The 106,154-nt window shown below is 51.4% G+C and carries 86 protein-coding genes, 1 tRNA gene, 1 riboswitch and 1 other annotated feature; of the genes, 35 read left to right on the top strand and 52 right to left on the bottom strand.

The window, feature by feature from the left end; all coding sequences use genetic code 11:
- Positions 1-249: 249 nt before the first annotated feature.
- The 3 genes from ilvN to leuO all read right to left on the bottom strand — a co-directional run bounded on the left by ilvN (position 250) and on the right by leuO (position 4,011).
- Positions 250-741 carry an acetolactate synthase small subunit gene (gene ilvN / locus BS639_RS04660; RefSeq protein ID WP_009634704.1) on the bottom strand — a complete coding sequence of 164 codons (492 nt, stop codon included), beginning with the start codon at positions 739-741 and terminating at the stop codon, positions 250-252.
- A 2-nt stretch (positions 742-743) separates the two neighbouring features.
- Positions 744-2,462, bottom strand: coding sequence for an acetolactate synthase 3 large subunit (gene ilvI / locus BS639_RS04655; protein WP_055774849.1), 1,719 nt, complete (start codon positions 2,460-2,462; stop codon positions 744-746).
- 574 nt (positions 2,463-3,036) lie between these two features.
- Positions 3,037-4,011, bottom strand: a complete 975-nt coding sequence (gene leuO, locus BS639_RS04650) for a transcriptional regulator LeuO (protein ID WP_084982370.1) — start codon at positions 4,009-4,011, stop codon at positions 3,037-3,039.
- A 583-nt stretch (positions 4,012-4,594) separates the two neighbouring features.
- Between leuO and leuA the strand changes: the two genes are divergently transcribed.
- From leuA to leuD, 4 genes are read left to right on the top strand one after another with little or no spacing between them, the layout of a single operon-like run.
- Entirely contained in the window at positions 4,595-6,208 is a 1,614-nt protein-coding gene (gene leuA / locus BS639_RS04645; RefSeq protein ID WP_055774842.1) for a 2-isopropylmalate synthase, read from the top strand.
- 2 nt (positions 6,209-6,210) lie between these two features.
- Positions 6,211-7,302 (top strand): 3-isopropylmalate dehydrogenase, encoded by a 1,092-nt coding sequence (gene leuB / locus BS639_RS04640; protein WP_055774838.1) that lies wholly within the window; start codon positions 6,211-6,213, stop codon positions 7,300-7,302.
- The gene (gene leuC / locus BS639_RS04635; RefSeq protein WP_084982369.1) at positions 7,302-8,702 is read left to right on the top strand and encodes a 3-isopropylmalate dehydratase large subunit; all 1,401 of its coding nucleotides are present in this window, start codon (positions 7,302-7,304) and stop codon (positions 8,700-8,702) included. Before leuB ends, leuC begins: the two co-directional genes overlap by 1 nt.
- A gap of 10 nt (positions 8,703-8,712) precedes the next feature.
- The gene (gene leuD / locus BS639_RS04630; RefSeq protein ID WP_084982368.1) at positions 8,713-9,315 is read left to right on the top strand and encodes a 3-isopropylmalate dehydratase small subunit; all 603 of its coding nucleotides are present in this window, start codon (positions 8,713-8,715) and stop codon (positions 9,313-9,315) included.
- 50 nt (positions 9,316-9,365) lie between these two features.
- Here leuD and BS639_RS04625 read toward each other — a convergent pair whose 3' ends face one another.
- On the bottom strand, positions 9,366-10,529 hold the full coding sequence (locus BS639_RS04625; RefSeq protein ID WP_055774829.1) for an MFS transporter: 1,164 nt from the start codon (positions 10,527-10,529) through the stop codon (positions 9,366-9,368).
- Between the two features lie 265 nt (positions 10,530-10,794).
- Between BS639_RS04625 and sgrR the strand changes: the two genes are divergently transcribed.
- The 4 genes from sgrR to thiQ all read left to right on the top strand — a co-directional run bounded on the left by sgrR (position 10,795) and on the right by thiQ (position 15,972).
- On the top strand, positions 10,795-12,456 hold the full coding sequence (sgrR, locus tag BS639_RS04620) for an HTH-type transcriptional regulator SgrR (RefSeq protein ID WP_084982367.1): 1,662 nt from the start codon (positions 10,795-10,797) through the stop codon (positions 12,454-12,456).
- A 39-nt stretch (positions 12,457-12,495) separates the two neighbouring features.
- A riboswitch (TPP riboswitch) is annotated at positions 12,496-12,618 on the top strand.
- A gap of 81 nt (positions 12,619-12,699) precedes the next feature.
- Complete coding sequence (thiB, locus tag BS639_RS04615) at positions 12,700-13,686, top strand: thiamine ABC transporter substrate binding subunit (protein WP_055775277.1); 987 nt, start codon at positions 12,700-12,702, stop codon at positions 13,684-13,686.
- The gene (thiP, locus tag BS639_RS04610; RefSeq protein WP_084982366.1) at positions 13,662-15,272 is read left to right on the top strand and encodes a thiamine/thiamine pyrophosphate ABC transporter permease ThiP; all 1,611 of its coding nucleotides are present in this window, start codon (positions 13,662-13,664) and stop codon (positions 15,270-15,272) included. Before thiB ends, thiP begins: the two co-directional genes overlap by 25 nt.
- Positions 15,256-15,972, top strand: coding sequence for a thiamine ABC transporter ATP-binding protein ThiQ (thiQ, locus tag BS639_RS04605; protein WP_084982365.1), 717 nt, complete (start codon positions 15,256-15,258; stop codon positions 15,970-15,972). Before thiP ends, thiQ begins: the two co-directional genes overlap by 17 nt.
- Here thiQ and BS639_RS04600 read toward each other — a convergent pair.
- Complete coding sequence (locus BS639_RS04600) at positions 15,962-16,729, bottom strand: DedA family protein (RefSeq protein ID WP_055774815.1); 768 nt, start codon at positions 16,727-16,729, stop codon at positions 15,962-15,964. The genes thiQ and BS639_RS04600 overlap by 11 nt on opposite strands.
- A gap of 378 nt (positions 16,730-17,107) precedes the next feature.
- Here BS639_RS04600 and BS639_RS04595 point away from each other — a divergent pair, with 378 nt between their 5' ends.
- From BS639_RS04595 to rluA, 3 genes are all read left to right on the top strand, one after another.
- Positions 17,108-19,489: a DNA polymerase II gene (locus BS639_RS04595; RefSeq protein ID WP_084982364.1), complete on the top strand. Its 2,382-nt coding sequence runs from the start codon at positions 17,108-17,110 to the stop codon at positions 19,487-19,489.
- Positions 19,490-19,683: 194 nt separating this feature from the next.
- Complete coding sequence (rapA, locus tag BS639_RS04590; RefSeq protein WP_084982363.1) at positions 19,684-22,581, top strand: RNA polymerase-associated protein RapA; 2,898 nt, start codon at positions 19,684-19,686, stop codon at positions 22,579-22,581.
- Complete coding sequence (gene rluA, locus BS639_RS04585) at positions 22,578-23,264, top strand: bifunctional tRNA pseudouridine(32) synthase/23S rRNA pseudouridine(746) synthase RluA (protein ID WP_084982362.1); 687 nt, start codon at positions 22,578-22,580, stop codon at positions 23,262-23,264. Before rapA ends, rluA begins: the two co-directional genes overlap by 4 nt.
- A 94-nt stretch (positions 23,265-23,358) precedes the next feature.
- On the opposite strand, the gene djlA is transcribed toward rluA, so the two are convergent.
- Positions 23,359-24,177 (bottom strand): co-chaperone DjlA, encoded by an 819-nt coding sequence (djlA, locus tag BS639_RS04580; RefSeq protein ID WP_055774803.1) that lies wholly within the window; start codon positions 24,175-24,177, stop codon positions 23,359-23,361.
- Positions 24,178-24,375: 198 nt separating this feature from the next.
- Between djlA and lptD the strand changes: the two genes are divergently transcribed.
- The 6 genes from lptD (at position 24,376) to apaH (ending at position 31,261) form a co-directional block, all read left to right on the top strand.
- The gene (lptD, locus tag BS639_RS04575; protein WP_055774800.1) at positions 24,376-26,733 is read left to right on the top strand and encodes an LPS assembly protein LptD; all 2,358 of its coding nucleotides are present in this window, start codon (positions 24,376-24,378) and stop codon (positions 26,731-26,733) included.
- A 74-nt stretch (positions 26,734-26,807) separates the two neighbouring features.
- Positions 26,808-28,103 carry a peptidylprolyl isomerase SurA gene (gene surA, locus BS639_RS04570; RefSeq protein ID WP_055774797.1) on the top strand — a complete coding sequence of 432 codons (1,296 nt, stop codon included), beginning with the start codon at positions 26,808-26,810 and terminating at the stop codon, positions 28,101-28,103.
- Positions 28,093-29,160 (top strand): 4-hydroxythreonine-4-phosphate dehydrogenase PdxA, encoded by a 1,068-nt coding sequence (pdxA, locus tag BS639_RS04565; protein WP_084982361.1) that lies wholly within the window; start codon positions 28,093-28,095, stop codon positions 29,158-29,160. The genes surA and pdxA overlap by 11 nt, the downstream gene beginning before the upstream one ends.
- Positions 29,157-29,975, top strand: a complete 819-nt coding sequence (gene rsmA, locus BS639_RS04560; RefSeq protein WP_055774792.1) for a 16S rRNA (adenine(1518)-N(6)/adenine(1519)-N(6))-dimethyltransferase RsmA — start codon at positions 29,157-29,159, stop codon at positions 29,973-29,975. The genes pdxA and rsmA overlap by 4 nt, the downstream gene beginning before the upstream one ends.
- Positions 29,976-29,994: 19 nt before the next feature.
- Entirely contained in the window at positions 29,995-30,372 is a 378-nt protein-coding gene (gene apaG / locus BS639_RS04555; RefSeq protein ID WP_055774789.1) for a Co2+/Mg2+ efflux protein ApaG, read from the top strand.
- Between the two features lie 22 nt (positions 30,373-30,394).
- The gene (gene apaH, locus BS639_RS04550) at positions 30,395-31,261 is read left to right on the top strand and encodes a bis(5'-nucleosyl)-tetraphosphatase (symmetrical) ApaH (RefSeq protein ID WP_055774786.1); all 867 of its coding nucleotides are present in this window, start codon (positions 30,395-30,397) and stop codon (positions 31,259-31,261) included.
- A 74-nt stretch (positions 31,262-31,335) separates the two neighbouring features.
- Here apaH and folA read toward each other — a convergent pair whose 3' ends face one another.
- Positions 31,336-31,821, bottom strand: a complete 486-nt coding sequence (folA, locus tag BS639_RS04545) for a type 3 dihydrofolate reductase (protein ID WP_084982360.1) — start codon at positions 31,819-31,821, stop codon at positions 31,336-31,338.
- Between the two features lie 434 nt (positions 31,822-32,255).
- Between folA and BS639_RS04540 the strand changes: the two genes are divergently transcribed.
- The gene (locus tag BS639_RS04540) at positions 32,256-32,870 is read left to right on the top strand and encodes a LysE family translocator (RefSeq protein WP_055775274.1); all 615 of its coding nucleotides are present in this window, start codon (positions 32,256-32,258) and stop codon (positions 32,868-32,870) included.
- 90 nt (positions 32,871-32,960) lie between these two features.
- Here BS639_RS04540 and BS639_RS04535 read toward each other — a convergent pair whose 3' ends face one another.
- The 6 genes from BS639_RS04535 to dapB form a co-directional block, all read right to left on the bottom strand.
- Positions 32,961-33,887 carry a hypothetical protein gene (locus tag BS639_RS04535; RefSeq protein ID WP_084982359.1) on the bottom strand — a complete coding sequence of 309 codons (927 nt, stop codon included), beginning with the start codon at positions 33,885-33,887 and terminating at the stop codon, positions 32,961-32,963.
- Positions 33,888-34,113: 226 nt separating this feature from the next.
- Positions 34,114-35,961, bottom strand: a complete 1,848-nt coding sequence (gene kefC / locus BS639_RS04530; RefSeq protein ID WP_084982358.1) for a glutathione-regulated potassium-efflux system protein KefC — start codon at positions 35,959-35,961, stop codon at positions 34,114-34,116.
- Positions 35,954-36,526, bottom strand: coding sequence for a glutathione-regulated potassium-efflux system oxidoreductase KefF (gene kefF, locus BS639_RS04525; RefSeq protein ID WP_055774774.1), 573 nt, complete (start codon positions 36,524-36,526; stop codon positions 35,954-35,956). The genes kefC and kefF overlap by 8 nt, the downstream gene beginning before the upstream one ends.
- Positions 36,527-36,696: 170 nt before the next feature.
- Positions 36,697-39,921 carry a carbamoyl-phosphate synthase large subunit gene (gene carB / locus BS639_RS04520; RefSeq protein WP_084982357.1) on the bottom strand — a complete coding sequence of 1,075 codons (3,225 nt, stop codon included), beginning with the start codon at positions 39,919-39,921 and terminating at the stop codon, positions 36,697-36,699.
- Positions 39,922-39,941: 20 nt separating this feature from the next.
- Positions 39,942-41,090 (bottom strand): glutamine-hydrolyzing carbamoyl-phosphate synthase small subunit, encoded by a 1,149-nt coding sequence (carA, locus tag BS639_RS04515; protein WP_072156423.1) that lies wholly within the window; start codon positions 41,088-41,090, stop codon positions 39,942-39,944.
- Between the two features lie 500 nt (positions 41,091-41,590).
- The gene (gene dapB, locus BS639_RS04510; RefSeq protein WP_055774766.1) at positions 41,591-42,412 is read right to left on the bottom strand and encodes a 4-hydroxy-tetrahydrodipicolinate reductase; all 822 of its coding nucleotides are present in this window, start codon (positions 42,410-42,412) and stop codon (positions 41,591-41,593) included.
- Between the two features lie 606 nt (positions 42,413-43,018).
- Here dapB and BS639_RS04505 point away from each other — a divergent pair.
- A complete protein-coding gene (locus BS639_RS04505; protein WP_055774763.1) occupies positions 43,019-44,170 on the top strand; it encodes a porin in 1,152 nt (383 codons plus the stop codon).
- 168 nt (positions 44,171-44,338) lie between these two features.
- Positions 44,339-45,205 (top strand): SMP-30/gluconolactonase/LRE family protein, encoded by an 867-nt coding sequence (locus tag BS639_RS04500; RefSeq protein WP_055774761.1) that lies wholly within the window; start codon positions 44,339-44,341, stop codon positions 45,203-45,205.
- A gap of 148 nt (positions 45,206-45,353) precedes the next feature.
- Here the strand turns inward: BS639_RS04500 and ispH are convergent, their stop codons facing one another.
- From ispH to ribF, 5 genes are all read right to left on the bottom strand, one after another.
- Positions 45,354-46,304 carry a 4-hydroxy-3-methylbut-2-enyl diphosphate reductase gene (gene ispH / locus BS639_RS04495; protein WP_055774756.1) on the bottom strand — a complete coding sequence of 317 codons (951 nt, stop codon included), beginning with the start codon at positions 46,302-46,304 and terminating at the stop codon, positions 45,354-45,356.
- Positions 46,285-46,755: an FKBP-type peptidyl-prolyl cis-trans isomerase gene (gene fkpB, locus BS639_RS04490; RefSeq protein ID WP_084982356.1), complete on the bottom strand. Its 471-nt coding sequence runs from the start codon at positions 46,753-46,755 to the stop codon at positions 46,285-46,287. The genes ispH and fkpB overlap by 20 nt, the downstream gene beginning before the upstream one ends.
- A 4-nt stretch (positions 46,756-46,759) precedes the next feature.
- Entirely contained in the window at positions 46,760-47,266 is a 507-nt protein-coding gene (gene lspA / locus BS639_RS04485) for a signal peptidase II (RefSeq protein WP_055774750.1), read from the bottom strand.
- Positions 47,266-50,082: an isoleucine--tRNA ligase gene (gene ileS / locus BS639_RS04480; protein WP_084982355.1), complete on the bottom strand. Its 2,817-nt coding sequence runs from the start codon at positions 50,080-50,082 to the stop codon at positions 47,266-47,268. Before ileS ends, lspA begins: the two co-directional genes overlap by 1 nt.
- A gap of 64 nt (positions 50,083-50,146) precedes the next feature.
- On the bottom strand, positions 50,147-51,082 hold the full coding sequence (gene ribF, locus BS639_RS04475) for a bifunctional riboflavin kinase/FAD synthetase (RefSeq protein WP_055774743.1): 936 nt from the start codon (positions 51,080-51,082) through the stop codon (positions 50,147-50,149).
- A 490-nt stretch (positions 51,083-51,572) separates the two neighbouring features.
- Between ribF and rpsT the strand changes: the two genes are divergently transcribed.
- The gene (gene rpsT / locus BS639_RS04470; protein ID WP_084982354.1) at positions 51,573-51,836 is read left to right on the top strand and encodes a 30S ribosomal protein S20; all 264 of its coding nucleotides are present in this window, start codon (positions 51,573-51,575) and stop codon (positions 51,834-51,836) included.
- Positions 51,837-51,910: 74 nt separating this feature from the next.
- Here the strand turns inward: rpsT and nhaA are convergent, their stop codons facing one another.
- The 3 genes from nhaA to dnaK all read right to left on the bottom strand — a co-directional run bounded on the left by nhaA (position 51,911) and on the right by dnaK (position 56,523).
- A complete protein-coding gene (gene nhaA, locus BS639_RS04465; RefSeq protein WP_055774740.1) occupies positions 51,911-53,077 on the bottom strand; it encodes a Na+/H+ antiporter NhaA in 1,167 nt (388 codons plus the stop codon).
- 186 nt (positions 53,078-53,263) lie between these two features.
- Positions 53,264-54,403 carry a molecular chaperone DnaJ gene (gene dnaJ, locus BS639_RS04460; RefSeq protein ID WP_055774737.1) on the bottom strand — a complete coding sequence of 380 codons (1,140 nt, stop codon included), beginning with the start codon at positions 54,401-54,403 and terminating at the stop codon, positions 53,264-53,266.
- A 218-nt stretch (positions 54,404-54,621) separates the two neighbouring features.
- Complete coding sequence (dnaK, locus tag BS639_RS04455) at positions 54,622-56,523, bottom strand: molecular chaperone DnaK (protein ID WP_055774733.1); 1,902 nt, start codon at positions 56,521-56,523, stop codon at positions 54,622-54,624.
- A gap of 338 nt (positions 56,524-56,861) precedes the next feature.
- Between dnaK and satP the strand changes: the two genes are divergently transcribed.
- On the top strand, positions 56,862-57,422 hold the full coding sequence (satP, locus tag BS639_RS04450; RefSeq protein ID WP_055774730.1) for an acetate uptake transporter: 561 nt from the start codon (positions 56,862-56,864) through the stop codon (positions 57,420-57,422).
- A 72-nt stretch (positions 57,423-57,494) separates the two neighbouring features.
- On the opposite strand, the gene BS639_RS04445 is transcribed toward satP, so the two are convergent.
- The 3 genes from BS639_RS04445 to tal form a co-directional block, all read right to left on the bottom strand.
- A complete protein-coding gene (locus BS639_RS04445) occupies positions 57,495-58,814 on the bottom strand; it encodes an MFS transporter (RefSeq protein ID WP_084982353.1) in 1,320 nt (439 codons plus the stop codon).
- 125 nt (positions 58,815-58,939) lie between these two features.
- On the bottom strand, positions 58,940-59,527 hold the full coding sequence (gene mog, locus BS639_RS04440; protein ID WP_055774724.1) for a molybdopterin adenylyltransferase: 588 nt from the start codon (positions 59,525-59,527) through the stop codon (positions 58,940-58,942).
- A gap of 175 nt (positions 59,528-59,702) precedes the next feature.
- Positions 59,703-60,656, bottom strand: coding sequence for a transaldolase (gene tal / locus BS639_RS04435; RefSeq protein WP_055774722.1), 954 nt, complete (start codon positions 60,654-60,656; stop codon positions 59,703-59,705).
- A gap of 198 nt (positions 60,657-60,854) precedes the next feature.
- Between tal and BS639_RS04430 the strand changes: the two genes are divergently transcribed.
- Entirely contained in the window at positions 60,855-62,279 is a 1,425-nt protein-coding gene (locus BS639_RS04430; RefSeq protein ID WP_084982352.1) for an alanine/glycine:cation symporter family protein, read from the top strand.
- 142 nt (positions 62,280-62,421) lie between these two features.
- The gene (gene yaaA / locus BS639_RS04425) at positions 62,422-63,213 is read left to right on the top strand and encodes a peroxide stress protein YaaA (protein ID WP_084982351.1); all 792 of its coding nucleotides are present in this window, start codon (positions 62,422-62,424) and stop codon (positions 63,211-63,213) included.
- Between the two features lie 135 nt (positions 63,214-63,348).
- Here yaaA and thrC read toward each other — a convergent pair whose 3' ends face one another.
- The 5 genes from thrC to BS639_RS04400 all read right to left on the bottom strand — a co-directional run bounded on the left by thrC (position 63,349) and on the right by BS639_RS04400 (position 69,130).
- Positions 63,349-64,638 carry a threonine synthase gene (gene thrC, locus BS639_RS04420; protein ID WP_055774713.1) on the bottom strand — a complete coding sequence of 430 codons (1,290 nt, stop codon included), beginning with the start codon at positions 64,636-64,638 and terminating at the stop codon, positions 63,349-63,351.
- A 3-nt stretch (positions 64,639-64,641) separates the two neighbouring features.
- Positions 64,642-65,571 carry a homoserine kinase gene (gene thrB / locus BS639_RS04415; protein WP_055774710.1) on the bottom strand — a complete coding sequence of 310 codons (930 nt, stop codon included), beginning with the start codon at positions 65,569-65,571 and terminating at the stop codon, positions 64,642-64,644.
- Between the two features lies 1 nt (position 65,572).
- On the bottom strand, positions 65,573-68,047 hold the full coding sequence (gene thrA, locus BS639_RS04410; protein ID WP_084982350.1) for a bifunctional aspartate kinase/homoserine dehydrogenase I: 2,475 nt from the start codon (positions 68,045-68,047) through the stop codon (positions 65,573-65,575).
- Positions 68,048-68,100: 53 nt separating this feature from the next.
- Positions 68,101-68,218, bottom strand: a sequence feature (Thr leader region).
- Positions 68,157-68,225 carry a thr operon leader peptide gene (thrL, locus tag BS639_RS04405; RefSeq protein ID WP_072045096.1) on the bottom strand — a complete coding sequence of 23 codons (69 nt, stop codon included), beginning with the start codon at positions 68,223-68,225 and terminating at the stop codon, positions 68,157-68,159. It overlaps the preceding feature by 62 nt.
- 218 nt (positions 68,226-68,443) lie before the next feature.
- Entirely contained in the window at positions 68,444-69,130 is a 687-nt protein-coding gene (locus BS639_RS04400; protein ID WP_084982349.1) for a tRNA/rRNA methyltransferase, read from the bottom strand.
- A 668-nt stretch (positions 69,131-69,798) separates the two neighbouring features.
- On the opposite strand from BS639_RS04400, the gene arcA reads away from it, so the two are divergent.
- Entirely contained in the window at positions 69,799-70,515 is a 717-nt protein-coding gene (gene arcA, locus BS639_RS04395) for a two-component system response regulator ArcA (RefSeq protein WP_055774702.1), read from the top strand.
- A 135-nt stretch (positions 70,516-70,650) separates the two neighbouring features.
- On the opposite strand, the gene creA is transcribed toward arcA, so the two are convergent.
- Positions 70,651-71,127, bottom strand: coding sequence for a protein CreA (creA, locus tag BS639_RS04390; RefSeq protein WP_055774699.1), 477 nt, complete (start codon positions 71,125-71,127; stop codon positions 70,651-70,653).
- A gap of 211 nt (positions 71,128-71,338) precedes the next feature.
- Between creA and robA the strand changes: the two genes are divergently transcribed.
- Positions 71,339-72,208, top strand: a complete 870-nt coding sequence (robA, locus tag BS639_RS04385; protein WP_055774696.1) for an MDR efflux pump AcrAB transcriptional activator RobA — start codon at positions 71,339-71,341, stop codon at positions 72,206-72,208.
- Between the two features lie 92 nt (positions 72,209-72,300).
- On the opposite strand, the gene gpmB is transcribed toward robA, so the two are convergent.
- On the bottom strand, positions 72,301-72,948 hold the full coding sequence (gene gpmB, locus BS639_RS04380; protein ID WP_055774694.1) for a 2,3-diphosphoglycerate-dependent phosphoglycerate mutase GpmB: 648 nt from the start codon (positions 72,946-72,948) through the stop codon (positions 72,301-72,303).
- Between the two features lie 50 nt (positions 72,949-72,998).
- On the opposite strand from gpmB, the gene yjjX reads away from it, so the two are divergent.
- A complete protein-coding gene (yjjX, locus tag BS639_RS04375) occupies positions 72,999-73,532 on the top strand; it encodes an inosine/xanthosine triphosphatase (protein WP_055774692.1) in 534 nt (177 codons plus the stop codon).
- A 17-nt stretch (positions 73,533-73,549) separates the two neighbouring features.
- Here yjjX and trpR read toward each other — a convergent pair whose 3' ends face one another.
- On the bottom strand, positions 73,550-73,894 hold the full coding sequence (gene trpR / locus BS639_RS04370; protein WP_084982348.1) for a trp operon repressor: 345 nt from the start codon (positions 73,892-73,894) through the stop codon (positions 73,550-73,552).
- Between the two features lie 56 nt (positions 73,895-73,950).
- Positions 73,951-75,879 (bottom strand): murein transglycosylase, encoded by a 1,929-nt coding sequence (gene sltY / locus BS639_RS04365; RefSeq protein WP_084982347.1) that lies wholly within the window; start codon positions 75,877-75,879, stop codon positions 73,951-73,953.
- A 463-nt stretch (positions 75,880-76,342) separates the two neighbouring features.
- Between sltY and ettA the strand changes: the two genes are divergently transcribed.
- Entirely contained in the window at positions 76,343-78,010 is a 1,668-nt protein-coding gene (ettA, locus tag BS639_RS04360) for an energy-dependent translational throttle protein EttA (protein WP_072156422.1), read from the top strand.
- 75 nt (positions 78,011-78,085) lie between these two features.
- Here ettA and BS639_RS04355 read toward each other — a convergent pair whose 3' ends face one another.
- On the bottom strand, positions 78,086-78,988 hold the full coding sequence (locus BS639_RS04355) for a LysR family transcriptional regulator (protein WP_084982346.1): 903 nt from the start codon (positions 78,986-78,988) through the stop codon (positions 78,086-78,088).
- Positions 78,989-79,104: 116 nt separating this feature from the next.
- Between BS639_RS04355 and BS639_RS04350 the strand changes: the two genes are divergently transcribed.
- Both BS639_RS04350 and elbB read left to right on the top strand, forming a co-directional pair.
- On the top strand, positions 79,105-80,106 hold the full coding sequence (locus BS639_RS04350) for a zinc-binding alcohol dehydrogenase family protein (protein WP_055774670.1): 1,002 nt from the start codon (positions 79,105-79,107) through the stop codon (positions 80,104-80,106).
- A 195-nt stretch (positions 80,107-80,301) separates the two neighbouring features.
- The gene (gene elbB / locus BS639_RS04345) at positions 80,302-80,994 is read left to right on the top strand and encodes an isoprenoid biosynthesis glyoxalase ElbB (RefSeq protein WP_084982345.1); all 693 of its coding nucleotides are present in this window, start codon (positions 80,302-80,304) and stop codon (positions 80,992-80,994) included.
- A 65-nt stretch (positions 80,995-81,059) separates the two neighbouring features.
- Here elbB and BS639_RS04340 read toward each other — a convergent pair whose 3' ends face one another.
- From BS639_RS04340 to serB, 4 genes are all read right to left on the bottom strand, one after another.
- The gene (locus tag BS639_RS04340; RefSeq protein WP_139804042.1) at positions 81,060-82,577 is read right to left on the bottom strand and encodes a trypsin-like serine peptidase; all 1,518 of its coding nucleotides are present in this window, start codon (positions 82,575-82,577) and stop codon (positions 81,060-81,062) included.
- Between the two features lie 233 nt (positions 82,578-82,810).
- Complete coding sequence (gene nadR / locus BS639_RS04335) at positions 82,811-84,058, bottom strand: multifunctional transcriptional regulator/nicotinamide-nucleotide adenylyltransferase/ribosylnicotinamide kinase NadR (protein ID WP_084982343.1); 1,248 nt, start codon at positions 84,056-84,058, stop codon at positions 82,811-82,813.
- 18 nt (positions 84,059-84,076) lie between these two features.
- Positions 84,077-85,459 (bottom strand): DNA repair protein RadA, encoded by a 1,383-nt coding sequence (radA, locus tag BS639_RS04330; RefSeq protein WP_055774659.1) that lies wholly within the window; start codon positions 85,457-85,459, stop codon positions 84,077-84,079.
- A gap of 38 nt (positions 85,460-85,497) precedes the next feature.
- Positions 85,498-86,463, bottom strand: coding sequence for a phosphoserine phosphatase (gene serB, locus BS639_RS04325; protein ID WP_084982342.1), 966 nt, complete (start codon positions 86,461-86,463; stop codon positions 85,498-85,500).
- 127 nt (positions 86,464-86,590) lie between these two features.
- Here serB and BS639_RS04320 point away from each other — a divergent pair, with 127 nt between their 5' ends.
- Positions 86,591-87,412, top strand: a complete 822-nt coding sequence (locus tag BS639_RS04320) for a YtjB family periplasmic protein (protein ID WP_055774653.1) — start codon at positions 86,591-86,593, stop codon at positions 87,410-87,412.
- Between the two features lie 102 nt (positions 87,413-87,514).
- Here the strand turns inward: BS639_RS04320 and deoD are convergent, their stop codons facing one another.
- The 9 genes from deoD to prfC form a co-directional block, all read right to left on the bottom strand.
- Positions 87,515-88,234 (bottom strand): purine-nucleoside phosphorylase, encoded by a 720-nt coding sequence (gene deoD / locus BS639_RS04315; RefSeq protein ID WP_055774650.1) that lies wholly within the window; start codon positions 88,232-88,234, stop codon positions 87,515-87,517.
- Positions 88,235-88,291: 57 nt separating this feature from the next.
- Positions 88,292-89,515: a phosphopentomutase gene (gene deoB / locus BS639_RS04310; protein WP_055774647.1), complete on the bottom strand. Its 1,224-nt coding sequence runs from the start codon at positions 89,513-89,515 to the stop codon at positions 88,292-88,294.
- A gap of 84 nt (positions 89,516-89,599) precedes the next feature.
- A complete protein-coding gene (gene deoA, locus BS639_RS04305; protein WP_084982341.1) occupies positions 89,600-90,937 on the bottom strand; it encodes a thymidine phosphorylase in 1,338 nt (445 codons plus the stop codon).
- A gap of 87 nt (positions 90,938-91,024) precedes the next feature.
- Positions 91,025-91,804 (bottom strand): deoxyribose-phosphate aldolase, encoded by a 780-nt coding sequence (deoC, locus tag BS639_RS04300; protein ID WP_055774642.1) that lies wholly within the window; start codon positions 91,802-91,804, stop codon positions 91,025-91,027.
- A gap of 455 nt (positions 91,805-92,259) precedes the next feature.
- On the bottom strand, positions 92,260-93,042 hold the full coding sequence (locus BS639_RS04295; RefSeq protein WP_084982340.1) for a TatD family hydrolase: 783 nt from the start codon (positions 93,040-93,042) through the stop codon (positions 92,260-92,262).
- On the bottom strand, positions 93,042-94,307 hold the full coding sequence (locus BS639_RS04290; RefSeq protein WP_082457374.1) for a patatin-like phospholipase family protein: 1,266 nt from the start codon (positions 94,305-94,307) through the stop codon (positions 93,042-93,044). The genes BS639_RS04295 and BS639_RS04290 overlap by 1 nt, the downstream gene beginning before the upstream one ends.
- A 263-nt stretch (positions 94,308-94,570) precedes the next feature.
- Complete coding sequence (locus BS639_RS04285) at positions 94,571-94,732, bottom strand: DUF1328 domain-containing protein (RefSeq protein ID WP_004389381.1); 162 nt, start codon at positions 94,730-94,732, stop codon at positions 94,571-94,573.
- Positions 94,733-95,006: 274 nt separating this feature from the next.
- Positions 95,007-95,606, bottom strand: coding sequence for a molecular chaperone OsmY (gene osmY, locus BS639_RS04280; protein ID WP_055774636.1), 600 nt, complete (start codon positions 95,604-95,606; stop codon positions 95,007-95,009).
- A gap of 401 nt (positions 95,607-96,007) precedes the next feature.
- Positions 96,008-97,597, bottom strand: a complete 1,590-nt coding sequence (gene prfC / locus BS639_RS04275; protein ID WP_084982339.1) for a peptide chain release factor 3 — start codon at positions 97,595-97,597, stop codon at positions 96,008-96,010.
- A gap of 428 nt (positions 97,598-98,025) precedes the next feature.
- Here prfC and tsgA point away from each other — a divergent pair, with 428 nt between their 5' ends.
- Entirely contained in the window at positions 98,026-99,204 is a 1,179-nt protein-coding gene (tsgA, locus tag BS639_RS04270; RefSeq protein ID WP_055774631.1) for an MFS transporter TsgA, read from the top strand.
- Positions 99,205-99,255: 51 nt separating this feature from the next.
- On the opposite strand, the gene rimI is transcribed toward tsgA, so the two are convergent.
- Positions 99,256-99,699: a ribosomal protein S18-alanine N-acetyltransferase gene (rimI, locus tag BS639_RS04265; protein ID WP_055774629.1), complete on the bottom strand. Its 444-nt coding sequence runs from the start codon at positions 99,697-99,699 to the stop codon at positions 99,256-99,258.
- Positions 99,650-100,081, bottom strand: coding sequence for a DNA polymerase III subunit psi (locus BS639_RS04260; protein ID WP_055774626.1), 432 nt, complete (start codon positions 100,079-100,081; stop codon positions 99,650-99,652). The genes rimI and BS639_RS04260 overlap by 50 nt, the downstream gene beginning before the upstream one ends.
- Before the next feature lie 158 nt (positions 100,082-100,239).
- On the opposite strand from BS639_RS04260, the gene rsmC reads away from it, so the two are divergent.
- Positions 100,240-101,286 carry a 16S rRNA (guanine(1207)-N(2))-methyltransferase RsmC gene (gene rsmC / locus BS639_RS04255; RefSeq protein ID WP_055774623.1) on the top strand — a complete coding sequence of 349 codons (1,047 nt, stop codon included), beginning with the start codon at positions 100,240-100,242 and terminating at the stop codon, positions 101,284-101,286.
- A gap of 92 nt (positions 101,287-101,378) precedes the next feature.
- Here the strand turns inward: rsmC and BS639_RS04250 are convergent, their stop codons facing one another.
- On the bottom strand, positions 101,379-102,374 hold the full coding sequence (locus BS639_RS04250) for an aldo/keto reductase (protein WP_055774620.1): 996 nt from the start codon (positions 102,372-102,374) through the stop codon (positions 101,379-101,381).
- A gap of 115 nt (positions 102,375-102,489) precedes the next feature.
- Between BS639_RS04250 and BS639_RS04245 the strand changes: the two genes are divergently transcribed.
- Both BS639_RS04245 and BS639_RS04240 read left to right on the top strand, forming a co-directional pair.
- Positions 102,490-103,383, top strand: coding sequence for a LysR family transcriptional regulator (locus BS639_RS04245; protein WP_055775268.1), 894 nt, complete (start codon positions 102,490-102,492; stop codon positions 103,381-103,383).
- A 204-nt stretch (positions 103,384-103,587) separates the two neighbouring features.
- Positions 103,588-103,674: transfer RNA gene (locus BS639_RS04240), tRNA-Leu, on the top strand.
- A 165-nt stretch (positions 103,675-103,839) separates the two neighbouring features.
- On the opposite strand, the gene BS639_RS04235 is transcribed toward BS639_RS04240, so the two are convergent.
- Positions 103,840-104,124, bottom strand: a complete 285-nt coding sequence (locus tag BS639_RS04235) for a DUF1435 family protein (protein ID WP_055774617.1) — start codon at positions 104,122-104,124, stop codon at positions 103,840-103,842.
- A gap of 127 nt (positions 104,125-104,251) precedes the next feature.
- A complete protein-coding gene (locus BS639_RS04230) occupies positions 104,252-105,916 on the bottom strand; it encodes a dihydroxyacetone kinase subunit DhaK (protein WP_084982338.1) in 1,665 nt (554 codons plus the stop codon).
- Positions 105,917-106,154 lie beyond the last annotated feature (238 nt).

Here is a 106,154-nt window from a genome sequence, read left to right as displayed (position 1 = left end):
CTGGCAGTGGTACGCGAAACACCCGCTAACCTCGCGATTTCATCCAGTTTCACCAAGAACCCCTTAATTGAAGTAAATACTCTCAATATCTAACCTGAGAAGACCCTACTCGGCAAGGTGTTTTACCATAAGTCCTTAGCCAGTAGAAAAAATGTAGCTTCAGGCATTAAAAAAGCCCAACCGAAGTTGAGCTTTTGAAAGAGGGTTAGGCGACAAAAATTTGCCGCATAAAAAAGCGGCTAATCGGCCTTAACGCATCACTTTGTCACCGCGAGATACGCCAACCACGCCCGAACGTGCCACTTCCACAATTTCGGCCACGTCGCGAACCGTATTGAGGAAGGCGTCAAGTTTGTCGCTGGTGCCTGCAAGCTGAACCGTGTAAAGCGTAGCAGTCACGTCAACAATCTGCCCACGGAAGATTTCTGTCGAGCGTTTGATTTCTTCACGGCCGTAGCCTGAGGCCTGAAGTTTAACCAGCATTATCTCGCGCTCAACGTGTGCACCCTGAACCAACTCGTTCACCCGTAACACGTCAACCAGCTTGTGCAGCTGCTTCTCGATTTGCTCCAGCACCTTGGCATCACCGACCGTCTGAATAGTCATGCGAGACAAAGTGGGATCGTCCGTTGGGGCAACGGTCAGGCTTTCAATGTTGTAACCACGCTGCGAAAAAAGCCCGACAACGCGAGACAGTGCGCCTGATTCATTTTCTAACAGTACAGATAAAATCCGGCGCATGATTAGGTCCTCTCCGTTTTGCTTAACCACATTTCGTCCATTCCACCGCCACGGATTAACATTGGGTAAACGTGTTCGGTTTCATCTACGCTGATATCGACAAATACCAGACGATTTTTCTGTGCCAGCGCTTCAGCCAGCTTGCTCTCCAGCTCATCAGGATGGCGAATGGCGATCCCGACGTGTCCGTAGGCCTCAGCCAGTTTCACGAAGTCAGGCAGCGACTGCATGTAGGACTGCGAATGACGGCCGGAATAGATCATGTCCTGCCACTGCTTAACCATGCCCAGATAACCGTTGTTCAGGTTTACAACAACTACCGGCAAATCGTACTGCAAAGCAGTGGAGAGCTCCTGAATGTTCATCTGAATGCTGCCATCGCCGGTAACGCAAACTACCGTTTCATCAGGCAGGGCCAGTTTAACACCCAAAGCGGCGGGCAAACCAAAGCCCATGGTGCCCAAACCACCGGAGTTGATCCAGCGGCGCGGTTTGTCGAACTGATAATACAGTGCGGCAAACATCTGATGCTGGCCCACGTCGGAGGTGACATACGCCTCGCCCTTGGTCAAACGGTGCAGCGTTTCGATTACCGCCTGCGGTTTGATGGTGCCAGTATTTTTGTCATAACCGAGGCAGTTTTTCGCTCGCCACTGCTCAATGCTCTGCCACCAGTCACGCAGCGCATCAAACTCCTGCTTGTCTTCGGCGCTTTCCAGCAGCTCAAGCATTTGCTCCAGCGTCTGTTTGGCATCGCCAACGATTGGAATATCGGCATTGACCGTCTTAGAAATTGACGTTGGGTCGATATCAATGTGCATGATGGTCGCGTTAGGGCAGTATTTTTCCAGATTGTTGGTAGTACGGTCGTCAAAACGTACGCCCACGCCGAAAATCAGGTCGGCATTGTGCATCGTCATGTTAGCTTCGTAAGTGCCGTGCATGCCGAGCATGCCCACGCTCTGACGATGCGTGCCGGGGAATGCGCCCAGCCCCATCAGCGTTGAGGTCACTGGAAGGTTTAACTTCTCAGCCAGTTTAATGAGTTCGTCGCTGCATTCAGAATTTACCGCCCCGCCACCCACGTATAAAACCGGCTTTTTAGCCGCCATTAGCGTTTGCAGCGCGCGTTTAATCTGCCCGCGATGCCCCTGCACCGTCGGGTTATAGGAGCGCATCGAAACCTGCTCAGGATAAGCATAAGGCAGTTTTATCTGAGGATTGACCACGTCTTTAGGCAGGTCGATAACCACCGGCCCCGGTCTACCGGTTGAAGCCAGAAAGAAGGCTTTCTTCAAAACGGTTGGAATATCTTCAGCACGCTTCACCAAGAAGCTGTGTTTAACAATCGGACGGGAAATCCCGACCATGTCACATTCCTGGAAGGCATCGTAACCAATCAGCGAGCTGTGAACCTGACCAGATAGCACCACCAAGGGAATGGAATCCATGTACGCCGTAGCAATACCGGTGATAGCGTTGGTTGCACCCGGACCTGAGGTCACCAACACCACGCCGACTTCTCCCGTCGCACGCGCATAGCCATCGGCCATATGCACTGCGCCCTGCTCATGTCTGACTAGCACATGATCAATCCCGCCGACCGTGTGCAGGGCATCATAGATATCCAACACCGCTCCGCCGGGATAACCGAATACATGTTTTACGCCCTGATCGATTAACGACCGGACGACCATCTCGGCTCCTGACAACATCTCCATGGGTTTGCCTCCAGGCTTGTGTTCTTTGTGACGACTCGTTTCAATTGGATGTCGGAAATCTTTCCCTAATCCGGGGTAAGAGGGCTTGGCACCCTTCTGTACTGTTCTTTAATGTTCTGCGATATAACTGATTACCTTAACGTCAGAATAGGGGGCAGGCAAATGACAAAAGATCTCAAACATAGGAAGGTGACGCGTGGTTGCTGTCAATTGCAGACATCTCGGCATAAAAAACCACTTAATGGGCCTGACAATTAAGGTATATAACGAAGGGGGATTGAATTACAGAATTAAATTATGGCCGTATATGACACAGTTGGGAAAAACGAATAATGTGATTTACATCACGTTAAAACACTTTGCATGGGCAGGTCTTGTTGATTTCTCAGTAAAACACTGAAGTGTTGGCGCATACAGACGAACTCACCTCTCATTGCCGCGATGAGAGAAGTGAGCCCATTTTAGATTGGTCGAACGTTGCCAAGGCAAAATCACGGATAAAATAGTCAACCGCTAAGGGCAGTATAAAAAACCAGATAACCTGAAGAAGTTGCTATTAATCGCTGAAAATACTTTAAGGCATACTTACACACTGGGTAAGCAGCTCTTTCATCCACAAGTTTCCTTTATCTTTACTGGCTGACTCATGCCACGACAAATAACTGTTTAACTTATTATCTAACCAACTTAGGCTGTCAATTCTAAGATTCAATCTTTCAGAACTTAATAATGCTAGCCATTTAGGAACCAATGCCACCATTTCTGTGCGTGACACGATTTCCATTACGCTAATCAGGCTAGCCCCCTGATAACACACTTTTTCCTGGGTTTCCGCCGTATTATAATAAGGGAAACTAAAAGAAGAGTGCCCACTCAGCCTCACAACCGCATGCTTCTCAGTAAAAAAATAGCGCTGACTCTCTTGCTGATCGATGCGGGGATGATTATTTGAAGAGATAATCACCAGCTCATCTTCGAAAAGCAGCTGATTATAAAAATCTGAACGGTCGATACAGCGATAATCAATAGCGAATTCCAACTCCTGATAGCGAAGTTGATTCTCGATATTTTCATTGACCAGTGATTCGATATTCAGCGTGACGCCGCTCGATGCCTGACTTAACACGTTTAGGATTTTAGGAGCAAGCAGCAGATCCAACGGGCTGCTGATAGTTATCGAAAACTGCCTTCTGCTCGTTTGCGGGTCAAATCCCAATCCCGGCAACTCGTTAGTTACCAGCTGCAGCGCCTGCCTGATGGGACCATAAAGCTGATGTGCTCTTGCGGTAGGTTCAATTCCTCGACCGGACCGCACGAACAGCTCATCGCTGAACATATTTTTTAAACGCGACACCGCATTGCTTACCGCGGGTTGAGACATGCCCAACATGCGTGCTGCACGCGTGATATTTTGCAACTGCATTACCGCATCAAATACCGTCAATAAATTTAAATCTGCACGGCGTAAATGATTATCCTCATGACTGGTCGGAATCTTATTTTTGGAGATTTTCTCATCCTGAGCTTTATCTAGAATAATGTCCGTCATTACGCCTCCCAAATTAGAAAGATAAGTTCATTTGAACCAACGAGGTAAATGCCATTCATACTAATAGGTGATATTAAACAGCTTATCTATAGCATCGAATACCCTGTAATTAAGCTAACCTAAAAGACAGGTCTGCCCTGTGAGTAATTCATGATAATCGGCTTAAAAAACGCATCAAATCTGAGTAAAACCTGATAATTCATCTCCTCCTAATGCTAAGAACTCTCTCGACAAACCATTACACTAACCTTTTAATGAAATGCAGAACTTTATACCGCACCAACCCTAGACTATTGTCATCCCCATGTTTAGCCTCGCAGCATTCTTAAGTTGACATCAACAACGCATTCACGTATCAATTTAAGGCACAGGCACAACGCCACCCAATTACGAGAAGCTGAAATACACATGTTTAAATTCACCCGTCTACTAGGCCTACTACTCAACGCAGAAAAATTGCGCGGTATGCCAGTGGGTGAAAATCAGAACTGATTCCAGCCTCCACAGTCAGCAAACCCGCGCAAATGCGCGGGTTTTTTTTTATCCGCACAGCGCGAAAGTCAACAAGACAAGGGACATAAAAATGAGCGATCAAGTCATTATTTTCGATACCACGCTGCGCGACGGTGAACAGTCTTTACAGGCAAGTCTGAGTGTTAAAGACAAACTGCAAATCGCGATTGCGCTGGAAAGAATGGGCGTAGACGTAATGGAAGTTGGGTTCCCAGTATCTTCTCCTGGTGATTTCGAGTCAGTACAAACGATTGCTCGCCAGATCAAAAACAGCCGCGTTTGTGGTCTGGCACGCTGTGTGGATAACGATATTGACGTGGCTGCTGAAGCGCTGCGCGTCGCCGAGGCTTTCCGTATACACGTGTTCCTGGCCACATCGACCCTGCACATTGAATCAAAATTAAAACGCTCGTTCGAACAGGTACTGGATATGGCGGTGCATTCGGTTAAAAGAGCGCGTAACTACACCGACGACGTTGAATTCTCATGTGAAGATGCGGGCCGTACGCCGCTGGATAACCTGTGTCGCGTCGTTGAAGCCGCCATCAAGGCTGGTGCAACGACGATCAATATCCCCGACACCGTCGGTTACACCACCCCTCATCAGTTCAGCGGGATCATTACTAATTTGTACGAACGCGTACCCAACATCGACAAAGCGATTATCTCTGTGCACTGCCACGACGATCTGGGCATGGCAGTAGGTAACTCCATTGCCGCGATTCAGGCCGGTGCTCGCCAGGTAGAAGGCACGCTGAACGGTATCGGTGAGCGCGCCGGTAATACCGCGTTGGAAGAAGTCATTATGGCTATCAAAACCCGCTCGGACTACATGCAGGTTCACACCAACATCAATCATAAAGAAATCTATCGCACCAGCCAAATTGTCAGCCAGATAACCAATATGCCCATCCCGGGCAACAAGGCTATCGTCGGTTCAAACGCCTTTGCCCACTCCTCAGGAATTCACCAGGATGGCGTTCTGAAGAACCGTGAAAACTATGAGATTATGACTCCGGAATCTATCGGCCTGAATCAGGTACAGCTAAACCTGACTTCGCGATCCGGCCGTGCTGCGGTGAAACACCGTATGGAAGAGATGGGCTATAAAGAATCCGACTATAATATGGATCATCTGTATAGCGCCTTCCTGCAACTGGCCGATAAGAAAGGTCAGGTGTTTGACTATGACTTGGAAGCCTTGGTATTTATCAACAAACAGCAGGAAGAGCCAGAATTTTACCGTCTGGAAAACTTCAGCGTGCAGTCGGGTTCCAGCATTACTGCCGCTGCTTCGGTTAATTTGGGCTGCGGCGAAGAGATCAAAACAGAAGCCGCAACGGGCAATGGACCGGTCGATGCCGTCTATCAGGCCATTAACCGCATTACTGGCTATCCCATCGAATTAATCAAATATCAACTGACTGCAAAAGGTCACGGCCGTGATGCACTGGGCCAGGTTGATGTGGTGGTGTCTTACCAAGGGCGTCGTTTTCACGGCGTTGGGCTGGCGACTGATATCGTCGAGTCCTCCGCGAAAGCGATGGTGCATGTGCTGAACAGTATTTGGCGCAGCAAGCAGGTAGAAAAAGAGAAACAACGCCTGCAAAACGATCGTAACTCATTGAATGAAAATCAGAACGACAAACTGAATAGCAAACAAAATAATCAGGAAACGGTGTGAACATGAGTAAGACCCATCATATTGCTGTATTACCCGGTGACGGAATCGGCCCGGAAGTTATGGCTCAGGCTTACAAAGTGCTGGAAGCGGTTCGTCAGCGTTTTGGTTTGAACATCACCACCAGCGAATACGACATCGGTGGCGCTGCCATTGATAACCACGGCACGCCGCTGCCTGCCACCACTATTGCAGGCTGCGAGCAGGCTGACGCTATTCTGTTTGGTTCGGTCGGTGGTCCAAAATGGGAGCATCTGCCCGCTGACTCTCAGCCGGAGCGCGGGGCATTATTACCGCTGCGTAAACACTTTAAGCTGTTCAGCAACCTGCGCCCTGCCCGCCTTTATAAAGGACTCGAAGCATTTTGCCCGCTGCGCAGTGATATCGCCGCCAGAGGCTTCGACATTCTGTGCGTGCGTGAGTTAACCGGCGGTATCTATTTCGGTCAGCCGAAAGGCCGTGAAGGACAGGGCATGCATGAAAAAGCCTTTGATACCGAAGTCTATTATCGCTTCGAGATTGAGCGTATTGCCCGTATTGCCTTCGAGTCAGCGCGTAAACGCCGCAACAAAGTGACGTCGATTGATAAAGCTAACGTGTTGCAGTCCTCTATTTTGTGGCGTGAAGTGGTGGGCGAAGTGGCCAAGGATTATCCTGACGTCAGCCTGACGCACATGTATATCGATAATGCCACTATGCAGCTCATCAAAGATCCTTCGCAGTTTGACATCATGCTGTGCTCCAACCTGTTTGGCGATATTTTGTCCGACGAGTGCGCGATGATTACCGGCTCAATGGGCATGCTGCCTTCTGCCAGCATGAATGAGCAGTCGTTTGGTTTGTTTGAACCTGCGGGCGGCTCCGCGCCAGATATCGCCGGTAAAGACATCGCTAACCCGATTGCGCAAATTCTCTCTCTGGCACTGCTGCTGCGCTACAGTCTGGGCGCCGAAGAGGCGGCTACCGCAATAGAACAGGCAGTCAATAAAGTATTGGATCGGGGTCATCGTACGGGCGATTTGGCAAACGGTGGACATGCGGTAGGAACTCGCGAAATGGGCGATATTATCGCAAGCGTTGTTGCTGAGGGGGCGTAATGTCCAGAACGTTATATCAAAAATTATTCGATGCGCACGTGGTGTTCGAAGCTGAAAACGAGACCCCGCTGCTGTACATCGATCGCCATATGATTCACGAAGTCACGACTCCACAGGCCTTTGATGGCCTGAGAGCGATGAATCGCGGCGTGCGCCAGCCAGGTAAAACCTTTGGCACCATGGATCATAACGTTTCAACTCAGACCAAAGACATTAATGCCAGCGGCGAGATGGCGCGAATTCAGATGCAGGAACTCATCAAGAACTGCGCCGAATTTGGCATTGAGTTATACGACCTGAAGCACCCTTTTCAGGGTATCGTTCACGTCATGGGGCCTGAACAGGGATTGACGTTACCGGGCATGACGCTGGTCTGCGGCGATTCTCATACCTCAACCCACGGCGCGTTTGGCGCATTGGCGTTTGGTATCGGCACCTCCGAAGTCGAACACGTGTTGGCGACGCAAACCTTGAAACAGGGCCGCGCCAAAACGATGAAAATCGAAATTGTCGGCGATGCGCCATTTGGCATTACGGCCAAAGATATCGTGCTGGCGGTGATCGGTCAAACGGGCACCGCGGGCGGCACGGGCCACGTGGTCGAATACTGTGGACCCGCGGTGCAAGCATTGAGCATGGAAGGTCGTATGACCCTGTGCAATATGTCCATTGAGCTGGGTGCCAAGGCAGGCTTGGTTGCCTCCGATGAAACGACCTATGCCTATCTCAAGGGCCGTCAGTTTGCCCCTAAAGGCCAGGAATGGGACGACGCCGTCGCCTATTGGGAAACCATGAAAAGCGATGCTGACGCGGTGTTTGACAAAATTGTTACCTTGGACGTGGCCGACATTGATCCTCAGGTAACTTGGGGCACCAACCCGGGACAGGTGATGGGCGTTAATCAGACCATTCCGTTCCCTGAGTCATTCAGCGATCCGGTTGAGCGCGCTTCGGCACAAAAAGCCTTGGCCTATATGGACTTGCAGCCTGGTATCAAACTGACTGACGTGGCCATCGACAAAGTGTTTATTGGCTCATGCACCAATTCGCGTATTGAAGACCTGCGTGCAGCGGCGGCCGTGGCTAAAGGCCGTAAAGTGGCCAGCGGCGTGCAGGCTATCGTGGTTCCGGGTTCAGGTCCGGTCAAGGCGCAGGCCGAACAGGAGGGGTTGGACAAAATTTTTCTCGATGCCGGTTTCGAATGGCGTCTGCCGGGATGCTCAATGTGTCTGGCGATGAACAATGACCGCCTGAATCCGGGCGAGCGCTGCGCATCAACCAGCAACCGAAATTTTGAAGGCCGTCAGGGTCGCGGTGGACGCACGCATCTGGTGAGTCCTGCAATGGCAGCGGCGGCTGCTGTGACCGGCCATTTCGCCGACATCCGCGAACTGAACTAAGGAAACCCCCATGGCAAAATTCATTACGCATACCGGGTTAGTCGTGCCGTTAGACGTGGCAAACGTTGATACCGATGCCATCGTGCCAAAGCAGTTTCTGCAAATGGTGACGCGCGTTGGCTTTGGTCAGTTCCTTTTTTATGATTGGCGTTATTTCGAAGGTCAAGGCTATACGCCAAACCCTGATTTTATTCTGAATCAACCTGAATATAAGGGTGCGAGCATCCTGTTGGCACGAGAAAACTTTGGCAGCGGTTCGTCACGCGAGCATGCTCCTTGGGCATTAACTGACTATGGTTTTCATGCTGTTATTGCGCCAAGTTTTGCCGACATTTTCTATAATAATGCGTTTAACAACCAACTGCTGCCAGTGACGCTCACTGAAGATCAAATCGATGAGCTGTTCACATTAGCCATGGAAAATGAAGGCATCCACTTTGACGTGGATCTCGAAAATCAGGAAGTACGCGCCGGTGGCAAACACTATCCCTTCGAAATAGACAGCTTCCGCCGTCACTGCATGATAAACGGTCTCGACAGTATTGGTCTGACGCTGCAACACGAAGAAAGCATTTCGGCCTATGAGAAAACTCAGCCGTCGTTTATGCGCTAAGTCCGTGGATAACAGGATTTGCAATTAACTCTACCCCGCCGCCCGGCGGGTTAGACATTTTTAACTCGCCACATAAGCAACAGCGCCACGATAGCCAGCGCAAGCGCCACGCAGTAAACCTGATAATGCCCAAAGTTTTCGACGATAGTTCCCTGCAATACACCCGCCAATATGGCGCCGGTTGAAATGCTGTTGGTAAAAAGCGTGGTCGCGGATCCGGCTCTTCCCGGCATCAAATCCTGAAAATAGAGCATACCGATGCCGGCGATAATACCGATAAAAACAGCGTTGAACAGTTGTAAAAGCATCAGTGCCGCTTTGAACTGGAACAGGATTAACCCCAAATAAAACAGCACCCCAAATGCAGAAGCAAACAGCATAAGGCGATGTTTGCCGGTTCTTTTCACCAGATAGCCGGCAATCAGCATGACCGGGATCTCAAGCCCTGCTGCTGTCCCCATCAAAAGCCCGGCCAACCCTTCAGGCAACCCCATGTCTGCGGTGATATACAGAGGCATATCAATGATGTACATAATGTTGCAGGTCCACATCAACAGTGAGGCAAAGAACAGCAAGCGCACATCTTTATTTTTCCACGCGCTGACGTGTACGACCACAGTATCAACCGGTTGCTCGACTCTTCCTACCGAGGGAAGAAAGAACCACACCATCAATGCGCTAAAAACGAATACCCCCGCGGCGCAGAGATACATCAGCGTAAAGCCGTAGTTCAGGGCCAACATGAATGAAATAGGCGGACCCAGTACCCAGGCCAGCGACAGCGTTGCTCGCATCATTGAGCTAAACATAACGACTTCGCGTGCAGATCGGTCTGCATACTCACGCGCGAGCGCAAATAACTGTGGCATGGAGGCATTACCGATAGCTGCCAGCAGTACACCTACGCTTATCAGCACCAGGTAGTCGCGACTGTAGGCAAATACCAGCGCGTTACCAATCGCCATAATGGTGCAAAAAAACAGTAGTTTTCGGCGATCGCCCTGCTTATCGGAATAATTGGCCAATAAAAAGCTGATGACAATGCCCGCCAACGCGTTAACGGTATAAAACAGCCCAACCCACAGCGGCCGAACTTTAACCTCATTCGTTAAGAACAGGCTTAAAGTGGGCGCCTGCAGCGCACCCGCGATGCCCGTCAGGAAGGAGACCAGTAAAAAGGTAGCAAAAATAAGTGATAAACGGCGTGGAGACATAAACCATCCCTGATAGCAGTGAAGCTGTAGGCTAATAACATCCAGTCAACACCAAGCGTAAGATAGCAAGCATAAAAAAACCAGTGAGTTGCCTCACTGGCTGGCGACATTTCACCATTACTCAGAAAATTGTTAGCTATTAGTGGCGCTGTTCATATACATGAGGAACCGAGCATCACTGCACAGGACTCTTGGTTGATGAAGATTATCTGCGTAATATAGGGAAAGATAAATTGATGAGTTTTCCCAGCGGAGTTCCTCTTTTATGTCATCGACTCGCCTGCAACAACAGTTCCTTCGTTTATGGCAGTTTTGCCACGGCGAATCCACCGAGACCACGCTCCAGGCCCTGAGCGAGGTGGTTAACTGCTCGCGTAGACATATGCGCTCACTGCTCAACAAGATGCAACTGGAAGGTTGGATACACTGGGAGGCGGAGGTCGGGCGAGGCAAAAGGTCGCGACTGACTTTTCTTTTTACCGGTCTGGCGGTGCAGCGACTGCGGGCCGAGGAGTTGATTGATCAAGACCGCGTAGACCAACTGGTGCAACTGGTGGGTGATAAAACCGTGGTGCGCCAAATGCTGCTATCACAGTTGGGCCGCCGCTTTCGCCAAGGTAAACACATTCTGCGCGTGCTCTACTATCGATCCCTGCCCAACCTGTTGCCCGGCACCATGCTGCGGCGCTCCGAGACGCATTTAGCCCGACAAATATTTAGCGGACTGGTTGGCATAAATGAGGAAAATGGGGAACTTCGGGGTGACATTGCCCATCACTGGCAGGAGATTTCTCCGCTTCACTGGCGATTTTACCTTCGTCCGGCCATTCATTTTCACCACGGCAGAGAGCTGGAAATGGCCGATATCATCAGCACTTTTGCTCGCCTTGAAAGTCATCCGCTGTTTACCCATATTTCCCGCGTTGAATCGCTGACGGCCAACGTTATTGATATTCATCTTCACACACCTGACAACTGGCTGCCTTGGCTGTTGGGTAGCGTGCATGCACTTATTTTGCCGCAGGAATGGCAGTCGTTGGAAGATTTTGCTCGCCATCCTATTGGCACCGGCCCCTATGCAGTGGTGCAAAATCAGCAAACACAGCTAAAAATACGCGCATTCGATGACTACTTTGGCTATCGCGCACTGCTCGACGAAGTCAATATCTGGGTCTTGCCAGAGCTGACGGAAGAGTTGGTTCACTCTGGCGTACAGCTGCAAGCTGACGATACAGCCAACGATGAGCTTGAAAGTCGGCTGGAAGAGGGGTGCTACTTTGTGCTGTTTGACCAACGTTCGGCAACAGGTAGCAACTCGGCACTGTGCGAATGGCTGCGAGAAGTGTTCAACCCGATTGCTTTGCTCAATGCCTCGGCACCGGCTTATCAGCGCTATTGGTCACCGGCCTATGGCCTATTGCCCCGCTGGCATCACCGCCGTCCGCAGATACAGCGGCCAAAGCCTGTCGATATTACCGAGTTGACTATTACCTTTTACAGCGATCACTCCGAGTATCAGGATATCTGTCAGGCCATGGCACCGCTGCTTGCCGAACATGATGTTAAACTTAAAGTACAGGTCGTGGACTACGCCAGTTGGCACCAGGGCGATGCCGAGAGTGATATCTGGCTCGGCAGTGCCAACTTTACACTGCCAATTGAATTCTCACTGTTTGCGACACTGTTTGAACTGCCGCTGATGCAGTTTTGTTTGGGCGACCGACTACAAGAAACGGCCCACAGGTGGCGAGCAGGCGAGCTTGCGTTGGCAGAATGGACCCACCATTTGGTTAATGAGGGACATATTCACCCGCTGTTTCACCACTGGTTATTACTGCAAGGACAGCGCAGCATGCGCGGCGTAAGAATGAACACGCTGGGCTGGTTTGACTTTAAATCTGCCTGGTTTGCGCCTCCGGAGGCATAAACCTGCTTTCAACCCTGTCACATAATCTCTACAATAGCGCCGTTCTCAACGGGGTGCTGAATGACTCGATGCGCAATGCGGCGAAGAGTGAGGAGGCTGAGAAAAAACCCGTCGAACCTGATCCGGTTAATACCGGCGAAGGGATTTGAGAGTGCATTTTGCTGACTCAAAGTCCTTTGCCACGCCTGTTCTTTTCACAGTAAAAGTTCTTTTTACTTTTGAAGGTAAAAGATGGAGTGCAAAGTGTTTAAAAAATTACTGCCCTGCCTGCTGATTGTTTCTGCCCCGGCGCTGGCCGCCAAGCCCGTTCTGACCGTCTACACCTACGACTCTTTCTCTGCCGATTGGGGCCCTGGCCCAGCGATTAAAAAAGCGTTTGAAGCCGATTGCGGCTGTGAACTGAAATACGTACCGCTCGAAGACGGCGTATCTCTGCTTAACCGTCTGCGTATGGAAGGGAAAAACAGCCCGGCTGACGTCGTTGTTGGATTGGATAATAATCTGCTACAGGCCGCCGAACAAACGGGCCTCTTCGCCAAATCCGCGGTTGATAAAACGCATCTGGATATTCCTGGCGGCTGGAACGACAGCACTTTCGTGCCTTATGACTATGGCTATTTCGCCTTCGTTTATAACAAAGACAAACTGAAAAACCCGCCGAAAAGCTTGCAGGATCTGGTCGACAGCCCACAGCCGTGGAAAATCATTTATGAAGACCCTCGCACCAGCACGCCGGGTCTGGGCCTGTTGTTATGGATGCAGAAAGTCTATGGCGATAAAGCCCCAGAGGCCTGGCAGAAGTTGGCGAAAAAAACGGTCACCGTCACCAAGGGATGGAGCGAAGCCTACGGTCTGTTCCTTAAAGGTGAGAGCGATTTGGTCTTGAGCTACACCACTTCCCCGGCGTATCACATTATCGAAGAGAAAAAAGACAACTATGCGGCGGCCAACTTCAGCGAAGGCCACTATATGCAGGTTGAAGTCGCCGGGCAGCTCGCCGCCAGCAAACACCCGCAGTTGGCAGCTCAATTTATGAAGTTTGTCACCAGCCCTGGATTCCAGAATGCTATCCCGACCGGCAACTGGATGTATCCAGTAGTGAAAACTCCTTTGCCAGCCGGTTACGATACCCTCACCGTCCCGGCTATTTCACTGCAATACAGCGCTAAAACCGTGGCAGAAAATCGCAGTAAATGGATCCAGGCATGGCAGAACGCCGTCAGCCACTGATACCGTCCTGGCTGTGGCCAGGCGTTATAGCCGGACTGATTATCCTGCTAGTTGCCGGTTTGGCACTGGGGTCGCTGTTGCGCCACGCGCCGGAACTCTCGGTACAGTCGCTCTGGCAGGATAGTTATTTGTGGCACGTTATTCGTTTCACCTTTTGGCAGGCGCTTCTGTCAGCGCTGTGCTCAGTGCTGCCTGCCATTCTGTTGGCAAGAAGCCTTTATCGTCGGCGCTTTCCGGGCCGGCAATGGCTGCTGAGGCTTTGCGCCATGACACTGGTGCTGCCGGTGTTGGTGGCGGTATTTGGTATTCTTAGCGTTTATGGCCGCGAAGGGTGGCTCGCCGCGCTGTGCACCATGCTCGGGCTGCAATATCGATTTTCACCCTATGGCCTGCAGGGCATTCTGCTCGCTCACGTATTTTTCAATCTACCGCTGGCTACGCGCCTGCTGCTGCAATCGCTTGAAAACGTTGCCATTGAGCAGCGTCAAATTGCCGCACAGCTGGGCATGAACGGCTGGCAACAGTTCAGATTTGTCGAGTGGCCAGCCCTCAAACGGCAAATTTTACCCGCCGCTGCGCTGATTTTTATGCTGTGTTTTGCCAGTTTTGCCACCGTCTTGTCCCTCGGCGGCGGCCCCAAGGCCACGACCATTGAGTTGGCTATTTATCAGGCCCTCAGCTACGACTACAACCTTGGACGCGCGGCCCTATTGGCCCTCATCCAACTTTTTTGCTGTTTGGGATTGGTGCTGTTAAGCCAAAAGCTCAGCCAGGCTTTACCGGTGGGCCACACTCACGCGCAGCGCTGGCGTGACCCTGCCGACTCCGCTTTTCGCCGAGTGTGCGACACCCTGCTCATTGCCCTCGCGCTACTACTTATTGTACCGCCACTGCTGGCGGTGATTGTCGGTGGCCTCAATCACAGCCTGCTCGACGTGCTTCACCAACAGGCGCTTTGGCAGTCGCTATGGATGTCGCTGCGTCTGGCTGCGGGCAGCGGAATACTGTGTCTGCTGCTGGCAACGATGTTGCTGTGGAGCAGCCGCGAGCTGCGCCTGCGTCAGCGGGCTAGCTGGGGTCAGGGATTAGAGCTTTCGGGCATGCTGATTTTAGCGATGCCCGGTATCGTGCTCGCCACTGGCTTCTTTTTACTGCTCAACGACAGCGTCGGCCTGCCGCAGTCGCCGTGGCCGCTGGTGATACTCACTAACGCCCTGATGGCCGTTCCCTATGCGCTAAAAGTGCTTGAAAACCCGATGCGCGACGTGGCCGAACGCTACTCTCAGCTGTGCCTTTCGCTTGATATGCACGGCTGGAATCGACTGCGATGGATTGAACTCAGCGCGCTTAAACGCCCAATGACGCAGGCATTGGCGTTTGCCTGCGTGCTGTCGCTGGGTGATTTTGGCGTTATTGCCCTGTTTGGTAACGAAAGTTTCCGCACCTTGCCTTTCTATCTCTATCAGCAAATGGGGTCTTACCGTACGCAACAAGGGGCGGTGACCGCCATGCTGCTGTTAATACTCTGCTTCTTGCTGTTTACCCTCATCGAAAGATTACCGGGCCGCCATGCTGACACTCAATAAAGTCACTTATCTGTACGAAAATTTGCCGATGCGCTTCGATTTACACGTTGCGGCCGGTGAGCGAGTCGCCATTCTCGGTCCTAGCGGCGCAGGTAAAAGTACCCTGCTCAGCCTGATTGCCGGTTTTCTTTTGCCTGGATTGGGGAAAATCGAGCTAAATCAACAGGATCATACCCAAACTCCGCCCGCCAAACGGCCTGTCTCGATGCTGTTTCAGGAAAATAACCTGTTTTCACATCTCACAGTACGCCAAAACATGGGGTTGGGACTGCATCCGGGCCTGAAACTCAGCGCAGAACAAAAGCAGAAGCTACAGGAACGCGCACAGCAGGTCGGGCTGGAGGCGTGTCTGGATCGTCTTCCGTCGCAGCTTTCCGGAGGCCAGCGTCAGCGCGTAGCACTGGCTAGGTGCCTGCTGCGTAGCCAGCCGATTTTGCTGCTCGATGAGCCTTTTTCCGCGCTGGATCCAGCACTGCGCAGCGAGATGCTTACGCTGCTCAACGATGTCTGCCATCAGCAGCAACTCACGCTAATGATGGTGTCGCACAATCTTGATGACGCGGCACGCATCGCCGAAAGAACGCTGCTGGTAGTCGATGGCCGTATCTATTACGACGGCCCCACTCAGGCACTCATTGATGGCACCGTAGCGGAAGCCGAAATATTGGGAATAGCCAAGGCAATTCGGGTTAGCGAGTAATAACCTTGAAGAGCAGGTGTGCATAAATCGGCATCAAAGGCTGCTTGCTCAGCATAAAAATGCTCACCAACGTGGCGGACATGCTCAGCACGCTAACCCAGCGCAAACGCGCTAACGGTAACCAGGCAGAAACAGCGTCAGCGCTGGCCTTACCAGAACGCACCCAACGCCACACCAACCAAGCGCTTAACCAGATAAGCACTACGGTAATAAACAGCGTCCACTTAAACACCGTACTGCTGTGACTGTGGGGAATATCGATAGCCACACCGGCAAGAATGCCCGGTAAAAAGTACACCGGTGGCCAGGTAATGCAGCCGACAATGTTCGGCGGTGCGAATTTTAACGGTGGTAGATTTAACATACCCGCCACCAGCGGAACCAGCGGACGCGTAGGCCCAATAAAACGCCCAAGAATAACCGTTGCAAAGCTGTGGCGCTCAAGGGCGTAGCCGGTTTTATCGAGCAGCGCCTGATAGCGTTTCAAAAACGACCAATTATGTAACGGTCCTTTGAATCCTCGACCCATAAAGTACGATACCCAGTCGCCTAGAAAACAGCCCAACCCCGCGGCTAACCAAGCTTCATACAGGCCCACTTGGCCACTGCCAATCAGCGTACCCAAGGTTGCCATCATGACCGTGCCGGGCAATAGCAATCCTACCAGTGCCAATGACTCGAAAAATGCCACAACGGAAACAATAATTAGAGCAAAACCGACTGACTGAGCGACTAAATGTTGTAGATAGGCTTCCATAAAATTCCAGAGTTAAGATACGCATCAGGCGTACAGCAAACCTTTTATTACTTCATGTAGTTCAAGGCTGAAGACTGTCGATTCACAACAGGTGGATGACTCTCTGCGCAGGTTCCCAGACAGTTTACCCGACACAGCTTAAGCCAAAATGAAAGAGGCTGAATTGTCGGTAAATGGTAAAGGCGAGTCAACCCAGTAATTGTATGTTCATTTATTCCCTCGCGAAGTTCTTTCAGCAGACCACTTTTTTATCCGCGAGAACTGTATAAATAACCATGCTATATTTAACATCTGTTTCGCACTACTCCGCCTGCGTTTTCAGCCGCAGTCCGAGGCAATAATTCGTTATTTATCGAGGCCGTTATCAACCACGCTACTGTGCCAAACCATCAGCCAACGCCACCACGCACGGGCTTTGTTCTCACGCGACACTGGCGAGATACGCCGCGCGGTACGGAGGTTGAATTCTGGTTAGCGACCGATGACGGCCCGCAAAAAGTCAGACTTCCCCCTCAAGAGTCGGTAGCCTTTTTAGCTGCAGAACAACAAGATAGCGCGCAAAAACTGCTACAGACAGAAAAAGGCTACAACCTTCGCCCCCTGCCTCTGAAAGATTTTCGCCTGCGCCCGATCTTGGGCCTTTATTGCAAAGGGCATCGCCAACTGATGCGCATCGAGAAGATATTAAAAGACAGCGGCATCGCCCTTTATGAGGCCGATATTCGCCCTCCAGAGCGGTTCCTGATGGAGCGCTTCATCACTGCCCCCGTTTGGTTTAGCGGAACTCCAGATGCCGACGGCACATTGCTGAATGTTAAAATGAAGGCCGCCGAAGACTATCGGCCCAGTCTCAAGCTCTGCTCACTTGATATCGAAACCAGCGGCAACGGCGAGCTTTACTGCATTGGACTTGAAGGCTGCGGCCAGCGCCACGTCTACATGCTGGGGCCGCCCAACGGCGTGCCGGACAGCCACGGAGATTTCATTCTTGAGTACGTTGAAAGCCGCCCAATGCTGCTGCAAAAGCTCAACGACTGGCTGGCGCAGTACGACCCCGATGCAATTATTGGCTGGAACGTCGTGCAGTTTGACCTGCGCGTTTTGCAAAAACACGCCGAGCGCTACAAAATTCCGCTGCGTTTTGGCCGCGACGGCAGTGCCCTTGAGTGGCGTGAACACGGCTTTAAACAGGGGCACTTTTTTGCGCAAGCCACCGGCCGCTTAATCATTGACGGCATTGAAGCATTAAAATCCGCGACCTGGAACTTCCCCTCTTTTAGTCTGGAATACGTCTCGCAAACTTTGCTCGGCGAGGGTAAAGCGATTGACAACCCCTACCAACGTCTGGCAGAAATTGAGCAACGGTTTCGAGAGGACAAGCCTGCCCTTGCCCGCTACAACCTTAAAGACTGCGAGCTGGTCACGCGAATATTTGCAAAAACGGAGCTGCTTTCATTCTTGTTGGAGCGTGCCTCGGTGACTGGTTTGGCCGCCGACCGCAGCGGCGGTTCGGTGGCAGCATTTACGCATCTCTACCTGCCACGCATGCACCGCATCGGCTACGTGGCACCTAATATGGGCGAACGGCCGGAAGAAAACAGTCCAGGTGGATTTGTGATGGACTCTCGCCCTGGGCTGTACGATTCAGTGCTGGTGCTTGACTATAAAAGCCTGTACCCGTCGATAATCCGTACCTTTTTAATCGATCCCGTGGGATTGATAACCGGTCTGGACCAACCTGACGACGCGCATTCTATACCTGGCTTTCGCGAGGCGCGTTTTTCACGCACTCAACACTGCCTGCCGGAAATTGTCCGCCAGATCTGGCAGGGCCGAGAAGTGGCCAAAAAGCAAAAAAATCACCCGCTCTCTCAGGCGCTTAAAATTATCATGAACGCACTATACGGGGTATTGGGCACCAGCAGCTGCCGCTTTTTTGACTCGCGGCTTGCTTCATCAATCACCCTACGCGGTCACGCTATCATGCAGCAAACTCGCCAGCTGATTGAAGAAGAGGGCTATCAGGTGATTTATGGTGACACCGACTCGACCTTTGTCTGGCTCAACCGCGCCCATGCAGCAGAAGAGGCCGACGAAATCGGCAAGCGCCTGGTTATCAAGGTTAATCAGTGGTGGAAAACGCATCTTGAACGGGAGCTGGGCCTCGAAAGTGCGCTAGAACTGGAGTTTGAAACGCACTATCAACGCTTTTTGATGCCAACGATCCGTGGGTCAGAGTTGGGCAGTAAAAAACGCTATGCTGGCTTGGTGAAAGACGCCAAGGGCGAGCATATTGTCTATAAGGGGCTGGAAACCGTCCGTACAGACTGGACGCCGCTGGCCCAAACTTTTCAGCAGGCGCTGTATGAGCGAATATTCCACCAACAACCTTACCAAGATTACATCCGCGACTATGTCGCCAGCACCCTAAACGGCGAGTTTGACGACCAACTTGTGTATCGCAAACGCCTGCGTCGCCGTCTGAGTGAATACGAACGCAACGTGCCGCCCCACGTGCGTGCGGCGCGGCTTGCGGACGAATACAATCAGGCCAATGGTCGCCCAATGCAGTACCAGAACGGCGGGTGGATAAGCTATGTAATGACCACCTCGGGGCCGGAGCCGCTCGAGAATCGACGCTCCCCTATCGATTACGACCATTATATCGAGAAGCAGCTCGAGCCGGTTGCCGACGGCATTTTGCCGTTCCTGCAGGACGATTTTGCTACACTGATAACGGGGCAAATGGGATTGTTTTAACCAGAAGGCGCAATGAAAGGTGACGAACGGCCTACCATCAATTAACATAGCGCCCTTTCCCATTTCTTATCTACTCTCACACATTTAAAGACTCCACGCCTTTTGGGCGGGGAAAGAAAAGCTATTACTCAACGTTTAAGAACTGAATAGAAAGGGCACTTCAGCCCAATAGACACAAAGCACAGAGAGACATTATGCCCTTTACACTTGGTCAACGCTGGATCAGCGATACGGAAAGCGAATTAGGTTTAGGTACGATTGTTGCGGTAGACGCGCGCATGGTGACTGTGCTTTTCCCCGCTACTGGTGAAAACCGCCTGTATGCCAGAAATGATTCCCCCATCACCCGCGTAATGTTTAATCCGGGCGATACCATCAGTTGTCATGAGGGATGGCAACTGAAAGTTGAAGAAGTCGTTGAGGACAAAGGTTTGCTCACTTATGTGGGTATTCGTCTGGACACCGAGGAAGAAGGTGTCGCGATGCGTGAGGTCCTGCTCGACAGCAAGCTGACGTTCAGCAAGCCACAAGACCGCCTGTTCGCGGGTCAAATTGATCGTATGGACCGTTTTGCCCTGCGTTTTCGCGCACGTAAATACCAGCGTGAACAGTTCCGCCTCGAGTTTGGCGGCCTGCGAGGTATGCGCGCCAGCCTGATCCCACACCAACTACATATTGCTTATGAAGTGGGTCAGCGCCATGCGCCTCGCGTACTGCTGGCAGACGAAGTCGGTCTGGGTAAAACCATAGAAGCAGGCATGATTATCCACCAGCAACTGCTTTCGGGCCGCGCCGAGCGTGTGCTGATCGTAGTGCCGGAAACCCTGCAACACCAGTGGCTGGTCGAAATGATGCGCCGCTTCAACCTGCATTTCTCGCTGTTTGATGACGACCGTTACGCCGAATCGCGCCACGACGCCACCAACCCGTTTGAATCTGAACAGCTTGTTATCTGTTCACTGGACTTCGTTCGCCGCAACAAGCAGCGCCTTGAAGAGCTTACCGAGGCCGAATGGGACATGCTGGTGGTTGATGAAGCCCATCACTTGGTGTGGAGCGAAGAAGCGCCAAGCCGTGAATACATGGTGATTGAGCAGCTTGCACAGACAATTCCCAGCGTGCTGCTGTTGACGGCAACGCCCGAGCAGCTCGGCCAAGAAAGCCACTTTGCACGCCTGCGCCTGCTGGACCCGGATCGTTTCCACGATTACGAAGAGTTCATCGAAGAACAACAGCAATACCAGCCGGTCGCCGATGCGGTCACGCTGCTGCTTAACAAACAGCCGCTGACGCCCGATGCGCTGGCGCTGCTAGGCGAAAGCGTGGGCAATGCCGATGTTGACGCCCTGCTCAGCGCTGCCAATAAAGGTGATGAAGACGCGGCCAAAAAATTGGTCGCGATGCTGATGGACCGCCACGGCACCAGCCGCGTGCTGTTCCGTAACACTCGTAACGGCGTTAAGGGCTTCCCTGCACGTCATTTACAGTCAATTAAACTGCCGTTGCCGACTCAGTATCAAACCGCTATCAAGGTTTCTGGCATCATGGGCAGTAAGAAAACCGAAGAAGCCCGTGCGCTGGACATGCTTTATCCAGAACAGATTTATCAAGAATTTGAAGGGGATAATGCGACCTGGTGGAACTTTGATCCTCGCGTTGAGTGGCTGCTGGGCTACCTGACGGCCAACCGCGACAAAAAGGTGCTGGTTATCTGCGCCAAGGCCGCCACGGCGCTGCAGCTGGAGCAGGTGCTGCGCGAGCGTGAAGCGATTCGTGCCGCCGTGTTCCACGAAGGTCTGTCTATTATTGAACGCGACCGCGCGGCCGCCTATTTTGCTTCGGAAGAAAACGGCGCACAGGTTCTGCTGTGTTCTGAAATCGGCTCAGAAGGCCGCAATTTCCAATTTGCCAGCAAAATGGTGATGTTCGACTTGCCGTTTAACCCAGACCTGCTCGAACAGCGCATTGGCCGTCTGGACCGTATTGGCCAGCTAAACGACATTGAAATCATGGTGCCTTATCTGGAGCAGACTGCTCAGGCTATTCTGCTGCGCTGGTTCCACGAAGGCCTGGATGCGTTTGAGCACACCTGCCCTACCGGTCGTACTATTTATGACGCCAGCTATCAACAACTGATCGGTTTCCTGGCTACGCCAGCAGAACAGGACGGGCTAGACGCCTTTATTCTTGCCTGCCGCGAGCAGCACGATACCCTTAAGCAGCAGCTCGAACAGGGCAGAGACCGCCTGCTCGAAATGCACTCCAACGGCGGCGAACCGGCTCAGGCACTGGCCACCGCGATTGGCGAGCAGGACAATGACGTTAATCTGGTGAACTTTGCGCTCAATCTGTTTGATATTGTAGGCATTAATCAGGAAGATCGCAGCGACAACCTGATCATCCTGACGCCGTCCGATCACATGCTAGTGCCTGATTTCCCAGGTTTGCCGCAGGACGGTTGCACCGTGACCTTCGACCGTGAGCAGGCACTGTCGCGTGAAGACGCGCAGTTTATCAGTTGGGAACACCCGATTATCCGCAACGGTCTGGACCTGATCCTCTCCGGCGATACCGGCAGTTGCGCGGTGTCTATTTTGAAAAACAAAGCACTGCCGGTTGGCACACTGCTTGCCGAACTGCTGTACGTTGTCGAGTGCCAAGCGCCTAAACACCTACAGCTGACGCGCTTCCTGCCGCCAACGCCGGTGCGCATGCTGATGGACCGTAAAGGCACCAATCTGGCAGCACAGGTCGAGTTTGAAAGCTTTAACCGCCAGTTGAATGCAATCAATCGTCACAACTCCAGCAAACTGGTTAACGCCGTGCAGCAAGACGTTCACGCCATGCTGCAACAGGCCGAGCCGCTGGTGGCCGTTGAGGCGCAGGCACTGATTGCCGCTGCCAAGATTGAGGCCGATCTCCAGCTGACGCTTGAGCTAGAACGTTTGAAAGCGTTAAAAGAAGTGAACCCTAACATTCGTGACGATGAACTCGAGTCGATTGAATCGAATCGCCAGCAGGTTCTGAGCAGCCTAAACGAGGCGAACTGGCGTTTAGACGCCATTCGTCTGGTGGTGGTAAGCCATCAATGATAACGCCACTGCCGTCAAATATTCTGCCACTTGAAGACTATCATCCAGCGACCGATCCTTGGTTGCGGATCCTGTTTCAGGATGAACATCTGATGGTGGTGAACAAGCCCAGCGGACTGCTTTCGGTCCCTGGCAAAGCGGCCGAACATTACGACAGTCTGATGACGCGCATCCAGCGAGATTTTCCGATCGCCGAATCGGTGCATCGTCTCGATCTCTCAACCAGCGGCGTGATTGCCGTGGCGCTGACCAAAGAGGCCGAACGCGAGTTAAAACGTCAGTTCCGCGAACGGGAAACCAAGAAAGCCTATATTGCGCGGGTCTGGGGACACATGGAGGAGGACTACGGTATTATCGATTTACCGTTGATCTGCGACTATCCCAATCGCCCGAAGCAAAAGGTGTGTCATGAGACCGGCAAAAAGGCGCTGACACAGTATGAAGTGCTGTCGTGGGATGAAGACGGCACCACGCGAGTGAAGCTGCGTCCGGTAACTGGGCGTTCGCACCAGCTGCGCGTTCATCTTCTTGCCCTCGGCCATCCGATTTTGGGTGACAAGTTTTATGCGCATCCTGAGGCGCTCGCAATGGCGCCTCGCCTGCAACTGCACGCGCAGGAGTTATCAATTTATCATCCGATAACCGATGTGCCGATGACGTTCAGCTGCGATCCTGACTTCTGATTGTTTGTAACGCCGTAAAAAAACAAAAACGCCGCGAGTTTTGCTCACGGCGTTTTTTATTTATTTAACAGTTAGTTAAACCTAAGCAGAAGGCCTATTTAAAACCTTTCTCGCGCTTGATCAGATCATAAGCTGACTGGATCGACTGCGCTTTCTGCTTGGCCATTTCCATCATCTCTGGCGGCAAGCCTTTCGCCACTAGCTTGTCAGGATGGTGTTCGCTCATCAGTTTGCGGTAGGCACGCTTGATGGTGGTGGCATCGTCAGTAGGCTCAACGCCCAATACCTTGCAGGCATCGGCCATTGTTGGCCCCTGCGAACTGCGCTGGTAGCCGCCGTAGGAATTTTCGCCCTGCTGGCTACCGCCGAACTGTTGCCCCCCCTCCATCATGGAGAGGAATTGATCAAACTGATGACGTGAGATGCCCAACTCTTCTGCTATCACATAAAGCACCTGCCGCTCGTTGGGATGCAGTGAACCATCGGCATAGGCCGCTTGGATCTGAATCTCCAAAAACGTGCGGATCAGGTCAAAACGCCCAAAGCAGACGCTGCGGAACTCGCGCATTTTTTCTCGAAGCGGATAATTACCGCCCTTACCGGTGCGAAATGCCTGCTGCGCCGCCTCTCGTTGCTCGCCGTGCAGCCGCATACGCTCCATGAAAAGGCTGGCTATTTGTATATCGGCTTCAGTCACTCTCCCTTTTGATTTAGTTAAATGCCCCATCACCTCGAAGGTGGTGCGGAAAAAAATTGTTTGTCTTGTCTGCTGATCGGAGAAAAAACCACGTCTTTTAACAGCCCGCGCCTTGTCTACCATATGGCCGACCAGCAACCCTAATACGATTCCCCAGAAGCCTGTACCGGACATTAAGCCCAATATAAGTCCGAGCAGCTTTCCCCAATACTGCATATACTCCTCAATTCACAATGCCGTCGCGTAAGATTTGCTTTATCATAACCGGCATTTACCGTTGTGCCTAACGGCGACAGCGTTAACCCTGTGGATTTAACACTAGCGCAACGATGATGAGTGAGATAGTCTCTGACCGTTTGCCGGCATGACGCCTCTGATGACGGAACACACATTTTACGTATGAAAAATAGACGTATGAAAAAAAGCTTCCCCACCCTGCTGGCCACAATGATTTGGACGGCACTCTATAGCCAGGGCGCGCTGGCCTCACTCGCTGAGCAATGTATGCTCGGCGTGCCGACCTATGACAAGCCACTGGTACAGGGAGACCCTAACCAGCTGCCGGTAAAGATCCAGGCAGACAACCTGCAGGGTACTTATCCCAACGATGCCCTTTATAGCGGCAACGTGACGGTTGAACAGGGCAACAGCTCTTTAAAAGCCGATCAGGTTCAGCTTAACCAGATTGCTCATCCAAATGAAGCGACACCGCTTCGTACCGTCACGGCTACCGGCGACGTGCTGTATTTCGACAATCAGGTCAAGCTTAAAGGTCCCAAGGCGTTCTCTAACCTGAACACCAAAGATACCGACGTCGAAAAAGGCGATTATCAAATGGTAGGTCGTCAGGGCCGCGGCACAGCCGACCTGATGAAACAGCGCGATAATAACCGCTATACCATTTTGAATAATGGGACTTTCACTTCCTGTCTGCCCGGCGACAACAGCTGGAGCGTGGTTGGCACCACGGTGATTGAAGACCGCCAGGAAGAGCTGGCCGAAATCTGGAACGCCCGTTTCCACATTGGCCCGGTGCCGGTATTCTACAGCCCTTATATGCAGTTGCCGATTGGCGACCGCCGTCGTTCAGGGTTCCTAATCCCTAACGCGAAGTACGGCAGTAATAACGGCTTCGAGCTGATGTTGCCGTATTACTGGAATATTGCGCCAAACTACGATGCCACTATCACGCCGCACTATATGAGCAAGCGTGGTACTCAGCTGCAAAACGAATTCCGCTATCTGACCGTTGCCGGTGCCGGCGTCATGGAGTTCGATTTCCTGACCGATGACAAACTGGTTGAGGCTGCACACCCGGGCGAGAACAACACTAAACGCTGGCTCTACTACTGGCAACACAACGGCGTTTATGAACAGAACTGGCGTTTCAACGTTGACTTCACTAAGGTCAGCGACCCGTATTACTTTACCGATCTCGACTCCAAATTTGGTTCAACCACCGACGGCTACGCAACGCAGAAATTCAGCGCAGGCTATGCCAATGAAAACTGGGACATCACGCTTGCCAGCAAGCAGTTCCAGATTTTCTCCGAGACGACAACAACGACTACCAATGTCTACCGCGCCATGCCGCAGTTGGACATTAACTACTATAAAGATGATGTCGGTCCGTTTAACTTCCGTACCTATGGGCAGATTGCTAAATTCACCAACGTGAATCCGGCGTTCCCAACGGCAACCCGCTGGCACGTCGCGCCGCAAATTGACCTGCCGTTAAGCAACCGCTGGGGAAGTTGGAATAACGAAGTGAAGGTAATGGCGACCCATTACCAGCAGGACATCCCTAACAGCTATTACGATATTTACCCGGACTCAACGCTCAAGAGCTCGGTAAACCGCGTCATGCCGGAATTCAAAAGTGACGGCAAGATGGTGTTTGACCGCACCATGGATTGGAATCAGGGTTATACGCAAACTCTCGAACCCCGTTTGCAGTATCTCTATATTCCTTACCGTGACCAAAGCGATATTCAGCAGTATGACTCTACATTGCTGCAGACAGACTACACTGGCCTGTTCCGCGACCAGAGCTACAGCGGGCTGGACCGTATTGCCTCGGCGAACCAACTGGCTTCGGGCGTCACGACCCGTATCTACGACGACAGCCTGGTTGAACGTTTCAACGTGTCCGCGGGTCAGATTTACTACTTCACCCGTCCACGGACCGGTGACCCGACCAGCAGTCTAGATAAAAGCGATGATACCGGCAGCATGGTGTGGGCCGGTGACACGTACTATAAAATCAACGATACGCTGGCCTTCCGAGGCGGACTGCAATACGACACGCGTCTTGATGCACTCGCCATCGGCGATGCAGTGTTGGAATATCGTTCTGATGCAGAAAGAATGGTTCAGTTGAGCTACCGTTACGCCAGCCCGGAATATATTCAGGCAACGCTGCCTGGTGTCACTAACCCGGGTTATCAGCAAGGGATCTCGCAGGCCGGCATTATTGCCAGTTGGCCGATTGCCGATCGCTGGGCCGTGGTGGCAGCGTATTACTATGACACTAAGGCAAAACAGGCCGCTGACCAGTTGCTTGGCGTTCAATATAGCACGTGCTGCTGGGCGGTTAATTTCGGCTACGAGCGTAAAATTACCGATTGGGATTACACCAGTTCCACCCCAAGTAGCCAATATGACAACCGTATTTCATTTAACATTGAACTTCGTGGCCTGAGCAGCAATCAAAGCTTGGGTACTAAAGAAATGTTAGCCAGCGGCATACTGCCTTATCAACGTGCATTCTGATGCCCTATGGCATGTTGAATTCAGTAAACTTGAAACTTGAACCCGCATTTGCGGATTAAATAAATGGATAAAGTATGAAGAACTGGAGAACACTTCTCCTCGGCGTGGTGCTTTGTGCTAACACCGCGTTCGCAGCACCGCAAGAGGTTGATAAAGTTGCCGCCGTTGTTGATAACGGGGTTGTACTGGAAAGCGAAGTCAACGACATGTTGATGTCGGTTAAGCAGCAATCAAAAGAAGCGAAACAACAGCTTCCAGATGATGCAACACTGCGTCATCAAATTCTCGACCGCTTGATCATGGATAACATCCAGTTGCAGATGGCAACCAAGATGGGCATCACGGTGACTGACGACGACGTCAACAAGGCCATTGCCAACATCGCACAGCAGAATAACCTGACTCTCGATCAGCTGCGCAGTCGCCTGGCTTATGAAGGTCTGAACTACAACACTTACCGTACTCAGATCCGTAAAGAGATGCTGATTTCGCAAGTGCGTAACGGTGAAGTTCGTCGTCGCGTGACCATTCTTCCTCAGGAAGTTGACGCGCTGGCGAAACAGTTAGCTGCACAAACCGGCAATGAGGCTGAATATAACCTCAGCAATATCCTTTTGCCTTTGCCACAAAATCCGACTCAGGATCAGGTTGACCAAACCGAGATACTGGCCAAAAAATTGGTGAGCGAACTGAACCACGGTGCCGATTTTGCCAAAATGGCGATGACCTACTCTGCCGATCCACACGCGCTGGACGGCGGTAATATGGGTTGGGGCAAGCTCCAGGGTCTGCCTTCACTGTTTGCTCAAGCGCTCGCTACTGCCAAGAAAGGCCAAGTTGTGGGTCCAATTCGTTCAGGCGTGGGCTTCCACATCCTGAAAGTGAACGATATGCGTGACGTCGACCAGAAAGTATCGGTGACTGAAGTTCACGCTCGCCACATTTTGTTAAAAACGTCTGTGGTTTTGACAGATGCTCAGGCGCAGGCAAAACTGGAACAGGTTGCTGCAGCCATTAAGAGCGGCCGTGCCAACTTCGCCGACGAAGCTAAACAGCTTTCTCAGGACCCAGGTTCTGCTAATCAGGGCGGTGACTTAGGTTGGGCTTCACCAGACATGTATGACCCAGCATTCCGCGATGCGCTGCTGAAGCTGAAAAAAGGTGAAATCAGTGCGCCGGTGCGTTCTTCCTTCGGATGGCACCTTATCCAGCTGCTTGATACCCGTCAGGTAGACAGAACGGATGCTGTACAGAAAGACAAAGCCTACCGTCTTCTGTTCAATCGCAAGTTTGCCGAAGAAGCGCAGTCCTGGATGCAGGAACAACGCGCGCAGTCGTACGTGAAAATTCTGGACGGCAATGGACAATAAAATCCACGTGACTCAATCAGTGGTCATTACCCCCGGAGAACCTGCCGGGGTGGGTCCTGACCTGGTTCTCGCGCTGGCTCAACGGGATTGGCCCGTTGAGCTTGTCGTTTGTGCCTGCCCGTCTCTGCTGCTAAGCCGAGCCAAGGCGCTGGGTCTGCCTATTCGTTTGCTCGACTACCGCCCGGGATATGCTAAACCTCAGGCGGCGGGAACGCTAACCGTGCTCCCTATTCCCCTTGCGGAATGTGTCGTTGCCGGACAGCTTAACGTGGCCAATGGCCCCTACGTCGTTGAAACGCTGGCACGGGCCTGCGACGGGGCGATAAGCGGCGAATTTGCCGCACTTATCACCGGTCCGGTTCAAAAAAGCATCATCAATGACGCAGGCATTCCGTTTATCGGCCACACCGAATTCTTCGCCGACCGCAGTCTGTGTGACCGCGTGGTGATGATGCTGGCCACCGAAGAGCTGCGCGTCGCGTTGGCGACAACGCACCTGCCGTTAAAAGACGTTTCGGACGCGATCACCGTGCAGAGTCTGCATGAGGTGATCACGATTCTCGATAACGATCTCAAGACCAAATTTGGCATTCAATCTCCGCAGATTTACGTGTGTGGCCTTAATCCTCATGCGGGAGAAGGCGGTCATATGGGACGTGAAGAGATTGATACCATTACGCCAGCGCTCAATTCGCTGCGTGAAAAAGGCATTAATTTGATTGGCCCGCTGCCCGCAGATACGCTTTTCCAGCCGAAATATCTGCAGCATGCCGATGCTGTCCTGGCCATGTATCACGACCAAGGCCTGCCGGTGCTAAAATATCAGGGCTTCGGTCGCGCCGTGAACATTACGCTGGGGCTGCCGTTTATTCGCACTTCGGTCGATCACGGTACGGCGCTCGACCTGGCCGCCACCGGCAAAGCCGACGTTGGCAGCTTTATTACCGCCTTAAATCTTGCCATCAATATGGCTTCTGTCAGCAATGACAACAATCTGTCTGAAACGACGACTTATGTCAGTAACGACAACAACAGTAGTGAAAAAACACAGCAATGAATAATCGAGTCCACCAAGGCCACTTCGCCCGTAAACGTTTTGGACAAAACTTTTTAAAAGATCAGTTTGTCATCGACAGCATCGTTTCCGCTATCCACCCTATGCCGGGTCAGGCCGTTGTTGAAATCGGCCCCGGTCTGGCAGCGTTAACCGAGCCTGTCGCGGCACGCCTTGACGCCATGACCGTTATCGAACTTGACCGCGATTTGGCGGCCCGTCTTGAAGTGAATCCCAAGCTGGCCAACAAACTGCGCGTGATCCAGGCCGATGCGATGACCGTAAACTTCGGCGAATTATCTGAAGAACTGGGTCAGCCGCTGCGCGTGTTTGGTAACTTGCCTTACAATATCTCCACGCCGTTGATGTTCCACCTTTTCACCTACACGAATTCAATAAGCGACATGCATTTCATGCTGCAAAAAGAAGTGGTGAATCGTCTGGTTGCCGGTCCAAACAGCAAAGCGTATGGCCGTTTAAGCGTGATGGCGCAGTATTACTGCAATATTATTCCCGTGCTGGAAGTGCCGCCTGAGTCCTTCACACCGGCGCCAAAAGTTGATTCAGCCGTTGTGCGTTTGACCCCGCATGCGGAAATTCCTTATCCTGTTTCCGACATCCGCATTCTTGCGCGCCTGACGACCGACGCCTTTAACCAGCGCCGCAAGACTATCCGCAATAGCCTGGGTCATTTGTTTACCCCAGAGCAGATGACGGAGCTGGGTCTTGACCTGTCGATGCGTGCTGAAAATATTTCGGTTGAGCAGTACTGCAAATTGGCCAACTGGATTTCAACGCGCAAGAACAACGAACAGTAAACTTAGCAGGAGTGCCGCTATGCTTAATGCCCCGCGAGTCAGTATTCAGGTACAAAGTATCTACATTGAGTCTCAGTCGATACCGGAAGAACAGCGTTATGTTTTCGCCTATACCATTACTGTCCGCAATCTTGGGCGTCATAACGTGCAACTCCTGCGTCGTTACTGGTTGATAACCAACAGTAACGGCCATCAAACCGAAGTTCAGGGTGAAGGCGTTGTCGGTGAACAGCCGCTGATCGTGCCAGCCGGTGAGTTCCATTACACCAGCGGTGCCATCCTTGAAACGCCAATGGGCACCATGCAAGGTCATTACGAAATGATTGACCATCACGGTGAGCCTTTCCAGGTGCCAATCCCCGTGTTTCGGCTTGCGCTTCCAACGCTGATAAATTGAGTTTCCGAGTAATAAAACGCTTATGTCGACATATTTAGTGGGTGATATTCACGGTTGCCTTGATGAGCTAAAGGCTCTGCTTGCACAGGTTGATTTTAACCCTCAGCACGACTGCCTTTGGCTGACCGGCGATTTAGTGGCCCGTGGCCCTGATTCGCTTGAAGTTTTACGTTTTGTCAGTGGATTAGGCGATGCCGTGCGCATGGTGCTGGGCAATCACGACCTGCACCTCTTGGCTATTTACGCGGGTATCACGCCCAACAAGACTAAAGATCGTCTGACGCCGCTGCTGGAAGCCGATGATGCCGATACGCTGATCAACTGGCTGCGTCGCCAGCCTGTTTTACAGGTTGATGACGAGCTCAAACTTGTTATGGGCCACGCGGGCATTACGCCGCAGTGGAACATCGAGACCGCAAAAGTCTGCGCCCGTGAAGTTGAAGCCATTCTGAGCAGCGACAGTTATCCGCTATTCCTCGACGCCATGTACGGTGATATGCCGAACAATTGGTCAGAAGAGCTGAGCGGCCTGGCTCGACTGCGTTTCAGTACCAATGCGCTGACGCGGATGCGCTACTGTTTCCCGAACGGCCAGCTCGACATGATCTGTAAAGACTCGCCCGAAGATGCTCCGCGCCCGCTTAAGCCGTGGTTCGATCTGCCGAGCCAGGTTATGCAAGAGGGTTACAGCATCATCTTCGGCCATTGGGCTTCTCTTGAGGGCAAGGGCACGCCAGAAGGTGTGTATGGACTCGATACCGGCTGCTGCTGGGGCGAAGAGATGACAATGTTGCGCTGGGAAGATAAAACGTTCTTTACCCAACCGTCGAACCGCCGTAAAGAAAAAGAGAAAGAAAAAGAGCAGCTTCGAGCGCCAAAAGCCTCTTAATCTTCTTTCCCAAATTTAACAAATGAAAAAGGCACCCGAAAGGTGCCTTTTTGCATTACTGCCTCACGCCGCGATTAACCGCGACGGTCAAGAATTTCGAAGCAGTAACCGTGTGAGTTGGCCTCATCAGCGTCGTGGAATTCGCTGAATACACTTTCCCACTCGTCAGGCTCGTAGTCAGGGAAGTGAGTATCCCCTTCGACTTCGGCATCGATATGAGTGAGATACAGACGATTCGCGCGTTGCAAGAACTGATCGTAAACTCTGCCACCGCCCATGATCATCACTTCTTCTGCATCACTCGCTGCCGCCAATGCGTCCTCTACCGAGGTGACCCAAGTTACGCCGTCGTGGCTACCTGGTTGGCTGCTGATAACGATGTTCAAGCGGCCAGGCAGAGGCCGACCGATAGACTCAAAAGTCTTGCGCCCCATAATAACCGGTTTATTCAGCGTATTACGCTTGAACCAAGCCAGGTCAGCCGGTAAATGCCAAGGCATGGCATTTTCCATACCGATAACGCGATCCGCTGCCATTGCAGCGATCAGGCTGATAATCATCGTGAAACCTTGTGGTGAAGTGCTAATAAAAACATATTCGTGGTTCCGCCGGCAGACGACATACAGCAGACCAGGAAAACATTCTATGTCGGGGCAGAAAAGAGCCACACTATACGGAAAGGGCAATCCGCCGTCGATAGGGAGAACGTGCCTTCATAAAGATATAAGAGACCTCTTAGCGGAGTGTGATTAATTCAGCATAATTATCTAATGGGCGAAGAAATACTGCGTGTAAAGCCTTAATCAAAGGCCGGCCAGCAGCGTTTCCCACTACTGCTGTCCCTCACCTCTTGGCGCATGTAAACTGCCGATTACGCTTCGGTTTATTTAGTATACAAACGGGAATAACCAAGACGCGCTGGCGCTGTTAAAAGTCGCTGATTGGCGTATGATGCCGCCTTAATTTCTCATGCTTCTTGATGACGGTCAGTTTAATGCTCGAAACCTCTTTGTTTGTCGCTACCATTGCTGCGCTGGGGATGATCTCCCCGGGTCCTGACTTCTTTCTGGTGATAAAAAACGCCGCACGTTATCCACGCATGACAGCGCTCATGACCTCGCTGGGCGTTATCTGCGGTGTGTTAACTCACATGTCCTACTGCGTAGCTGGACTGGCCGTGGTTATTACCCAAACCCCTTGGCTGTTTGACCTGTTGAAATACGTGGGTGCTGCCTATCTTATTTGGGTTGGCGTGCAGGCACTGCTGTCGCGTACCGACAGTAAAATGAATCTCGACAATGTCGAGAAACAGCAGGTGAAGATGAGTAAAGCCTTTGTACAGGGCTATTTATGCAACCTGCTTAATCCTAAGGCGACGCTGTTTTTCCTGGCGATGTTTACTCAGGTGCTGCAAATTAACTCTACGCTGGGCGAGAAGCTGTGGTATGCCTCAATTATTGTTGGGCTGTCATGCATCTGGTGGCCGCTGCTGGTGGTGCTTATTCAAAGCGGTCCAGTACGTCGAGGGCTGGCCAAGGCGCAGAAGTTGATTGATAAACTGCTTGGCGGCGTGTTGATTGCGCTGGGTATTAAAGTCGCGCTGAGCTGAAAATAAAGTAAAAGGCAAAACCTGAGATAGGCTTGCCTTTTTAATTTATTGAAATCACCATAAAAATTAGAATTAAAAGATTGTTAAAAATTAATTTATTTGCAAAGGAAAGCTATTGAAAATCCAGGCCTGACGCGCAGCCTTCATATCATTGTTTTCACTCCCGTCTCGATTTGGTCCGGGATTGTAACTTTTGTCATTACACTTATTCTCATCTACGCAAATATATTGATACCCACCCGCTTGTACAATTGAACCTTGTTTGAATGTATCCAACCCAGTCCAATAAAGCTGCGCTTTCTCTAGAGATTTATGCATCATTGTTGGATTTGTAATAGCACTACATTCTTGGTGATATATCCCTAATACACAGATTTCATGCGTATAATTAGACAGTTGTCGTTTTCCCGCAACTTTCTGAGAAACCTCAACGTTAAATGTTAATTTTTGACTTTCTTCAGACTTTTTCGCGGTAAATGTCAATACACCACGATTCATTTTAACATTTTTTATATATTTAGCGGCATTCTGGTTTATGTTCCACGCATAGGTTTGCTGCGTTTCTCCCTTTGAAGGTGAAACATCGAGAGTTACGTCCGTACCACCTAACACACGGTCAGGCCCCTTTAAGCTATCGCATTTCATATATAAACCATCTTGGCAAAATGCGTGGGTTACATTGACATACTCACCGTTGTCCTCCACCGCTGCCTGTAAAATAGTATATATTACGGGAACATTAAGGGTTGTGCCTGCAGTGACCGATGTTGAGAGGAAAGGATATTCCTTATTTACCTTGAGGAAATTGTCTGACTCATATTGAGTATAATCAGAGAACCAATAAATTTTAGTATTATCAATACCTAGTTTTTTTAGAGTGAATGTACCCGGTGCTTTTTGAGTCACGTGTGTTGGCCCGTCGATCAAAAAGTTATTTTCGAGCGCCAATACGTTCCCTGACAATAATAAAGCGCAAGGTACAAATACGGACAATACAGTTTTAGATAAAGTGTTCATGTTCACAAAAAATCCTTTTAAGTGATTGTAATAAAATGTTTCAGAAGTTGGGTCTACGGAGTGCATTAAATAGCATTAAAACTTCAACCGCAATGCACCAGACGTTAAATAGAATTTTCTCTATTAAGATTAATATTGTCTCGACGGAAATTCATGTAATAAAAAACGCACCTAAAAAGGTGCGTTTTTCTTTAAGATTATCTTTAGCCATTGCTATAGATGAAAATTATTTGGCTTCTATCACCTCATGTTCAGGTGCTTTGCCGTCAATACTCCCACGCCAGCTTTGCTGCTGCTCGCCAAGGCGCTCCTGATCCTGCTCAATGGCTGCAGAAAGCATATCGCGGGCACGTGCCAAACTGGCGAGACGGAACTCAGTATCCTCATAGTTCTCAAGCGTCGCCTCCAGCATTTTCAGGTTGTAGTGTTTAAACAGGTCGGCTTTTTCCCTCGCCTCATAGGGATCAAGACCCAGCATTTCGAGCGTTTCACGCCCTGCGCGCAGTGAGCCTTCAAACAGCTCACGTTCGGGCGCCTCTACGCCCAGCTGGCGCAGCTGATACCAGTGATCGACGTCGCGAGCGCGGGCAATAATCTTCAGATTAGGGAAGTTCTCTTTGGCCAGACGCGTCAGTTCAAGGTTGGCTTCAACGTCATCAATGGCATTAATCAGCACCTTAGCCTGTGCCGCACCGGCGGATTCGAGCAAGTCGGCGCGCGTTGCATCACCATAAAACACCTTGGTGCCGAATTTACGCAGCGTTTCGATATGATCCGGATCGTTGTCCAAAACCACCGTGTGCACGTTATTAGCAATCAGCAAACGTCCGGCAATTTGCCCGAAGCGGCCAAACCCGGCGATAATCACACTGGCATGCTCGTCATCAATCACGTCCTGCGGACGCGAGTCCTTCGGCGCATTGCGCTCCAGGCGGCTGGCAATAACCAATAGCACCGGCGTTACGGCCATAGAAAGCGCCACGGCCAGCGTCAACGCTTTAGCCCACTCGGGGGGAAGCACGCCTGCCATTTGCGCCGCGCTAAAGATAACGAAGGCGAATTCACTGCCCTGACCAAGCAGGATGGCAAACATTCCGCGCTGTCGTTTCGGCACGTTCAATAAAGGAGCCACAATCCACAGCAGTGCTGCCTTCAGGGCCATAAAGCCCGCCAACAGGCCGGCAATCAGCATTGGGTGGTTAATCAGCGTACCAAAATCGATAGACATGCCGACGCCGATAAAGAATAGCCCCAGCAACAGTCCTTTAAACGGCTGAATATCGCTTTCCAGCGCGTGGCGATACTCAGAGCTGGCAAGCATAACACCGGCCAAAAATGCGCCCATTGCCATCGATAAACCGGCCATCTCCAGCAATATGCCAAATCCGAACACCAGGAATAGCGCCACGGCGCTGAATACTTCGCGCATGTTTGAACGCGCTACAAAGTGCAGCAAGGGCCGCGCCACGTAACGCCCCAGCAGGATAACTATCGCCAGCGCCCCCACCACTTTGGCGGCAGAGAGCCCAAACGAGAGCATGGTGGTTGTTTCACCGGTGCTGGCCAACAGCGGGATCATCGCTACCAGCGGAATGGCGGCGATGTCCTGGAACAACAGCACGGCGAAGGCGCTGCGCCCGATAGGCGTGGGAGTCAAGCTTCGTTCACTCATCGCCTGCATAGCAATGGCGGTAGACGACAGCGCCAGCGTCAGGCCAATCAACAAGGCAATTTTCCAGTCGAGTCCCAACGCGGCGCAAAATGCGCTCAGCACCAGCCCACAGCCGACCATCTGGATGCTGCCCCCACCAAACACCGAGGCGCGCAGGGTCCACAGTCTTTTCGGATCCAGTTCGAGGCCGATAATAAACAACATCAGCACGACGCCAATTTCGGCAAAGGTCAAAATAGACTCGGCGTCGGACACCAGCTTGAGGCCCCAGGGACCAATGATGCAGCCGGCAATCAGGTAACCCAGCACCGAGCCGAGACCAAGACGCACTGCAATCGGGACAAACAGCGCGGCGGAGCCAAGATAAATCAGCCCCTCGATCATCATGCTGTGATTATCCATTCACTTCTCCTTCTGCAGTCTGTGCGTCCACCAGCACCGTAGGGTGCGCAATCTGCCAATCGATCAGCCGCTGGCGGTAAGCCTTAGCCCCTGCGTTAAGAGAAACTTCATCGCAGGTAAAGGTGTTATGCAACGTAAAATAGGGCTGCCATTTCATGCCGCAGTAAAGTGCCGTAGCTTCAACGGGCTGCGCCAGAGTGGCGAAATCAGGATGGCTCCCCAGCTCAAAATGCTGCTCATTGCCGCCGGTGGTTACCGCCCACAGAAAACCTTTACCGCGCAGCGCTTCACCGCCGTGCCCATAGGCCCAACCGTGCTCAAGCACCTTGTCAATCCACAGCTTGAGCATCGGTGGTAACCCATACCATTGCAGCGGATGCTGGAAAACCACCAGGTCGGCCTCTTCCACCGCTTTTTGCTCGGCCTTAATGTCAATACTGAAATCAGGATAGAGATCGTAAAGAGATCTGATTTTTACATCAGGAAGATCCTTAATTCCCTGAAGTAAACGCTGATTAGCATGAGAATGCCGAGGGTAAGGGTGAGCATAAATAATCAGGATCATAAAACTTCCGTTTAAAAATGGTTTCAGATCAGCATACGCAACTTTGCGCCTGAGGAAAAATAGCCAATCTTTTAATCTTGTTAATTTAATAAAAAAGCAAAAAAGAAAGGCGCAGCTTACGCCGCGCCCTTCTCAATCAACGGTAATTACTGAAGAACTAATCGCGTTGATTAGCCTTTAATTTTTGCGTGCATTTCCTGGACTGAGATAACCTGCTCAGTTGGGTCGGAAGACAGCGCCATGGTGGTGGCATAACCGCCATTCATGGTGGTGTCGTAATGCACTTTATACTGCAGCGCGCTGCGGCGAATAAGCTTAGAGTCCTCAATCGCCTGACGACCCGCAGTGGTGTTGACGATATAAGCATATTCACCGTTCTTGATGCGGTCCTGAATGTGTGGACGACCTTCATGCACCTTGTTTACCTGGCGCACGGTAATACCCGCAGCGGTCAGCACTTCAGCCGTACCTTGGGTCGCATCCAGTTCGAATCCATGTTCTAGCAGCTTGCTGGCCAGTCCCACAACGCGAGCTTTATCACCTTCGCGAACCGACAGCAGCGCGCGTCCGGTTTTTTTCATACCCGACAGGCTACCCAGCTGCGCCTTGGCAAATGCTTCAGAGAAGGTACTACCGACTCCCATGACTTCACCGGTAGAGCGCATTTCAGGGCCGAGGATTGGGTCAACGCCCGGGAATTTGTTAAACGGCAGTACCACTTCTTTCACAGAGTAGTAAGGCGGGATAACTTCTTCAGTGATGCCCTGCTGTGCCAGGGTTTGCCCTGCCATCACGCGCGCGGCAACTTTCGCCAACGGTACGCCAGTTGCTTTGGAAACAAACGGCACAGTACGTGCGGCACGCGGGTTAACTTCAATCAGATACACTTCATTGTCTTTAACCGCAAACTGCACATTCATTAAACCGCGAACTGACAGCTCAAACGCTAATTTCTCAACCTGCTGACGCATGACGTCCTGAATCTCTTTGCTCAGGGTGTAAGCGGGCAGTGAACACGCAGAGTCACCGGAGTGAACACCTGCTTGCTCGATATGCTCCATGATGCCGCCAATCAGCACGCGCTCGCCGTCGCAGATGACGTCAACGTCAACTTCAACTGCATCGTCAAGGAAACGGTCAAGCAACACTGGCGCATCGTTGGACACACTCACCGCGTTCTGGAAGTAGCGACGCAGGTCAATTTCGTCGTATACGATTTCCATCGCGCGGCCGCCCAGTACGTAAGAGGGGCGCACCACCAGCGGATAACCGATGCCAACCGCTTTTTCTACTGCCTGCTCAATGGTGGCTACGGTGGCATTAGCCGGTTGTTTCAGGCCCAGACGGATAACCGCCTGCTGGAAACGCTCACGGTCTTCTGCACGGTCGATGGCGTCTGGGCTAGTACCAATGATTGGCACGCCGCAAGCTTCCAGCTCGCGAGCCAGTTTCAGCGGAGTCTGGCCGCCGTACTGCACGATAACGCCTTTTGGCTTCTCGATACGTACGATTTCCAGCACGTCTTCCAGCGTCACGGACTCGAAGTACAGACGGTCGGAGGTGTCGTAGTCGGTAGAAACCGTTTCAGGGTTACAGTTAACCATGATGGTTTCGAAGCCGTCTTCGCGCAGCGCCAGTGAGGCGTGAACGCAGCAGTAGTCGAATTCAATACCCTGACCAATACGGTTTGGACCGCCGCCCAGCACCATGATTTTTGGTTTGCCGTTGGTTGGGTTGGACTCACACTCTTCTTCATAGGTGGAGTACATGTAGGCGGTGTCAGTGGAGAACTCGGCCGCACAGGTATCAACACGCTTATAAACAGGGTGCAAATTAAAGCCGTGACGCAGTTTGCGAATTTCGCTTTCAGACACGCCAACTAGCTTGGCCAAACGCAGGTCGGCAAAACCTTTGCGCTTCAGAGTACGCAGGAAGCCGTAATCCAGCGTGTTAATACCGCCTTGTGCAACCTGCGCTTCAAGCTGAACCAGCTCTTCAATTTGCACCAGGAACCAGCGGTCAACGTTGGTCAGGTTGAAGATAGCGTCCAAGGACATGCCTGCACGGAACGCATCGGCGATGTACCAGATACGGTCAGAGCCCGCGTCTTTCAATTCGTGACGGATTTTGGTCAGCGACTCAGCATCGTCGAGATTAACGATGGGGTCAAAACCGCTGGCACCCACTTCGAGACCGCGCAGCGCTTTCTGCATCGACTCCTGGAAGGTACGGCCAATCGCCATCACTTCGCCGACTGATTTCATCTGAGTGGTCAGACGGTCGTTAGCACCGGCAAATTTCTCAAAGTTGAAACGAGGGATCTTAGTCACAACGTAGTCAATTGACGGCTCGAAAGAGGCCGGCGTTTTTCCACCGGTGATGTCGTTCATCAGCTCGTCGAGGGTATAACCCACCGCCAGTTTGGCCGCCACTTTGGCAATCGGGAAACCGGTCGCTTTTGAAGCCAGTGCTGAAGAGCGCGACACGCGCGGGTTCATTTCGATAACGATCAGACGGCCGTCTTTCGGGTTGACGGAGAACTGTACGTTTGAACCTCCGGTCTCTACGCCGATTTCACGCAGTACCGCCAGTGAGGCGTTACGCATGATTTGATATTCTTTGTCAGTCAGGGTCTGAGCAGGCGCCACGGTGATAGAGTCACCCGTGTGGATGCCCATGGCGTCGAAGTTTTCGATTGAACAAACGATGATGCAGTTGTCGTTTTTATCACGCACCACTTCCATCTCGTACTCTTTCCAACCGATCAGCGACTCGTCAATCAGCAACTCTTTGGTTGGCGAGAGGTCCAGACCGCGGGTACAAATCTCTTCGAACTCTTCGTGGTTGTACGCAATACCGCCGCCGGTGCCGCCCATGGTAAAGGAAGGACGGATAATGCAGGGGAAGCCAACGTCGGCGGCAATCACCAGCGCTTCTTCCATGTTATGTGCGATACCTGAACGCGCTGTGCCCAGGCCGATTTTCTTCATCGCGATATCGAAGCGACGGCGGTCTTCTGCCTTGTCGATAGCGTCGGCGGTGGCGCCAATCATGGTTACACCGAACTCGGCAAGTACGCCCTGACGCTCAAGCTCCAGCGCACAGTTCAGTGCAGTCTGGCCGCCCATAGTTGGCAGTACGGCGTCTGGACGCTCTTTTTCAATAATTTTGCGCACAACTTCCCAGTGAATAGGTTCAATGTAGGTTGCATCGGCCATTTCAGGGTCAGTCATGATGGTGGCTGGGTTAGAGTTCACCAAAATAACGCGGTAACCTTCTTCGCGCAGCGCTTTACACGCCTGGGCACCGGAGTAGTCGAACTCACAGGCCTGCCCGATAACAATCGGACCTGCGCCCAGAATCAGGATGCTTTTTATGTCTGTACGTTTTGGCATTTTAAATCGCTCCTGTTCTCTTATTTGTCGCTGTTGCGGTAGGCTTCGATCAGTTCAATGAAGTGATCGAACAAAGGTGCTGCATCGTGAGGACCTGGGCTCGCTTCAGGGTGACCCTGGAAGCAGAACGCTGGCTTGCTGGTGTGATGCAAACCTTGCAACGTACCGTCGAACAGTGATTTGTGCGTAGTGCGTAACGTGTCCGGCAGGCTGGCTTCTTCTACCGCAAAACCGTGGTTCTGTGCGGTGATCATCACGGTGTTGTTATCAAGATTTTTAACCGGATGGTTGCCGCCGTGGTGTCCAAACTTCATTTTTGACGTCTTGGCACCGCAGGCCAGTGCCAACAGTTGGTGGCCCAGGCAGATACCGAACACGGGGATTTCAGTGGTCAGGAAAGTCTTGATGGCCGCAATCGCGTAGTCACATGGCTCTGGGTCACCTGGGCCGTTTGACAGGAAGATGCCGTCCGGATTGAGCTTGAGCACGTCTTCTGCAGACGTTTTTGCCGGCACCACCGTCAGGCGACAGCCGCGGTCAACCAGCATGCGCAAAATGTTGCGCTTTACGCCGTAATCGTAGGCCACGACGTGGAAAGGTAAATCCTCAGCTTTCATCGCTTCCGGCAAATCGCCTTCAAGAGTCCAGCTACCCTGCTGCCAGCTGTAAGACTCTTGCGTGGAGACTTCTTTCGCCAGGTCCATGCCTTTCAGCCCAGGGAAAGCCTTGGCTTTTTCCAGGGCCAGCACGGCGTCCACGTTATCACCGGCAATGATGCAACCGTTCTGCGCGCCCTTTTCACTCAGCAAGCGAGTCAGCTTACGCGTGTCGATATCCGCGATGCCTACGATGTTATGGCGCTTGAGGTAATCAGAAAGGGTTTCTTCATTACGGTAGTTGCTGGCAATCAGAGGGAGGTCGCGAATAACCAGACCTTGAGCGTGTACTGCGGAGGATTCTTCATCAGCGGCGTTAGTGCCGACATTGCCGATATGAGGATAAGTAAGAGTAACGATCTGGCGGGAATAGGAAGGATCAGTGAGGATTTCTTGATAACCGGTCATCGACGTATTGAAGACCACTTCCCCTACTGCCGTTCCCTCTGCCCCGATGGCCCGACCGTGGAATTGGGTTCCGTCTTCCAGAACCAATAGCGCTGACTTTATCAAAGCATCCTCCAAGAATAATCAATCATTATATTTGCATATTAATTCAGATCCAGTGACCTAATCAATGCAAAAATTGCACTCAGAGCGGTAATTTTTTCTACCCTAAAAGCTAATTTTTGGCAAATTGCGCGCATTCTAATGATGAGCGTTTGGTTTGTCCACCAAAAGCACCATTATTTTACTGTTTTTTGCTGCACTCAGTGAAATGAGCACCGAATAGCGATAAAAGGACAGGATAAGTAAGCATAGTAAACGTTTGCGGGGAGGTTTGTCTGAAAAAATCGATTTTTAACGCAGTTTACATAATCATTATGAAACGAGCTGGTTAATTTACATCCAATACGGTAATCAATCCATCAATAAGACATTAAAATAAAGCCTTGAATAACAAATTTCTTCATAACACCTATTTTACAAACAAAAGAAAAGGGCAATAAAATAACTGCCCTTTTATCAAAACATTATGATTAAAACAACCACATCACGATTGTTGGAGAACCTTATAAATCTTCAAGACCCAAGACATCTTTCATGTCATAAAGACCATTTTTCTTGGATGAAACCCATTTACCTGCACGAACCGCACCATTAGCAAAGGTCATGCGGCTGGAAGCCTTATGTGTAATCTCGACGCGCTCGCCAATATCAGCAAACATTGCGGTGTGTTCACCGACAATATCACCGGCGCGAATAGTCGCAAAACCAATGCTCATTGGGTCGCGCTCACCGGTGTGGCCTTCACGGGCATAGACCGCACAGTCTTTTAAATCGCGGCCTAGCGCACCTGCAATTGCCTCACCCATCGCCAATGCCGTGCCTGATGGTGCATCGACTTTATGACGGTGGTGTGCCTCAACGATTTCAATGTCGGTGTAGTCGCCCATCACTTTTGCCGCTTTCTCAAGCAGCTTTAATACTACGTTGACGCCAACGCTAAAGTTAGCGGCGAAAACGATAGGGATCTGCTGAGCAGCCTGACTAATTGCCGCCTTACCTGCATCATCAAAACCCGTCGTGCCGATAATCATGCCTTTACCGTGTTTTTGGCAGAAGCCAAGGTACTCAATGGTACCTTCAGGACGGGTGAAATCGATTAAAATATCGAAATCATCAACCACGGCCTCGAGGCTGTCACTTACGCGAACATTCATCACGCCCACACCGGCCAGTTCACCCGCATCGGTACCGACCCATGAAGATCCTCTGCGCGCTAATGCCGCACCCAGCACCACGCCTTCAGCCTGCTGTACGGCCTGAATCAGCTGGCGGCCCATGCGCCCACCGGAACCGGCAATCGCCATGCGGATATCAGCTTTGCTCATAATTTCTCTCTTTATTAATGTGTGCTGCCATAAAACAGAATCAGGTTAACCACCCCGCTCCATCACGGCCAGTAAAATTGCCTCATAATTAGAAAATTATGATAGAGGCGCGCTAGCATCAGTAAATCTATTTTGCTCTGATTGAATAATGTCGGACATCTCCCTTCAACCACAAGATAAATCAACACTATCTGCCCTTTTGATAAAAATGCACCGAAATGAATAACCATTCAAAAAGATGAATAATGTGCGTTTGAGCACGTTTTTCCAGTGGCGTTTCTGTCGACGGGGATGAATTTATTAGTGGTGATATAAATAATTCATATTTCGTTATTGGATTTTGCCGAACCGTTATGTTAATAAATAGCCAGCTAATTTTAAGCCTATGAATTATTGCAAAAGCAAAATTATATAAGCTAAACAATAATCACGGCATGTCAATAAGTTAGCTATTTGATATTTTTATTTAAAAACAGACTATTACGCAATGAGTGTCGATATTCTAACAAGGCAGGCTGCGGCATAGATCTTTCATGCTCGTTAATCCCCCTCGTGCATAACAAGGGAAATTAGGATGCCAACACAGCATTGGCACCTGGAGTCGTTATGAAATTTAAAATGAATAGGGTTTCACAAACGGTTGTCGCCGGCCTGCTATTGGGTGGCGCATCTTTCGCAGCACAGGCAGAAATCACGCTTATCAAACAAGATCCCCAACCTTATGACCTGCTTAGCCGTCTCGACTTTAAAGTCGGCGGCAGTATTCGTCCACAGGTTGTCAATACGATGGGCAACTCAGATAAGGGTTCATACAAAAACAACGGCTATGACGGCGGCACCCGTTTCCGCTTCTCCGCTGATTATTTCCTGTTTGATGATATTCACTGGATTAGCTATTACGAACTGGGTGTGAATATTCCAGCCGTATTCGACTGGGATCAACACTATGCAAAAGGCGCACATGACACCACCCGTCGCCAGCTGTATACCGGCTTCAAGAGCAAAACCTACGGTACGTTGACTTATGGTCAGCAGAACAGCATCTATTATGATGTTGTCGGCGCTAAAACTGACGTGTGGGATGACGACATGTTAGCCCAGGCTCCAGGCAACGGGATCAACGGTGACTACGATGGTTCTTATCGTTCACGCAAGATGTTGAAATACAAGTACGCAGCGGGTCCAGTGGATCTTTATGCCGCTTACCTGTTCTCAGACGATGACCTGCTTGAATCCAATAACCTGGCGTACAAACGTAAAGGCGGCGGCTCCGTTGGTGCAAACTGGCACATCAACGACACGTTAACTTGGGGTACGGCGTATAACTACACCAGCGCTGAAGTTAAGAACCGTGCCGCTGGCGGCTCTAAAGACTATGACCAGAGCATTTTGGGTACAGCACTGTCGTGGACGCCGGGCAACTGGACACTTTCTGCAGGCGGCGGCTGGTATCACAACTTCCTGACCACCAAAATCAACAACGATCAGGACTACTTCGCGGGCAACGCCTACGGTGTGGAATACTACGCCGGTTACAACATCCCAATCAAACAATACGCAATCAAGAGCATTCAACCGTACTTCATGGGTGACCATCTGAAATACGTGAGCGGTCGTGACTACCAGCGTACTGACAACGGCGTGGGCATTGCGATGAAACTCGACTACGGCTTCCAGGTTGATTTCGAGCACATGATCACCAACTCTACCGACAATATCGGCGACCTGAACCTGGTTCGCTTGTACTACAACTTCTAATCTATGTTGTAGTAACCCGTCTTTATGCATTACCCAGCCTGCTGAAACATCAGCAGGCTTTTTTTTGCTCTCGTCACCGTAACTTTAGGCTTCTGCTTCCCCCTTGCGGCAAAGCGCAGCTAAACTCATAGCACAGACACTTTTTTAGATTTTGCAGGAGAAACGTTGATGACCGCATTTTTGAGGTCCGAGATCACTGCCGTTAACGATTATCGCGCCGAGTTGGGTGAGACCCCCGTCTGGTGCCAGCGCACCCAGTCCCTGCTGTGGATGGATATTCTTAACCAGCGGCTGCTGCGCTACTGGCCTGAAACCGAGGCCTTCGAACAGCGCGAGCTTCCGTCAGTTACCAGCGCGGCGCTGTTGACAGAAAAGCAGGACACTTTTTTGCTGGTCACTCAGGACGGTATTTCACTTTACGACTATCCCAATCAAATTTTCACTCCGCTCTGTGACTATGCGGGTGCTGAAGGTACAAGGCCCAACGAAGCGGCGATCGCCCCCGATGGTTCTCTGTGGTATGGCTCGATGGACCTCAAAGAAAAAGAGAAAATAGGCGCTTGGTTCCGCTATGAAATCGGTGACTCTGCGCCAGTGCTGATGATGGACAAGGTCGGCACGCCGAATACTCTGGCCTGGTACGAGGGGAAAGTATGGTTTGCCGACAGCACGCAGAAACGTTTTTACTCCGGCAGTGCCAGAAGAATCAATCCTTTAAAACTTTCCTGCTTCTCCTCGGGTGATAAAACGCCGGATGGTTCAACACTGACTGAAGACGGCATATTGCTGACCGCCTGCTGGGGAAGCCACTGCCTGCTGCGTCAGCAGATCAATCAGGGTGAACTGCTGACACTGGATACTTTAAAAGTGCCAGTGACTCAGCCAAGCTGTTGCACCTTTGGCGGTGCGGATATGCGGCGGCTGTTTATTACGTCGGCGAGAAAAGAGTTAGAAAATCCGGGGGCAATAGAGGGTGCGCTGCTGCAGGTTGAAACCTCAACGCGCGGCGCGGGGCAGTATCAGTTTAGACTTTAGGCGTTACTGCTGCGCCTTCCCACGCTGTAAAGACCGAAGGAAGGGGGGCTAAATGCAAAAATAGTCGCTGAAGATATGCACGGCTTTCTGGCATTTATTCTCCTCCCCAACTTTTTTGGGGAGGGCTAAGTTGGAAGGTTTTTAAAAATCAGCCTACCGCTTTAATATCGATACGCAGCTCTTTTGGAACTTCGAAAACGATATTTTCTTCACGGCCGTCCATGTTAACAACGCCGAGGCAGCCCAGCGTTTTCAGACGGTCGATCACTTCCTGTACCAGAATATCTGGCGCAGAAGCACCGGCAGTTACGCCAACGCTGAGCGCGCCTTTAACCCACTCCTCTTTGATATCTTCCGCAGAATCAATCAGGTAAGAAGGTTTACCGACACGCTGTGCCAGCTCGGCAAGGCGATTGGAGTTAGAGGAATTTTTAGAACCGACCACGAGCACCACGTCAGCATCGTCAGACAGGTTACGCACCGCTTCCTGACGGTTGGTAGTGGCATAGCAGATGTCATCTTTACGCGGCCCCACAATTTTCGGAAAACGCTCGCGCAGCGCGTCTATCACTTCCGATGTATCATCAACCGACAGCGTGGTCTGCGTCATGAAGCACAGGTTGTCCGGATCTTTCACGTCCAGCTTAGATACGTCAGCCGGTGACTCCACCAGATACATGCCGCCGTTGGGGTTGTTGTACTGCCCCATAGTGCCTTCCACTTCTGGGTGACCGGCGTGACCAATCAGGATGGCTTCAGTCCCTTTACGGCTGGCACGCGCCACTTCCATATGCACTTTCGTCACCAACGGACAGGTGGCGTCAAACACGGTCAGATCGCGCGATTTCGCTTCGGTTCGCACCGCCTGAGACACGCCGTGCGCAGAGAAGATCAGGATAGAACCGTCTGGCACTTCGCTGATTTGCTCAATGAATACCGCACCGCGCTGACGCAGGCTGTCTACGACATAACGGTTATGCACCACTTCATGACGCACGAAAATTGGCGCGCCGTAAAGCTCGAGAGCACGTTCAACAATGGTAATGGCACGGTCAACACCGGCACAGAAACCTCGTGGGTTAGCCAGCAGAACTTGCATTAGACGCCTCCATTTCAGGGTCTATCTTTAACACTTCAATATCAAAATCAATATGTTGCCCGGCTAATGGGTGATTGAAATCGACGGTAACCGAACCTTCGGTCACTTCGCGAACCACGCCGGGCATTTCACTGCCGTCACGAGTAGTGAACAGCATGATGGTACCGACGTCAGGAACGCCAGTCTCCAAAAAATCACGCAGGGGGAAGAACTGAATCAGGTCGGGGCTTTGGGTCCCAAACGCTGACTCAGACGAGAGCGTAAAGGATTTTTTATCACCAATACGCAGACCCAGCAGCTGGTTTTCCAGCGCGTCTGACAGGCTACCGTCACCCAGTCTGAACAAAGCGGGTTTGCCGTGACTGAGCGTCGATTCCGCCGTAGAGCCATCTTCCAGCTTCAGCGTGAAATGAACCAGCACCGCGCTGTCGTGTATCACCTGCTCGGTCATTCTCTTATCCCTTACTTTTTGCCGTTTTGTCCGGTGAAGACATAAAGCCCTCAAGGACAACTAACACTGCACCGACGCAAATAAAACTGTCGGCCAGGTTGAATATGGGGTAATGCCAATCTTTCACATAAAAATCGATGAAGTCGATGACAAAACCGTGAACCATGCGGTCAAACAGATTGCCCAGCGCACCGCCGATAATCATCGCAAACGCGATGTTGTTCAGCTTTTGCCTGCCACTGCTGCGGTACATCAGCACCAGCAGAACGACGACAATAACTAAGGCAATGGCGGCAAAGAACCAGCGCTGCCACCCGCCCTTGTCTGCCAGGAAACTGAAGGCAGCGCCCGGATTATGCGCATAAGTCAGATTGAAAAACGGGATCAGCGGCATTGATTCGCCAAGTTGGAAATGATCCATCACCCACACTTTGCTGCCGAGATCCAGCACTAGCACAAGAACCGCCAGCCAAAGCCAGCGGAGTCCGGTAGAACAAATAGGTTTAGCCATTATGCAAATTCGCGCTCTTCACCGTCACCGGCGATGTTGGTCGCACAACGTCCGCAAACTTGCGGATGCGCTGCATCATGTCCCACGTCGGTGGTGAAGTGCCAGCAACGCGGACACTTCTCGCCCGCCGCTTTTTCCAGACCGATTTTCAGGCCCTTCACTAGCTCGCTTGCGATTGCCGCGTCGTCAGCCGCCGACAGCGGTGCCACTTTAGCGCCAGAGGTCAGCAGCACGAAGCGCAGTTCGTTGCCCAGGCTGTTGAGCTTGGTGGCCAGAGCATCGTCAGCAAACAGTGTCACGGAGGCTTCAAGCGATCCGCCCAGACGTTTGTCGGCACGCGCCTGCTCTAGCACCTTGTTAACTTCGGTGCGGACTTTCAGCAGTTCGGCCCAGAACTCATCGTTCATTGGCTGAGACTGCTCAAGACCAAACAGGCCATCGTACCACTCTTCGGTGAACACAAACTTCTCGCGTGCGCCCGGCAGGAAGCCCCAGATCTCGTCGGCTGTGAAGGACATGATAGGTGCCATCCAGCGAACCAGCGCTTCCGAAATATAGTAAAGCGCCGTTTGACAGCTGCGGCGCGCCACGCTGTCGCTTTTCGCGGTGTACTGACGGTCTTTGATGATATCCAGATAGAAAGAACCCATCTCGACCGAACAGAACTGCATCAGACGCTGCACTACGCCGTGGAAATCATAACGCTCATAGGCGGCTACAATCTCTTCCTGCGCGGCTTTGGCACGGCCAACGGCCCAACGGTCCAGCACAACCATCTCTTCCGGTTTCACGCAGTCTGTTGCGGGATTAAAACCATTAAGGTTGGCGAGCAGGAAGCGCGCGGTGTTACGGATGCGACGATAAGAGTCAGCAGCACGTTTGAGGATCTCGTCCGACACGGCGATTTCACCGGTATAGTCGGTTGAGGCCACCCACAGACGCAGAATGTCGCCACCCAGCTTGTTCATCACGTCCTGAGGGCTGACGGTGTTGCCGATGGATTTAGACATTTTGCGGCCCTGACCGTCCACGGTAAAGCCGTGAGTCAGCACCTGTTTGTAAGGCGCCTTGCCTTTCATCGCGGTAGAAATCATCAGCGATGACATGAACCAGCCGCGGTGTTGGTCAGAACCTTCCAGATACATGTCCGGTTCGTGGCCGTTAAATTCAGGACGCACTGCCACCACGGAAGAGTGGGTGGAACCGGAATCGAACCACACGTCTAGTGTGTCAGGCACTTTCACATAATCGGCCGCATCGCTGCCCAGAATATCTTCAGGGTTGAGATCCCACCACGCCTGAATGCCGTCAACTTCAACGCGTTTAGCGACTTCTTCCATCAGCTCAAGGCTGCGCGGGTGAAGCTGCTCGGTCTCTTTATGCACGAACAGAGACATCGGCACACCCCAGGTACGCTGACGGGAAATACACCAGTCAGGGCGGTTGGCAACCATGTTTTCGATACGCGCCTGGCCCCACTCGGGGATCCACTGCACGCCCTTGATCTCTTCCAGAGATTTAGCACGCAGGCCTTTCTGGTCCATGCTCACAAACCACTGAGGCGTAGCGCGGAAGATGATCGGCGACTTGTGACGCCAGCAGCACGGGTAGCTGTGGGTGAATTTTTCGAAATGCACCAGTGCGTCGTGCTCACGCAGGATTTCGACGATAAGGTCGTTCGCCTTGAACACAAACTTGCCGTCCAGCGCAGGGTAAGTGCCTGGCAGATAGCAGCCGTTCGGGCCGACCGGGTTTGCCACTTCCAAACCGTATTTCTGGCCGATCACGAAGTCATCAGGACCGTGGCCCGGTGCCGTGTGAACGGCACCGGTACCGGCGTCTAATGTCACGTGGTCACCTAGGATTGCTGGCACGTCGAAATCAAGGAACGGGTGCTTGAAGCGCAGCAGTTCGAGACTGGCACCTTTGCACTGGCCCAGCACGGTCCACTCGCTCACGCCGATGCGCTGCATCACGCTGGCGACCAAATCGGTGGCCAGAATCAGGCAACGGCCTTCAATCTGCACCAACTGATAATCAAACTCGGCGTTCAGTGAAATAGCGCGGTTGGCCGGCATGGTCCACGGCGTGGTGGTCCAGATAACCAGTGAAACAGGGCCGTTAAAGGACGCGGCGCCAAATTTAGCGGCGACAGCGGCGGCATCAACGGCGTTGAACGCCACGTCGATAGCCGGAGACGTCTTGTCGTAATACTCAACTTCAGCTTCCGCTAAAGAAGAACCACAGTCGGTACACCAGTGAACCGGCTTGGCGCCTTTGTGCAGGTGGCCATTGCCGATGATTTTGCCCAGCGCACGAATAATGTTGGCTTCAGTTTTGAAGTCCATCGTCAGGTACGGGTGATCCCAGTCGCCCAGTACGCCCAGACGGATGAAGTCGGCTTTCTGCCCTTCAACCTGTTCGGCGGCGTATTTACGGCAAGCCGCGCGGAACTCGGCGGCGGTGACTTTCTCACCTGGCTTGCCAATCAGCTGCTCAACCTTGAGCTCGATAGGCAGACCGTGACAGTCCCAGCCTGGAACATAAGGCGAGTCATAGCCAGCCATCCCTTTAGACTTAACAATAATGTCTTTGAGAATCTTGTTTACTGAGTGACCAATATGAATGCTGCCGTTCGCATACGGAGGGCCGTCATGCAAAATAAAGGATTTTTTGCCCTTTTTGGCCGCGCGGATAATCCCGTACAAGTCCTGCTTATACCAATTATCCAGCATGGCAGGTTCGCGCTTGGCTAAATCGCCACGCATCGGGAACCCTGTTTCCGGCAAGTTCAGGGTATTCTTAAAGTCACTCATAAGATTCTCGGTTCCGTTTTTCGGCTTGAAGCCGGGCTACTTGGTTATTGCGCTAAGATAAAGCTCAAATAAGTTTCAACCCAAAAAATTCACGGGCTGTTTGCTCGTCGTTAGCAATCTGCTGCTTCAACGCATCGAGCGATGCGAAACGTTGTTCATTGCGCAGTTTTGCGCGGAGCACCACGTCAATATGGCGCCCGTATAGATCTAATGTGGTGTCGAGCAGGTGAACTTCCAACTGCTTGCGAACGCCGTTGACTGTCGGTCGCGTCCCAATGTTTGCCACGCCGGGCAGAGGCTCCGGGCCTAATCCCAAGACTTCAACCGCATAGACGCCTTTAACCGGACTGACTAAACGTTTAAGCGGGACGTTGGCCGTCGGGAAGCCGATGGTGCGGCCCAGTTTGTCGCCGTGCACTACCCTTCCCGAAATACTGAAAGGATGGCCGAGGAGATTTGCGGCCAGCGCCAGCTCGTCATCGCGCAGCGCATCGCGAATGGCAGTACTGCTAATGCGATGCCCGCCCTCGCGGAAGGTCTGGGTGCTGACAATGTCAAAGCCGTATTCGGTGCCCGCGCTTAACAGCAGCGTGAAATCACCGAGTCTGGCGGCCCCAAAGCGGAAATCGTCACCTACGGTCAGAAACTTCACGCCGAGCTTTTCAACCAGCAGTTGCGAAACAAATGCTTGAGCACTGTTGGCGGCGAAACGCGGGTCGAATTTTACGCACAATAAATAGTCTATCCCGCACTCGGCGAGATATTTAGCCTTGTCACGCAGGTTGGTCAAGCGCGCCGGTGCCTTCTCCGCTGAGAAAAGCTCGAGAGGCTGAGGCTCGAAAATCATCACCATGACCGGTAACCCCAAACGTTGACCTTCCAGTTTCAGCTGGTCGATCAAGGCCTGATGGCCACGATGTACACCGTCAAAATTACCAATAGTGAGAACGCACCCGTGGTGACGTGCTCGAATATTGTGTATCCCGCGAATTAGCTCCATAACAGGCTCAAATCCATAGCTGGCTCAAAACAGAGGAAATCGGCGGATTATACCTTGTACAGCCAATAAGGTTAACCAGCGATTGGTGGGATCGCAGTAATCTCTCATTGATATTGTACTTTTTTTGGTATCAGGGCGACTTGGCCGAAGATTATCTCTATACTCGACGCAGAATAACAGTGAGGCTTCTTTGAAAACCCCGTTTTCGTCAATCCATTCTGTTTTCTCAAAAAAACTCAGCATTAACAATCTCTGTTGGAAGAATAATCACTTCTTAACTGAATTTTATTGCGATGGGCTGTATTCTGCGGCCGGAAGCTGTTAAAATCCTGCGCCATCACAACGTAACAAGCGTCGCTTGAAGTTCGGATGAAGTTCGAGCAAAGAAACGGCGCTTATTTGCACAAATCCGTTGACAAAAGAAGTCCGAAAAGGCATATTCCTCGGCCTTCGAATTGTCCTCAATAGAAAAATATTTGGGAGTTGGACCTTGGCTAACATCAAATCAGCTAAGAAACGCGCCGTACAATCAGAAAAACGCCGTCAGCATAACGCTAGCCGTCGTTCAATGATGCGTACCTTTATCAAAAAGGTACACACGGCTATTGCAGCTGGTGACAAAGAAGCTGCACAAAATGCATTCAACGCAATGCAACCAATTGTGGACCGTCAGTCCTGTAAAGGCCTGATCCACAAGAACAAAGCTGCGCGTCATAAGTCAAACCTGACGGCGCAAATCAACGCAATGCAATAATCGCATTTTGTTGAGAGCTTGATAAAAAAACCGGCAATTGCCGGTTTTTTTATATCTGTAATTCCACTCTGGCCTTAAGCCTGTTTTGCTGGTAACGCACGACTCAGCAGCAAGTATCCAATCACCGCAGCAAGTACCGACCCCATCAAAATCCCAATCTTGGCATAAATCATCATCGAAGCATCCGCATCGCCAAACGCCAACGACGCCAAAAATATCGACATGGTGAAGCCAATTCCGCACAGCACCGAGACGGCAGCAATTTGCTTAAAGTTAACGCCAGGCGGAAGGCGAGTGATTTTCAGCTTCATTGATACCCAACAAAACAGCATGATGCCAATCGGTTTACCCAACAACAGACCCGCCGCAATGCCCATCGGCAGCAATGACATTACGCCTTCGACAGTGACGCCCTGCAACGATACACCCGCATTCGCAAAGGCAAACAGCGGCAAAATCAGCCACGCCACCCAAGGATGAATGCCGTGCTCTACGCGACGCGCAGGTGACTTGCCTTCAGTCTTAAGCGGGATCAGGAAACCTAAAATAACGCCAGCCAGCGTGGCGTGAATGCCAGATTGCAAAACGCAGACCCACAGGAAAATCCCTAACACCACGTACGGGGTCAGCTTGGTCACGCCGCGGAAATTCAGCCAGGCAAGCGCGGCAATGGCTAACACAGAAAGCATCAATGCCGTCACAGAGGCATCGTGACTGAAGAACACGGCAATGATGATGATAGCCCCGAGGTCATCAATAATCGCCAACGCCAGCAGGAACACCTTGAGACTGGTTGGCACGCGTGAGCCGAGCAGCGCCATCACACCTAATGCAAAGGCGATATCGGTCGCGGCTGGAATAGCCCATCCCTGACGAGCCACGTCGTCTGCACCGTTAAACGACAAATAGATAAGTACGGGAACGAACATTCCCCCCAATGCAGCAATAGCGGGAAATAGCGCCTGTTCACGGCTGGAAAGCGCGCCTTCAAGGAGCTCTCGCTTAACTTCGAGGCCGATCATCAGGAAAAATATTGCCATCAGTCCGTCGTTAATCCACAGCAGCAGCGGCTTGTCGAGCCCGGCAGACCCAATGCCCACCTTGACTGGCATGTTGAGGAAATCAAGATAGATGTCACTCAACGGAGTATTGGCCATGATCAGTGCGACGATGGCGGCTGCAATTAAGACAATTCCGCCCGACGCTTCCATACGTAAGAACTGCCGAATTAGGTTTGTCACACTTATACACTCCTATTAAAAACGCTGTCCGTGAATAAAAGACACGGAGTAAGATCTGAAGTGTACGCAGATGTCGGCGTGGGCAAAAGTCGTTTATAGCCAAGCGAGTGGACAGATGTCGATACAAACAAAAATCCCCGGCCTTTCAGCCAGGGATTTGGTGTTAAATACGAATTTTTCTAAATTTTAGCGCGTCAGATCGTCAAAAAACTTCTTCACGCCATCCAGGAAGCTTTTGGATCGTGGGCTGTTTTTCTCACCCGATGCCCCGCCAAAGCTCTCTTCCAAGTCGCGAAGCAGCTGCTTTTGCTTCTCGTTAAGGCTAACAGGTGTTTCGACCACGACGCGGCACAGCAGGTCGCCCTGAGCACCACCGCGAACGGATTTCACGCCGCGAGCGCGCATGCGGAACAGTTTGCCCGTTTGCGTCTCGGAAGGGATTTTTAGCTTCACGCGGCCATCGAGGGTTGGCACTTCAATTTCGCCCCCCAGTGCAGCCATAGCAAAGTTGATCGGTACTTCACAGTACAGATTATTGCCTTCGCGCTCGAAAATCTTGTGCGCCTTAACCTGAACCTGAACATACAGATCGCCCGCTGGTGCGCCCTGCTCGCCCGCTTCGCCTTCACCTTCGAGACGAATGCGGTCACCGGTGTCAACGCCTGCTGGGATCTTGACTGACAGCGTTTTGGCGCGCTCTACGCGGCCATGACCGTGACACTTGGTGCAAGGGTCTTTAATAATGTTGCCACGACCGTGACAGGTCGGGCAGGCCTGCTGCACGGTGAAGAAGCCCTGGCGCATCTGCACCTGGCCCTGACCGTGACAGGTAGGACAGCTGACAGGTTTGCTGCCCGCTTTAGCACCGCTACCGTGGCAAACATCGCACTCTTCCAACGTAGGGATACGAATTTCTTTGGTTACGCCACGGACAGCCTCTTCAAGAGTCAGGTCCATATTATAACGCAGGTCTGAACCGCGACTTGCGCGTTGACGACGGCCGCCACCAAAGATATCGCCAAAGACGTCACCAAAGATGTCGCTGAAATCGCCACCGCCACCGCCGCCGCCGTAACCACCACCGCCACCCATACCGCCTTGTTCAAAGGCTGCGTGACCGTATTGATCGTAGGCCGCACGCTTTTGCGCATCGGTCAGAATTTCATAGGCTTCTTTAATTTCTTTGAATTTGCTTTCGGACTCTTTATCGCCCTGATTGCGGTCAGGGTGATGTTTCATTGCCAGGCGCTTATAAGCCTTTTTGATTTCGCGCTCGTCCGCCGATTTAGAGACGCCCAAAATCTCATAGTAATCTTGCTTCGCCATGCCTTTGCTACCCTCAACATGCGTGCACGGGCGTAGAGTTACCTCGACGCCCGTGCTGGTTATCAATATTCCCCTCATCGTTCGAAACACAGGGGTGTTGGCCGCGTTTACTCACTCCAGTCACTTACCGATGTAAGCTCCTGAAGTGACTTCACTTACCGCCTACCTGTATTTCAAATGCTTTCGGGTACGTATCGATTACTTTGCCTCAAGGGCAATTATTTTTTGTCTTTAACTTCTTCGAATTCAGCATCGACAACGTCGTCGTCTTTCTTCGCGCTAGCGTCGCCGCCTTCAGCCTGAGCTTCTTGCTGAGCCATTTCCATCAGCTTGCCAGAAACTTGAACCAGAGCCTGGGTTTTCGCTTCGATTTCAGCTTTGTCTTCGCCTTTTGCTGCAACTTCAAGCGCTTTCAATGCTTCTTCGATAGCCGTTTTATCTTCAGCTGGCAATTTGTCACCGGCTTCAGTCAGCTGCTTGTGCGTGCTGTGGATCAGGTGGTCCGCTTGGTTGCGAGTCTGAACCAGCTCTTCGAACTTGCGGTCTGACTCGGCGTTAGCTTCCGCGTCGTTAACCATTTTCTGGATCTCTTCTTCGCTCAGACCAGAAGACGCCTTGATGGTTATCTTCTGCTCACGGCCGGTATTTTTGTCTTTAGCAGACACGTGAAGAATGCCGTCGGCGTCGAGGTCGAAGGTCACTTCGATCTGAGCCATACCGCGTGGTGCTGCCTGAATACCGTCCAGGTTAAACTGACCCAGAGACTTGTTGTCGCTTGAACGCTTACGCTCACCCTGCACCACGTGGATGGTTACCGCAGACTGGTTGTCTTCAGCGGTAGAGAACACCTGGCTGTGCTTGGTTGGGATAGTGGTGTTCTTGGTGATCAGCGGAGTCATCACGCCGCCCATGGTTTCGATACCCAGGGACAGTGGAGTCACGTCGAGCAACAGAACGTCTTTAACTTCACCAGACAATACGCCGCCCTGAACCGCAGCACCGATGGCCACTGCTTCGTCCGGGTTAACGTCTTTACGTGGTTCTTTACCGAAGAAGTCAGAAACTTTCTTCTGAACCATTGGCATACGTGTCTGACCACCGACCAGGATAACGTCCTGGATGTCGGAAACAGACAGGCCTGCGTCTTTCAATGCAACTTTCAGTGGCTCGATTGAACGGGCAACCAAGTCTTCAACCAGAGATTCCAGTTTTGCACGGGTTACTTTGATGTTCATGTGTTTCGGGCCGCTGCCGTCAGCAGTGATGTACGGCAGGTTAACGTCGGTCTGTTGTGCTGAAGACAGCTCAATTTTAGCCTTCTCTGCCGCTTCTTTCAGACGCTGCATTGCCAGTGGATCATTACGCAGATCCATACCTTGGTCTTTCTTAAATTCTTCAACGAGGTAGTTAATCAGACGGCTATCGAAGTCTTCACCACCGAGGTGGGTGTCACCGTTGGTAGACAGAACTTCGAAGGTTTTTTCGCCATCAACTTCGTCGATTTCGATAATAGAGATATCGAAAGTACCGCCGCCCAGGTCGTATACCGCAATAGTGCGGTTACCCACTTCGCGATCCAGGCCGTAAGCCAGTGCTGCTGCGGTAGGTTCGTTGATAATACGTTTTACTTCCAGACCTGCGATACGGCCGGCGTCTTTGGTTGCCTGACGCTGTGCATCGTTGAAGTATGCAGGAACGGTGATAACGGCTTCAGTCACTGGCTCGCCCAGGTAATCTTCAGCAGTTTTCTTCATTTTCTTCAACACTTCTGCAGAGATCTGCGGAGGTGCAATTTTTTGACCTTTAACATCAATCCAGGCGTCACCGTTGTCAGCACCGACGATGCTGTAAGGCATGATGCCTTTATCACGCTGAACTTCTTCGTCCTGGAAGCGACGACCAATCAGACGCTTGATAGCAAACAGCGTGTTCTGCGGGTTAGTGACGGCCTGACGCTTAGCAGGTTGGCCAACCAGGATTTCACCGTCCTGCGCATAAGCAATGATTGAAGGAGTGGTGCGATCCCCTTCGGCGTTTTCAAGCACGCGTGCTTTGTTGCCGTCCATGATCGCTACACAAGAGTTGGTTGTACCCAAGTCGATTCCAATAATTCTACCCATCTAAAACGTCTCCACTAAAATTCATTATTCGTTGAGGTTGTTACTCTATATGCGGACGGTTTTCATCTTTTCAACTGTCCGATATTGCTTAAGACCGGCGGTAACAACTGCGGTTGAGAATAAGATGGGGCCATGTTGCCCAGCATCAAGGGCAAGAGTGAAAAAAATTCTTCTTAATTGCCGTTTGAGATCAATATTCAGCCTTTCTCCCCTCTTTATGATCCCCGTCGCTCAGGCTTTGACGTAATAATCGCCAATTTTTCTGAGATGAAGCACTCTTCCCCTGCCCAAACGCGCGGGGATAACTATATAGAACGACGATTTTTTTCAGGACATCCATGCAACATTGCAAACTCGCCAATCCCGCCCCACTCGGCCTAATGGGATTCGGCATGACCACTATTTTATTAAATCTGCATAACGCAGGCTTCTTCCCGATGAGCGCCGTGATTATCAGCATGGGCATTTTCTTCGGCGGTATTGCTCAGATTCTGGCTGGCATGCTGGAGTATAAGAAAGGCAACACCTTTGGTATGACCGCGTTTACCGCCTATGGCGCATTCTGGCTAAGCCTGATAGGCATTCTATTATTGCCAAAAATGGGTCTGGCCGATGCCAGCAACGATAAGCAGCTCGGCGCTTATTTAGCCCTGTGGGGCATTTTCACACTGTTTATGTTCGTGGGCTCATTGAGACACAACCGTGCACTGCAAATCGTATTTGGCAGCCTGACACTGCTCTTTGCCATGCTGGCCGGCGGCCATTTATTGGGGGATGCCGACCTGCTGCGCCTAGCAGGCTACGAAGGTATTTTCTGCGGAGCCAGCGCCATCTATCTGGCGATGGCCGAGGTGATTAACGAGCAGTATGGGCGTAACCTGCTGCCCATTGGCGAATAACAGATTGGGAAACGCGTTGAACCTATAAAGGCAGCGGAGTCGCTCTCGCGGCTGCGCTGCCGTGACATTTTATTAGCCGCCGGAAATGGAATCGGCCAACCGCGCGTCGACAGCGGACTCACTGTTTAAGTCGCGATTTAGATAAATTCCCAATCCCAAACCTATCCCCGCCAGCGCCAGCACGTAGTACGCCGGAGCCATGGGTGTCAGGTGCATAATCAGGGTGACAAAAATTGGCGTCAGCCCGCCGAAGATGGCGTAGGAAACATTATAAGAGAATGAAATGCCGGTAAAACGCAGCGCCGACGGGAAAGCGCGAACCATCACATAAGGCACTGCCCCCACCACGCCAATGCTGAATCCCACCAGCGTATACATCGGCTTAAGTAGCGAGTTGTCCTGGGCAACCAGATAGTAGAACGACCCACTGCACACGCCCATAAAAAGACTGCCAATAATAAAGGTTTTGCTTGAACCTATGCGGTCTACTGTCCAACCCGCGACAATACAGCCAAACAGCAGTGCAATTGTCGCCATACTGTTAGCCTGTAACGTCAGCGCCGCCGGGATCCCCAGTTGTTTTTGCAAATAGGTCGGCGTCATCAAAATAACCACCACAATTCCGGCCGAAAGCAGCCAGGTCATCAACATCGACACCACAACCTCTTTCTTATGATCAGCAAGTACCGACTTCAGCGGCAGACTTTGTGACAGCGCCTTATGCGCCTTCATCTCAAGGAAAATAGGCGTTTCCTGTAGCCAGCGGCGCAAATACAAAGCAATCAATCCAAAGATCCCGCCGAGGAAAAAGGGAATTCTCCAACCTCCGTGAAGAATAGACGACGCAGGCAGCAGGGTATTAATCAGCGTGGCCACCAGTGAACCGAGCAGAATACCGGCGGTGAGGCCGGCAGTCAGCGTACCGCAGGCAAAACCGATGCGCTTACGTGGAACATGTTCAGCCACAAACACCCAGGCACCCGGCACTTCTCCGCCAATGGCCGCGCCCTGAAGCAGGCGCATCAGCAGCAGCAAGAGCGGAGCGGCAATACCGATTGAGGAATAGGTTGGCAAAAGTCCGATGGCTAGCGTAGGCAACGCCATTAAGAGAATACTCAGGCTGAACATGCGCTTACGGCCAACCAGGTCGCCAAAATGCGCCATCACGATGCCACCTAGCGGACGAGCCAGATATCCGGCGGCAAAAATGCCAAAAGTTTGCACCTGCCGCAGCCAGTCAGGCATGGTCGATGGGAAGAATAGATCGCCAATTACCGCCGCGAAAAAGACGAAAATAATAAAGTCGTAGAATTCCAGAGCGCCACCTAAGGCAGCGAGAGAGAGGGTTTTGTAGTCCTGCCGGTTGAGCCGGCGATTATTGTCGAGTTGCATAAGATACCTGGAGCACCGAGTTGAGGTAAAAAATATTGCCGCCTTATGTAAAGTAAACATTACTATAAACGGCAGATAATTTTCACACCACAGACTCTGAATCTTATAGCAGTAATAGGCTAACTTTAGTTTTTTGTATCGCGGATTGCGTTCTTCGGACGAAATGCTGCTACCCTTTGGCTGTCCGTCTCAATGTAAGGCCCATCCAAAAGCTGTATACAATACGGTACACTGGCAAAAATCCCTGACACAATAACTTTACCGTCGGCGTCTTTTAGGCCCTCGAGCGTTTCTTTGATTGATTTTGGCTGTCCGGGAAGGTTAAGGATAAGCGCCTGCTTGCGGATAACCCCCACCTGACGCGACAAAATAGCCGTAGGCACAAAGTGCAGACTTATCTGGCGCATCTGTTCGCCGAAACCGGGCATCAAGCGGTCGGCGACGGCCATTGTGGCATCAGGCGTGACGTCACGACGCGCCGGACCGGTGCCGCCGGTGGTCAAAACCAAATGACAGCCGGCCTCATCCACCAGCTCGCAGAGAGCCTGTTCAATCAGAGGCTGTTCGTCCGGAATTAAGCGTTTTTCGAGACTGAAAGGGGTAGTAATTGCCTGTTCCAGCCACGCTTCCAGCGCCGGAATGCCTTTATCCTGATATACCCCACTCGAAGCCCGGTCTGAAACCGACACTAGGCCAATACGTAATTTATCCATTTGTTTCCTCCAGGACGTCTGTGCAAGACAGCGCACGGTGCGCACACAGCAAAAGACGAGTATATCGGGAACATCAGCGCGGAGTAGAGAGAGAAATGATTTTTTGCAGCAGGCGAGCATAAAAAAGGCGGCCAAGGCCGCCTTTTCATTATGACTTAAACCACCGGACAGGCTATTACAGCAGGTCGGCGATCATTTTTTCAAGTTTGCCCTGATCGATAGCAAACTTGCGAATGCCGTCGGCCAGTTTGTCGATAGCCATTGGATCCTGGCTGTGGTCCCAGTAGAACTGTGCTTCGGTCAAACGAGCCGGGCGGGCTTTCACTTCACCGCTGTAAGACAGTTTACGTTCGAGGGTGCCTTCGCTCTCTTTCAGCTCTTTTAACAGAGCCGGTCCGATGGTCAGACGGTCACAGCCGGCCAGCTCGATGATTTCGTCGATATTACGGAAGCTTGCGCCCATAACAACGGTTTCATAACCGTGCTGTTTGTAGTATTCGTAGATTTCGGTAACCGAAACAACGCCCGGATCTTCGCTTGGCGCGAACTCTTTTTTATCACCGTTGGCTTTGTACCAATCGAGAATACGGCCAACAAATGGAGAGATCAGGTAAGCACCGGCTTCAGCACAGGCACGAGCCTGAGCGAAGGAGAACAGCAGAGTCAGGTTACAGTTGATGCCTTCTTTTTCCAGAACTTCAGCGGCGCGGATACCCTGCCAGGTTGAAGCCAGTTTAATCAGAATGCGATCGTTGCTGATGCCTGCATCGTTGTATAGTTTGATCAAGCGATGAGCTTTCTCGATGCTGGCTTCGGTGTCGTAGGACAGACGAGCGTCAACTTCGGTAGAAATGCGGCCTGGGACCAGCTTGAGGATCTCGAGACCGATATTTACCGCCAGCTTGTCAGCGGTGTCTATAATCTGTTGGTCGCGGTCGCTGCTCTGGTCACGTGCCCATGCAATGGCTTCGTCGATCAGTTTACGGTACTCAGGAATTTGAGCCGCGTTCAAGATCAGTGAAGGGTTGGTGGTTGCATCTTGAGGCTGATACAACTTGATTGCCGCGATATCACCAGTGTCTGCAACTACTTTGGTCAGTTCGCGTAGAGAAGTAAGTTTATCGGTCATTATGGCATATCTCATCGTTTGTAGATTATCGTTGAGGCATTTTCATGCCTTGCCTTGTCTTGATGATAACATGCGCGAAGACATCCGCAAGGCAGTTATGGCGGTCATTATTTAAAGGGTTAAAAGAGCCGTTTTTGCACAAAAACAAGGCAAAAAATGAAGGATTCGCCATGCATTTTTCAGGGATAAAGGATTTAAATGGCCAGTTTGCTTAACTTTTTGGACGATATTCTGTGGGAATCAATACTTATCTACTTCCTGCTGGGATACGGACTCTACCTCACTCTGCGTACCCGCTTTATACAGTTCAGGCGCTGGCCGGAAATGTTCACCAGTTTAAAGCGTGACGCTGCTGCCGACTCGCGCGGCATTTCTGCCTGGCAGGCGCTGGCGGTGACGCTATCGGGGCGTATTGGTATCGGCAGTCTGACCGGCGTAGCAATGGCGCTCACCGCGGGCGGTCCTGGCGCAATATTCTGGATGTGGGCGATAACCCTGCTGGGATTGCCGATGTCATTGGTTGAAAACACCTTGGCACAAATCTTCAAAACGACAGATCAGCAGCGGCATTTTCGCGGTGGCCCCTCGGAATACATGAGCCGCGGACTCGGCATGCGCTGGATGGGCGTATTGTTCTCCCTGCTAATGATAGTCACCGTTGGATTAATATTTAATGCGCTACAGGCACAGGCAGTAACGCACGCACTTTCCCGAGCTTATCAATTTACCCCGTGGCATATTGCGATGGGGTTGGCGCTGCTTTTTAGCCTGGTTATTTTTCGCGGTCTCAAGGCGATAGTGTGTATTTCGGTGTGGTTGGCCCCGTTGATGACAATAAGTTATCTCGTGCTTGCTCTGTGGGTGATCGGGGGACACTTTCATCAGCTGCCCGCTGTTTTTCTGCTTATCTTCCGATCTGCATTCGGGCTACAGGAGTTTGCCGCTGGTGCCTTTGGCTATGGGGTGACTCTTGCCATGACGCAGGGCATTCAGCAGGGGCTGTTCTCCAACGAAGCGGGGGCGGGATCAACACCACACGTCAGTGCTTTGGCTTCAATGCGGCACCCGGCCAGCGCCGGTTTTTCGCAGATGCTGGGCGTGCTCATTGACACGTTTTTAGTTTGCAGCACTACCGCCATTATTATCATCTCCTCAGGCTTGTTGGATTCGCCTACGAACAGCACCAGCGGCATTAACATACTTGAGCTGGCGGTGACGATAAGCGTTGGCCAGGTCGGCCCGCAGTTGGTGGCAATGTTTGTGCTGGTATTTGGTTTCACCACCATGATTGCCAACTACATGTACGCGGAAAATAATCTGGTGTTTTTACAACGTGGCAACACACAATTCATACCGATGTTGCGCTTACTGATGATAGTCATGATGCTGGGCGGATGCCTCATAAGCACGCCGCTGCTGGTGCAAACGGCCAGTATTTCACTGGCGGTCCTCACTATTATTAATTTGACCGCGCTGTTGCTGCTTACCGGTCTGGCGCTTCGGGTGGTAAAAGACTATGAGCGTCAGCGAGTGATGGGCAAGACCCCGGTGTTTAATCCGGATCACTTCCCCGAGCTGAAAGGTCAGCTTCAGGCGGATGTTTGGAAAGACCATGAAAAATAAAAATCGCTGAACGTCTTACGGCGGGGCCTATTGCTATGATTTACCTTCTTCGCCCCGCATACGGTTATTTTTTGATAAAGTAGTGCCGATATTTTTCTTCAATTCCCTGCTGAATTTCTGCGCAGACTAAACGGACGCCCTTATGCTGACCATTATTTCTCCAGCCAAAACACTCGATTTTGAAAGTGAGCTCGCCACCAAACGCTTTACTCAACCGGAATTATTGGATAAATCCAGTCAGCTCATTGGCATTGCAAAAAAACTGACACCGGCAGAGATCTCAAGCCTGATGGGAATTAGCGACAAGCTTGCACACCTCAACGCCGAGCGCTTTAACGACTGGCAGCCGGACTTCACTGCGGACAATGCACGTCAGGCTATTTTGGCCTTCAAAGGCGACGTTTATACCGGTTTGCAGGCGGAAAATTTCAGCGAAAAAGATTTCGATTTTGCCCAGAAACACCTGCGCATGCTCTCGGGGCTTTACGGCCTGCTGCGCCCGCTGGACCTGATGCAGCCTTATCGTCTGGAGATGGGCATTCGTCTGAAGAATCCTCAGGGGACCAATCTGTATGCATTTTGGGGTGATTTGCTGACTGAGAAATTGAACGTCATCCTTAAGGAGCAGGGAGATAATATTCTTGTTAACCTGGCGTCTGACGAATATTTCAAAGCGGTGAAGCCCGCCAAGCTTGAGGGTGAAATTATCAAGCCGGTGTTCCTCGACGAGAAAAACGGCAATTACAAAGTCATCAGCTTCTATGCCAAAAAGGCGCGCGGGCTGATGAGTCGCTTTATCATCAAAGAGCGTCTAACCCAGGCTAAACAATTGAAAGATTTCTCGCTTGAGGGATACCAGTTTGACGCCGCACGTTCAGAAGGCAATGAGCTAGTGTTTACGCGGGCAGAGCCGAAGTCACTGCGAGGGAAATGAGGAAGATTAAGATGACCGCTCCCCTGTGCTGACCTTCCCCCAAAGGGGAAGGGATCTGTCCTGCAACATTGAAGGGTAAAGATCCCTCCCCCGCGTTTTATCGCGAGGGAGGTCAGGAGGGGGCAATCACAGAACTTACTCTGGCAGCGCCATCAGGAATTTACGCATTTCGCTGAAGTCATCAGGCAGGTTGTGCGACAACAGCGGCAGGTCAGCACGATCGGCCAACTCTTTTGGCAATGGCAGATCCTGACCCAAAATTGCGTCTACACTTTCCTTGAATTTTGCCGGGTGCGCCGTGCCGATGAACAGACCAAACTCCCCTTCTTTCAACTGATCGCGCAGCGCGCGATAGGCAATCGCCGCGTGTGGCTCAGAGATATAGCCGATATCGGCCAGCTCGCGCATGGCGTCTTCTGTTGTCTCGTCGCTGACGGCCGCATAGCCCAAATCTTTCAACTGCCAGATCTTGCGGCGATACAATTCTTCAACGCGCGGCCAGTTATTGGGCTGGCTGACGTCCATCGCATTCGACAGCGTGGCGACGGTTTTATTTGGCGTCCACTCACCGTTGCTCAGGAAACGAGGTACGGTGTCGTTGGCATTGGTCGCGGCAATGAAACGCTTAATAGGCAGGCCCAAAGACTTGGCCAGCAGGCCCGCAGTCAGGTCGCCAAAGTTGCCGCTAGGCACTGAAACCACTAACTGGTTACGCGCTTCCTGCGGCAGCTGTGCTACGGCTTCGAAGTAGTAGCAAATCTGTGCCAACAGGCGGCTGATGTTGATCGAGTTAGCCGAGTTCAGGTGCAATGCGACCTTAAGCTCTTCATCGTCAAACGCCTGTTTGACCAGCGCCTGACAAGCATCGAAATCGCCGTCGATAGCCACGGTGTGAATATTGTCACCGAGAGTACAGAAAAGTTTTTCCTGTAGTGGGCTGATTTTGCCGCGCGGATAAAGGATGACCACGCGCACGTTTTTCAGACCGTGGAAGGCGTGCGCCACTGCCGCGCCGGTATCACCGGAAGTTGCAGTCAAAATCGTTACTGGCTGATCACCCGACACTTCGGTGAGGATCTGTGCCATAAAACGGCCGCCGAAATCTTTGAAAGCCAGCGTTGGGCCGTGGAACAGCTCCAGGCAGGCTACGTCGTCGCTCACTTTTGCCACGGGTGCCGGGAATGCGAAGGCGTTTTTAACGCGTTGATACAGCTGCTCCTCGGGAATTTCGTCACCGATAAAAGCGGAGAGAATGCGGCTGCTGCGGGTAACAAAGTCCAGTTCGAGCAACCGGTCGATTTCGGTCAGCTCAAACTCAGGCAGATCCAGCGGAAAAAACAGTCCTTGTTGCTTGCCCAGCCCCTGCTTCACCGCTTGTGCGAAGCTGACCTGCTCGTTGTGATCCTTCAGGTTATACAGTTTCATCGATTATCCCAATAGTCTCGCGCCTGCGGTATCCAGGCGACAAATATGAACAAAACCTTCGTCATTTTGCAGATAGTGATTCTGCAACCAATCAGCCATACGTTTCGCCGTCTCGCCGTCGTTGCACACAGCGAACAGCGTTGGACCTGACCCTGAAATTCCGCAGGCCAGCGCACCAATTTCTTCGGCAGCCTCGCGCGCCTGAGCAAAGCCAGGCAGCAAACGGGTGCGGTAAGGTTCGGCTATTACGTCTTTCATCAATTTAACCGCCAATTCTGGCTGCTGCGTATGGCAGGCGTGAACAAAGCCCGCCAAATAGCGACCGTGAGCAATGCAGTCCTGACGGCGGTACTGTGCCGGCAAGATAGCGCGCGCTTCGGCGGTAGAAACCTTGATACCTGGATACGCCATGACCCAGAGCCATTCGTCAAAGCACGGCACGTCCTGAGAGATGATACCCAGCTCTTCAAGCATCAACTGCAGCCCGCCGAGGTAGCAAGGCGCTACGTTGTCATAGTGCACGCTGCCCGAAATGCGCCCTTCCAGCTCGCCCATCAGCTCCAGCATTTTGCTGTCGCTGAGCGCGTTGCCGTTAAATTCATTCATTGCCATCAAACCGGCAACCACGGAACAGGCGCTTGAGCCTAAACCTGAGCCGATCGGCATGTTCTTCTCGAGCGTCATCGCCACCGGAATTTCTTTGCCCACTTCCTGACAGTAACGCTGCCAGCACTGGTAAACAATGTTCTCTTCCATCTTGTCCGGCAGCTTGGAAACAAAGCGCCCTTCATTTTTGAGACTAAACGCTGACGCCGCCTCAACGGTAACGCAGTCGCCCAGCAGCGAACCATCCACCGGAGAAACTGCCGCACCCAGCACATCAAAACCCACGCTTACGTTACCAATTGATGCCGGGGCATATACCTTAACCATATTAAACTCCTAACTTCCATGACAGCGTTCGCAAAAGATCGGCAAATACGCCAGCAGCAGTAACATCGTTACCCGCACCGTAGCCGCGCAAAACTAAAGGAATCGGTTGATAGTAGCGGCTGTAGAACGCCAGCGCATTCTCGCCATTTTTCACTTTATACAGCGGATCGTTACCGTCGACGGCGACGATTTTCACGCTGCAACGCCCTTCATCAATGGCACCCACGTAGCGCAATACTTTACCTTCGGCGGCGGCGTCTGCCACGCGCTGCGAAAATTCGGCGTCAAGTTCAGGCAGACGCGAGAGGAAGGCATTCACATCACCGCTGGCGTCAAAGGATACCGGCAGAACTGACTCGACTTCAATGTCAGAAAGCTCAAGTTTGTAACCGGCCTCACGCGCCAAAATAAGCAGTTTGCGCGCCACGTCCATACCCGACAGATCATCACGCGGATCCGGCTCGGTAAAGCCGCTTTCACGTGCCGCCAGCGTTGCCGTAGAGAGAGAAACACCCTCATCCAGCTTGCCAAAAATCTGCGACAAGGAACCCGACAGTATTCCGGTAAAACGCACTAGCTCATCACCGGCATTAAGCAGGTTTTGCAAATTCTCAATCACCGGCAGGCCTGCGCCAACATTCGTGTCGTACAGGAATTTTCGACGAGAACTCGCGGCGGCCTTGCGCAGTTGATAGTAGTAATTCATCGACGAGGTGTTGGCGCGTTTATTCGGCGTCACCACGTGGAAACCGTCGGTCAGCAGGTCGGCATACTGATTGGCAATCGCCTCATTGGAAGTACAGTCCACCACCACCGGATTAAGCAGATGATATTCTTTAACCAAACGGATCAGACGGCCGATATTGAACGGCTCTTTGGCAGCACCCAGCTCATCACGCCAGCTTTCCAGCGCAATGCCGTGCACATTAGTCAGCATCGCCCGGGAGTTGGCGATGCCGCACACGCGTAAATCTATATGCTTGGCTTTAAGCCAAGCCTGCTGACGCCGAATTTGCTCAATCAGCGCGCCACCCACGCCGCCCACACCAATCAGGAATACCTCAATGACCTGGTCGGTGTTAAACAGCATCTGATGGCTTACACGCACGCCCATTGTGGCGTCGTCATTACTGACCACCACCGAAATTGAACGCTCGGAAGAGCCTTGTGCAATCGCGACGATGTTGATATTAGCGCGAGCAAGCGCGGAGAAAAACTTGGCAGAGATGCCGCGTAGCGTCCGCATTCCATCACCGACCACGGAAATTACGGCCAGTTTTTCAGTAACGTCCAGCGGTTCAAGCAGGCCGTCTTTCAACTCAAGATAGAATTCATCTTCCAGCGCTTTCCGGGCGCGAATCAGCTCAGCCTGCGGTACGCAGAAGCTGATGCTGTATTCCGAAGAGGATTGAGTGATCAACACCACTGAAATTCCCGAGCGCGACATTACCGCAAACACGCGGGCGGCCATGCCAATCATACCCTTCATCCCTGGGCCGGAAACGTTGACCATCGCCATGTTATTCAGATTAGTAATGCCCTTCACCGGCATGCTCTTATCTTCCAACTCGCTGCCTGCGCTGTTGCTGCCAATAAGCGTGCCCGGTGCCTGCGGATTGGAGGTGTTTTTAATTAGGCACGGGATCTGGAATTGAGCAATTGGGGTAATGGTGCGCGGGTGCAATACTTTTGCGCCGAAGTAGGAAAGCTCCATCGCCTCCTGATAGGACATTGACTTGAGCAGGCGAGCATCTGGCACGATGCGTGGGTCGCAGGTGTAAACACCGTCGACATCGGTCCAGATTTCACAGCAGTCGGCACGCAGACAGGCAGCCAACACCGCAGCTGAGTAGTCAGAACCGTTACGGCCTAGTACGACCAATTCGCCTTTGTCATTTCCGGCGGTGAAACCGGCCATCAGGACGATATCACTGGCAGGAATATTGCTGGCGGCAATGCGTGCGGTAGACTCATTGATGTCGACGGTTGATTCAAGATAGTGGCCAACGGCAAGCAGTTTTTCGACCGGATTGATCACGGTCACGCCAAAGCCTTTGGCTTTAAAAACGGCTTCCATGATGGCAATAGAGAGTTTTTCACCGCGGCAGATGATGCTGGCGTTAACGCTGTCAGGACACTGTCCCAACAGCGCCACCCCGTGTAAAAGTTGCTTGAGCTGACCAAACTCCTGCTCGACGAACGTTTTGACGGCGGGCAGGTCGAATCCTGGCTGCGCATCGGCAAGGCCAGAAATCAAATCGGCAAAAATGCGCTCTGCATCGCTCATGTTCGGCAGGATGTCCTGCCCGGCAACGGTTTTTTCGATCATCGCGACCAGATGATTGGTAATTTTAGCCGGGGCTGACAACACCGTAGCAACCTGTCCCTGACTTGCGTTGCTCTCCATGATTTCTGCAACCCGCAGGAAGCGTTCGGCATTTGCTACTGAAGTCCCGCCAAATTTCAACACTCGCATTTCTGGATTCTCCTACTCTCTTATCGAGCAATATTTACAAGGGAATGTAGCCTAAAAAAAAAGCCCGCACTGTTTAGGTGCGGGCTTTTTTCTGTTTTTCCTGTACGCGTCAGCCCGCCCCGTTACCGATGGTAATGGTGGTGGTAATAATTGTTGTGTTCAGGCTGATGTGTCGCATTTGTTTTTGTGTTCGTCTTATTCGTTTTTACTCTGTCTGCCCTATTAGCTAAAGCATCAGGCACCGTAAGTCAATTTTTTTCTCGATTCTGGCCTGTTTCGCCAATCTTTCACGGCAGCGATTTACACCATGTTTTCACGACTTATTTAGATAATATAACCAAAATCATGCGTAAAGGTTAGACAAAACACCGTCCAACTCGCCAAAAGCGTCCTGCCTCAGCGGTCGATTTTTTTTTCAATATCGTGCAGCAAAGTGTGCAGCATCGCCGCGTCTCGCTGTTCGAGAACGCCCAACCTTTGATGCAGCCAGTCGGCTAATTTCTGGTCATTATGGGCATCAAGATTGACCAGTAAACGCGACACTCTCGCACGCAGTGCTTCAAGCTGACCCGCTTCGGCCTGAACCGGCCGTTTCTGCACTAACTGATGTAAAGAAGAGAGCTGATAGCAGAACACCATCACCGCCTGACCCAAATTCAAAGAAGGATAGTCAGCCACCATCGGAACGCCGGTCAGCAGGTCGGCCAGCTCAAGCTCCTCATTGGTCAGCCCAGAGTCTTCACGGCCAAACACCAGCGCCACGTTGTTCACCCAACTCTGGCGCTCGACTAGCTGGCTTTCAAGCTCCTGCGGCGTGCAGTAATAATGAAACTTGGCGCGGCTGCGGGCGGTGGTCGCGACGGTAAAATCGATATCGGCCAGCGCGTCGCTAAGGGTGGCAAAATGCAGGGCATTTTGCAAAATTTCGCCTGAGCCGTGCGCAACCCAACCGGCTTCCGGTTGCAAATGCGCCTGGCTTTCAACGATGCGCAGGGAGGTAAAACCCATGGTTTTCATTGCCCGCGCCGCAGCCCCCACATTTTCAGGCCGTGCTGGTGAGACAAGAATAATATGAACCTGCATGAGCTACCTCTAAAAAATGACGATAAAAGACGACCGCCAAGCCGCCATCGAGATCTATTTTTGGCCACGGACAATCGGGATGACCAGAATTATAATTCACATCCGTTTAACAGTCTCTGAATATGTCAGTGCCCGTTTTGCGGCAAAAAGCCCTCATGATTGTAATCAGACAATGAATAGCATCCTACTCATCAATGGTCATTAATAGGGGTTAATAATCAAAGTGATAAGTAAATTTGTACTATTTGTTAACTTTTTTGAAACTTAAAGTTATTTAACTATCAAATATTTTTTAATAAACAGCAAAATGTAAGTATCAGGTGCCGGATTTTAAGTATTTTTCACCTTTCTGTTACCGTGCTACAATTGAAATTGATATATGTCAACAAAGCGTAGTTTTGTTGAGTGGTAGTTTCGGTACTCGCTGTTATATTGCTGTTAATAGGGTTAGGATATGCGCCGCTCATGGTACCAACGGGACTGCAGGAAGTGATATCCCAACTGAGCAGGCGATGTTATTGCCGTTGATGGAAAGTGTACCAAGAACGCGTTTACGTACATTAGTCATGTGAAGAGTGAAACTGGACAATAAAAAAGTAAAATTGTTCGATATAACAAAGACTTCTGTACTCCTATTTTCTATTTGTTGGCAATCTTAGGTAGCAAAAATGCAGACCCCCCAAATTCTTATCGTCGAAGACGAGTTAGTAACACGCAATACTTTAAAAAGTATTTTTGAGGCAGAAGGCTACGACGTTTTCGAAGCCAACGACGGTGCTGAAATGCATCACATCCTGTCCGAGAACAACATTAACCTGGTCGTGATGGACATCAATCTGCCAGGCAAAAATGGCCTGCTGCTGGCGCGTGAACTGCGCGAGCAGGCGAATGTCGCCCTGATGTTCCTGACCGGACGCGACAACGAAGTCGACAAGATCCTCGGCCTGGAAATCGGCGCCGACGATTACATGACCAAGCCGTTCAACCCACGTGAACTCACCATTCGTGCGCGTAACCTGTTGACGCGTACCATGAATCTGAGCCCGGTTGGTGAAGAGCGCCGTCTGGTTGAAAGCTATCGCTTCAATGGCTGGGAGCTGGACATCAACAGCCGTTCACTGGTCAGCCCTACCGGTGAACAGTACAAGTTGCCCCGTAGCGAATTCCGCGCCATGCTGCACTTCTGTGAAAACCCGGGTAAAATTCAGACCCGCGGTGACTTGCTCAAGAAAATGACTGGCCGTGAGCTTAAACCCCATGACCGTACCGTCGATGTCACCATCCGTCGCATTCGCAAGCATTTCGAAGCCACGCCGGATACGCCAGAAATCATTGCAACTATCCACGGTGAAGGCTATCGCTTCTGCGGCGATCTGCAAGAGTAATTGCAGCCCCGAAGCAGGCTTGAGTTATCGAGCCACTGCTCACCAAGTAAAAATGAATCGTTAACACACGGGTTGCCAACCGGTCTGTAACTGTAAGAAAGGCCAGCGAAAGCTGGCCTTGTTCATTCTACGAAATTAGCGAGTAGACCATGGAATAATTGGCACCGCGCTGATGGCATTCTTAGGCGAACCATCCACAACTTTATCGGAATAGCTCAAATAAACCAGTGCGTTGCGTTTCGGGTCATAAAAACGTACTACCTGCAATTTCTTGAAAATAAGTGATGTTCTTTGCTTGAAGACGACGGTCCCTTTGTCGCCGTTTTTCTTGATATCGTCAGAGACGTCAACCGGCCCAATCTGTTGGCAAGAAATAGCAGCATCAGACGTATCTTCAGCCAATCCCAGTCCACCTTTAATTCCACCGGTTTTCGCCCGACTGATATAACAGGTTACATTTTTGACGTCAGGATCGTCGAAGGCTTCGACCACAATTTTATGATCCGGACCAAACAGTTTGAACACCGTATCGACGGAACCAATCTGCTCGGCCTGAGCCACACTGGAACACAGAGACAACATACCTAGAACAAAAATTAAACACTTTTTCATTGAGTTACCCCAAGTCCTTTTATTGATGAATAGACCAATCGTACCACTGTAACAGCTTGCGCAAGCTCACAAAGTTAAAATCAAAGAGCCATATTTTCTTCAATATCGCACAGTAAGCTAAAAAATATCTGCGAGTTTTACTGTTAAAAAATTGCTATCATGCACGGGTTCACAACACTACGCGCCAATATTAGTTCAACGAGGATGATCTATGGATCAAGCAGGAATCATTCGTGATCTTCTCAGCTGGTTAGAAACACATTTGGACCAGCCGTTATCACTCGACAACGTTGCAGCAAAAGCAGGCTATTCGAAATGGCACCTGCAACGGATGTTCAAGGATGTCACGAATAATGCTATCGGTGCTTACATTCGGGCTCGCAGGCTTTCAAAAGCTGCTGTAGCACTGCGTCTGACCAGTCGGCCAATTCTTGATATTGCCCTGCAATACCGTTTTGACTCGCAGCAGACTTTCACCCGGGCTTTCAAAAAACAATTCGCACAAACTCCGGCACTGTATCGTCGTTCAGAAGATTGGCACTCCTTCGGGATCTGTCCGCCAATCCGTTTAGGCGCTTTCATTCTGCCGCAGCCAGAGTATCTGTCGCTGCCAGAGAAGCATCTGATAGGCGTGACGCAGAGCTATTCTTGCACCCTGGAACAAATTACGACCTACCGCAATGAGATGCGCACGCACTTCTGGCGTCAATATATCGGTGAGTCATCGGCACTGCCGCCGCTGTTGTACGGTCTGCATCATTCACGACCGAGCCAGGAAAAAGATGACGAACAGGAAGTCATGTACACCACCGCCATTGAGCCAAGCCATTTGACCGAGAATATGCAGGAAGGTCAGGAAATTGTGCTTAATGAAGGAGAGTACGCGCTGTTCCGCTTCAAAGGCTCACCGGAAGCACTGCAGGAGTTTATTTTAACCCTGTACACCACCTGTTTGCCGATGCTGAAACTCACTCGCCGCAAAGGTCAGGACATTGAGCGTTTCCACCCCACGCGTAAAGTGATGGGTTCAGAGCCGCCAAAAGAGCTGGACTGCGATTATCTCATCCCAATCCGCCGTTAACCTCTAATCAGACGCGACAGGATGTATGATTCCTGCCTGCGCCTGCTTAGTGTAGCGTTGCCCTACTGAAACCGACGCTTTTATTCACGTGGTTACCGCTGAAGTTCGTCTAATGCGGGCTGCTCAAGATGTGCGACATCGCCCGCCGTTTCAACGATCCATCCCGATGCCAGCCAGGCACTTTGCTGGTGATCCACGCGAGAAATTGAGCAGTTACGCAAACGCAAACGACGCTCGGCATAGGCCGGTAATCCTAAAATAGTGCTAATAAGGCAACCCAGCGCAATGCCGTGACTCACCAGCAGCGGCTTGCTGCCCTCAGGCAGGTTAAGGCAGCTTTCCAGCGCCTCACGCATGCGTGCCGCCAGCTCGTTCATGGTTTCACCTTGGGGAATACGCCCCTCTGGCGTACCGTCAACCATCTGCTTGCGCCATAGCTCTTCTTCAGGGTTCAATCCGTCAAGGTTGCGGGTTTCCAGCACGCCCATGTGCAGCTCACGCAGGCGCGGGTCGGTAATGACCTTGCAACCACAGGCGTCGGCGATAATTTCTGCCGTGCGTTTAGTACGCCCCAGATCGCTGGCTATCACATGTGTGATACCCTCGTTGCGCACTCTCTCGGCAACTTGTTGTGCCTGAAAGATCCCTTTTTCAGTTAATGGACTGTCGGACTGCCCTTGAATTCGGCGTGCGGCATTCCATTCAGTTTCGCCATGACGGACGAGATATACCTGTAACATGAGTGTTTTCCGTTATACTGCGTGAAATAAGCTTAAGGACAATGAAATCTATGTATCACGTTATCGCTGCTACCACTAACCCGGCAAAAATTAACGCAATTGCCATGGCTTTTGAAGATATCTTTGGTGCCGACACCTTTCGTATTGAAGGCATTGACGTCGACAGCGGCGTACCTGAGCAACCTATCGGCAACATTGAAACCCGCACCGGCGCAAGACATCGCGTCATCAGCGCCCGCCAGGTTCGTCCTGAAGCGGACTTTTGGGTAGGCATAGAGGCCGGTATCGAAGACAACATGACTTTCGCCTGGATGGTGATTGAAAATATGCACCAGCGCGGCGAATCTCGCTCAGCGAGTCTCATGTTGCCTGAAATTATATTACAAGAGATCAATCAAGGGAGTGAATTGGGCGACGAAATGGAAAAACTCTCGGGAATTGCCGAAGTAAAACGTAAAGGCGGCGCTATCGGGATTTTTACCGCGGGTAAACTGACGCGTACCAGCGTATATCATCAGGCTCTGGTGCTCGCCCTGTCACCCTTTCATAATGCCATTTACCAGACTCGCTCACAGACACACTAACGGCGCGAAGCCGGTGCTTAAGGCAGTGTCTCGCCGTCCGTAGAATCTAGCAACTGCGCTGCCAACCAGGCCTTTAGCTCTGGCGGCGCGGATTTTAAACCGTTAGAGCCGCGGGTTATCGTTGCTATACCTGCCCCCAACTGATTTTTGAGCTCCCGCTGGCTCAACTCCCCCTTCATCAACTCCTCGATAATTCTCAGTCGCGTTCCCAGCGCCGTGCGTTCATCAGGCGTCAGAAAAAGCTGTAGCAGAGAATAGTGCAGATTTTCAGCAAAAGATTGCTGTAGCAATGCCATAAAGGATTGCCAGTCTTCATTGCCTTGTTGAGAAAGAGCCGGGTCGTTTAAAGAAATTTGTGCCATCAATGCGCTGCCATACTATTGAACTAGTACAGCAGCATATCATATTGATGCAAAGATCAATAACGCCTCTGCCACTCCGCATCCGTTAAGATTTTGGCTGGCTGATGTAAAAAGTAGCGATAAAACGCATCATATGCTAACACATTTTTAACATATCGGCGAGTTTCCGAGAAAGGAATACTCTCCACAAACGCCACGGCATCAACCTGTCCCTGTGTATTACCCAGCCAGGTATTCACTCGCGACGGGCCTGCATTGTAGGCTGCACTCGACAGAATCCGGTTGCGGCCAAACATCTGATAAACGTATTCCAAATAACCGGTACCGATGGTGATATTGGTTTGTGGATCAAAAAGTTGACTGCTGTTGGTATAGCCCGGAATGGCGTTCATTTGTACCGTATGCTGGGCCGTAGCCGGCATTAACTGCATCAGCCCAGAAGCACCGACCGGCGAACGCGCCTGTGGGTTCCATGCGCTTTCCTGACGCGCGATGGCCATCGCATAGCTCTGGGTTATCCCTTTATTTTCAGTTGCCTGGCGGAACTCAGACGACCAGGCCAGAGGGAAACGCTCCTGCAATGAGTCCCACAGTTTTCCCGCAATAGTGGCCTGCACGCTAAGCTCGGGCCAACCTTTTTCAAAGGCATAGCGGGCTAACGCTTCCTGCTGCGACCTGCTGCGACTCAGCACCAGATAGGTCCATTCCGTTCTCGCCAGATTGTCCATGTTCCAATACATCAATTCGCGAACGCGAACCACTTCTGCAAGCTTGCCTAAGCTGGCGTCCGGCTTTGGCGCCACGTCGATAGTCAAGGGATAAGCAACGTTAAGCTTCTGCGCCGCGGCCATCGGATAGAACCCGCGGCCCTGCATCAAGGTGCGTAAAATACTTTCCGCTTCGGCGCGTTTACCCTGATCCATGAGAACTGAAGCGTGCCAGTAGCGCCATTCATCTTCCTGCATCGCGTCGGCGGGCAGCTGCTGCATCCAGCGCGCCAGCCCTTTTCTGTCACCACTGGCCAGCGACATACGAATTCGGCGCTCAACCAACGAGGTGGAGTGACTGCGTAAAATTACGTTATCGCGCCAGGCGGCCTGCTCCGGCGTGGCATCGTTGCCCATATAACGCCAGGCGACAGCCTCTTCCAGCGCAAGACGGTCGCTGTCGTCCATCTTTTGCAAACGAGCAAGCACTGGCAGCATTGAGCGGGCATTTTCAACGTCAGTACTGACCACACGAGAAAAGGCGATCGTCACGGCGTTGCGGGTGAAATCGGTCGGCCCCACGGTGCGGGCAAAGCTTTCAATACTGCTAGGATCGTTCTGCAGTTTGACCAACGCATCGCTCATTGTCTGATAATCCGGCGGCAGCTGTTTGGCCAGATAGTTGACCAAGTTGGTATTGCCGGCTTTCATCGCCAGCCCAATACGTTGCAGCGTAGTCAATGCAGTTTGGTTTCCAGCCTGCTGCCAGACGGTGAACAGTTTATCGCACGAGGTGGGCAGCGAGGTGCCGGTCAGCCAGATATCTTTGGCACCCTCAAAGGCAACCTGCTGCTGGCCGGTGGACCATTTGGCGAAATAGTAGTTACAGCGTGCAGCAACCGGCTTGGGTGCCTGTGGGCTAAAGGCCAATAGCCCCTGCCAGTCCTGTCGGTTTGCCAGTTCGTTAACAAAACGCGCAGGTAAAGAGCGTGCCGGAGGCAGCGTTGGATTTGCCTGAACAAACGCCGTCACCTGCTGCGGTGTCGCTGTCGCAATGTTCTGCGTAAGCTGGCGATATTCCAGATACGGATATAAAGGGTAGTCGGTCAGTGTGGGCATCAATTGACTGACCACGTCTAACTGATTCGCATCCCAGGCCTGTTTAATCTGCGTATAACGCTGACGTTGGGCATCCAGAGAGTCAGCCTTGGCCGCTCCGGTTGCCGTGGTTAACAACAGTCCTACTGCAAGAAATCGCCACTTGTCCGCCTTGACCATACTTACCTTTATCCCCGCTGATTGTGTTGCTACTGCTTACTCAAAAGCCAGGCTTTGAGGGCAAAACTGCCCAGCCGCCATTGATAGACACTGCATACGCTAATCTATTCACCGCGATAAATGAAGAAATGCCCTTCCGGCGTCACAAACTTTACACAGTTTGAAGAACTCAGCATCATTTTACTTCCTCTGGCGAACACCCCCGCCCATTGCGGTTCGCCGTTGTCATCTTGCAAAACGGGCCTTGTACTTAAGAACGGGCTTCGACAATACCACAACCTGGCGCAGATCTATTTGGCGTTGGGGGGTGAGAGTTAGGCTGAAACACGCTAAACTTCGCAGTCGGAACATATCTCAGTCATGCCGCAGTCAGGCGGGGCTGGCTCTAATCCGCCGGTACGTGCGCAGTGTCAACCTGACCTGCTGACTGCGACCGGCCTGCAAGCAAGAGGCTCAAAACAACGTGGCTCAATACGTATACAGCATGCATCGCCTTGGCAAAGTCGTTCCGCCAAAGCGTCATATTCTGAAAAACATCTCACTCAGCTTCTTCCCGGGTGCCAAAATCGGCGTACTCGGCCTGAACGGGTCAGGTAAATCAACCCTGCTGCGCATTATGGCCGGCATCGATACCGATATTGAAGGTGAAGCTCGCCCACAGCCGGGTTTGAAAATCGGCTATCTGCCGCAGGAACCCCAGCTGAATCTGGAGCAGACCGTTCGCGAGTCCGTCGAAGAGGCCGTAGCGGAAGTTGTGGGTGCGTTGAAACGTCTTGATGAAGTGTATGCACTCTATGCCGATCCGGATGCCGATTTTGACAAGCTGGCGGCCGAACAGGGCAAGCTGGAAGAGATAATTCAGGCACATGACGGCCACAACCTTAATGCTCAGCTCGAACGCGCCGCTGATGCACTCCGCCTGCCTGAGTGGGATGCGAAAATTGCGACCCTTTCAGGTGGTGAGCGCCGCCGCGTGGCCCTGTGCCGCCTGCTGCTCGAAAAGCCCGAAATGCTGCTGCTCGACGAACCGACCAACCACTTGGACGCCGAATCTGTGGCGTGGCTCGAGCGCTTCCTGCACGACTTCGAAGGCACCGTTGTGGCCATTACCCACGACCGTTACTTCCTCGACAACGTGGCAGGCTGGATCCTTGAGCTTGACCGCGGCGAAGGCATTCCTTGGGAAGGCAACTACTCCTCTTGGCTTGAGCAGAAAGACGAACGTCTGGCACAAGAAGCGTCATCTGAAGCGGCCCGTCGTAAATCAATCGAAAAAGAGCTGGAGTGGGTTCGTAAAGGCGCCAAAGGCCAACAGTCCAAAGGTAAGGCACGCCTGTCTCGCTTTGAAGAACTGAACAACACCGAATACCAGAAACGTAACGAAACCAACGAACTGTTTATTCCACCGGGCCCACGCCTGGGCGATAAAGTCGTTGAGGTCAACAACCTGAGCAAGTCTTACGGTGACCGCGTTCTGATAGACGACCTGTCCTTCTCGGTGCCAAAAGGCGCGATTGTTGGCATCATCGGTCCAAACGGCGCGGGTAAATCGACCCTGTTCCGCATGATGTCAGGTCAGGAACAGCCTAACGGCGGCAACATCGAACTAGGTGAGACCGTAGTACTGGCCTCTGTCGATCAGTTCCGTGACTCAATGGACAACAGCAAAACCGTGTGGGAAGAAGTCTCGGGCGGTCAAGACATCATGCGCATCGGCACCACTGAAATGCCAAGCCGCGCCTATGTCGGCCGCTTTAACTTCAAAGGCGTCGATCAGGGCAAGCGCGTAGGCGAGCTGTCCGGGGGTGAGCGTGGTCGTTTACATCTGGCAAAACTGTTGCAAGTTGGCGGCAACATGCTGCTGCTCGATGAACCAACCAATGACCTCGACATCGAGACCCTGCGCGCGCTTGAAAACGCCCTACTGGAGTTCCCGGGCTGTGCGATGGTCATTTCCCATGACCGTTGGTTCCTCGACCGTATCGCCACCCACATCCTCGACTATCAGGATGAAGGTAAAGTTGAATTCTTCGAAGGTAACTTTACCGAGTACGAAGAGTACAAAAAGCGTACGCTGGGTGCAGACGCGCTGGAACCACGCCGTATCAAGTACAAGAAAATTTCCAAATAATCTTGTTGAACTCATCGTGGCAGATGTCAAAAAACCCGGGCTTTCGCAGCTCGGGTTTTTTATTGTCTGCACTTTTTACAGTAGCGCATTGTAGCGTTCGGCAAAGGCGTATTCGTTCAGCATAAAATCAATAAAGCAGGCCAACGCCGGGGAGTTCAGTTTACGGCTGGGATAAACGAGATACAGTGAATTACTTTCGGCTTCCCAATCTGGCAATACGCGCACCAGTTGCCCACTCCTGACTTCTTCTCGGCACATAAAAGACGGCAGCAGTGTAATGCCAGCACCGGCTATCGCGCATTCTCGCGCGTAGAGAAGATTATCGGTATGGTGGGCGGGAGGAAGCACCCAGCGATGATAGACATCGCCACGGCGCAAAACCCACTCCTTCCAGGCCTGATGACCAATACACCGATGCACTTCAAGCTGCTGTGGCACAGTGAGCGGCGGGTGCTCGGCCAAATAAGCCGGTGCAGCCAACAGATAACGCGGACCCTCACCGAGTGAACGGCCAATGAGCGAAGAGTCTTGAGGTTTACCGCTGCGCAGTGCGACGTCAAAACCTTCCTGCACCAAATCAATCAGTTGATCAGAAACGGAAACTTCAAGTGAAACATCGGGATAGCGTTTTGAGAACTCGGCATTCATGCGCGCCAACAGCGTAGCGCCTAACCCCGCGGGACTGGTTATGCGCAGGCGGCCGCTGGGATTGTCTCTCAGGCGCAAAATAGCCTGTTCGGCCCGCTCGCTGGCCTGGAGCATCTCCTGGCAGTGCACCAGATAGCGCTCGCCTGCAAAGGTCAGATTTAGCTGCCGAGTGGTTCTGTTAAGTAAGCGGATCCCCAAATTTTGCTCCAGCTGACTCACCCTTTGACTGACGCTGGACTTCGGCAAGCCCGCGCGCTTTGCCGCCGTGGTAAAGCTGCCCGTTTCGGCCACCAGCGCAAACAGCGCCATATCCTGCAGTTGCTTAAACACGATTGTTCACCTCAGCCGAACACTTTGTTAATTATTGTCCATCTTATCAGCTTGGCTCACTGGGACTACACTGGTGTTATTGAATTAAACCTATCCACCCTAATTGGAGTAACAAGATGAGCATCAAGGCAATTGCCGTTGACCCAAAGAATGTAAAACAGTTTATCGCCATCGAACTGCCGCAGCCTGACGTGGGTAAGAACGATCTGCTGGTTGAGGTTAAAGCAGTTTCAATCAATCCGGTGGACACCAAAGTGCATCAGGGTGCGGTTAAAAACGGTTTGCAGGCCCCAAAAGTGTTGGGCTGGGATGCGAGCGGCGTCGTGAAAACCGTCGGCAGCAGCGTTAGCGGGTTCAGCGTGGGTGATGAAGTGTGGTACGCCGGTGACATTACTAGGCCAGGCAGCAACGCGAGTCAGCAGCTGATTGATTACCGCATCGTGGCAAAAAAGCCTAAAACCCTGAATTGGGCAGAAGCGGCTGCCATGCCGTTAACCGCCCTTACTGCCTGGGAAGGTCTGTTTGAACACCTGAGGATCCAGGACGGTGGCGCTGATAAAACGTTGTTGATCATCGGCGGCGCAGGTGGCGTAGGCTCGCTGGCGATCCCTTTCGCCGCACAGCGTAGCAAGGTTAAAATTATCGCCACTGCATCGCGTCCCGAATCTGCCCAGTGGTGCATTGAGCGCGGCGCGGCGCTGACCGTAAACTATAAAGACTTGGTCGGCGAGCTTGAAAAGCAAGGCATCAAACAGGTGGATTACATTTTCTGTCTCAATGATACCGACGGCCACTGGGACGCGATTGGCAAACTGATCGCGCCATTGGGGAAAATTTGTACCATCGTTGAAAATGCCGAGCCGCTGGACCAAAACCAGCTTAAGTTGAAAAGCGCTTCGCTGCATTGGGAATTTATGTTTACCCGCAGTATGTACACCACCGCAGACATTGCCGAGCAGGGTAACATTCTGACTCAGGTTGCCGAGTTGGTTGATGCTGGAAAAGTGAAGACTACGCTAACAGAAACGCTTGCAGGGCTGACCCCTGAAAACATTCAGGCTGCGCATGACAGAGTGCTCGACGGACACATGCAGGGCAAGGTAGTGGTTGCTTTCTAACGCTTCGCTTGATTTAAAAGGGCCGCCCAGCGGCCCTTTTTTGATCTGTATTCACGGCTACACTCGTGAGTTTTCTCACAAAATATCGGCAAAAAAAGGATAAAAAATCCACATTCCTAACTGAGGTCACAGAGAAAAAGTTAATTCTAGGCAAAAATAAAGTTAACCGATCAGTGATAATAAAGGGGACTGTTAATGGATACAAAAAAGGTCGCGGTTATTCTCTCCGGCTGTGGCGTCTATGACGGTGCCGATGTTCACGAAGTGGTCCTCACTTTACTTGCACTTGAGAGCGGCCAAGCTTCTTATCAATGCTTTGCACCGGATATTGCACACCATCACGTGATCAATCACATCACCGGGGAAATTTCTCATCAGGAAAGAAACGTGCTGTTTGAGTCTGCGAGAATAGTGCGCGGCGAGGTTAAAGCCATTACCGAGTGTCATTCACGCGATTTTGATGCCGTGATTGTGCTCGGCGGTGCCGGTGTGGCCATCAACCTGTCTGACTTTGCCTTTAAAGGCCCTGACGTTGATATCAATAGTCCCACCCTTGAAGTGCTCAACAGCTTCAAAAATGAGAATAAGCCAGCGGGCTATCTGTCCATTGCGCCCGTATTGTTGCCGCTGATTTATGGCGAAGACGTGGAGCTGACCATTGGTAACGATGCGGACACTGTCGCTATTTTAGAAAGCATGGGTGCGGTGCACAGGCTGGCGTCCTTTGACGAAACCGTCGTAGACGTAAAAAATAATCTGGTAACAAGTCCGGCTTATATGGTGGCGACCAGTTTACTGGAAGCAAAAGCCGGAATTGATAAGCTGGTAAAAGAGGTGTTATCAATGAGCATTAGCCGCAGGTCCTATTTTCTGCACGCCGTGGGATAAATAGATCATTAATTTGAAAAGAATAGCGGGCTGACAATAAATATTATTAGCCCGCTAAAAAACTGTTAACGTAAAGCAATCCATGCAACTGACCAGGCTGGACCGCGGCCAGGTGAATAAGCAGCACTGTTTATACTACAGAATTTTGCAAAGGGCTTATTTTTACATTTATAAAGCTTGCCATTTTTCGCCGTCACTATTTGACCCGCCTCATAGTGATGCCCTTGCTGATAAATAGGGTATAACGGTTTATCCGTTTGATGACCTTGGATATTTAAATCCACAGCGAGCAGCAAATTATTACGATAATTTGTATCATGCCAACCTTGCGCAAGCAGATTGAAAGTTCCTTTATAATGACCTTCTGGTAAGGTTTTATTATCTTCCTCGGCGTACTTTAATTCTAAAGGACTTGCCTTGCCACAGCCGGTAGCACTGTTCATTGGTGCATTAGCACAACCCACATTACGCCAGGCACGCAATGTTATCGACTGATTGTGGCCCGTTTTGATATTGGGTAAGGTGACGATTATTTCACTGTAACCTTTACCTAAATCCCAGTCTGGGACAGTCGGTCCCGTGGCATTAGATTGCTTAGGTACGATGTAAGTTACCGAGCTGTCGGCCAAGTCTTTAGAGAAGTCAGGTAATGTCAGCGTCTGTTTTTCGTTGACCGTGGTCATTTGACTCAGGGTATTTACGTCAGGATAGATACTTTTAATCCAATCAACGTATTTGCTGACGCGAACGCCATAAGAGGCTTCTTCAACACCTGTTTTGGTAATCCCGATAATAGTCCAGAAGCCGTTATGCTGCTGCCACCAGGCTGAACCACTGTCGCCAGGCGCTAAACGAGCCCAGGCTTTTGAGACCTGCTCAGGGTGATAAGGCGCGCCCAATGCGTAGTCCTTCTCGAAAAGCTCATTAATATAACTCTGACCCCATGCACGCCTGGAGCCCTGCTGTGGCGAAAAATCGTCATTAGGATTATCACTAGGCCTTACTGCTGCCTGGCCAACTCCCCAGTTACCGTAACCTACCAGCTCGACGGGCTTATCCATTTCCCGAGATCCATCATAAATCCACGGTTTATTAAGCGGCTTACCCTGTTCGTCCAGAATCGGCGCTTTTTTATTTAATACCAGTATCCCAATATCACCACTCACACCTCCCATGCCTTCTGGGCGATGGGTACGATAAGGGCCGGTATAATAAACGCCGTCTTTGGCTATCAAACGATCATGGCGGTCACGAAACTCCCCGTGGTAGGCTTTTGTGGCTTCACCGGGACTATTAAAATCCATACAGTGGCCAGCGGCTAGAATATAGCTTTTTGTACCGTCTTTACTGTCGCCGAGCCACGTTGAGCTACAAGAATAAATTTTACCCACGGCATCAAAGCGAGCTGAATAACTCTCTTTACGCAAAGGTTCATAGGCGTGCTCCATTGTGTTATTTACATTGGAGAGATGGCCGCCATTATTTATAAAAGTAGGATTATTCATAACAAGCGCATAAGAATTAATGGAAATGACTGCTGCAAAAGCAATAGTCATCCCACGAAAAACGGCATTAATATTCAAAATATTACCCAATAGTTTCAGCAGTGTAGAAAGTTTAATAGAAAATAAACAAGAAGATTATAAAATAAACACTTATTTCAATGCAGGCAGGGTAACATCGTTTAAAAATAAAAAATACACAGGCTATAAAAAATAGAATTAGTCCCTCAGCATAGAGAAAATTCTTAATTAAATTAAATAATATTCAATTTAAAGGAGTAATTGTTAATTTTATTACCCCTTCGCTACTGTTATCAATGACCTATTATTGAATGCTTATTACCTAACATATTCTGTACCAGCTCGACACAGTCTAGAAAACGCTGATCGTAGTCGGATGCGGTCACATGGGTGAAAGTGATGTTGTTTTTATGCATCATTTCAATCAGCAAATTTTGGAACTCTGAGCGGTCGAGCGAACTGCCCAGGCTGCGTAAACCGTCGGCGACCCACGGCGTGTTATTCTCCAGCAAAATCACTAAATCAAAGCGATATTCATCGACCAATGCCTGCACAAACGGATGCTCGCGGCCTTCGTATTTTTTGCAAAATGCCTGAGTGGTCAAAAAGTCTGTATCGATAAACGCCACTTTATTCGCGTATTTAACTGCGAAATCAATGTACTGCGCCTGACCCAGAGCAATTTTGTCGTAGTCAGAATATTGCAGCGCCATTTCATCGCCACCCAAGTGGGAGAATACGTATTCGCGTCCATACTCCCAGGCGCTGGTGGTGTTAAATATGTTGGCCAGCTTGTTCACCAGCGTAGATTTCCCACTGGACTCTCCCCCCAGCACCACCACAGTACGCACAAAAAATGGCTTCACTTCGGTGGGAATATAGTCCCAATAACGGAAAGGATCGTGGCGAATTTGCGAACCGCTGATTTTCATAAACGATCGTTTGGGATCGATAAGCACCGTATCAATGCCGAGATGCTCGCGGTAGCGCGGTGCGTCGTTCTCTTCACTGGAATAAATGGTGTTGGGATGAATGCCTTTTTGCTGCATGAAGGCAGTGATCCCTTTGCTCCACACGTCCCAGCCGTGCGGATAAGGCTCCATCCCTTCTTCATTGAAAGCATGAATATGAATGTTCTTTTGATATTTAAAAGTTTGCAGCAGCCAGCGCAGACGATCGCTCAGCGTCGGTTGCTGAGACATTGAGCTATTTTCAAACAGCTCGAGGTCGCGCGGTTCATCGTAGCCAAGAATAATGTGCAGCTCGTCAACCTGACTGCAGGCGCGCTGAATTAAATAAATATGGCCGGTGTGCAGCGGATAAAACTTACCAAATACCACGCCAATCTTCTTTTCACGACGGGGAAATTCCAGGTCGAGAAAACGATGTAAGGCCTCAAGTTTTTGCGCGCTGGGGCTTTTAATCTTGTCATTTAACAACTGACTGAGATAACCCTTAGTCATGCCGCTGACTTCAGCCACCTGCTGCAGCGTGCATCCCTGTTGCTTAATCGCGGCCTTAAGATAATCAAACTGCGGCATAGCGGCTCCTTGTGTTGATTAGAGATCCTCGAGGATAGCCAATGCGTCTGCCAACTTTTTGACGCCATAGACCTTCATGCCTTCCGGCAGCTTTTTCGGCACATTGGCGTGCGGCACAATCGCACGCTTAAAGCCGTGCTTGGCGGCTTCACCAATACGTTCCTGTCCGCTGGTCACCGGACGAATTTCACCGGCTAATCCCACCTCACCAAAGACGACCAAGTCTTGAGGCAGCGGACGGTCACGCAGGCTCGACACCAGCGAAAGCAGAAGCGCGAGGTCAGCACCGGTTTCGGTGACTTTAACGCCGCCGACCACGTTAACAAATACGTCCTGATCCGCCATTTGCAGACCGCCGTGACGGTGCAAAACGGCCAGCAGAATAGCCAAGCGGTTTTGCTCAAGCCCAACCGCCACGCGCCGAGGGTTACCCATCATAGAGTGATCCACCAGCGCCTGAATCTCGACCAGCAAAGGCCGTGTGCCCTCCCATAGCACCATCACCGAGCTGCCCGAGGTGATTTCATCACCTCGACTCAGGAAGATGGCCGAAGGGTTGCTCACCTCACGCAGCCCCTGCTCGGTCATGGCAAACACGCCGAGCTCATTAACTGCCCCAAAGCGGTTTTTATGGCTGCGCAGGGTGCGAAATCGTGAGTCGGCATCACCGTCGAGCAGAATCGAACAGTCGATGCAGTGCTCCAGCACTTTCGGACCGGCCAGCGACCCGTCTTTTGTCACGTGGCCGACCATCACGATCGCCACGCCGCGCGTTTTGGCATAGCGAGTAAGATAGGCGGCGCTTTCACGCACCTGCGCTACGGTACCCGGAGAAGACTGGATATCCGCCATGTGCATCACCTGAATGGAGTCGATCACCATCAGCTTCGGCTGTTCCTGATCGGCAATCAGGCAGATCTGCTCGATGCTGGTTTCAGAAAGCATGTTCATATTGGCGGTGGGCAGTCCGAGACGGTGCGCACGCATCGCCACCTGCTGCAACGACTCTTCGCCAGTGACATAGAGCGTTTTCATATTCTCGCCAAGCTTGCAGAGGATTTGCAGCAGCAGCGTACTTTTGCCCGCGCCGGGATTTCCGCCGATGAGAATGGCGCTGCCCGGTACGACACCGCCACCCAGCACGCGGTCAAACTCTTTAAACCCGGTGCTAAACCGCGGCGTTTCATCCAGGCTGATATCCGAAAGCTTTTGCACCCGGCTAACGCCCGCATCGCCGGCATAACCGCTGAGGCGCTCATTGCGCGCGACCGTGGGTGAAGCAGACAAACGGACTTCGGTAATGGAGTTCCAGGCCTGACAGGCACTGCATTGCCCCTGCCAACGCGGATAATCTGCGCCGCATTCATTACACACAAATGCTCGTTTTGCTGCTTTTGCCACAACTTACCTCGTTTGGAGCGCTATCGCCCTTGTTAACATTACGCGACGCTGCCGCTCAGAATGCACAACAGGCCAATCAGGTCAGCATGTCGAATGCAGACTTCGGCCTGTTCATACACTTTTGGCTTGGCGTGGAAGGCCACACCCAGCCCGGCGACCGACATCATTTTTAAATCGTTTGCACCGTCGCCAATGGCCACGGTTTGTTCCTGCGGGATACCCAGTTTTTCGGCCAGCGCCAGCAGGGTATCGGCTTTGAACTGCGCGTCAACAATGGGACCGATGACCTGCCCGGTGAGCTTGCCGTCAAAAATTTCCAGCTCGTTGGCCGCGACGGCAACCAGGTCCAGTTCATCGCGCAGATAGTTGGCATAATAGGTGAAACCACCGGAGGCGATAGCGACGTGCCAGCCCAGCTCCTGCAAACGAGCTACCATCTGCTTGAGACCCGGCATTAAAGGTAATGTTTCACGCACTTGCAGCAAAATGTTGGCATCGGCATCTTTTAATGTGCCCACGCGTTGACGCAAACTGGCGGCGAAGTCTAGCTCTCCGCGCATGGCACGTTCAGTGACTTCCGCAACCTGCTCACCCACGCCAGCAAGTTTGGCAATTTCATCAATGCATTCAATCTCAATTGCAGTAGAATCCATGTCCATCACCAGAAGACCCGGCGTGCGCATGTGGGGGACTTTACGCAGCGGAGTGATGTCGAATTCAAACTGTTCGGCCAGCTCAAACACGTCCGGCGTCAGTGGACCGGCGAGGCGCACAACCTGATAGTCTTCGACCATCCAGGCGCTAACCACGACGAGTGCACGACCAAGGCGGCTCTGGAAACGACTGATACTGAGTTTATCGAGCTTTCTACTGTACAGGAGCCAACCCGTGTGCCCGGCCCGGTAATCGAGCGGCATCACTTCGTCACCGCTGAGTGAAAGTGGAAGTCCCGGCCATTGGTGGATCTCGGAAGGAAGATCGCAATAGGTCAGACGGTTTGGCATGATTTCTCCTGTAAGAGCAAATACTCTGTCGAAAAGCAGAGGGGCCGCGATAAAACGACGCATCAAGCTACCCTATCGCTAACGCTTCTGGCAACATTAAAGTCGTCGAATACCTTAAGGAAACAGAATGGCAGAGGCCAAACTGAAACTTCGCAGACACCGCACGGTTATCGTGCTGATTTGCTTGGCTTTATTAGTTATATTGATGCAAGGTGCGTCCTATTTTAGCCTAGGGCACCAGTTAGCGCGATCTCAACAGGTCGAGCAGTTGACACAAACGCTTGCTCGCCAAGTGGCATTTTCGCTCGCCCCGCTGATGGACAGCCAAAACGATGGCGCCGATATCGCGCAGATTACCACTATTTTAAATCAATTGACCGACAATAGCCGCATTCTTGATGCCAGTGTCTACCAGTTGGACGGTTCGCTAATTGCCCATTCTGGCGAAACCGTGCCGGTACGCGACAGGCTGGCGCTTGACGGTAAGCGCGCGGGCAGCTATTTCAACCACCAAATTGTACAACCGATAGGCGATAAAGACGGTCCAAGCGGATTTCTGCGCATGACGCTGGACACCCACGTGCTGGCGACCGAAGCCAAACAGGTTGATAATACCACTAACCTGCTGCGCCTAATGATGCTGCTGGCACTGGCGGTGGGCATTATTCTGGCCCGTACCCTGCTGCAGGGACGACGCAGCCGCTGGGAGCAGTCGCCGTTTCTGCTTACCGCCAGTACACGCCTGAGAGAGCGGGATGAGGACGATGATCTGCCGGCACACAATAATGAGCCGTTGGTTATTGCTATCGCCGAAGAGCGGGTCGAAGACAAACCGACGCTGACGGCAGAAGAAGAAGCCGAACTTGAAGCCGTGCAGGCCGCGCACCGCAATCTTCAGCGCAGCGAAGAGCCAACGGACGAAGAAGAAGATAAGAAAAAAGAGTCGTGATTAGGCGAGGCGGTTTCTATTGGTGAATAGATAAAAATAACGTTATCAATAAAAACGGAGGCCACAAGGCCTCCGTTTTTTCACAATAAAGCTAAATCGATCTTAAGCTTTGTCGCCCAGCAGTACAGATTCCAGCGCTATCTCAATCATGTCATTGAAAGTCGTCTGGCGCTCGGCAGCGGTCGTTTGCTCGCCGGTGCGAATGTGGTCGGAAACGGTACAGATAGTCAGTGCTTTAGCACCAAATTCTGCCGCCACGCCGTAGATACCGGCAGCTTCCATTTCAACGCCCAAAATACCGTACTTTTCCATCACGTCGAACATCTGTGGGTCTGGGGTGTAGAACAGGTCAGCAGAGAAGATGTTACCGACGCGTGCTTTGATACCCTTAGCCGCCGCCGCGTCTGCCGCGTTGCGCACCATGTCGTAGTCGGCAATGGCCGCATAGTCATGGTCTTTAAAGCGCATACGGTTCACTTTGGAATCGGTGCAAGCCCCCATGCCAATCACTATGTCGCGCAGTTTTACGTCTTCACGTACCGCGCCGCATGAGCCTACACGGATGATTTTTTTCACGCCGAACTCGGTAATAAGCTCTTTGGCATAGATTGAGCAAGAAGGTATGCCCATGCCGTGGCCCATGACGGAGATTTTGCGGCCTTTATACGTGCCGGTGAAGCCTAGCATGCCGCGAACGTCGTTCACCTGCTTGATGTCTTCGAGGAAGGTTTCTGCAATATGTTTAGCGCGCAGCGGATCGCCAGGCATCAGGACTACGTCTGCGAAATCGCCCATTTCTGCATTAATGTGTGGCGTTGCCATAGATAACATTCCTTTCTTGATGGTTTTAATTAATAGAATTTTCGCAAAAAATCAGCCTTAAAGCATGGATTTTCCATATTCCATTGGCGACAGGTCAAAATAGCTGGCGACGGTTTGTCCGATATCGGCAAAGGTCTCACGATGGCCCAGGAAGCCAGGCTTCACTTTAGGCCCGTAGATTAACACCGGAATGTGCTCACGAGTGTGGTCAGTGCCGCGCCAGCTTGGGTCACAGCCGTGGTCGGCGGTGAAAATAATCATGTCGTCTTCTTTCACCAGCGCCAGCAGCTCAGGCATACGGCGGTCGAACAGCTCAAGCGCGGCGGCATAACCCGGCACGTCGCGACGATGTCCGTAAGAGGAGTCAAAATCAACGAAGTTGGTAAAGACAATAGTCTTGTCGCCCGCCAGTTTCATTTCCTGAACGGTAGCGTCGAACAGCGCATCCAGACCTGTGGCTTTGATTTTTTTGGTGATCCCAACGTGCGCATAAATATCGGCGATTTTACCCACCGACACCACTTCTCCGCCCTTCTCGTCCACCAGCTTTTTCAGGATGGTCGGCGCAGGTGGCTCAACCGCCAGATCATGGCGGTTGCCGGTGCGCTCGAAGTGACCTTTTTTATCGCCGATAAACGGACGAGCGATAACGCGGCCAATGTTGTAACCGCCTTCAGTCAGCTCTTCGCGAGCGATTTCACACAGCGCATACAGGCGCTCAAGGCCAAAGGTTTCTTCATGGCAGGCAATCTGGAAAACAGAGTCGGCAGAGGTGTAGAAAATCGGCTTGCCGGTTTTCATGTGCTCTTCGCCCAGCGCATCGAGCACCACCGTGCCCGATGAGTGGCAGTTGCCCAAATAGCCCGGCAAATCTGCACGTTCAACCAGCTTATCAAGCAGCTCCTGCGGGAAACTGTTGGTTTCGTCGGAGAAATACCCCCAGTCGAACAACACCGGAACACCGGCGATTTCCCAGTGGCCTGAAGGGGTATCTTTACCCGATGACAGTTCACTGGCAAAGGCGTAGGCGCCAGTGATTTCTGCATCAGCGTCCATTCCCGCGGGGAAACGTCCGGTTGAAGCCTCAGCCGCTTTCGCCAGACCCAATCGGGTCAAGTTAGGCAAATGCAACGGCCCTTTACGGCCAACGTCAGCCTCACCGCGGGCACAGGCCTCAGCGATATGGCCCAGCGTATCTGAACCCACGTCACCAAAGCGTTCGGCATCTTCACTGGCGCCAATTCCAAATGAGTCCAACATCATAATAAATGTACGTTTCATTTTTGCTCTCCTGCGCATTACTACGCGTTGCAAGCGGCCGTTAAAGCACCGCTTTTGATGAATGAGTTAACCGGACCGATAAAGCTAGCTGATACGGCGATAAACCACCGGCAGACTTTCGGGTGCCTTATCGCTCAACACAATGGCCGATCTCACAGCGTCTGCGGCCTGCTGCCACGCTTCTTCACTGTTCGCGTGGATCATGGCCAGCGGATGCTGAGTATCAACCTGCTGACCAATACTGGCCATATGGGTTAACCCTACGCTGTAATCGATGGCGTCGCTGGCACGGCGGCGTCCGCCACCTAAAGCCACAACACTCATGCCCAGAGCACGGGTGTCCATCGACGTAACGATCCCGGCTCTTTCTGAATAGACCATTTTGCTCAGGGTAGCCTGAGGCAGATAACGGTCGTAATGTTCGATGAAATCTGTCGGGCCTTTTTGCGCCGCGACCATTTTTCCAAATATCTCTGCTGCACGGCCATTATCGAGCACGTTTTGCAGTTTGCGTCGCGCTTCGGTCTCGTCCTGCGCCAGTCCGCCTGAAAGCAGCATCTCGACACAGAGTGCCATGGTGACCTCAAGCAGGCGCGGACTGCGATACTCGCCAGTCAGGAACCGCACGGCTTCGCGCACTTCCACTGCGTTTCCAGCGCTCGATGCCAGCACCTGATTCATGTCGGTCAACAACGCGGTCGTTTTACATCCAGCGCCATTGGCAACGTCAACGATCGCCTGTGCCAAGTCTTGCGACAGCTCATAGGTCGGCATGAAGGCACCGGATCCAACTTTAACGTCCATCACTAGCGCGTCCAGACCCTCGGCGAGCTTTTTCGCCAGAATAGAGGCGGTGATCAACGGAATCGAGTCCACCGTCGCGGTAATGTCACGCGTCGCATAAAAACGTTTGTCCGCGGGTGCCAGCGAATTGGTCTGGCCAATAATCGCGACACCCACGCTCTGAATTATCTTTCTAAAACGGTCATCGTCGGGAAAAATATCAAATCCCGGAATGCTCTCGAGCTTGTCGAGCGTGCCGCCAGTATGACCCAGTCCGCGACCAGAGATCATCGGCACAAAGCCTCCGCAGGCAGCAACCATCGGCCCGAGCATCAGCGAGGTCACATCACCTACGCCGCCGGTCGAGTGCTTGTCGACTATCGGACCATTGAGCTCCAGATGCTTCCAGTTTAAAACAGTCCCAGAATCACGCATCGCCATGGTCAATGCAACGCGCTCATCCATGTTCATATCATTAAAATAGATTGTCATCGCCAGCGCGGCAATTTGACCTTCGGAGACTTTACTGTCGCGAACACCGTTAATAAAGAAGCGAATTTCTTCTTCGCTCAGCGGTTGTCCATCGCGCTTTTTTCGAATTATTTCTTGAGCCAGAAAGGTTTTTTGTACAGAAGCCACGTCTCACCCCAATTTGGAAACAGAGAGGAAATCACCACACAAACCGTTGAACCACAGGCGACGACGCACGCCGCCCAAGGGGAGAAATTAGTAGCCGCTGCCGGATTTTTGCCCCTGGTGACCTAACGTAGTCAACAGGCTTGCCAACAGGCTGGATGCACCAAAGCGGAAATGGCGCGCATCGGCCCACTCTTGGCCCAAAATTTCGTCTGCCAGCGCCAAATACTGCGCGGCATCTTCGGCTGTTTTCACACCCCCCGCCGGTTTGAAGCCAACAGACTGGCCCACGTTCAGCTCTTTAATCACGCGCATCATTAGCTCGGCGCTGTGCAGAGTGGCGTTTTCCGGCACTTTGCCGGTTGAGGTTTTAATAAAATCGGCACCGGCGTTGATCGCGATTTCTGAGGCTTTACGAATGAGCGAATCCTGCTTCAGCTCACCGGTTTCGATGATGACTTTCAGCAAAATTTTAGCCTCATGACAGGCCTCGGCACACTGTTTGACCAGCTCAAAGCCCACTTGTTCATTACCGGCCATCAGGGCGCGATACGGGAACACTACGTCAACTTCATCAGCGCCGTAGGCAATAGCAGCGCGAGTTTCAGCAAGTGCAATCTCAATGTCATCGTTACCGTGCGGGAAGTTGGTCACCGTCGCGATACGAATGTCTGGCGTACCCTGTTCGCGCAGTGTTTTACGCGCAACCGGAATAAAACGTGGATAAATGCACACGGCTGCGGTGTTGCCCGCTGGACTTTTAGCCTGATGGCAAAGTGCGATCACTTTGGCGTCTGTATCGTCTTCATTCAGGGTGGTTAAATCCATCAGACTCAGCGCGCGCTGCGCTGCTGCGGTTAAATCGGTCATAACACTCTCCAACAATTTTCAATCCTGAAACGCCTTCAGAACCGAGCATACAGTCGAGGACGTTTATGCGTCACGGCGCGATAAATCGTCCAGCACCTTGGCGAGCAGACGAACACAATCGCCACCTGTTTAGTGTATTTGAACAGGTTATCGTCACTTAGGGTGTGCAGTATTTCACACAAAATGAAAATCGATTGCAACGTTACTCTGAAAAATGAGATGTAAATCACACTTCAAGGCTACAAGCTCAGACTTGGGCACTGAGTAAAAGTGTATACCTGAATCATGACAAGCGATGATTTAGGCAAAACTCTTCATGCATGAGATTCTACTCCGATCGTAAATGTTATTTAAATAACATTTACGATTAATTTCACAGACTGTGAGACTGTGTACTTTTTATTTAATGAAGAATGCCATCGAGATAAATGTTATTTAAATAACAAAAATGACATTTAGGCATGAGGAAGAGTGAAAAGGCGTCGCGTATTTTCCAGAAGAGCTTGTTCGAGCTGCTCGGCGGGTTCTGAACGCAGTTCGCAAAGGGCATCGAAAACGCGGGCGGCACGCTCAGGTCTATTAGGTTGCCCCTGAAAACCTTGCAGCGGCATGTCTGGGGCATCGGTTTCCAACAACAGGCATGAAAGCGGAAGTTGGGCCATAACCCGACGCGTTTTCTGCGCACGTTCGTAGGTAATCGTACCGCCTACGCCAATAGCGAATCCAAGTCTTACGAAGGCCTGTGCCTGAGAAAGACTGCCAGCAAAACCGTGAACAACGCCAGTAGCAGGCAATGAAGCCTTACGTAGCATGGCTGCAAGCTGATCGTGCGACCGGCGAGAATGCAGTATCATCGGCAGGTTATGCTGCTTGGCCAGTTTGAACTGCTCCCGAAGCAGCCGCTGCTGCTTATCAAACATTGGCGTTTCCATATATAAGTCCAGCCCCGTTTCACCGATAGCGACTAACTTCGGATGCCGCTTTTCCAACATCTCTGCAAGCTGGTTAAGACACGCATCGCTGTGAGTGGCAATGCAAATCGGATGCAGTCCCAGGGCAGCAAAAATCGGTGGATGGGTCTCGGTAAGCTGTAAAACGTGATTAAATCGACTGGCCTCCACGGCGGGCAAAATAAGTTGATTAACCCCAGCTTCGGCCGCCAGATGCAGGCTTTCGGCCTCATGACCCGTAAACGGCGGGAAATCAAAATGGCAGTGGGTATCAACAAAAGTGCGCATCACAGCTTATCTCCTTCTCCCTCAATTTTTGGCAGCTCAAACGCGCTTGCCGCCGGGAGAAAGCCGCCGTCTCGACGAGAATCGGTCAGCGCAACCTGATCGGTTAATATCTTATCAACCTCGATGCTCTCAGCGGGTGCGCGCTCTGCTGACACTTTTTCTATCGCAACCGTATCAACCGGTAAAGGCTCAAGCTCGATAGATCCCGCTTCAATCAAATCAGCCTGATTTGCCGCAGCACTCAGCGGAAGCTCAATTTCAGGAGAAATAGCCGGCGGCACTACGATTTTTGGTCTTCTGGTGACTCGCGGGGTAATAATTGGCAATGGACGATCGTTTTCGCGCGGCAGCAGCCAATGAGAAACGATCGACAGGAAGTAGCGCGCACAGCGACGGCCCAGATGATAGTCCTGATTCAATGCCGGTAAACGACTGCCGAGGGCGTGACTGGCCAACGGCTTGGGTGGGAATATTTCAAAAATACGCAGGTCGCCCGGCGGATTTTCAATAAATTGCTGAATGCGGTAATAGCTTTTTTCATGATGCTGCACCATGTGAACCAGCTGTTGCAGGCTACTTTCACTAAGCCACTGCTCCATGCGTTTCATCCACTGCGGGGTATAAAACATTGCCGAAGGCACAGTGCGGATCACCACAATAGTATCGGCTCCGCGTCGATAGGCTTCTTCCACTGGAATGGCATCGCTGATCCCACCATCCTGATAGCTAACACCGTCGAGACTGACGCCCATGCGGTAAAACCCGGGGATGGCGCTGGAAGCTTTGATAACCGGCAACCAGCTCTCGCGAGTCGGGGCAAAATAGCTGGGGGTATAGTCATCACTTCGGCAGGCACACATCAAAAATTCCCGTCCGTCGATGAGCAGCTTTTCAGCACTCTCCATCGCCAAAGGCATGTTTTTTGAGGTTTCGTCGACCAGCCAGTCAAGATCAATAAGGTGTCCACCACGGACAAAGCGCAGAGGATTAAAAAATTGGGGGCTGGTTGTGTAGCGCGTAATCACCCGTCGGGCGTATCCGGCCTGTCCACAGACGTAAGCAGAAAGATTTTGAGCGCCGGCAGAAGTGCCGATCAGTAAATCGAATGGATTGAAACCTGCTCGTTGAAACTCATCAAGCACGCCTGCCGTGAAGATACCCCGTTGTCCGCCGCCTTCGCATACTAATGCGATTTTGCCCGGCGTATAGGGTTTGTAAGCCAAGGGTTCAATGTTCCCCAGCGTGACCGGAATTCTGTATCCCAACGAAGCCTCCTCAACAAATGACTCTTTGATGAGCATACTCCGACTTTCACCGATCCGTAATATTCTTGCAAAATCCCGGAGATTAAATCGTTACTTCCTGTAAACCAGACGCCGCATCCTTTGGGGAATACGTGCTGTGGACAATGTAAGGCGCTTACTTTACTTCCCTGCGCCTTAAAAATTATCCTTAATAATCTCCGGGATATATCAGATAAAAATCACTTTACCTTTTAGTCTTTGTGGTTATTCAAATCTATTCGACGTCAGAGTCGTTTACGACCGGTAAACAAGCTGATCAGGAACAGAATGATACCTACCACGAACACCACTTTTGCAGCCCAGGCCGCTGTACCTGCCAGTCCACCGAAACCCAACGCTGCCGCGATTAACGCGATGACAAGAAATATAATACCCCAACGAAACATAAGCTTCTCCTTACCCTATTTAAAATATTCGTACGTCACTCGGTTATGAAATGCGTCCTGAATAACGGTTGTTACTGTAGATAACAAATTAAGAAGTACAGTATTAAAGATAGCTTGAAAAAAAGAAAACGGACGGAAACTCAGTGATTTCTCACGTAAAAAAACCGTAAGTCAGCTTATTTTTTCATAACTCGCGGTACTTGAACTTTCTTGCAGCAGTTACAAGGCTAAAGCTGCGTTGCCCACCCTGAGATGGGCAACAGATTCAAAAATATTACGGCTGGACTTTAAGGTCGTTCTTAACGCTTTTCACGCCGTCTACCGTTTTAGCTACGCTTTCAGCGCGATCTGACTGAGCGGCAGTTTTAACGGTACCTGATAGCTGAACAACGCCGTCAGTGGTTTCGACTTTCACCATGCGAGAAGGCACGATGTCATCGGCCAGTAGTTTGGCTTTTACCGACGTAGTGGTTGCAGTATCACCGGCATATCCTTTAACAGACTGGGACTTGCTGTCTTTGGTGTGTAATTTGTCGCTGACGGATTTAACGCCTTCAACTTTGGTTGCCACCGCGACGGCCTGTTCCGCTTCGGCCTGAGAGCCGACGAAACCGCTCAGTGTCACGACGCCATTGTCAGTTTTTACTGAGATATCAGTGCTTTTGATGGCCTTATCGTCTACCAGTGCACTTTTAACCTTAGCTGTGGTGGCGCTGTCGCCCATGTAGCCATCCACTTTCTTCATGGAGCTATCGATTTTTGCACCCGCAGAATTCATTGTGCTTTCTGCCGTTGCTGCCAGTGCACTACCGCTCATCAGGGCAGTACCCAGAACCACGGCCATCATTGAGTATGCAAAATTAGACTTTTTCATCGATTTCTTCCTTAACAGTTTGGGAACCCGTAAATTTCGGGCTCTTTCCGTCACATGGTCGTGACGACTTAAAAACTTATTACTGTGTTCACGTCACTGTGAATTAATAAAATTCAGCACAACTCTCTACTTGGTTTCCTAAAGCCAGCGTTTCCAGCTGCTCTTCGTTGTGCGTTCATTTAATATAGCCGACCATCAGCAAAACTGTAGTAAGAATGGCGAATTAACCTGTAATACAGATAAGTCCGAGCATTTCACCCTGTTTTAGTTCAAAAAACAGACAAAAACTCAAGAAGTAGTTTCCTAAAGAAACTAATTATCAGAAAAAAATCATAAAAAAAGACGGCTCTCAGGCCGTCTTTAGGGGAAAAATCGCGGTATGGATAAACGTTATCAGCAGATTAATGTTCGCGAGTTTTACGGAAATCCACTTCAGGATAACGGTCTTTCGTCAGGTTAAGGTTAACCATCGACGGCGCGATATAGGTCAAATTATCACCGCCATCCAGTGCCAGGTTTAACTCGCACTTGCGTTGGAAATCATCAAACTTCTTAACGTCAGAGCATTCAACCCAGCGGGCGGTTGAGACGTTAACCGATTCGTAAATCGCTTCAACGTTGTACTCGCTCTTCAGACGTGCAACAACGACTTCAAACTGCAGCACACCCACCGCTCCCACGATCAAGTCGTTATTAATCAGGGGACGGAACACCTGCACGGCACCTTCTTCGGAGAGCTGAACCAGCCCTTTAAGCAGCTGTTTCTGCTTGAGCGGGTCACGCAGACGGATGCGGCGGAACAGTTCAGGCGCAAAGTTAGGGATACCGGTGAACTTCATGTTTTCACCCTGAGTAAAGGTGTCCCCAATCTGAATGGTACCGTGGTTATGCAGGCCGATGATGTCACCCGGATAAGCTTCTTCAACGTGTGAACGGTCGCCCGCCATAAAGGTAAGCGCATCAGAGATGACCACGTCTTTGCCGGTGCGCACCTGACGCAGCTTCATGCCTTTTTCGTATTTACCTGAAACCACACGCATAAAAGCGACGCGGTCGCGGTGTTTCGGATCCATATTGGCCTGAATCTTAAACACGAAGCCGGTGAATTTCTCGTCATCGGCTTTAACTTCACGCAGGTCGGTTTTACGCGGCATCGGCGCAGGCGCCCATTCCACCAGCCCGTCGAGCATGTGGTCAACGCCGAAGTTACCCAATGCGGTTCCGAAGAATACCGGGGTAAGATCACCGCTGAGGAAAGCCTCATGATCAAACTCGTGTGAAGCACCCTGCACCAATTCCAGCTCGCCGCGCAGCTGAATCGCCAGCTCTTCACCGATGGCGGTGTCGAGATCTGGGTTATTCAGACCTTTAACAATGCGCACTTCCTGAATGGTGTGGCCTTTACCGGTTTGATAAAGATAAGTTTCATCTTTATAAAGGTGATAAACCCCTTTAAACAGCTTGCCGCAGCCAATTGGCCAGGTGATAGGTGAGCAGGCAATTTTCAGCTCGCGCTCAACTTCGTCCATCACTTCCATCGGGTCGCGAATGTCGCGGTCCAGCTTGTTCATGAAGGTAATGATCGGCGTATCGCGCAGACGGGTCACTTCCATCAGCTTGCGGGTACGATCCTCAACGCCCTTTGCGGTGTCGATAACCATCAGACAGCAGTCAACGGCGGTCAGAGTACGATAAGTATCTTCAGAGAAGTCTTCGTGTCCTGGGGTATCAAGCAGGTTAACCAGCGCGTGGCGGTAAGGGAACTGCATCACGGAAGTCGTAATGGAGATACCACGTTGTTTTTCCATTTCCATCCAGTCGGACTTGGCGTGGTTGTTTGAACCACGGCCCTTTACCGTACCGGCAGTCTGAATAGCCTGTCCGAACAACAGCACTTTTTCAGTAATGGTAGTTTTACCCGCATCGGGGTGCGAGATAATGGCGAAGGTGCGACGTTTGGCGACTTCGAGGGCGTATTCACTAGGAGACATGTTTTTCCACGTTTCTGCGGTTGTCCGCCCTGCATCGGTATTGATTTTACGCCAGAACGGCATCAGGCAAAGCGGTAATAAAAGTTATAGCCGGCTATTTTCTATGATTTAGCGGGGTTAGACAATCAATGCTTTTATATTCGCTCGCCGATGAGTGAAAATGCACGGAGCACAGAGCCGGTTCACCGACCTGAGTTTGGGCTAAATTCACTCTATTTTCATTAAAATGTGACAAGTATCACATATAAATTTTGCATAACTTTACAGCTTGCATTAAAAATACCTGTCCTATCACAAAACTGATCTGCTCCTTTCTGGATAATCGGGTCAATAAAAGTTGTACGGCATGACAAGGCGGCTTCAGCTGCCACAATCTGAACTCTTTTTTGCGTGTTTTAACCTCTTATACATCACAAGGATGTATCTTAATGACTAAAAGTAATCGATTGCTTCTCACCTGGATCAGCTTTTTCTCTTACGGGCTAACAGGGGCATTGGTGATTGTTACCGGCATGGTAATGGGCAATATCGCCGAGTATTTCGGTCTGCCTGTTTCCAGCATGAGTAACACCTTTACCTTCCTTAACGCCGGTATTCTGATAGCCATCTTCCTAAACGCGTGGCTGATGGAAGTTATCCCATTAAAACGTCAGCTTATTTTCGGCTTCGTGCTGATGGTTCTTGCAGTTGCCGGTCTGATGATGAGCAAAAGCATCAGCGTATTCTCGCTGTGTATGTTCGTTCTCGGCGTAGTCAGCGGCATCACCATGTCGATCGGGACTTTTCTGATTACCCATATCTATGAAGGCCGTCAGCGCGGTTCACGCCTGCTGTTTACCGATTCGTTCTTCAGCATGGCGGGTATGATATTCCCTATCGTGGCGGGCATCCTGCTGGCACGCAGCATTGGCTGGTACTGGGTTTATGCCTGTATTGGCATCCTGTACGTGGCGATCTTTTTGCTGACCCTGATTGCCGAATTCCCAGTATTGGGCGCCAAAGGCAAGACCGACAATCAGCCTGTGGTTAAGGAGAAGTGGGGAATTGGCGTGCTGTTCCTGTCAATTGCGGCACTGTGCTACATCCTCGGCCAGCTGGGCTTCATTCAGTGGGTACCGGACTACGTCACCAAAACCTTTAATCTGGACATTAATCAGGCCGGCAAACTGGTCAGCGATTTCTGGTTGTCTTATATGATTGGCATGTGGGTCTTCAGCTTTGTGCTGCGCTTCTTCGACCTACAGCGCATCGTAACACTGCTGACCGCACTGGCTACCGTGGCGATGTACCTGTTTATCTCTACCGATAATCCGGCGCATCTGACCTACGCTATCCTCGGGTTAGGCTTTGTCTCCAGCGCAATTTACACCACCATCATTACGCTCGGCTCACTGCAAACCAAGGTATCTTCGCCAAAACTGGTTAACTTTATCCTGACCTGCGGCACCGTTGGCACCATGCTGACCTTCGTTGTCACAAGCCCTATCGTAAGAGACCACGGGACCCACGCGGCGTTGGCTACAGCTAACGTATTGTATTTTGTTGTATTTGTGATGTGTCTGGCGCTGGGCTTTGTGACCAAGCACAAAATGCACGGCCACAAATAAGCGATTGAGCGTTTTAGAAGCAATGAAAAGCGGGCCATCAGCCCGCTTTTTTTAATCTATTGGCAGCGCCATAATGATGGCATCTTCCCGCCCTGATGCCGCCGGATAGTAGTTTCGGCGAACAGAAACTTCGTTAAAACCAAGACTTTCATAGAGTGAAATCGCCCCTCGATTGGAGGCCCGAACCTCAAGCCACAGCGTAAAAACGTTGCGCGTTTCAAGCTGAGCCAACAGCTCCTCAAGCAGTAAACGCCCCAGTCCCTGTCGCTGAAAGGCAGGGTCAATGGCGATATTAAACAGCGTGGCTTCGTCTAATACGGTCTGCACAATGGCAAAGCCGACCATTTTGCCCTGTTGCTCAAGTTTTAAATTAAGGTAGCGATCACCCTGATTACTGGCAAAGGTTTTTTCACTCCAGGGAAACGCGTGGCTGGCCTGTTCAATCTCAAAGGCGCGATTCAGGTCCGCGGGGGTCAGGATAGAAATGTTGTTCATTTTCACAAATCTGCTGCCAGAGCGCACGTTTTGCCCCAGCGTCTTGAGAGAGCTCGGCCAGCGCCGGGCTAAATAACTGTGCTCCAGCCACCGGTAAGGGTTCGCTGATACCCAGTCGCCAGGTGTTACAGTGCGTGTCCTCAGGCAGCATCGCCACCTGCGCCGTTTGCAGGCTGTAAACCTGAGACGGGTTGAGGTTGAGGCTGCGGATCACGTCTTTAACCAGTAAATCGTCTTCCAACGGCAGCACGTCTGCCACAATCAGCAATCGCGTTTGCTCGGGCAGACTGACGGCCACCTCACCCAGTAAAACTGTGGGGCGACGCAGCGTCCACTGGGTAATCCCCAGTTGCTGTAACAACCAGTCTCGTCTTGTTGCCATGCTTGTTCCTGCCCGTTGACGACTCGTATAGCGCGCTATGCTAGCAAACACATCGAACCTGCGCCAATAAACCTCGCACAGTCAAACAGCAACAAGCCTGCATCTTCGAGGATAAAGTGTATATAATGCGGGCCATATTCCTGAGGAGCCTTAATCTGATGTCAGCATTAACCCCGGCCAGTGAAGTTATACTGCGCCACAGCGATGATTTTCTCGGCCGCCGCGTACTGTTCGCTGGCGATTTACAAGATGACCTGCCAGCCACTTTCGAGGCTGAAAGCGTGCGGGTTCATACCAATCAATATCACCACTGGCAGATGCTCAATGCCTCAATGAAAGAGGACGTGCAGTTTGGCCTGGTGGCAGATGCCGAGTTTGTCGCGTCTAGCGATCTGCTGATTTACTACTGGCCGAAGAGCAAACAGGAAGCCAAGTTCCAGCTGTTTAACCTGCTTTCGCTGTTGCCTGTTGGCATTGACGTGTTTGTGGTCGGAGAAAACCGCAGTGGCGTTCGTAGCGCAGAAGAAATTCTGGGCGAACTGTGTCCGATTGGCAAAATTGACAGCGCCCGCCGCTGTGGACTGTACCACGGCAGTCTTGAAAAGCAGCCCGAGTTTGACGCCGAAGACTGGTGGCAAACGTATATGGTTGAAGAAGTGACCATTAAAACCTTGCCGGGCGTGTTCAGCCGTGAAGGTTTGGACAGCGGTAGCCTGTTGTTAATCAACAGCTTTGAAGAACAAGTTAAAGGCAAAGTGCTGGATATTGCCAGCGGTTCAGGCGTGTTGGCCTCCGTGCTGGCAACCTATTCGCCGAAAATGAAAGTGACGCTCAGCGATGTGAGTGCAGCCGCGCTGGCTGCGAGTAAAGCGACTCTCGAAGCCAATGGTTTGCAGGGCGAAGTGATCGCCAGTAATGTCTATTCCGACATTAAAGGCCGCTTCGACATGATTATTTCGAATCCGCCGTTCCACGAAGGCCTGCAAACCAGCCTGCACGCCTCGGAGCAGCTGATCCGCGGCGCAGTCAACCACCTGAATATCGGCGGTAAACTGCGCATCGTGGCAAACGCCTTCCTGCCTTATGCCGCGCTGCTGGACGCTACTTTTGGCAGCCATGAAGTACTGGCCCAGAATGGCCGCTTCAAAGTGTACCAGGCAACGCGTGGCCGTCCGCCGCGCGACGATAAAAAGAAAAAGCGTTAATGGGTATTGCGCTAATAGCCTAAAGATCTCAAGCTACAGAAAGACGGCGGCTGAAGGCAGGCAACGCATCTGTAGTTTCAAAGATTTGGCTATCAGGAGTTGCTTAAAATGCGCATCATCTCCGGGGCATAGCGTTCCCCGGCGGCGGAACGCAGCGGGAAGACAGCCTCAATCGCCGCGATTTCGGCTTCATTCAGGATGACATCTAGCGCGGCGATGTTCTCTTCCAGATAAGTACGACGCTTTGTACCCGGAATTGGCACAATGTTATCCCCCTGTGCCAACACCCACGCCAGTGCCAGTTGAGAAGGCTTCACGCCCTTCTCGCTGGCAATTTCTACCACCTTGTCTGCCAACTGCAAATTCTGTGCAAAATTTTCTCCCTGAAAACGCGGATTGTTTTTACGAAAATCATTCTCGCCAAAATCATTCGGCGAGCGAATAGCCCCGGTCAAAAATCCGCGCCCTAATGGACTGTATGGCACGAAGGCGATGCCCAAACGTGCACAGGCGGGCAGTATGCTTTGCTCAACGTCACGGCTCCACAGTGAATACTCCGTTTGCAATGCGCTAATAGGATGCACTTTATGCGCACGCTCCAGCGTTGCCGCCGAAATTTCACTCATGCCGACGTAGCGAATTTTGCCTTCTCGAACCAAATCTGACAGTGCACCCACGCTCTCTTCAATCGGCACAGCAGGATCGGCGCGATGCTGATAATAGAGGTCGATGACATCGGTTTTTAAACGCTTAAGGCTGCCTTCAACCGATTGACGAATGTAATCGGGATGGCCGTTGGTCCCTCTGGCCTGTGGGTTGGCTGGGTCACGAACGATACCAAACTTGGTGGCCAAAAATACTTTATCGCGACGCCCCTGAAGTGCCCTGCCCAGCAGCTCTTCGTTGGTGTGCGGGCCATAAACGTCGGCGGTATCGAGCATAGTGATCCCCAATTCCAATGCACGGTCCAGCGTTGCCAGCGACTCTTTCTCGTCCATATCATGGGTGTAAAACTCACTCATACCCATGCAGCCGAGTCCCAGAGCAGAAACCATTGGACCGTTTTTACCTAATTGACGCTGTTTCATTTTCTATTCCTTCGCTTACCGATTGATGGAAAGAAGTTTGGTTGTTTATCATATAAAGATAAATATGCCATTTCATGCAACACTGTTCATAAATGGCAAACAATGGGACGATAGCGTGGATCAAATTCAGGCCATGCGAATTTTCATTCGCATTACCGAGTTAGGCAGTTTCAGTCGCGCAGCAGAAGACCTCGATCTGCCCAGAGCGACGGTCAGCACGGCCTTGAAAAATCTTGAGCAGCGCCTCGGCGTACGACTGTTTTTGCGCACCACACGGCAGGTAAAAATCACTGAAGAAGGTGAGCAATATTATCAACGCTGCCTGCAGTTGCTTGCGGGATTTGATGAGGCCGATAACCTGTTCGCCGACGTCAAAAATCCGTCTGCGGGTCATGTTCGTATCGACATGCCGCACTCAATGGCGCGCGAGATTGTGCTGCCTGCCCTGCCCGAATTTACCGCCCGCTATCCACAAATCAAGCTGACCCTCAGCGCCAACGATAACGCGGTCGATTTGCTGCATCAGGGCGTTGACTGTGTCATTCGCGCATGGCCGGCAGAAAGTGAAAATTTGCAATCGCGCCCGATTGCCATGCTGGCGCAAACTACATGTGCATCAAGGGGTTATTTAGCAGAAAAGGGAATACCGCTAACGCTGGACGATTTGAAACAGCATCAGGCCGTGGCCTACTTTTTTGCGCACCAACGACCTGAGTCACAGCTTGAGTTTATTATTAACAAAAAATCTCAGGCAATATTGATGAATAATACCCTGACGGTGAGCGGGGCCGATGCCTACATAGCCGCGGCGAAAGCGGGGTATGGGCTGATTCAAACCTCACGCCGTGTGGTTGAGCAGGACTTAGCGCGAGGCGCGCTGATTGAAGTGTTACCTCATCTTCAGCCACCGCCGATGCCGCTGTACATAATGTATCCACCCGGGCGCTTTCTTGCGCCACGGGTCAGGGTATTATTGGACTGGCTCATTGAGCTGTTCGCGAGACTCTAGCGCAGGGATATAAACGCACATAAAACCAACGATAAGCGAGCAAGTGCGACGGTGAAAATGCGATTTGGCGAGAAACTGCTGTTTTTTACAACAATCGCCGCTTTTCAGGGAAATAACTATTGACGCCTACGCTAAAATCTCTAAAATTCGCCCCCGTGGTTGCTTAGTCGTATAGATGAAATTTTATGCGCTAAGAATCGGTTTGCGAAGGTGGCGGAATTGGTAGACGCGCTAGCTTCAGGTGTTAGTGTTCTTACGGACGTGAGGGTTCAAGTCCCTCTCTTCGCACCAGATGAATTTCAGCTTTAGATTCAAATCTCATCTTAAAAATCATACCGAAAATCCTCTCCCCACTTTTTTATACAAAACCCGCATTACCGTGGCAGCACACAACCTGTATTGATTCTGTATTAAAGCTGTCTGGATCATTTTTCTCAATTCACCAGCATAACCTTATTACATCAAATTAAAGTTCACCGCTATAGCAGCCAGTCCGCCCGATAAAGCCACAAACGATGGCAATAAAACATAGTGTCGCAGCTTGGTATTGAGCAGCATGATAAGCGTTGCCAGCATCGCCAGGATAACCAGGTCTTTCAGCTGTTCCAGCGTCATGTTTGCCAATGCCAAAAGAGGCAGCAACGCACAGGGTAATAAAACGGCCCACCCGCTCGATAAGCGCTTACCCAGACACCAACTGACACCCCACAATCCACACGCCGTGACCATCGCTGCAATCATGATACTGACCTCAGTTAACTGATAATGATAACTACTAGCATATAGCAGTTTTTCTCATTGCGCATCAGTTTGCTGATTGACAATAAGGCCCCGTTTTCCAGGGCCAGATTTTCAAACGACGAAGAGATTATTTATTTGATTCAAGTAGTGCAGAAAACACTTTCTCAATCGCTACAGCTCCGGGATCTTTAACGCCTTTCAGGCTATCGCTGTTGAGATAAGACGAACGACCGGCGTTGGCTTTTTGCATACTTGCCGTGTCGTTTGCTCCTTTGGCGGCCGCCGCTGCCGCACCTTGATAATCCCCCTCTTTTTTGTCCAATGCTTCCAAGGCAGGTTGAAGAGCATCGATCAAGGTACGATCGCCAAGGTCTGCACCGCCGTAGTGTTTCATTCGCGCCAGCCCAAACAGCAGCGACTGTGCCAGATTTCCACCCTCACTGACTTTTTGACCGGCCGCAGTGAAGAAGATAGACATCAATACACCGCTGGAGCCCCCCATCACGGTAGCAAGACGATTGCCTACTTCACCAAACAGTGCAGACAGATCGTTCTGAGGCAACTTGTTACCCTCGTTTAACTCCAGGATATCTTTTGCACCCGATGCAAAGGTTGACCCTGTATCACCGTCGCCAACTTTGGCATCGAGTTTATTAAGCTCACTTTCCAGTGAAATCAATGTCTCGGCGACGGTTTTAATAATTTCACCCACCTGAGCGTTGACCGAGGCTTTGACTGTATGCTTTTGCGCGATCTTTTCCACTTTAAGGAGCGGCAATTTTTCGAGCTTGACCAGTGGATGCCAGCCTGAAGCTTCAACATCTGCCAGCAGTGCCTCTTCAATATGTTTATCAAGCACAATGGCCGAAAGAGAGAATCCTTTCATGTCCAGCGCGCTAACCAATGCAGCCGGGCCAATCAGATAATCAATCGCGCCTTTTATTTTTGAATGAACCAGCTCTTTGGTTATTTGATTCATTTCAAGCGGTGAGACCCCGCCAAGGTTATTGATCAGTATCGCCAGCCGATCTTTTTGCTTCAGGCCTTTTTGCAATGCCTCAACCAAAGTCTCGACAACTTTTTGAGTATTGTGCGTTTTAATGACAGAGACGCCCGGTTCACCGTGAATACCTAGACCCAGTTCAACGTGACCAGTATCAATGCGATCGTTTTCCTGCTCTTCATCATCACCTCCTGGCAAATTACAGCCGCGCATGGCAACTCCGATGCTGGAAGTGGCCTCGATTGCCTGCTGAGCGACTTGAGTGACCTCTTTAAGCGATTTACCCTGTTCAGCAGCGTAACCCGCCACTTTGTGCACCAGAACCGTACCTGCAATACCGCGCGGCTGTTTATTGTCGGGTAAGGCGATATCGTCAGAGACCATAACCAGGTCAACGCTGTAGCCAAGATGTTTGGCTTTCTCTGCGGCTAACCCAAAATTGAGACGGTCACCGGTGTAGTTTTTGACGATCAGCAGACATCCTGCCTCTCCGGTTACGGCAACTATCGCGTTCAGCACAGCGTCAACGCTTGGTGAGGCAAACACATCACCACACACGGCGGCGGTCAACATTCCTTTACCAACAAATCCTACGTGAGCGGGCTCATGCCCGGACCCACCGCCGGATATTAGCGCAACCTTGCTCTTGTCCCAGTCACTTCTTACCACCACGCGAATTGCTGTATCTACGTCAAGCATGGCGAGATTCTTATAAGGTGAGGTCAAAATCGCGCCTTCAATCACGTCGTTAATCAGTGATTTGCGGTCGTTCATAAAAAAATTTGACATACCCGGTGAACTCCTCGTTGTTGTGATTAATTTTTGAGATGGCTTGATGTTCAAACGAAATAAATACTCCTTCAAGCATAGTGAAGAATTCGGCGGCATATGCACCAGACTTCACTTAACTTTGTGATATATATTCCAAAATATAGCTTTATCCCCGCCACTCTTTATTTAATATAATTAAACAACGCGGTTTAATTAAACCAGCACAGACTCAGTCAGGCAAACGAGATGTGTTTAC

It is taken from the genome of Rouxiella silvae, assembly GCF_002093625.1.
GTDB lineage: Bacteria > Pseudomonadota > Gammaproteobacteria > Enterobacterales > Enterobacteriaceae > Rouxiella > Rouxiella silvae.
This window is presented reverse-complemented; position numbering and strand designations above follow the sequence as displayed.

Excerpts from the sequence above, each read along its gene's own strand:
- thrB (WP_055774710.1), bottom strand. The coding sequence starts at position 65,571 with ATGGTTAAGGTATATGCCCCGGCATCAATTGGTAACGTAAGCGTGGGT.
- BS639_RS04285 (WP_004389381.1), bottom strand. The coding sequence starts at position 94,732 with ATGTTTCGTTGGGGTATTATATTTCTTGTCATCGCGTTAATCGCGGCA.
- thrA (WP_084982350.1), bottom strand. The coding sequence starts at position 68,047 with ATGCGAGTGTTGAAATTTGGCGGGACTTCAGTAGCAAATGCCGAACGC.
- thiP (WP_084982366.1), top strand. The coding sequence starts at position 13,662 with ATGGCAGAACGCCGTCAGCCACTGATACCGTCCTGGCTGTGGCCAGGC.
- apaH (WP_055774786.1), top strand. The coding sequence starts at position 30,395 with ATGTCGACATATTTAGTGGGTGATATTCACGGTTGCCTTGATGAGCTA.
- leuA (WP_055774842.1), top strand. The coding sequence starts at position 4,595 with ATGAGCGATCAAGTCATTATTTTCGATACCACGCTGCGCGACGGTGAA.
- nadR (WP_084982343.1), bottom strand. The coding sequence starts at position 84,058 with ATGCCGCAGTTTGATTATCTTAAGGCCGCGATTAAGCAACAGGGATGC.
- fkpB (WP_084982356.1), bottom strand. The coding sequence starts at position 46,755 with ATGACCGAGCAGGTGATACACGACAGCGCGGTGCTGGTTCATTTCACG.
- yjjX (WP_055774692.1), top strand. The coding sequence starts at position 72,999 with ATGTATCACGTTATCGCTGCTACCACTAACCCGGCAAAAATTAACGCA.
- kefC (WP_084982358.1), bottom strand. The coding sequence starts at position 35,961 with ATGGATAATCACAGCATGATGATCGAGGGGCTGATTTATCTTGGCTCC.
- dnaJ (WP_055774737.1), bottom strand. The coding sequence starts at position 54,403 with ATGGCGAAGCAAGATTACTATGAGATTTTGGGCGTCTCTAAATCGGCG.
- pdxA (WP_084982361.1), top strand. The coding sequence starts at position 28,093 with ATGGACAATAAAATCCACGTGACTCAATCAGTGGTCATTACCCCCGGA.
- prfC (WP_084982339.1), bottom strand. The coding sequence starts at position 97,597 with ATGTCTCCTAGTGAATACGCCCTCGAAGTCGCCAAACGTCGCACCTTC.
- BS639_RS04320 (WP_055774653.1), top strand. The coding sequence starts at position 86,591 with ATGGCAGAGGCCAAACTGAAACTTCGCAGACACCGCACGGTTATCGTG.
- BS639_RS04230 (WP_084982338.1), bottom strand. The coding sequence starts at position 105,916 with ATGTCAAATTTTTTTATGAACGACCGCAAATCACTGATTAACGACGTG.
- carB (WP_084982357.1), bottom strand. The coding sequence starts at position 39,921 with ATGCCAAAACGTACAGACATAAAAAGCATCCTGATTCTGGGCGCAGGT.
- trpR (WP_084982348.1), bottom strand. The coding sequence starts at position 73,894 with ATGGCACAAATTTCTTTAAACGACCCGGCTCTTTCTCAACAAGGCAAT.
- mog (WP_055774724.1), bottom strand. The coding sequence starts at position 59,527 with ATGGATAAATTACGTATTGGCCTAGTGTCGGTTTCAGACCGGGCTTCG.
- ribF (WP_055774743.1), bottom strand. The coding sequence starts at position 51,082 with ATGGAGCTAATTCGCGGGATACACAATATTCGAGCACGTCACCACGGG.
- BS639_RS04500 (WP_055774761.1), top strand. The coding sequence starts at position 44,339 with ATGACCGCATTTTTGAGGTCCGAGATCACTGCCGTTAACGATTATCGC.
- dnaK (WP_055774733.1), bottom strand. The coding sequence starts at position 56,523 with ATGGGTAGAATTATTGGAATCGACTTGGGTACAACCAACTCTTGTGTA.
- leuO (WP_084982370.1), bottom strand. The coding sequence starts at position 4,011 with ATGACGGACATTATTCTAGATAAAGCTCAGGATGAGAAAATCTCCAAA.
- rsmA (WP_055774792.1), top strand. The coding sequence starts at position 29,157 with ATGAATAATCGAGTCCACCAAGGCCACTTCGCCCGTAAACGTTTTGGA.
- BS639_RS04295 (WP_084982340.1), bottom strand. The coding sequence starts at position 93,042 with ATGCGCACTTTTGTTGATACCCACTGCCATTTTGATTTCCCGCCGTTT.
- dapB (WP_055774766.1), bottom strand. The coding sequence starts at position 42,412 with ATGAGCAAAGCTGATATCCGCATGGCGATTGCCGGTTCCGGTGGGCGC.
- thrC (WP_055774713.1), bottom strand. The coding sequence starts at position 64,638 with ATGAAACTGTATAACCTGAAGGATCACAACGAGCAGGTCAGCTTCGCA.
- BS639_RS04445 (WP_084982353.1), bottom strand. The coding sequence starts at position 58,814 with ATGCAACTCGACAATAATCGCCGGCTCAACCGGCAGGACTACAAAACC.
- lspA (WP_055774750.1), bottom strand. The coding sequence starts at position 47,266 with ATGGCTAAACCTATTTGTTCTACCGGACTCCGCTGGCTTTGGCTGGCG.
- BS639_RS04540 (WP_055775274.1), top strand. The coding sequence starts at position 32,256 with ATGCTCGAAACCTCTTTGTTTGTCGCTACCATTGCTGCGCTGGGGATG.
- sltY (WP_084982347.1), bottom strand. The coding sequence starts at position 75,879 with ATGGTCAAGGCGGACAAGTGGCGATTTCTTGCAGTAGGACTGTTGTTA.
- leuD (WP_084982368.1), top strand. The coding sequence starts at position 8,713 with ATGGCAAAATTCATTACGCATACCGGGTTAGTCGTGCCGTTAGACGTG.
- BS639_RS04430 (WP_084982352.1), top strand. The coding sequence starts at position 60,855 with ATGGCCAGTTTGCTTAACTTTTTGGACGATATTCTGTGGGAATCAATA.
- thiQ (WP_084982365.1), top strand. The coding sequence starts at position 15,256 with ATGCTGACACTCAATAAAGTCACTTATCTGTACGAAAATTTGCCGATG.
- BS639_RS04235 (WP_055774617.1), bottom strand. The coding sequence starts at position 104,124 with ATGATTGCAGCGATGGTCACGGCGTGTGGATTGTGGGGTGTCAGTTGG.
- apaG (WP_055774789.1), top strand. The coding sequence starts at position 29,995 with ATGCTTAATGCCCCGCGAGTCAGTATTCAGGTACAAAGTATCTACATT.
- tsgA (WP_055774631.1), top strand. The coding sequence starts at position 98,026 with ATGACTAAAAGTAATCGATTGCTTCTCACCTGGATCAGCTTTTTCTCT.
- rapA (WP_084982363.1), top strand. The coding sequence starts at position 19,684 with ATGCCCTTTACACTTGGTCAACGCTGGATCAGCGATACGGAAAGCGAA.
- BS639_RS04250 (WP_055774620.1), bottom strand. The coding sequence starts at position 102,374 with ATGAAACAGCGTCAATTAGGTAAAAACGGTCCAATGGTTTCTGCTCTG.
- BS639_RS04625 (WP_055774829.1), bottom strand. The coding sequence starts at position 10,529 with ATGTCTCCACGCCGTTTATCACTTATTTTTGCTACCTTTTTACTGGTC.
- deoC (WP_055774642.1), bottom strand. The coding sequence starts at position 91,804 with ATGACCGATTTAACCGCAGCAGCGCAGCGCGCGCTGAGTCTGATGGAT.
- djlA (WP_055774803.1), bottom strand. The coding sequence starts at position 24,177 with ATGCAGTATTGGGGAAAGCTGCTCGGACTTATATTGGGCTTAATGTCC.
- ileS (WP_084982355.1), bottom strand. The coding sequence starts at position 50,082 with ATGAGTGACTTTAAGAATACCCTGAACTTGCCGGAAACAGGGTTCCCG.
- robA (WP_055774696.1), top strand. The coding sequence starts at position 71,339 with ATGGATCAAGCAGGAATCATTCGTGATCTTCTCAGCTGGTTAGAAACA.
- rluA (WP_084982362.1), top strand. The coding sequence starts at position 22,578 with ATGATAACGCCACTGCCGTCAAATATTCTGCCACTTGAAGACTATCAT.
- kefF (WP_055774774.1), bottom strand. The coding sequence starts at position 36,526 with ATGATCCTGATTATTTATGCTCACCCTTACCCTCGGCATTCTCATGCT.
- serB (WP_084982342.1), bottom strand. The coding sequence starts at position 86,463 with ATGCCAAACCGTCTGACCTATTGCGATCTTCCTTCCGAGATCCACCAA.
- gpmB (WP_055774694.1), bottom strand. The coding sequence starts at position 72,948 with ATGTTACAGGTATATCTCGTCCGTCATGGCGAAACTGAATGGAATGCC.
- lptD (WP_055774800.1), top strand. The coding sequence starts at position 24,376 with ATGAAAAAAAGCTTCCCCACCCTGCTGGCCACAATGATTTGGACGGCA.
- ilvN (WP_009634704.1), bottom strand. The coding sequence starts at position 741 with ATGCGCCGGATTTTATCTGTACTGTTAGAAAATGAATCAGGCGCACTG.
- rsmC (WP_055774623.1), top strand. The coding sequence starts at position 100,240 with ATGTCAGCATTAACCCCGGCCAGTGAAGTTATACTGCGCCACAGCGAT.
- creA (WP_055774699.1), bottom strand. The coding sequence starts at position 71,127 with ATGAAAAAGTGTTTAATTTTTGTTCTAGGTATGTTGTCTCTGTGTTCC.
- elbB (WP_084982345.1), top strand. The coding sequence starts at position 80,302 with ATGGATACAAAAAAGGTCGCGGTTATTCTCTCCGGCTGTGGCGTCTAT.
- BS639_RS04505 (WP_055774763.1), top strand. The coding sequence starts at position 43,019 with ATGAAATTTAAAATGAATAGGGTTTCACAAACGGTTGTCGCCGGCCTG.
- BS639_RS04400 (WP_084982349.1), bottom strand. The coding sequence starts at position 69,130 with ATGCAGGTTCATATTATTCTTGTCTCACCAGCACGGCCTGAAAATGTG.
- ilvI (WP_055774849.1), bottom strand. The coding sequence starts at position 2,462 with ATGGAGATGTTGTCAGGAGCCGAGATGGTCGTCCGGTCGTTAATCGAT.
- folA (WP_084982360.1), bottom strand. The coding sequence starts at position 31,821 with ATGATTATCAGCCTGATCGCTGCAATGGCAGCGGATCGCGTTATCGGT.
- BS639_RS04260 (WP_055774626.1), bottom strand. The coding sequence starts at position 100,081 with ATGGCAACAAGACGAGACTGGTTGTTACAGCAACTGGGGATTACCCAG.
- arcA (WP_055774702.1), top strand. The coding sequence starts at position 69,799 with ATGCAGACCCCCCAAATTCTTATCGTCGAAGACGAGTTAGTAACACGC.
- satP (WP_055774730.1), top strand. The coding sequence starts at position 56,862 with ATGCAACATTGCAAACTCGCCAATCCCGCCCCACTCGGCCTAATGGGA.
- yaaA (WP_084982351.1), top strand. The coding sequence starts at position 62,422 with ATGCTGACCATTATTTCTCCAGCCAAAACACTCGATTTTGAAAGTGAG.
- osmY (WP_055774636.1), bottom strand. The coding sequence starts at position 95,606 with ATGAAAAAGTCTAATTTTGCATACTCAATGATGGCCGTGGTTCTGGGT.
- deoD (WP_055774650.1), bottom strand. The coding sequence starts at position 88,234 with ATGGCAACGCCACACATTAATGCAGAAATGGGCGATTTCGCAGACGTA.
- sgrR (WP_084982367.1), top strand. The coding sequence starts at position 10,795 with ATGTCATCGACTCGCCTGCAACAACAGTTCCTTCGTTTATGGCAGTTT.
- BS639_RS04350 (WP_055774670.1), top strand. The coding sequence starts at position 79,105 with ATGAGCATCAAGGCAATTGCCGTTGACCCAAAGAATGTAAAACAGTTT.
- ispH (WP_055774756.1), bottom strand. The coding sequence starts at position 46,304 with ATGCAAGTTCTGCTGGCTAACCCACGAGGTTTCTGTGCCGGTGTTGAC.
- tal (WP_055774722.1), bottom strand. The coding sequence starts at position 60,656 with ATGACCGATAAACTTACTTCTCTACGCGAACTGACCAAAGTAGTTGCA.
- leuB (WP_055774838.1), top strand. The coding sequence starts at position 6,211 with ATGAGTAAGACCCATCATATTGCTGTATTACCCGGTGACGGAATCGGC.
- surA (WP_055774797.1), top strand. The coding sequence starts at position 26,808 with ATGAAGAACTGGAGAACACTTCTCCTCGGCGTGGTGCTTTGTGCTAAC.
- rimI (WP_055774629.1), bottom strand. The coding sequence starts at position 99,699 with ATGAACAACATTTCTATCCTGACCCCCGCGGACCTGAATCGCGCCTTT.
- leuC (WP_084982369.1), top strand. The coding sequence starts at position 7,302 with ATGTCCAGAACGTTATATCAAAAATTATTCGATGCGCACGTGGTGTTC.
- BS639_RS04600 (WP_055774815.1), bottom strand. The coding sequence starts at position 16,729 with ATGGAAGCCTATCTACAACATTTAGTCGCTCAGTCAGTCGGTTTTGCT.
- BS639_RS04535 (WP_084982359.1), bottom strand. The coding sequence starts at position 33,887 with ATGAACACTTTATCTAAAACTGTATTGTCCGTATTTGTACCTTGCGCT.
- deoB (WP_055774647.1), bottom strand. The coding sequence starts at position 89,515 with ATGAAACGTACATTTATTATGATGTTGGACTCATTTGGAATTGGCGCC.